Origin of the sequence: Aliivibrio sp. S10_S31, from assembly GCF_014694495.1 — a bacterium.
GTDB lineage: Bacteria > Pseudomonadota > Gammaproteobacteria > Enterobacterales > Vibrionaceae > Aliivibrio > Aliivibrio fischeri.
Genome location: NZ_JAAUWR010000010.1, coordinates 1 through 115,343, shown reverse-complemented (window position 1 = coordinate 115,343; position 115,343 = coordinate 1). Strand labels below are relative to the sequence as shown.

At 38.3% G+C, this 115,343-nt stretch carries 116 protein-coding genes (1 of these 116 running past the window's edge); 32 read left to right on the top strand and 84 right to left on the bottom strand.

The annotated features are described in order from the left end of the window. Positions 1 to 37: the final stretch of an extracellular solute-binding protein gene (locus tag HC728_RS10685; protein WP_005419251.1), read on the top strand. The gene continues 998 nt to the left of window position 1, outside the view; 37 of the gene's 1,035 nt are visible here — the last part of the coding sequence; its start codon lies beyond the left edge, outside the window; it ends in the stop codon at positions 35 to 37. Between the two features lie 201 nt (positions 38 to 238). Next, positions 239 to 1,282: an extracellular solute-binding protein gene (locus HC728_RS10680; protein WP_005419252.1), complete on the top strand. Its 1,044-nt coding sequence runs from the start codon at positions 239 to 241 to the stop codon at positions 1,280 to 1,282. Positions 1,283 to 1,359: 77 nt separating this feature from the next. Here the strand turns inward: HC728_RS10680 and cobB are convergent, their stop codons facing one another. Then, complete coding sequence (cobB, locus tag HC728_RS10675; protein ID WP_190395480.1) at positions 1,360 to 2,121, bottom strand: Sir2 family NAD+-dependent deacetylase; 762 nt, start codon at positions 2,119 to 2,121, stop codon at positions 1,360 to 1,362. Between the two features lie 108 nt (positions 2,122 to 2,229). On the opposite strand from cobB, the gene HC728_RS10670 reads away from it, so the two are divergent. After that, positions 2,230 to 3,141 (top strand): LysR family transcriptional regulator, encoded by a 912-nt coding sequence (locus HC728_RS10670; RefSeq protein ID WP_012534072.1) that lies wholly within the window; start codon positions 2,230 to 2,232, stop codon positions 3,139 to 3,141. Positions 3,142 to 3,380: 239 nt separating this feature from the next. After that, positions 3,381 to 4,601 carry a NupC/NupG family nucleoside CNT transporter gene (locus HC728_RS10665; protein WP_005419257.1) on the top strand — a complete coding sequence of 407 codons (1,221 nt, stop codon included), beginning with the start codon at positions 3,381 to 3,383 and terminating at the stop codon, positions 4,599 to 4,601. A gap of 71 nt (positions 4,602 to 4,672) precedes the next feature. Here HC728_RS10665 and HC728_RS10660 read toward each other — a convergent pair whose 3' ends face one another. The 9 genes from HC728_RS10660 to HC728_RS10620 form a co-directional block, all read right to left on the bottom strand. Next, positions 4,673 to 4,963 carry a putative quinol monooxygenase gene (locus HC728_RS10660; RefSeq protein WP_190395464.1) on the bottom strand — a complete coding sequence of 97 codons (291 nt, stop codon included), beginning with the start codon at positions 4,961 to 4,963 and terminating at the stop codon, positions 4,673 to 4,675. A gap of 52 nt (positions 4,964 to 5,015) precedes the next feature. Next, the gene (locus HC728_RS10655) at positions 5,016 to 5,672 is read right to left on the bottom strand and encodes a Qnr family pentapeptide repeat protein (RefSeq protein ID WP_017019634.1); all 657 of its coding nucleotides are present in this window, start codon (positions 5,670 to 5,672) and stop codon (positions 5,016 to 5,018) included. Positions 5,673 to 5,897: 225 nt separating this feature from the next. Beyond that, positions 5,898 to 6,272 carry a hypothetical protein gene (locus HC728_RS10650; RefSeq protein WP_012533825.1) on the bottom strand — a complete coding sequence of 125 codons (375 nt, stop codon included), beginning with the start codon at positions 6,270 to 6,272 and terminating at the stop codon, positions 5,898 to 5,900. 124 nt (positions 6,273 to 6,396) lie between these two features. Continuing rightward, the gene (locus HC728_RS10645; RefSeq protein WP_017019632.1) at positions 6,397 to 6,996 is read right to left on the bottom strand and encodes a sugar O-acetyltransferase; all 600 of its coding nucleotides are present in this window, start codon (positions 6,994 to 6,996) and stop codon (positions 6,397 to 6,399) included. A 29-nt stretch (positions 6,997 to 7,025) separates the two neighbouring features. Continuing rightward, the gene (locus HC728_RS10640) at positions 7,026 to 7,454 is read right to left on the bottom strand and encodes a PACE efflux transporter (protein ID WP_012533214.1); all 429 of its coding nucleotides are present in this window, start codon (positions 7,452 to 7,454) and stop codon (positions 7,026 to 7,028) included. Positions 7,455 to 7,545: 91 nt separating this feature from the next. Continuing rightward, positions 7,546 to 8,082 carry a GNAT family N-acetyltransferase gene (locus tag HC728_RS10635; protein WP_017019631.1) on the bottom strand — a complete coding sequence of 179 codons (537 nt, stop codon included), beginning with the start codon at positions 8,080 to 8,082 and terminating at the stop codon, positions 7,546 to 7,548. A gap of 24 nt (positions 8,083 to 8,106) precedes the next feature. Continuing rightward, a complete protein-coding gene (locus HC728_RS10630; RefSeq protein WP_190395463.1) occupies positions 8,107 to 10,029 on the bottom strand; it encodes a transglycosylase SLT domain-containing protein in 1,923 nt (640 codons plus the stop codon). A gap of 172 nt (positions 10,030 to 10,201) precedes the next feature. After that, complete coding sequence (locus HC728_RS10625) at positions 10,202 to 10,750, bottom strand: VRR-NUC domain-containing protein (RefSeq protein WP_236734017.1); 549 nt, start codon at positions 10,748 to 10,750, stop codon at positions 10,202 to 10,204. An 89-nt stretch (positions 10,751 to 10,839) separates the two neighbouring features. After that, entirely contained in the window at positions 10,840 to 12,183 is a 1,344-nt protein-coding gene (locus tag HC728_RS10620; RefSeq protein WP_190395462.1) for an MATE family efflux transporter, read from the bottom strand. A 106-nt stretch (positions 12,184 to 12,289) separates the two neighbouring features. Between HC728_RS10620 and HC728_RS10615 the strand changes: the two genes are divergently transcribed. Beyond that, complete coding sequence (locus HC728_RS10615; protein WP_065597437.1) at positions 12,290 to 13,243, top strand: LysR family transcriptional regulator; 954 nt, start codon at positions 12,290 to 12,292, stop codon at positions 13,241 to 13,243. A 14-nt stretch (positions 13,244 to 13,257) separates the two neighbouring features. Here the strand turns inward: HC728_RS10615 and HC728_RS10610 are convergent, their stop codons facing one another. The 4 genes from HC728_RS10610 to HC728_RS10595 all read right to left on the bottom strand — a co-directional run bounded on the left by HC728_RS10610 (position 13,258) and on the right by HC728_RS10595 (position 15,996). Continuing rightward, complete coding sequence (locus HC728_RS10610) at positions 13,258 to 13,890, bottom strand: HD domain-containing protein (protein WP_017019627.1); 633 nt, start codon at positions 13,888 to 13,890, stop codon at positions 13,258 to 13,260. After that, a complete protein-coding gene (locus HC728_RS10605) occupies positions 13,878 to 14,546 on the bottom strand; it encodes a hypothetical protein (RefSeq protein WP_017019626.1) in 669 nt (222 codons plus the stop codon). Before HC728_RS10605 ends, HC728_RS10610 begins: the two co-directional genes overlap by 13 nt. A 163-nt stretch (positions 14,547 to 14,709) precedes the next feature. Further along, entirely contained in the window at positions 14,710 to 15,255 is a 546-nt protein-coding gene (locus tag HC728_RS10600; RefSeq protein ID WP_190395461.1) for a sugar O-acetyltransferase, read from the bottom strand. Positions 15,256 to 15,366: 111 nt separating this feature from the next. Continuing rightward, positions 15,367 to 15,996 (bottom strand): LysE family translocator, encoded by a 630-nt coding sequence (locus tag HC728_RS10595; RefSeq protein WP_017019624.1) that lies wholly within the window; start codon positions 15,994 to 15,996, stop codon positions 15,367 to 15,369. Positions 15,997 to 16,202: 206 nt separating this feature from the next. Here HC728_RS10595 and HC728_RS10590 point away from each other — a divergent pair, with 206 nt between their 5' ends. Next, the gene (locus HC728_RS10590; protein ID WP_190395460.1) at positions 16,203 to 16,661 is read left to right on the top strand and encodes a hypothetical protein; all 459 of its coding nucleotides are present in this window, start codon (positions 16,203 to 16,205) and stop codon (positions 16,659 to 16,661) included. Positions 16,662 to 16,710: 49 nt separating this feature from the next. Here HC728_RS10590 and HC728_RS10585 read toward each other — a convergent pair whose 3' ends face one another. Beyond that, the gene (locus HC728_RS10585; protein ID WP_017019622.1) at positions 16,711 to 16,980 is read right to left on the bottom strand and encodes a hypothetical protein; all 270 of its coding nucleotides are present in this window, start codon (positions 16,978 to 16,980) and stop codon (positions 16,711 to 16,713) included. A gap of 153 nt (positions 16,981 to 17,133) precedes the next feature. On the opposite strand from HC728_RS10585, the gene HC728_RS10580 reads away from it, so the two are divergent. After that, positions 17,134 to 17,895, top strand: a complete 762-nt coding sequence (locus tag HC728_RS10580) for a carbohydrate deacetylase (protein WP_065640269.1) — start codon at positions 17,134 to 17,136, stop codon at positions 17,893 to 17,895. A gap of 7 nt (positions 17,896 to 17,902) precedes the next feature. Here the strand turns inward: HC728_RS10580 and HC728_RS10575 are convergent, their stop codons facing one another. From HC728_RS10575 to HC728_RS10540, 8 genes are all read right to left on the bottom strand, one after another. Next, positions 17,903 to 18,217, bottom strand: a complete 315-nt coding sequence (locus tag HC728_RS10575) for a cupin domain-containing protein (protein WP_017019620.1) — start codon at positions 18,215 to 18,217, stop codon at positions 17,903 to 17,905. A gap of 14 nt (positions 18,218 to 18,231) precedes the next feature. Continuing rightward, a complete protein-coding gene (locus tag HC728_RS10570; RefSeq protein ID WP_017019619.1) occupies positions 18,232 to 18,726 on the bottom strand; it encodes a YgjV family protein in 495 nt (164 codons plus the stop codon). 218 nt (positions 18,727 to 18,944) lie between these two features. Further along, positions 18,945 to 19,316 carry a hypothetical protein gene (locus HC728_RS10565; protein ID WP_238933807.1) on the bottom strand — a complete coding sequence of 124 codons (372 nt, stop codon included), beginning with the start codon at positions 19,314 to 19,316 and terminating at the stop codon, positions 18,945 to 18,947. 150 nt (positions 19,317 to 19,466) lie between these two features. Further along, positions 19,467 to 19,934, bottom strand: a complete 468-nt coding sequence (locus HC728_RS10560) for a GNAT family N-acetyltransferase (RefSeq protein WP_190395459.1) — start codon at positions 19,932 to 19,934, stop codon at positions 19,467 to 19,469. After that, positions 19,931 to 20,470 (bottom strand): GNAT family N-acetyltransferase, encoded by a 540-nt coding sequence (locus HC728_RS10555; protein WP_065641326.1) that lies wholly within the window; start codon positions 20,468 to 20,470, stop codon positions 19,931 to 19,933. Before HC728_RS10555 ends, HC728_RS10560 begins: the two co-directional genes overlap by 4 nt. A 6-nt stretch (positions 20,471 to 20,476) precedes the next feature. Continuing rightward, complete coding sequence (locus HC728_RS10550; protein WP_190395481.1) at positions 20,477 to 20,644, bottom strand: hypothetical protein; 168 nt, start codon at positions 20,642 to 20,644, stop codon at positions 20,477 to 20,479. Positions 20,645 to 20,675: 31 nt separating this feature from the next. Then, positions 20,676 to 21,011: a zinc ribbon domain-containing protein YjdM gene (locus HC728_RS10545; protein ID WP_005419306.1), complete on the bottom strand. Its 336-nt coding sequence runs from the start codon at positions 21,009 to 21,011 to the stop codon at positions 20,676 to 20,678. A 141-nt stretch (positions 21,012 to 21,152) separates the two neighbouring features. After that, positions 21,153 to 22,184 carry a hypothetical protein gene (locus tag HC728_RS10540; protein WP_005419307.1) on the bottom strand — a complete coding sequence of 344 codons (1,032 nt, stop codon included), beginning with the start codon at positions 22,182 to 22,184 and terminating at the stop codon, positions 21,153 to 21,155. 298 nt (positions 22,185 to 22,482) lie between these two features. Between HC728_RS10540 and HC728_RS10535 the strand changes: the two genes are divergently transcribed. Next, positions 22,483 to 24,528: a tetratricopeptide repeat-containing diguanylate cyclase gene (locus HC728_RS10535; protein ID WP_190395458.1), complete on the top strand. Its 2,046-nt coding sequence runs from the start codon at positions 22,483 to 22,485 to the stop codon at positions 24,526 to 24,528. A 45-nt stretch (positions 24,529 to 24,573) separates the two neighbouring features. Here HC728_RS10535 and HC728_RS10530 read toward each other — a convergent pair whose 3' ends face one another. The 19 genes from HC728_RS10530 to HC728_RS10435 all read right to left on the bottom strand — a co-directional run bounded on the left by HC728_RS10530 (position 24,574) and on the right by HC728_RS10435 (position 40,846). Next, positions 24,574 to 24,966 (bottom strand): hypothetical protein, encoded by a 393-nt coding sequence (locus tag HC728_RS10530; RefSeq protein ID WP_012533080.1) that lies wholly within the window; start codon positions 24,964 to 24,966, stop codon positions 24,574 to 24,576. 365 nt (positions 24,967 to 25,331) lie between these two features. Beyond that, a complete protein-coding gene (nadS, locus tag HC728_RS10525) occupies positions 25,332 to 25,616 on the bottom strand; it encodes a NadS family protein (protein ID WP_017019613.1) in 285 nt (94 codons plus the stop codon). Beyond that, on the bottom strand, positions 25,613 to 25,951 hold the full coding sequence (locus HC728_RS10520; RefSeq protein WP_041941411.1) for a type II toxin-antitoxin system RelE/ParE family toxin: 339 nt from the start codon (positions 25,949 to 25,951) through the stop codon (positions 25,613 to 25,615). Before HC728_RS10520 ends, nadS begins: the two co-directional genes overlap by 4 nt. Before the next feature lie 22 nt (positions 25,952 to 25,973). Beyond that, entirely contained in the window at positions 25,974 to 26,441 is a 468-nt protein-coding gene (locus tag HC728_RS10515) for an NUDIX pyrophosphatase (RefSeq protein WP_065603230.1), read from the bottom strand. A gap of 36 nt (positions 26,442 to 26,477) precedes the next feature. Continuing rightward, on the bottom strand, positions 26,478 to 26,612 hold the full coding sequence (locus HC728_RS20290; RefSeq protein ID WP_065603232.1) for a hypothetical protein: 135 nt from the start codon (positions 26,610 to 26,612) through the stop codon (positions 26,478 to 26,480). 246 nt (positions 26,613 to 26,858) lie between these two features. Then, positions 26,859 to 27,446 carry a cold shock and DUF1294 domain-containing protein gene (locus HC728_RS10510; protein ID WP_190395479.1) on the bottom strand — a complete coding sequence of 196 codons (588 nt, stop codon included), beginning with the start codon at positions 27,444 to 27,446 and terminating at the stop codon, positions 26,859 to 26,861. Positions 27,447 to 27,598: 152 nt separating this feature from the next. Next, positions 27,599 to 28,144, bottom strand: coding sequence for a hypothetical protein (locus tag HC728_RS10500; RefSeq protein WP_190395456.1), 546 nt, complete (start codon positions 28,142 to 28,144; stop codon positions 27,599 to 27,601). A gap of 90 nt (positions 28,145 to 28,234) precedes the next feature. Continuing rightward, positions 28,235 to 28,993: a DUF6602 domain-containing protein gene (locus tag HC728_RS10495; protein WP_190395455.1), complete on the bottom strand. Its 759-nt coding sequence runs from the start codon at positions 28,991 to 28,993 to the stop codon at positions 28,235 to 28,237. After that, on the bottom strand, positions 28,990 to 29,742 hold the full coding sequence (locus HC728_RS10490; RefSeq protein ID WP_190395454.1) for a nucleotidyltransferase: 753 nt from the start codon (positions 29,740 to 29,742) through the stop codon (positions 28,990 to 28,992). Before HC728_RS10490 ends, HC728_RS10495 begins: the two co-directional genes overlap by 4 nt. Positions 29,743 to 29,935: 193 nt before the next feature. Continuing rightward, positions 29,936 to 30,829: a hypothetical protein gene (locus HC728_RS10480; protein WP_190395452.1), complete on the bottom strand. Its 894-nt coding sequence runs from the start codon at positions 30,827 to 30,829 to the stop codon at positions 29,936 to 29,938. Between the two features lie 90 nt (positions 30,830 to 30,919). Continuing rightward, the gene (locus tag HC728_RS10475) at positions 30,920 to 32,032 is read right to left on the bottom strand and encodes a DUF4236 domain-containing protein (protein ID WP_190395451.1); all 1,113 of its coding nucleotides are present in this window, start codon (positions 32,030 to 32,032) and stop codon (positions 30,920 to 30,922) included. 558 nt (positions 32,033 to 32,590) lie between these two features. After that, a complete protein-coding gene (locus tag HC728_RS10470) occupies positions 32,591 to 33,613 on the bottom strand; it encodes a formate dehydrogenase subunit gamma (RefSeq protein WP_190395450.1) in 1,023 nt (340 codons plus the stop codon). 16 nt (positions 33,614 to 33,629) lie between these two features. Then, a complete protein-coding gene (gene fdh3B / locus HC728_RS10465; RefSeq protein ID WP_005419330.1) occupies positions 33,630 to 34,238 on the bottom strand; it encodes a formate dehydrogenase FDH3 subunit beta in 609 nt (202 codons plus the stop codon). 13 nt (positions 34,239 to 34,251) lie between these two features. Next, entirely contained in the window at positions 34,252 to 37,107 is a 2,856-nt protein-coding gene (locus tag HC728_RS10460) for a formate dehydrogenase subunit alpha (RefSeq protein WP_005419336.1), read from the bottom strand. Positions 37,108 to 37,119: 12 nt separating this feature from the next. Continuing rightward, entirely contained in the window at positions 37,120 to 37,317 is a 198-nt protein-coding gene (locus HC728_RS10455) for a twin-arginine translocation signal domain-containing protein (protein ID WP_005419337.1), read from the bottom strand. An 84-nt stretch (positions 37,318 to 37,401) separates the two neighbouring features. Further along, on the bottom strand, positions 37,402 to 38,004 hold the full coding sequence (locus HC728_RS10450; protein WP_011261957.1) for a molecular chaperone: 603 nt from the start codon (positions 38,002 to 38,004) through the stop codon (positions 37,402 to 37,404). A 4-nt stretch (positions 38,005 to 38,008) separates the two neighbouring features. Beyond that, positions 38,009 to 39,685 carry a 4Fe-4S dicluster domain-containing protein gene (locus tag HC728_RS10445; protein WP_190395449.1) on the bottom strand — a complete coding sequence of 559 codons (1,677 nt, stop codon included), beginning with the start codon at positions 39,683 to 39,685 and terminating at the stop codon, positions 38,009 to 38,011. Positions 39,686 to 39,888: 203 nt separating this feature from the next. Next, positions 39,889 to 40,407, bottom strand: coding sequence for a DUF3306 domain-containing protein (locus tag HC728_RS10440; protein WP_190395448.1), 519 nt, complete (start codon positions 40,405 to 40,407; stop codon positions 39,889 to 39,891). Next, entirely contained in the window at positions 40,388 to 40,846 is a 459-nt protein-coding gene (locus HC728_RS10435) for a DUF3305 domain-containing protein (protein WP_005419342.1), read from the bottom strand. Before HC728_RS10435 ends, HC728_RS10440 begins: the two co-directional genes overlap by 20 nt. Before the next feature lie 147 nt (positions 40,847 to 40,993). On the opposite strand from HC728_RS10435, the gene HC728_RS10430 reads away from it, so the two are divergent. After that, on the top strand, positions 40,994 to 41,815 hold the full coding sequence (locus HC728_RS10430; RefSeq protein ID WP_190395447.1) for a formate dehydrogenase accessory sulfurtransferase FdhD: 822 nt from the start codon (positions 40,994 to 40,996) through the stop codon (positions 41,813 to 41,815). Between the two features lie 174 nt (positions 41,816 to 41,989). Here the strand turns inward: HC728_RS10430 and HC728_RS10425 are convergent, their stop codons facing one another. The 11 genes from HC728_RS10425 to HC728_RS10375 all read right to left on the bottom strand — a co-directional run bounded on the left by HC728_RS10425 (position 41,990) and on the right by HC728_RS10375 (position 54,819). Next, positions 41,990 to 44,083, bottom strand: a complete 2,094-nt coding sequence (locus HC728_RS10425) for an HD domain-containing phosphohydrolase (protein ID WP_065623544.1) — start codon at positions 44,081 to 44,083, stop codon at positions 41,990 to 41,992. 139 nt (positions 44,084 to 44,222) lie between these two features. Then, positions 44,223 to 45,386, bottom strand: coding sequence for a membrane-bound lytic murein transglycosylase MltC (mltC, locus tag HC728_RS10420; RefSeq protein ID WP_065597456.1), 1,164 nt, complete (start codon positions 45,384 to 45,386; stop codon positions 44,223 to 44,225). A 239-nt stretch (positions 45,387 to 45,625) separates the two neighbouring features. Further along, positions 45,626 to 47,518, bottom strand: a complete 1,893-nt coding sequence (locus tag HC728_RS10415; RefSeq protein ID WP_190395446.1) for a methyl-accepting chemotaxis protein — start codon at positions 47,516 to 47,518, stop codon at positions 45,626 to 45,628. Positions 47,519 to 47,787: 269 nt separating this feature from the next. Then, the gene (pcp, locus tag HC728_RS10410) at positions 47,788 to 48,426 is read right to left on the bottom strand and encodes a pyroglutamyl-peptidase I (RefSeq protein ID WP_190395445.1); all 639 of its coding nucleotides are present in this window, start codon (positions 48,424 to 48,426) and stop codon (positions 47,788 to 47,790) included. Positions 48,427 to 48,437: 11 nt separating this feature from the next. After that, a complete protein-coding gene (locus HC728_RS10405) occupies positions 48,438 to 49,343 on the bottom strand; it encodes a DUF979 domain-containing protein (protein ID WP_005419353.1) in 906 nt (301 codons plus the stop codon). Positions 49,344 to 49,352: 9 nt separating this feature from the next. Then, positions 49,353 to 50,030: a DUF969 domain-containing protein gene (locus tag HC728_RS10400; RefSeq protein WP_005419355.1), complete on the bottom strand. Its 678-nt coding sequence runs from the start codon at positions 50,028 to 50,030 to the stop codon at positions 49,353 to 49,355. A gap of 202 nt (positions 50,031 to 50,232) precedes the next feature. After that, positions 50,233 to 51,477 carry an NRAMP family divalent metal transporter gene (locus tag HC728_RS10395; RefSeq protein ID WP_190395444.1) on the bottom strand — a complete coding sequence of 415 codons (1,245 nt, stop codon included), beginning with the start codon at positions 51,475 to 51,477 and terminating at the stop codon, positions 50,233 to 50,235. Between the two features lie 81 nt (positions 51,478 to 51,558). Further along, complete coding sequence (locus tag HC728_RS10390) at positions 51,559 to 52,515, bottom strand: biotin-dependent carboxyltransferase family protein (protein WP_190395443.1); 957 nt, start codon at positions 52,513 to 52,515, stop codon at positions 51,559 to 51,561. Next, the gene (gene pxpB, locus HC728_RS10385) at positions 52,499 to 53,230 is read right to left on the bottom strand and encodes a 5-oxoprolinase subunit PxpB (protein WP_238933806.1); all 732 of its coding nucleotides are present in this window, start codon (positions 53,228 to 53,230) and stop codon (positions 52,499 to 52,501) included. The genes HC728_RS10390 and pxpB overlap by 17 nt, the downstream gene beginning before the upstream one ends. Next, positions 53,227 to 53,970 carry a 5-oxoprolinase subunit PxpA gene (locus HC728_RS10380; RefSeq protein WP_190395442.1) on the bottom strand — a complete coding sequence of 248 codons (744 nt, stop codon included), beginning with the start codon at positions 53,968 to 53,970 and terminating at the stop codon, positions 53,227 to 53,229. The genes pxpB and HC728_RS10380 overlap by 4 nt, the downstream gene beginning before the upstream one ends. 48 nt (positions 53,971 to 54,018) lie before the next feature. Next, a complete protein-coding gene (locus tag HC728_RS10375; protein WP_190395441.1) occupies positions 54,019 to 54,819 on the bottom strand; it encodes a putative hydro-lyase in 801 nt (266 codons plus the stop codon). Between the two features lie 146 nt (positions 54,820 to 54,965). Here HC728_RS10375 and HC728_RS10370 point away from each other — a divergent pair, with 146 nt between their 5' ends. After that, complete coding sequence (locus HC728_RS10370) at positions 54,966 to 55,859, top strand: LysR family transcriptional regulator (RefSeq protein WP_190395440.1); 894 nt, start codon at positions 54,966 to 54,968, stop codon at positions 55,857 to 55,859. On the opposite strand, the gene HC728_RS10365 is transcribed toward HC728_RS10370, so the two are convergent. The 4 genes from HC728_RS10365 to HC728_RS10350 form a co-directional block, all read right to left on the bottom strand. Beyond that, entirely contained in the window at positions 55,856 to 58,693 is a 2,838-nt protein-coding gene (locus HC728_RS10365) for an alkaline phosphatase family protein (RefSeq protein ID WP_190395477.1), read from the bottom strand. The genes HC728_RS10370 and HC728_RS10365 overlap by 4 nt on opposite strands. Before the next feature lie 292 nt (positions 58,694 to 58,985). Continuing rightward, complete coding sequence (locus HC728_RS10360) at positions 58,986 to 59,336, bottom strand: hypothetical protein (RefSeq protein WP_005419372.1); 351 nt, start codon at positions 59,334 to 59,336, stop codon at positions 58,986 to 58,988. A gap of 62 nt (positions 59,337 to 59,398) precedes the next feature. Beyond that, a complete protein-coding gene (locus tag HC728_RS10355) occupies positions 59,399 to 59,929 on the bottom strand; it encodes a GNAT family N-acetyltransferase (protein ID WP_190395439.1) in 531 nt (176 codons plus the stop codon). Positions 59,930 to 60,073: 144 nt separating this feature from the next. After that, on the bottom strand, positions 60,074 to 62,317 hold the full coding sequence (locus HC728_RS10350; RefSeq protein ID WP_065639404.1) for a peptidase U32 family protein: 2,244 nt from the start codon (positions 62,315 to 62,317) through the stop codon (positions 60,074 to 60,076). A gap of 171 nt (positions 62,318 to 62,488) precedes the next feature. Here HC728_RS10350 and HC728_RS10345 point away from each other — a divergent pair, with 171 nt between their 5' ends. Continuing rightward, entirely contained in the window at positions 62,489 to 63,133 is a 645-nt protein-coding gene (locus HC728_RS10345; protein WP_190395438.1) for a glutathione S-transferase, read from the top strand. Here HC728_RS10345 and HC728_RS10340 read toward each other — a convergent pair. From HC728_RS10340 to HC728_RS10315, 6 genes are all read right to left on the bottom strand, one after another. Then, positions 63,130 to 63,603: an N-acetyltransferase gene (locus HC728_RS10340; protein ID WP_005419379.1), complete on the bottom strand. Its 474-nt coding sequence runs from the start codon at positions 63,601 to 63,603 to the stop codon at positions 63,130 to 63,132. The two genes, HC728_RS10345 and HC728_RS10340, sit on opposite strands and share 4 nt — an antisense overlap. Before the next feature lie 89 nt (positions 63,604 to 63,692). After that, entirely contained in the window at positions 63,693 to 64,127 is a 435-nt protein-coding gene (locus HC728_RS10335) for a GNAT family N-acetyltransferase (protein WP_026029318.1), read from the bottom strand. A gap of 1 nt (position 64,128) precedes the next feature. Continuing rightward, entirely contained in the window at positions 64,129 to 64,347 is a 219-nt protein-coding gene (locus tag HC728_RS10330; RefSeq protein WP_017019222.1) for a DUF6500 family protein, read from the bottom strand. Between the two features lie 34 nt (positions 64,348 to 64,381). Further along, positions 64,382 to 65,227, bottom strand: a complete 846-nt coding sequence (locus HC728_RS10325) for a sulfurtransferase (RefSeq protein WP_190395437.1) — start codon at positions 65,225 to 65,227, stop codon at positions 64,382 to 64,384. Positions 65,228 to 65,250: 23 nt separating this feature from the next. Further along, a complete protein-coding gene (locus HC728_RS10320) occupies positions 65,251 to 66,033 on the bottom strand; it encodes an SDR family oxidoreductase (protein WP_017019224.1) in 783 nt (260 codons plus the stop codon). 18 nt (positions 66,034 to 66,051) lie between these two features. Next, the gene (locus HC728_RS10315; RefSeq protein WP_017019225.1) at positions 66,052 to 66,495 is read right to left on the bottom strand and encodes a GNAT family N-acetyltransferase; all 444 of its coding nucleotides are present in this window, start codon (positions 66,493 to 66,495) and stop codon (positions 66,052 to 66,054) included. Between the two features lie 185 nt (positions 66,496 to 66,680). On the opposite strand from HC728_RS10315, the gene HC728_RS10310 reads away from it, so the two are divergent. Further along, the gene (locus HC728_RS10310) at positions 66,681 to 68,363 is read left to right on the top strand and encodes a chitinase (RefSeq protein WP_190395436.1); all 1,683 of its coding nucleotides are present in this window, start codon (positions 66,681 to 66,683) and stop codon (positions 68,361 to 68,363) included. A 44-nt stretch (positions 68,364 to 68,407) separates the two neighbouring features. On the opposite strand, the gene HC728_RS10305 is transcribed toward HC728_RS10310, so the two are convergent. The 5 genes from HC728_RS10305 to HC728_RS10285 all read right to left on the bottom strand — a co-directional run bounded on the left by HC728_RS10305 (position 68,408) and on the right by HC728_RS10285 (position 72,667). Further along, entirely contained in the window at positions 68,408 to 69,184 is a 777-nt protein-coding gene (locus HC728_RS10305) for a hypothetical protein (RefSeq protein WP_238933805.1), read from the bottom strand. Positions 69,185 to 69,422: 238 nt separating this feature from the next. After that, positions 69,423 to 69,911, bottom strand: a complete 489-nt coding sequence (locus tag HC728_RS10300) for a hypothetical protein (protein WP_190395434.1) — start codon at positions 69,909 to 69,911, stop codon at positions 69,423 to 69,425. Between the two features lie 145 nt (positions 69,912 to 70,056). After that, on the bottom strand, positions 70,057 to 70,452 hold the full coding sequence (locus HC728_RS10295; RefSeq protein WP_017019229.1) for a hypothetical protein: 396 nt from the start codon (positions 70,450 to 70,452) through the stop codon (positions 70,057 to 70,059). Between the two features lie 100 nt (positions 70,453 to 70,552). Next, positions 70,553 to 71,011 carry a hypothetical protein gene (locus HC728_RS10290; protein ID WP_190395433.1) on the bottom strand — a complete coding sequence of 153 codons (459 nt, stop codon included), beginning with the start codon at positions 71,009 to 71,011 and terminating at the stop codon, positions 70,553 to 70,555. 99 nt (positions 71,012 to 71,110) lie between these two features. Further along, complete coding sequence (locus HC728_RS10285; protein WP_065597471.1) at positions 71,111 to 72,667, bottom strand: BCCT family transporter; 1,557 nt, start codon at positions 72,665 to 72,667, stop codon at positions 71,111 to 71,113. A 342-nt stretch (positions 72,668 to 73,009) separates the two neighbouring features. Between HC728_RS10285 and HC728_RS10280 the strand changes: the two genes are divergently transcribed. Genes HC728_RS10280 through HC728_RS10270 form a run of 3 tightly spaced genes read left to right on the top strand, consistent with a single transcriptional unit; the run spans position 73,010 to position 75,466 of the window. After that, positions 73,010 to 73,393 (top strand): PepSY domain-containing protein, encoded by a 384-nt coding sequence (locus tag HC728_RS10280; protein WP_017019232.1) that lies wholly within the window; start codon positions 73,010 to 73,012, stop codon positions 73,391 to 73,393. A gap of 33 nt (positions 73,394 to 73,426) precedes the next feature. Beyond that, positions 73,427 to 74,083 carry a response regulator transcription factor gene (locus HC728_RS10275; protein ID WP_012534090.1) on the top strand — a complete coding sequence of 219 codons (657 nt, stop codon included), beginning with the start codon at positions 73,427 to 73,429 and terminating at the stop codon, positions 74,081 to 74,083. Between the two features lie 18 nt (positions 74,084 to 74,101). Continuing rightward, on the top strand, positions 74,102 to 75,466 hold the full coding sequence (locus HC728_RS10270) for an ATP-binding protein (protein ID WP_190395432.1): 1,365 nt from the start codon (positions 74,102 to 74,104) through the stop codon (positions 75,464 to 75,466). Positions 75,467 to 75,582: 116 nt separating this feature from the next. Here HC728_RS10270 and HC728_RS10265 read toward each other — a convergent pair whose 3' ends face one another. Then, positions 75,583 to 76,446 carry a sensor domain-containing diguanylate cyclase gene (locus tag HC728_RS10265; protein ID WP_190395431.1) on the bottom strand — a complete coding sequence of 288 codons (864 nt, stop codon included), beginning with the start codon at positions 76,444 to 76,446 and terminating at the stop codon, positions 75,583 to 75,585. 446 nt (positions 76,447 to 76,892) lie between these two features. Here HC728_RS10265 and HC728_RS10260 point away from each other — a divergent pair, with 446 nt between their 5' ends. Beyond that, positions 76,893 to 77,075: a hypothetical protein gene (locus HC728_RS10260; protein WP_005419410.1), complete on the top strand. Its 183-nt coding sequence runs from the start codon at positions 76,893 to 76,895 to the stop codon at positions 77,073 to 77,075. Between the two features lie 245 nt (positions 77,076 to 77,320). Here the strand turns inward: HC728_RS10260 and HC728_RS10255 are convergent, their stop codons facing one another. Next, positions 77,321 to 79,363, bottom strand: coding sequence for a HAMP domain-containing sensor histidine kinase (locus HC728_RS10255; RefSeq protein WP_190395430.1), 2,043 nt, complete (start codon positions 79,361 to 79,363; stop codon positions 77,321 to 77,323). Beyond that, on the bottom strand, positions 79,360 to 80,787 hold the full coding sequence (locus HC728_RS10250) for a sigma-54 dependent transcriptional regulator (RefSeq protein WP_017019236.1): 1,428 nt from the start codon (positions 80,785 to 80,787) through the stop codon (positions 79,360 to 79,362). Before HC728_RS10250 ends, HC728_RS10255 begins: the two co-directional genes overlap by 4 nt. 281 nt (positions 80,788 to 81,068) lie before the next feature. On the opposite strand from HC728_RS10250, the gene HC728_RS10245 reads away from it, so the two are divergent. The 6 genes from HC728_RS10245 to HC728_RS10220 all read left to right on the top strand — a co-directional run bounded on the left by HC728_RS10245 (position 81,069) and on the right by HC728_RS10220 (position 86,935). Further along, entirely contained in the window at positions 81,069 to 81,890 is an 822-nt protein-coding gene (locus HC728_RS10245) for a substrate-binding domain-containing protein (RefSeq protein WP_017019238.1), read from the top strand. A gap of 3 nt (positions 81,891 to 81,893) precedes the next feature. After that, positions 81,894 to 82,592, top strand: coding sequence for an ABC transporter permease (locus HC728_RS10240; protein WP_190395429.1), 699 nt, complete (start codon positions 81,894 to 81,896; stop codon positions 82,590 to 82,592). 13 nt (positions 82,593 to 82,605) lie between these two features. Next, positions 82,606 to 83,313: an energy-coupling factor ABC transporter ATP-binding protein gene (locus HC728_RS10235; protein ID WP_005419418.1), complete on the top strand. Its 708-nt coding sequence runs from the start codon at positions 82,606 to 82,608 to the stop codon at positions 83,311 to 83,313. Continuing rightward, positions 83,291 to 83,875, top strand: coding sequence for a molybdenum cofactor guanylyltransferase MobA (gene mobA, locus HC728_RS10230; RefSeq protein WP_017019240.1), 585 nt, complete (start codon positions 83,291 to 83,293; stop codon positions 83,873 to 83,875). The genes HC728_RS10235 and mobA overlap by 23 nt, the downstream gene beginning before the upstream one ends. Further along, complete coding sequence (locus HC728_RS10225) at positions 83,872 to 85,653, top strand: bifunctional molybdopterin-guanine dinucleotide biosynthesis adaptor protein MobB/molybdopterin molybdotransferase MoeA (protein ID WP_190395428.1); 1,782 nt, start codon at positions 83,872 to 83,874, stop codon at positions 85,651 to 85,653. Before mobA ends, HC728_RS10225 begins: the two co-directional genes overlap by 4 nt. 217 nt (positions 85,654 to 85,870) lie before the next feature. Then, entirely contained in the window at positions 85,871 to 86,935 is a 1,065-nt protein-coding gene (locus HC728_RS10220; protein WP_190395427.1) for an SUMF1/EgtB/PvdO family nonheme iron enzyme, read from the top strand. 90 nt (positions 86,936 to 87,025) lie between these two features. Here HC728_RS10220 and HC728_RS10215 read toward each other — a convergent pair whose 3' ends face one another. The 4 genes from HC728_RS10215 to HC728_RS10200 all read right to left on the bottom strand — a co-directional run bounded on the left by HC728_RS10215 (position 87,026) and on the right by HC728_RS10200 (position 92,990). Then, complete coding sequence (locus HC728_RS10215; RefSeq protein WP_190395426.1) at positions 87,026 to 89,485, bottom strand: LysM domain-containing protein; 2,460 nt, start codon at positions 89,483 to 89,485, stop codon at positions 87,026 to 87,028. A 15-nt stretch (positions 89,486 to 89,500) separates the two neighbouring features. Continuing rightward, complete coding sequence (locus tag HC728_RS10210; protein WP_190395425.1) at positions 89,501 to 90,094, bottom strand: DUF4123 domain-containing protein; 594 nt, start codon at positions 90,092 to 90,094, stop codon at positions 89,501 to 89,503. After that, positions 90,076 to 92,340, bottom strand: coding sequence for a type VI secretion system tip protein TssI/VgrG (tssI, locus tag HC728_RS10205; RefSeq protein ID WP_190395424.1), 2,265 nt, complete (start codon positions 92,338 to 92,340; stop codon positions 90,076 to 90,078). The genes HC728_RS10210 and tssI overlap by 19 nt, the downstream gene beginning before the upstream one ends. Before the next feature lie 131 nt (positions 92,341 to 92,471). Beyond that, positions 92,472 to 92,990: an Hcp family type VI secretion system effector gene (locus tag HC728_RS10200; RefSeq protein WP_012533499.1), complete on the bottom strand. Its 519-nt coding sequence runs from the start codon at positions 92,988 to 92,990 to the stop codon at positions 92,472 to 92,474. A gap of 380 nt (positions 92,991 to 93,370) precedes the next feature. On the opposite strand from HC728_RS10200, the gene HC728_RS10195 reads away from it, so the two are divergent. From HC728_RS10195 to HC728_RS10175, 5 genes are read left to right on the top strand one after another with little or no spacing between them, the layout of a single operon-like run. Beyond that, entirely contained in the window at positions 93,371 to 94,888 is a 1,518-nt protein-coding gene (locus tag HC728_RS10195) for a type I restriction-modification system subunit M (RefSeq protein ID WP_190395423.1), read from the top strand. After that, positions 94,878 to 96,098 (top strand): restriction endonuclease subunit S, encoded by a 1,221-nt coding sequence (locus HC728_RS10190; RefSeq protein WP_190395422.1) that lies wholly within the window; start codon positions 94,878 to 94,880, stop codon positions 96,096 to 96,098. Before HC728_RS10195 ends, HC728_RS10190 begins: the two co-directional genes overlap by 11 nt. Beyond that, the gene (locus tag HC728_RS10185) at positions 96,098 to 97,150 is read left to right on the top strand and encodes a YhcG family protein (protein ID WP_190395421.1); all 1,053 of its coding nucleotides are present in this window, start codon (positions 96,098 to 96,100) and stop codon (positions 97,148 to 97,150) included. Before HC728_RS10190 ends, HC728_RS10185 begins: the two co-directional genes overlap by 1 nt. Continuing rightward, complete coding sequence (locus HC728_RS10180; RefSeq protein WP_190395420.1) at positions 97,140 to 100,469, top strand: type I restriction endonuclease subunit R; 3,330 nt, start codon at positions 97,140 to 97,142, stop codon at positions 100,467 to 100,469. The genes HC728_RS10185 and HC728_RS10180 overlap by 11 nt, the downstream gene beginning before the upstream one ends. Positions 100,470 to 100,471: 2 nt before the next feature. Then, entirely contained in the window at positions 100,472 to 101,263 is a 792-nt protein-coding gene (locus HC728_RS10175; protein WP_190395419.1) for a M48 family metallopeptidase, read from the top strand. Positions 101,264 to 101,301: 38 nt separating this feature from the next. Here HC728_RS10175 and HC728_RS10170 read toward each other — a convergent pair whose 3' ends face one another. The 3 genes from HC728_RS10170 to HC728_RS10160 form a co-directional block, all read right to left on the bottom strand. Next, positions 101,302 to 101,589, bottom strand: coding sequence for a hypothetical protein (locus tag HC728_RS10170; protein WP_054775242.1), 288 nt, complete (start codon positions 101,587 to 101,589; stop codon positions 101,302 to 101,304). Positions 101,590 to 101,787: 198 nt separating this feature from the next. After that, complete coding sequence (locus tag HC728_RS10165) at positions 101,788 to 101,988, bottom strand: hypothetical protein (RefSeq protein ID WP_054775241.1); 201 nt, start codon at positions 101,986 to 101,988, stop codon at positions 101,788 to 101,790. A gap of 41 nt (positions 101,989 to 102,029) precedes the next feature. Then, on the bottom strand, positions 102,030 to 102,716 hold the full coding sequence (locus HC728_RS10160) for a hypothetical protein (protein ID WP_190395418.1): 687 nt from the start codon (positions 102,714 to 102,716) through the stop codon (positions 102,030 to 102,032). Positions 102,717 to 102,949: 233 nt separating this feature from the next. On the opposite strand from HC728_RS10160, the gene HC728_RS10155 reads away from it, so the two are divergent. After that, positions 102,950 to 103,282: a PBPRA1643 family SWIM/SEC-C metal-binding motif protein gene (locus HC728_RS10155; protein WP_054775239.1), complete on the top strand. Its 333-nt coding sequence runs from the start codon at positions 102,950 to 102,952 to the stop codon at positions 103,280 to 103,282. A 107-nt stretch (positions 103,283 to 103,389) separates the two neighbouring features. Here the strand turns inward: HC728_RS10155 and nagK are convergent, their stop codons facing one another. Further along, positions 103,390 to 104,301: an N-acetylglucosamine kinase gene (gene nagK / locus HC728_RS10150; protein ID WP_005419422.1), complete on the bottom strand. Its 912-nt coding sequence runs from the start codon at positions 104,299 to 104,301 to the stop codon at positions 103,390 to 103,392. Positions 104,302 to 104,426: 125 nt separating this feature from the next. After that, positions 104,427 to 105,170 carry a tRNA-uridine aminocarboxypropyltransferase gene (locus tag HC728_RS10145; RefSeq protein ID WP_188863350.1) on the bottom strand — a complete coding sequence of 248 codons (744 nt, stop codon included), beginning with the start codon at positions 105,168 to 105,170 and terminating at the stop codon, positions 104,427 to 104,429. A 91-nt stretch (positions 105,171 to 105,261) separates the two neighbouring features. On the opposite strand from HC728_RS10145, the gene HC728_RS10140 reads away from it, so the two are divergent. Then, positions 105,262 to 106,065, top strand: a complete 804-nt coding sequence (locus HC728_RS10140) for a sterol desaturase family protein (RefSeq protein ID WP_065639424.1) — start codon at positions 105,262 to 105,264, stop codon at positions 106,063 to 106,065. A 222-nt stretch (positions 106,066 to 106,287) separates the two neighbouring features. Here the strand turns inward: HC728_RS10140 and HC728_RS20125 are convergent, their stop codons facing one another. The 4 genes from HC728_RS20125 to HC728_RS10120 form a co-directional block, all read right to left on the bottom strand. Beyond that, positions 106,288 to 106,473, bottom strand: coding sequence for a transposase (locus tag HC728_RS20125; RefSeq protein ID WP_238933804.1), 186 nt, complete (start codon positions 106,471 to 106,473; stop codon positions 106,288 to 106,290). A 724-nt stretch (positions 106,474 to 107,197) separates the two neighbouring features. Further along, positions 107,198 to 107,953 carry an ADP-ribosyltransferase gene (locus HC728_RS10130; protein ID WP_190395417.1) on the bottom strand — a complete coding sequence of 252 codons (756 nt, stop codon included), beginning with the start codon at positions 107,951 to 107,953 and terminating at the stop codon, positions 107,198 to 107,200. Positions 107,954 to 107,970: 17 nt separating this feature from the next. Continuing rightward, on the bottom strand, positions 107,971 to 110,562 hold the full coding sequence (locus HC728_RS10125) for a hypothetical protein (protein ID WP_190395416.1): 2,592 nt from the start codon (positions 110,560 to 110,562) through the stop codon (positions 107,971 to 107,973). A gap of 412 nt (positions 110,563 to 110,974) precedes the next feature. Next, on the bottom strand, positions 110,975 to 112,183 hold the full coding sequence (locus HC728_RS10120; protein WP_190395415.1) for an IS4 family transposase: 1,209 nt from the start codon (positions 112,181 to 112,183) through the stop codon (positions 110,975 to 110,977). Between the two features lie 261 nt (positions 112,184 to 112,444). On the opposite strand from HC728_RS10120, the gene tnpB reads away from it, so the two are divergent. From tnpB to HC728_RS10105, 3 genes are all read left to right on the top strand, one after another. Further along, complete coding sequence (tnpB, locus tag HC728_RS10115) at positions 112,445 to 112,789, top strand: IS66 family insertion sequence element accessory protein TnpB (RefSeq protein WP_045101017.1); 345 nt, start codon at positions 112,445 to 112,447, stop codon at positions 112,787 to 112,789. Between the two features lie 86 nt (positions 112,790 to 112,875). After that, complete coding sequence (locus HC728_RS10110) at positions 112,876 to 114,312, top strand: IS66 family transposase (RefSeq protein ID WP_190395414.1); 1,437 nt, start codon at positions 112,876 to 112,878, stop codon at positions 114,310 to 114,312. 424 nt (positions 114,313 to 114,736) lie between these two features. Then, a complete protein-coding gene (locus HC728_RS10105; RefSeq protein WP_190395413.1) occupies positions 114,737 to 115,216 on the top strand; it encodes a C40 family peptidase in 480 nt (159 codons plus the stop codon). Positions 115,217 to 115,343: the final 127 nt, after the last annotated feature.

Below are 115,343 nucleotides of genomic sequence, written 5' to 3'. Positions count from 1 at the left end.
CGAAGAGTACTTCTTAAAACTGAAAGCCGGACAGTAACCTAACCCTTACTGAACCTTACTAATGGCAGCGTATATCGCTGCCATTTTTGATCTCCCTCGCACAAATTTCCTTACAAACTAATTTATATTACCTTGATTTAAGCCAAGTTATTGATTTGCAATGACATGCAGTCTCCTGCAAAAATTGCTATAATGCGCGCTCAATTATGGATACTCCCCTCATATATAGGAGAAGGAAATGAAAAAGTGGACAACTCTCGTCTCTACAGGACTGTGCGCTGCAGCCTTAATCGCTGGTAATGCACAAGCTGCAGATAAAGAGCTCTATTTTTATAACTGGTCAGAATACATTCCAAATGAAGTTCTTGAAGACTTCACTAAAGAAACTGGTATCAAAGTTTATTATTCGACGTATGAGTCGAATGAAAGCATGTACGCTAAATTAAAAACTCAAGGTTCTGGATATGATCTAGTTGTTCCTTCAACTTACTTTGTATCGAAAATGCGCAAAGAAGGTATGCTACAAAAGATTGATAAATCTAAATTACCTCATTTCAAAGACTTAGATCCAAACTACCTAAATAAGCCTTTTGATCCAAATAACAACTACTCTATTCCTTACATTTGGGGCGCTACAGGTATTGGTGTAAATGCTGATATGATGAACCCGAATGAGCTTCATTCTTGGAATGATTTCTGGGATGAAAAATGGCAAGGTCAGTTAATGATGATGGATGACTCACGTGAAGTGTTCCATATCGCATTAACTAAACTTGGTTACTCAGCAAATACAACAAATCCTGAAGAAATCAAAGCCGCTTACGAAGAGCTGAAAAAACTAATGCCTAACATTTTGGTGTTTAACTCAGACTTCCCTGCAAACCCATACTTAGCGGGCGAAACAAGTGTTGGTATGCTTTGGAACGGTTCTGCTTACATGGCTCGTGAAGAAGGTGCAAACATTCAAATCGTATGGCCAGAAAAAGGTGCTATCTTCTGGATGGATAGCTTAGCAATCCCTGCTGGTGCAAAAAACATCGATGCAGCACACCAAATGATGGATTTCTTACTACGTCCTGAAAACGCGGCTAAAATTGCATTAGAAATCGGCTACCCAACGCCAGTTAAATCAGCATACCCTCTTTTACCTAAAGAGTTTGCTAATGATCCAAACATCTTCCCTCCTCAATCTGTAATGGATTCAGGTGAATGGCAAGACGAAGTTGGTGAAGCAAGTACGCTTTATGACGAATACTTCCAAAAGCTAAAAGTTGATATGTAATACTCATCTATTACATCGTAATACAACACATTTAAAAGCCAATGAATCTAATGATTTATTGGCTTTTTTATTAAAGGTTATATTTCTAATAGTTCCGAAACCAACTCAGGTACTAACTCACCCGCTTTACCATAACGCTTCTCTTCAAACTCATCATCTACAGCACTTGGCTCCAAGTTGATCTCAATGGTATGTGCACCATGTAAACGAGCTTCATGCACAAAACCAGCAGCAGGATAAACAGAGCCCGATGTACCAATCGAAATAAATAAATCAGCCTGATTTAACGCTTCATGGATTCTGCCCATTTCTAATGGCATTTCACCAAACCATACGACATGAGGACGTAATTGAGCTGGTATTTGGCAACAATGACACAAATCACCAGTATGAATATCATCTGTACACTCAAACACTTGATTCGATTCTTCACAACGAATCTTGTTTAACTCACCATGCATATGAATCACATTTATGCTTCCACCGCGCTCATGTAGATCATCAATATTCTGAGTCACGATTGTCACCGTACCATCCAACTCTTTTTCAAGCTTAGCGAGTGCCTTATGAGCTGCATTAGGTTGAATATTATCGCTTTTCAATAAAGCTCTACGCTTATTATAAAAATCCTGCACTAAATCTGGATCATTCAAAAAACCTTCTGGTGTTGCAACATCTTCAATTCGGTGGTTTTCCCATAAACCATCACTAGCCCGAAAAGTTTGGATCCCCGACTCTGCCGATATTCCAGCACCAGTTAAAATTACGATATTCTTATACGGAAATAACATAGCATCATCCTTAATCAATTTGATTCTTACTGAAACTCTACCATGAATAACATTACAGTTTCTATGGATACTAAAACAAACACCTAAGCTACTTTATTCAACACAGCCCCTCCATTACAATGGAATCAACCATACTAATAATGAATAGAGATATACATGTTAAAGCAAGCCAAGCAAATGATTGTATTCAACGCCTTAACTCAACAACAAAGCTTTACCAAAGCCGCACAGCTTCTTGATATATCTCGAACTCAAGTAAGCCAACAAATTCAATTATTAGAAGAACGTTTAGGTGTCCAATTGGTTCAACGTACAACACGTTCATTTTCTCTAACTGAAGCAGGACAAACCTTCGCAGTTCATTGTGCTAATATCGCCGATGAAATTAACGAAGCTGAAAATGAATTGTTAACCAATATTGATAACCTGCAAGGAAAATTGCGTGTTGGTATCGCGCAATCATTTGCTACTAACCACATTCTTCCTTATCTATCAGAGCTGCACCATGCTTATCCACAACTAAATATAGAGATCACTTTATTCGATCATAAGATCGATGTGATTGCAGAGCAATTAGACTTATGGATAGGTGTAATGGATTCCCCTCCAGAAGGATTTGTTGCGCGCCACCTCATTGATTGCCACTTTGTATTAGTTGCAAGCCCTCTATACCTGGCAAAACAAGGGATCCCTTACCATCCTTATGACTTAAAAAAGCATAACTGCTTAACTTATATCAGTAGAGAACGTAAAGACGACGTTTGGGGCTTTCATAAAGAGGATGAAAACCTTCAGATAAAAGTGTCTGGTAACTATCGTATTGACTCGGCTGATGCCATTCGTAATGCCACCACTGCAGGTAATGGTATTGGTTATATTGCCACTTATCTTCTTTCTGATGAATTGCAAACAGGTAAACTCGTTCAACTTTTGCCTGATTGGGAATTAAACCAATCAATGCCCCTGTATGCCGTTTATCCAAGACGAAAATTCCTGCCTAAGAAGGTACATGTTTTCATGGAATTTGTTCGTCAGCATATTAATGAAACGCAAATTGGCAAAATTTAATCATTCTGCTGATGGGATTATTAATTAAAAATCCACCACAATTGTTTTATATAATAAAAACTGACTTCTAAATATGTGACAAAAGCCTCAATTAATAGGTTTTTGTCTACTAATTCAACAAATAAGCCTCTTTTTGTTATCATGATGTTTTTAGCTTAACAATTTGATCCTTGTCACATTTTTATTTTTGAATAGAATACCTCCGCAATCATTACACTAGATACTTTTGGAGTTTGACCGTGAACTTTTTGGTCAGTATTTTAGGCATTGTTTGCCTATTCGCGATTGCAATTCTTTTCTCAGAAAACCGTCAAGCCATAAAATGGAGAACAGTATTAGGTGCTTTCCTAATTCAACTGTTATTTGCCGGTTTTATCTTATACGTTCCTATTGGTCGAACTATTCTGAATAGTATTTCTATGGCAGTATCAAGCATTATTGATTACGGTCGTGTGGGTACAGAATTCCTTTTTGGTGATCTTGCGCAGTACAAACTGGGCTTCATTTTTGCCGTCAACGTTTTACCTACGATTGTATTCTTCTCTGCTCTTATCTCAGTACTCTATTACCTAGGTGTTATGGGTTGGGTTATTCGCACTATTGGTGGCGGATTACAACGCTTCTTAGGTACAACTCGTACAGAATCTATGTCTGCAACCGCAAATATTTTTGTTGGTTCTGTTGAAGCACCACTGGTTGTTCGCCCTTTCCTTGCAAAAATGTCACGCTCTGAACTGTTTGCTGTTATGGTTGGTGGTCTTGCCTCTGTAGCTGGCGGTACAATGGTTGGTTACGCAGGATTAGGTGTTGAACTGAGATACTTAATTGCCGCAAGTTTCATGTCAGCACCTGCGGGTCTAATGATGGCAAAACTTCTGGTCCCACAAACAGAAGAAATCAATGAAGCCGATCAATATTCAGAAGATGAAGTTGATGATGCTCCAGTAAACATTATTGATGCCGCTTCACAAGGCGCATTAAATGGCTTACAAATTGTATTTGCTGTTGGTGCAAGCTTATTAGCTATTATTAGCTTAATTGCATTATTAAATGGTGGTTTACATCAATTAGGATTGCTTGTTGGTTTAGACAATTTAAGTTTAGAGCTGATCTTTGGTTACCTATTTGCACCTGTAGCATGGTTAATCGGTGTACCATGGTCTGAAGCAACCGTTGCAGCAAGTTTAATCGGTAAAAAAATCGCGATTAATGAATTTGTAGCTTTTGCTGATTTAATGGCAGTGAAAGATCAATTAAGTGAACATTCTCAAGCTATCGTCACTTTTGCCCTATGTGGCTTTGCAAACTTAACCTCTATTGCAATGCTAATGGGTGGTTTAGGTGGTGTCGTTCCAAGTCGCCGCCCTGATATTGCACGTTTAGGTATGAAAGCAATCTTTGCAGCAACATTAGCAAACTTAATGAGTGCAACCGTTGCAGGCATCTTCCTGTCTTTCTAATAGTAAGTAAGACAATAAAAAGCCACTTGTGAATAATCATAAGTGGCTTTTTTTATAAATGAATAATGGATTTAAAGCTTAGTCATTCGATTCAAAAAAAACGAAGCAATAGAACCATCCACCGCTTTTACATAATTAATAATATGAGGCGTATCTAAATGAGCTTGAAGGCACTCTTCACTTTCCCACTGCTCATGAAACACAAATACATTTGGATTCTCATTATCTTGGTGAAGATCATACTGAATACATCCTACTTCTTTCCGTGTTGGATCAAGTAGTTTAAGCATTTCGGTTTTCACCAATTCTGTTTTACCTTCTTGCGCTTCAATTCTTGCGACAATCGTTAATATTTTAGTCATTGTATAAGTTCATTCTATTTAAAAAGCTTTGATTAACTATTAAAACACGTCTTTATTCAGGAAGTACAATTAATCCTAACGGTTCTAACAATTGCTCTTGTTGCCATCCACAAATTTTCACACCAGTTAAATCAACACGACGAGGATCTAACCCTTCTAATTCACAATGGCATAAATCACTCTCTTGAAACTTAAATTGCTCCCATGCATCTTCTGAGAAAGAGCTTCGACTTAAGTCTGAGCCTTTAAAGGACGCACCTTGTAAATTCGCCCCATTCCATTTATTTTCAAACAAATCACACTTTTCAATGCATAAGCGTTCAAGATTCGCATACGATAAATTACAACCCGTAATGTAAGCAGAACAAAAGTACATTTGATGATTAATTTGATTTGAAAAGCTCGCTTGAGAAAAATTAGCGCCTTTTAAATCACACTCTCTGAACTCAATACCAAATGCATTTGCACCTTTAAAATTAGCCATTGCTATTTTACAACTCTTAAAGGACGAATCTCTTAAGTCTGCATATTCAAAGTGACAGCCTTCAATTGCTCCTTGCTCAATGAAACTGCAATCAACAAACTGAGCATCTCTTAAATTTGTTCGAGAAAAGTTACATAGGTAAAACTTACACCCTTCATAATATGCGTTACTCAGATCTTGATGTGAGAAATCAACACCATCAAATGTTTCATTATAAATAGCCATAAATACTCCTTAAGCTTATTAAGGAGAAGACTACCAGTAACCATGATAAACTCAACAAAAACAAACCCTTTAATATCAACAAGTTAAAACCGTCATATTTACCCCCTAGAGCGAGCTATAAAAGGGGTTAACACCGTTTTAAACTGACAACCGAGCCAGACCAAAAAAATAATTTTACAAGCCAGCGATGCATATAGCGCGTTGATACATAACTTTCTGCTCATACTAAGAACATACAAACATTTTACTCTTTGCTCTTACGAACGCTGATACTTGAATACTACGTGGTAAATTAAGCTTCATTACATTCTCACAGCATGTCATTAGAACTTCTGTCGCTTTCTCTTCCCATTCATGTTCCGTCTCTAGCGAGTGAAGAGAAACGCAAGGCTCTGTCTTTGAGTTTTGCTGAAAAGTAGTAAAAGATTTATTAAAAATAACATCTTCACACGCTCTTGCCTGAGATTCAGAAATGAGTTTTTTTCTTAAAATTGTCTGCGCAGAATTACTTAATGTAATCGTACAAATAAAGTCACGCTCATTAAAATAAAGATCAATCGCTCTATTTAACTGATGTAATGCAATAGTCACACTGTCCATAGTTACCTCCTTGTGGTTATAGATATATTCTAGGAAATTTTTTTAAAACAATGTGCCGTTGTGATCACTAATAAATGATATTGTTCACAAATTATTCAATTGTGTGTTTTATTGATAATAATAATTATGTTAGACCTGCCCACATTTCATCAAGTTCATCATCAGATGGCATGTCTGAATGAGTAATTGTCTTAATCACTCGACAAGGATTACCGACAGCGACACAGTCTGGTGGAATATCTTTTGTCACTACACTTCCTGCACCAATCACACTTCGATCACCTATTGTCACACCATCCAATATAACAGCATTAGCACCAATCCAAACATTATCTCCAATCTTAATTGGGTTAGCTGAAGCAATCGGTAATACTCGTTCCGCTAGATCAAAAGGATGCCCTGCTGTACTTATCACAACATTTGGTCCAACTTGAACATATGCTCCAATAAAAACAGGAGCAAGATCTAAGATCTTAACTCCTGCATTTAAAAATCCACCACACTCAAAATGTATGTTCTTTCCCATATCACAATAAAATGGAGGAACGATAGTCACTCCCTTGTATTGACCAAGGATAGATTGCAATACATCGGCTCTTAATTGATGTTCTGATGGCCGAGAGTGATTAAAGTCATACAGTTGCTCTTTTACTTCATCCTGAAATGTACACAGTTCTTTATTAATAGGAATTTGAACTGAAAAATCTGACAACTTATGACTCATAACCACTCCTTAGTTAAGCTTGCTCCTACTTATTGAGTAACTTGGTTTACCTCATTAATAGGGAATGCTTTATCATAAGCTAAATTATAAACATACGCATAAAACAGATAGAAAACCACGAGACCGATATCAAGAATAAACGCTTCCAAGATACTAATATTTAAGAACCACGCCATAGCAGGAATAGTCAGAATCAATAACCCGCCTTCAAACCCTAAGCTATGAACAACACGGTTTAATGTCGATTTTACCGTGCTGCCTGTTTTTCTCAGCATGTACTTATCAAATAAGATGTTATAGACATAATTCCACCCAGTAGCGACAAGTGAAAATACGACACCCATAATGCCAACATGGCCCATTTCAAAGCCAAATTGACTTAAAACACCGACAATAAGAATAAGACCAATCAACTCAAACATAATAGCGTGACGAATTCGGTCAAAACGACTTCTCATAATAAAAACTCCAAAGGTTAATGTTGGCGTCATTATATAAAGAAAAATAGAGAGTAAAAGTTAGAACCTATCCGCTATCCGTATACTAATTTTAAGCATGATTAAAAATATACTCATAAAATACAACCATAGGATGCTTTTCTTCTTTGGTTGTAAATCCAACTTTTTCTAGTAGCTTAGCAGAGGCAATATTATCTTTATCAACACCACCAACAAGTCTCTCTATAAATGGATGTTGATGCAGGTAATCTAAAAGGCCACTGAGTAATTCTGAACCATAGCCTTTATGCCAATACTCGTCACCCAATAAGTAACCTAAATGAACTTCCTCATTATCTGAACCTGATAAAAATAAAAAGCCGATAATATCGTTAGTATTCTTAGCCGATACCGTAAATAGCTGACTTTCATTCGACATCTTTTTCAGCCATATCTCAGCCTCTTTTAGCGTGTCTATATCATGAAAATAAGGAGGCAATCCTTGGGTAACTTGAGGTGTTAATAGCACAACAATCTTATTCAATACGACTTGGCTTGCTTGCTCGGTTACTATCACAGAATCTATATGTTCAATGATAAGGCGTGACGTTTTATAATTCAGTTCAGCCAATTGATCTTGATGATGCATACCTATAATTATTCCTATTGTTGGTTAAATCGAATTGGTCAATTCGGAAGGTCTTAAGAAGTCACCTTCTAGTTTTAAGATTTCTCGATAATACATTTCAAACATAAAAATATTCTTTACGTATACTCGAGTTTCTTTAAAGGAAATAGACTCTATATAACCAAATATATCGATCTCTTTACTTGCTGCTCTTCGCCATACCGTCACCATAGTTGGTCCTGCATTGTAAGCAGAAAATGCGTAAGCTCTATTGTTCTTATAGCGAGCAAGCAAATGACTTAAGTAACGGCTACCTACGGCAACATTTTTATCTAAATCAAACAAGTCACTCGAATGTCGATAATTTAAATTATACTTCTGTGCCATAAATGCAGCAGTACTTGGTAGCACTTGCATCAATCCGCGAGCACCAACAGGTGATTTGGTAGTTAGCTCTAAACCACTTTCTTGTCTTGAAAGGGCTAATAATGTCACAGGCTCCACATTATATTTAGCGCCATATCGTGAAAATTCTTTCCAATAGCGAACAGGAAAACGCAAATAAATATAATCCCATAACTCCCCACGAATAGTGGCTTCATGTGTAAACAAATGCCAATGCTTCTTTTTAGCATAACAAGCTAAAACTGCACTCTTGGCTTGATTCTCTTTTGCGACTACATGACGCCAATGTTTTCTTGCAGGATACGTTTTACCTAATGCTAGTAATTCCTCTACACGATCAATATCATCTTGATATGGCTCTATTTGCTCTTTGTTACACTCTACACGGGCAATAGGAAATCGAGGTTCTCTTTTTAGTGCAATAGATGCCGCAATACTATAAAAGTGTCTATTACCAGCAATGCGCTTTAAGCGTGTTTCACCAGACTCAGTATCCCCTAACTTCATTTCACTACGAGCTAACCAGTACTGCCATCGATATGACGCTTGTTCTTCACTAGTAAGCTTATTAATCCAAAATATAATTTCGTTCCATTCCGTTTTTCTAATTGCTAAACGGATACGCTGCTCTAGAACGAGATTATCACTTGAACGTTCTAAAATCTCATCTCTCCATTGGATTATTTCAGGATCTTTTGTATCTAGTAACCTAACGGCAAGAAACTCAAGTGTTGATTGAAGTTCATTATCTTCAAACGAAAAATGACTCTGTACAAAACTCACCTTATCATAAGCAGAATTTATATTGTGTTTTGCCAAATGCTTTAACGCTGTTTGAACATAATTACGATTAAATTGCGTATCTTCTTTAGTTTCAAAAAACACAGTAAACTTTTCAGGCTGACGATACAATCGCAGCATTTCCGTTAGTGTATCTTTACTATCAACCGTAGAGGCTAATTTTCGCAAATAGGTAATCAATCTAGGGTTCTTTTCATCAACAGCGTATAACGCACGCTCAAGTATCATATCATCGGTACGCTCACCAGCCTTATCCCAATATGAAAAAAGCGAATTACAAGCGCTAGAAACACTCTCACCATCTAACCAGAGTAGCTTTGCCCCATTAAAGGCGGTGTCCAATTCATTCTCATGATAAAAAGCAGTGTAATACCAACATTGGTAATCTTGATCACGAGGTAACTCTGTTTGATAAGCGATTAAATATGGCCAATTTTTGGTGGCAATCAATGCATTAAGGTAATCAGCACGAATGGAAACGGAGAATGGATAATCAGCAAACTCTTTTGAAAAATGATTTACTTCTTCTGGTGTTTTATTTTTTAAATCAAAAAGAAAGGCACGATAATCAGCATACCCAGATAATGGATAGTTATCTAAATCTCCGCGCTTCTTATGGTAAACAGAAATGTCTTTTTTATTAAACCCTTGCTGAATCGCATCATAAGCGTAACGATCAAGCCATAACTCTGAAATCGCAAAAGCACTGTTTGAAACACACCCGAGCATTAACCCGACAAATCCTTTTTTCATTAGTCGCATCAATCATCCTTTTTCTGCATTTAATGAGTGTGGTATAGAGTTTCTAAATCTTCCATTAGTTATGATAAATAAATTTTAAAAAAGAGAGTGTCCCAATTTTGTAAAATCCGTTTTTTAGACATAAAAAAGACTGGTTCCCCAGCCCTCTTATAAAACAAGAATGATTAAGTAATTACACCCCTAGCGGATTAGGAAATTGCACTACTTTAATGTCATAAGTTTTTGGCTTATACGCTTTACTGCCTTCCATTACATAAACTATTTCTACTTCACATTCCAAAACAGACTTAATGTTGGATAAACAAATAAGCTCAGCTTCAGATAAGTGTTTTCCGGCCTTTTGTACTTTCACAAATAGCAATGAACCATCAGGCTTAAATAAAAACAATTCAGGCTCACCAGCAGTTAACCCAGTTCTTATCCCTTTTAGTAAAGAAAGCTTCACAGGACAAATATACTGAGAAAGCAAAACTCGGCCTGCGTCATACAGAGAGTTAGATGTCGGCGTACTCCCTAATGCATAAAACGCAGTCCCATACCATCCATTATCCAAATAATGCGTTAGTGCATAACACTCATGAAAATATTTATTAAAGTAACTTTTGCAATCAACAAGCTCAGTTAAATCAATGGGTAACCACTCTTTATTTCCTTTCTGCCACTCTTTTAATACCGGCTCTGGATAGGTAATCACTTTTTCTTGTATCGTATAAATCATCATAAATCCCTTTTATGAAATACATAATATACGTACAAAAATATCATGATTTTTTAGCCCAATTTGTGAAGTATTTTAAAAATACAACAACTTCAGTTCTCTATTTCTTCATAATGAGTTTTCACTCGTGCAATCGATACCAACAACTGCACCAACAACAAAATGCCTGTGACTCCTAACCCAATGCCAATCCCAGCCCATATGCCACTTAATCCGAATATAGGCATTAAGTACCAAGCCGCGGGCAAACCACATACCCAATAACCAATAGCGGTCATTACAGTAGGTAAAGAGACAATTTTCATTCCTCGTAATAAACTAATCGCCAGCAATTGCCACGCGTCAACAACAAAACATAAAGCGACAACCCAGATTACCGACGTAAGCAAGGCTGACATATTATTTTCGCCATTATCTAATTGGAATAGAACCGCAATACTCTCAGGCCAAATGATAAAGACAGCAGCAATAAACACACTCATTACCGTAACCAGTACAAAGCTATGCTGTGACGTTTTCTTAATTCCATCCACATTGTTTGCACCAAAATCTCTTCCAACTAAGATGGCAGCAGCTTGCGAAAAACCAAAGTTGAAGTTCCAAGTAAAGCTCAAACATTGCAATAGGATTTGGTGCAAAGCTAATGAGGCAATACTAATGGTACCCGCCATTAACGTACCACCATAAATCAACCCATGCTCCAATAAAGCAGCAAGAGCAATGGGTAGCCCCATCACTAATAAAGGAGTAATCAACTTTATTGAGTACTCTTCTAGATTTAACCAAGGGGCAAACGGATTGTATTCTTGTTGTTTAAAGACCCAAAGCCCATAACCTAGCATCACCATCAATGCAGCAATAGCGGTGCCTAGCCCTAGCCCATACAATCCCATGCCAAACTGAAAAGTAAGTACATAACTAATTGGAACATTAAGAATAACCGTGATCACGGACATCACCATAATAGAACGAACGTTGCCCAATGCGCTTGTTAGTCCACGTAAAACCAACAGTATTAGTGACGGAAACATTGCCCACTTTAAAGCATCAACGTATTCCATCGCCAATGAAATCATTTCTTCTGGTTGTCCCGCTAAACGCAGAACATTTGGAGCATAAGAAAAGGCAAATAGTAAAATAACACTCAATATTACAGATAATAAAACCGCCCCCTTTATAGCAAGCCTAATTTGTTGGTTCCCAAACTCAGGTCTCGCCAATCGTTGCCCATAAGCAATAGCAATCAAATTAGCGACGCAACCTACCGTACTGCTTGCTACGATAAAAATAAAAAAGTAAACCGATGCCCCCAATCCACCACCAGCTAATGCCGAAACACTTAATCGTGACATCATCCAAACATCAGTAAGAACTAACGCCATAGAGATCAACTGAGAAATAATAAGAGGAAAAGCGAGCGTAAGAATTTTTTTCATAAAAAAGATAGATTAAATAATTTCACATCACGTTATCGTTTAAAAAAGTAGTATTCAATTAATTAATCCGTCAGACTGACATTCCAAAAACTCATGCGAGAATCCAATGACACCCTATCCAACATTACCTTACTCACATAATGGCTTTAAAGCGTTTGAATCTGTTGCAAGGTTGATGAGTTTTACCTCCGCGGCAAATGAGCTTAATGTGACACAAAGTGCAGTCAGTCGCCAAGTAAAACAACTTGAGGATGATCTCAATGCATCTCTAATCATACGAAAACACCGTTCGATTGAACTGACGACTCAAGGTTTAGAACTGCACAAAACGTTACAGGATAACTTTACTTCCCTCGAAACAGTACTCTCTTCCTGGCAAGACCCAAAGCCTAAACGTATTGTTATCAAAGCAGCATTAAGCTTTGCTACCCGTGCTCTCTTACCTAAAATTAAAGAAATGAATGAGAGATATTCAGATTATGAAATCGTCATCATTCCTTCTTTAGAAGAAGACGAAGCCCTCGATACCGATGATTATGATTTATTGATTTTCCATACAAGATTAAAGAATCATTACGATAATAGATCTAATTTTTCTCTGTTACGTGAAGAATTTATGGCGCCGGTTTGTGCAACCAGCATTACAACACAAGAGACGGTGTTAGATGACGTTCTTCAATTACCAAGGTTGCATCCTACGGTTGATCATCTCGATTGGATTACTTGGCTAAATAATGAAAAATATGTTCCCCATCAAAAAGTGAGAAACACCAGTTTTCACTCATTAGATCTCGCATTAAGTGCGTGTTTGTCAGGTCAAGGTGCAACCGTTACTGATCTCTTATTGATCTTACCGGAATTAGAAAGAAACTTTTATTACTGCCCACAGCACACCACACTTCAGCACAGCGCATGGGTATATTATATCCATCAACACACACATTCTTCAGCGATTAACGAACTTGTCGAATGGTTACAGCAGGAGGCAAAACGTGAGATTGAATCATTAAAATATTTAGCTAAGGAACATCATTGGGGAGGAATTATTAACCAGATCTAAGCTCAACTGTTTTATTACAACTCACTCTCTAGTTGAGTTAAGTAATCGCGCATATATTGAGTGCGTTTTTCGGCTTCAGCTACCGCAGATGTCGTTTTCATTGTATTCGCTAGTGTTAGTAACTTGGCATAAAAATGATCTATGGTATAAGCCTTATCATTCGGCTCTCTGTGATAACAAAATGGATCATCAATGGAGTAAAGCGGTAAATTTAATTTTGTACTGACTTGTAGACAACGAGCGATGCCTATTGCCCCTAAAGCATCCAACCTATCTGCATCTTGAACAATCTTTGCTTCTAACGTTCTCGTTTCTACTTTAGCACTAAAGCTATGAGCAACAATCGCATGGTGTATCTCATCATAATACCCTGATGGATAACCAATCTCCTTTAAAAACACCAACGCTTTATCCGCAGCAAATGCCGAGCTTTGAGAACGATTAGGATGATCTTTAGCAAAAGAAAAGCAATCATGTAAATAAGCTGCTGGAATAACCACCGCCTCTTTTCCCTTCTCTTCAACACATAAACGCTTTGCCATACTAACAACCCGCAATACATGGTTAATATCATGCGCTAAGTCTTGAACCATCTCTTTTTGGATAAAACTCAAAAACTGAGGCTCAAAGTGTTCTATAGATTGCATTGTTGTTTCTCCAACTTAAGTTCAGCCGATACTTTGGTCACTCGAACTGAAATCGCAATACAAATTAAATAAGGGCTTAAATACCAGAATATCTCTTCAAGTGGGTGTTTCTTCGTTTCTTGTAGCGTAGTTTCATAAACCTGTTTTTGAGTTTTATAATTATCAAACATACCACGCAGCCAAATCACATCGGATTCAATAATGCTTTGACTAAACGTAATTGGCGGTAGACTTTCAAATCCAATATTGGGTAAATCATTAAATCGAACAGATTCTAAATATTTTGCTGAATCAAGAAACCAAGAACACGATTGTTTTGATACAAGATCATCCTCTACACCCGTCGCTCCAGAGCACAAATAGCTTTTTAATTGATTAACGGTATAACTATTAATGGATTCTAGGCTGGTTACTGCTCGTGTGTGTTCAGTTTCAGCCCAATCGGTAGCCACTCTTGAACGAACCTCTGAAACCGTCCCCATCAACCCAATAGCGGCAACCAAAGGCCAAAGGTAATCCACTTTCTTCCATTGGATCTTAGTTAAATTTTTACCACACCATAATGGAATATGAAGAAACCCAGTCAGCAGCAATGTCATAAAGAAAAAGAAAGTCGAATGCGCAAGAATAATCTCACTACTAAAAAAACTATCCATAACTACCTAAATATGTTCATTTTTCTAAATATGTTCATTTTTCTAAATATACAATCCAAAAAATAAGTAATGGTGCCAGAATAGGACACCATTACTTAAATAAAACTCAGTGATTTAGCCGAAAGTATGTAATTCAAAAAAGTTCTTTCGCAAATAGCCCACACTAAACGGATTTGATGACTCTACAAGGATTACCCACCGCAACGCTATTATCAGGAATATCGCGGTTAACAACGCTTCCAGCGCCTATCACACAATTATTTCCAATACGCACACCAGGAAGAACGGATACGTTTCCTCCTAGCCATACGTCATTACCAATAGAAATACTCGCGCCGAACTCCGTTTTTTGGCGCTCGATAGGATCAATCGGATGTGTACCAGTAGAAATCATCACATGTGGCCCAAACAGCACATTGTTTCCAATAGTAACCTTACATACATCCACAATCGTCAAATTATGGTTAGAATAAAAATTACTTCCAATTTCAATGTTATAACCATAATCACAAAAGAAATTTGGCTCTATATGTGCTTTATCCTTTATACACAGTAACTCATTTAAAATGGCCATTCTTTCATCAAGCTTAGTTGGGTCAGCTAAATTAAATTGGTGGCAAATCGCTTTGGCATTCATTCGGTCATTTAATAGCGTGTCTTCCCAAGCATCATAAGGAAGCCCTGCGAGCATTTTTTCTTTTTCAGTCATTGAAACCTCAATACATAAAACAACTGAGGCTCTTATACCTATCTTCCACCACACATTCTGCTAGAAAGATCACTAATTTACGCTCTTTACTAAAAGCTTACACAAACCTCATCAATTTCGGCTAGCGGTAGACAATAAAGCCCCTGCGCCGACAAAAACGGTTCCGCTTAATTTGTTAAACCATTTGGCACGCCCTTTAACCATTAACCAGCGAGACGATGTGGAACCTAGATACGCATAAAACAGTAACCAAGAAAGCTCTAATACAATAAATGTACTCGCAAATATCAGGTATTGAGGAACGAGAGCCGCAGATGGATCAATAAATTGAGGAAACAGAGCAGTAAAAAACAAAATCGCTTTCGGGTTACTGGCACCAACAATAAAGCCACTTACAAAATGTGCTTTAAATCCTGTTTTAATCTCTGTATTTTCAGCCGATGATGTATAACTTTCTTGTTTTGATAAAAAAGCTTTTATTCCCATATAAACAAGGTACGTCGCACCAATCCATTTAATGATTGTAAATACCAATTCAGATGAAGCGATGACAACCCCAAGCCCAGTAAAAGAAAGTGACAGGATAATAGTGATGGCACTTAAGCTACCTAACGCCGTAAAAAAACCGTGTTTCCATCCATGTGTCACCCCTTTTGTCATGCATAATAATGAACTGGGGCCCGGTGAAGCAGTAAGAACCAAGACCGCTAACACATAATAAATCCATATTTCTAACGCCATAATAGAATCTCCTTATTCCATTTTTTATCCATAAAGGATCTATTAAAGCGTATATATGGAATTTTACAAATTACACATCCCGTTCATCTTGCTTTAACTATTTCAAGTTACCCAATAGTTATCTAAAAGTGATTGCAAATTACGTATAAAAATCTACCATCTATCCATATTTTAAGTGATAAATTTCAAGTGATAAGGCTCTTTCTATGATTGATCGTATTTATAATGCTTATCAAGGTGAAGTGTATGGCATTGCTTTTTTTACTTACTTCTCCGAACACTACTCTATGCTCAGCAAAAATGAGTTATGGGATACGTTAATTAACGTTGAGGTGCTTACGGCACAGCTACTAGAACCGACACTCACAAAACATAACGTTCAGTTTGATATCAAAGATCAAGCGATGTTAGTAAAAGGCACTTCTGATGCAAAAAAATGGATTCATTTAGAATGGAATGAATTAGTAAACACATTGGCTCACTGGGTAGAGACTTATGAAGTGAAATATCGAGAATGGGCAGCAGAAGCCAGAGAAGAAATGGAAGCGTTTCAACTCATTGCTGATCATGAAACCGCTATTTATGAGTGTTGGAAAGCCGAGCTTAATCAACAATCAGGATTACCTATTCTGCTCTCTTTTATTGAAAAGTATCGTCAGCGATAAGTTAGCTAAGCGTATTTAGGCTTTATCACTCGATAAAGCCTTCTTTAACTTACTGATTATTATCCCCTAAAAGGATGTCTGAAAGTTTACTTCCAATACTAAAGCACGCAATAAGTACAACAAAAACAATTAATAGCGATACGACATATCCCATAAGGACGGATAATCCAAATCCCCATACGACAGAGAACACTAATCCTTGAAGTGCCTCATACGGCCATTGGTAAACCGGAAAATGAGAGCCTCCCGCTAGTAACAAGATAACTCCCAACAAACCCAACAATGACGCCAACAACCCAAATACAGTTGCTCTTTTCATTTTTCTTTCTCAGCACAAAATCGAAGATACTAATTTACCGCATAACTTCAAATTATCAGAGCTTTTTAAACGATTTAAATTGATGGAAAAGACACCACAACCTACAGTAGAAACAATATATTGATATGTTCAATCGTTGTTTTGGAGAACATCATGAAACTGATCTTAAATGCTGATGATTTTGGTTTATCAGAAAGTGTAAATAACGGCATTGTTGAGTGTTTTCGAGCAGGCACAGTGAAATCAACGACCGTTATGATGAATCAGCACGGCATCGATCATGCCATTCAACGCTATAAACAAGGTTTAGTGCCCGACATTGGTTTGCATTTTACGGTGACCGCAGGCAAACCCTTATCCAATCCAGAAGATGTGTCTAGCTTAATTGATGAGAATGGATATTTTCTCAATAGACAAACACTCATGACCAAACAGGTTTGCGAAGAGGAAGTCTTTTTAGAGCTGAACACACAATATCAAGCGGCACTTAATGCGGGTTTCAAGATCAACCATATTGATAGCCACCACTTTGCAGGTGTTTACCCGCCATTAAAAAATGCGTTTATTCGCTTTGCTAATGAAATTAACTTACCGGTGCGTAGAGTTGATAACATCGTTGCAGGTCAAGATACGCTGGCAGTGCCGACCCCAGATGCATTTGATATGCGCTTTTTTGATAGTGGCGCAACGTTTGAAAATCTAAAAGCCATTCTTTTAGAATACAAACTCACACACCCTAATGGCATCGTTGAGTTAATGTGTCATCCAAGTAGCGAAAAGCACCACGATCTGATTGAGCTAAGTAGCTACAATGAAATGCGCAGTATTGAAAAAAACATTCTAACCTCACCTGAGTTATCTCATTGGTTAGAAGAACAAGGCATTGAGTGTGTCGGGTTTAATTATCTAAATTAAACACAACCTAGCGATAGAAAACAGCAAGCCACACTGTCGTCTCATTTGGTGCTGTGGCTTGCACCTTATGCTTTTCGTGCGCTTTAATATTAAGGTAATCCCCTTTATTTAGGGTAATAACACGCCCATCATCAAACTCAATAACACCAAACCCAGATAAAACTAACACCCATTCGTTTTCATCTTGATCATACCAACCTTGTTCAGGGGAACTATGCCCATGAGATAAAATCCGCTCAATACGAATGTTGGGGGTAGATAAAATATCTTCAAAGATCTCACTAGGTAATTCGTTTGGGATTTCTTTAAATAAATTTGGCATCGTCTAATCCGTAATTATGCGTTCTTATAGTAATAACGATAATAGCCAACTAAATTACTACTAATAAACAAGGCTTCCATTAATACCGCAGTTGGTGAACCAATAATATAGTTATGAACAAGCCAAAAGCTAGTGCCAATAACCATCAACTCTCTTAATCGTTTGTCATCTTTATTAAATGCCGCAACCGTTTGAAAAACAGATCCAATACAACTTAATACACTTGCAATGCCTGCATATGTGACGACTGATGTAACAATAGATAAGCTACAGAAAAGATATTTAAGCTTACTAGAAGTAGAAAAAATACTGGTTAAGTAACGAATGGTAGCAATAATCATTAAACCCGCAGCAGTCCATTGCTCTAACAAAAGAAAGTGGCTTGAAATTAAAATCCCAGCGCAAAAAAGACAGCCAACAATTTTTTTTCTTTCTTTGAATTGAAAAGACATCAAATCAAATCCAATCGCTATTGCAACTAATACCTGAGATAAAAAGAATAATGACACAACAGCTTTCTCCGAAAATTAAAAGATTTGCTTACATAACAAACAACAATTCAAAGAAATTAACGGATAGATATCAAACATTCAATAAAGAAATCAAATAAACCTACAGTATCCAACAATTATCCGTAATTAAGCTCTCCATATCTTCACTAAAGATAATTACTGAATATATTCAAGGCAAAAAACATAGAATAACGCTATCTAAATCCATCTACATTTTATTTTAATAATGCATTTTCAAGGTTAGACGACACTAGCTCAAATTTATCTAGGATCTGTTTATAGCCATATTCTGAAGGCAATTCCCAATCGTGACAGCCTGAAAGACTTGGTACCCCAGATAAAAGCTTAAGTTGTAGCCGAGCCTTGTTATCTCTCGCCATAAACCGAAAATCATACGCTGAGTAACAATATAAAGGCGTTGTTGGTGATATTTTCCACTTAACAATCCCTTTCCCAATAAATGACGCATTAGCGCGATCCATTACCCTAATTTCAGTTTGATGCTGTTCATAATGATTCATCAAATACTGATGGGTTATCTCCCACAATTCATTCTGATTTTTATTCAGATCAGAGTAAGTATACATTTAAGCTTTTACATTAGCTGGATCAATCTGCATAGTTAGGGGATCTGATGAGCTGCACCCATTTAAAAACAATACAAAAACAGACATTATAAGGTGTCTTTTTAGAATGATTACGCTCTTATTTTTCACAATAATTACTACTCAAATTAATTATAGAATTTGTCTTTCCATTACATAGTTGATTAACTGCTCGCCTCTCACATCAATACATTGAGGTTTAACAACCGTAAAACCAAAACGCTCATAGAAAGGTTTTGCTGTAATACTGACATGAGAATACACACGAGGCAGTTTTCGCTCTTTAGCAAGCTCAAGAATATGTGTCATTAAAGTACTACCAACCCCTTTTCCTTGATGTTGGTAATGACAAAAGAAATGATCTATCAAACCATCGTCTTGCAAATCTGAATAACCGACAATCTCACCGTCTATCTCTGCAATAAAAGGATTCAACGATTGCATTTTGTTCTTCCAAACATCGGTATCAAAAGATTCAGGAGCCCAAGCACTCACTTGCTCATTAGAATAATCTTTACGATTTATCTTTCGTACCGTATTAAAAAACAGATCCCACAAAGCTGATGCATTCTCTTCCTGATATGTTTTGATTATTATCATTGGTGACTATCTTTTATTAAACCATAAATAGCATGGTCAATAATGCGGCCATTCAAGTTCTCACTACTTGTGATAATCTCTTCTAATGTCATTCCGAGTCGTTTACAGACCGCCCGGCTTGGTTGGTTATCAACCGCAGCTGAAATTTGAACCTTATTAAGACCAAGCTCATTAAACGCAAGGTCAATAAGTTTAGATACACAACGAGTGATGATCCCTTTCCCTTGAAAATCCTCATTTAACCAATAACCAATTTCTGCCGTTTTTAGGTTTTGATTAATCGAATTAAAACTGATGTTCCCGACTAATTCGCCCTGATAAATCATGCCGCAAACCATGCTTTTTCCTTCAGCATAATCTAATAAAGATTTAGTTATAAAAGAATGGAAAAAGGCTTCTGAATCAGCATGTGGTGGCCAAACTAGCCATTGAGATAGATACGCTCGTTGTCTTGATACAATATCAAAGTACTTAGGCGCAAAAGAAGGCTCAATAAGAGCTAAATTTAATTCGTTATCGACTTTTAACGTAAACATAATGAGTTACCTTCCATTGGCCTTACTCTCTTTAAGAGATTTCAACATAAAAAAATCACACGCAACACGGTTTGCCATTGTTGGTTGATCCCAAGCACCGCATAAATCCTTTAAATTATTTGGTGTACGAGTAAACTGACGACACTGTCCGCATTTATATATTTTCCCATCCATTGGGTTATCCTCATCCCTTATTAATTAGGCTTTAGGCTTTCTTTACAAACTGAGCCGTCACCATCATTTCACCAACACCATCAACCTTACAATCTAATTGATGATCTTTTCCATCAACAATACGTTTAATAACCGCTTTTGTTCCCACTTTAATCACTAAAGAGCTGCCTTTAACTTTTAAATCTTTAGCTACCGTTACCTTATCGCCTTCTTCCAACAACGTACCGTTAGCGTCTTTAACGATCACCTTCTCTTCCATAAGCGCTTCTTCAGGGTTCCATTCATGAGCACACTCAGGACAGATAAGATGGTTTTGATCTGGATAAACAAATTCAGAGTTACATACAGGGCAAGGAGGAAGAGACATATTGGATTACTTCTTAGTTAATGAGCGTAATCTATATAGTAATAGGTCTATATAAAGAATGAAATGCCTTCATGAAGATCATTAAACCGCAAATACAAAAACGCCCCATTCAAGATGAGGCGTTAATATTTAAAACGGCTTTTACGCTAATTGTTTTAGCTTATGCTCAACTAACGGATCATCAGGCACTAATAATTGTGCCATTTCTAAAAGCTGAATGGCATCTTTAGGATGCTCATCTTGGTGCTTAAGTGCAATATCAATTAGAGGTTGAACATCTATCTGCGCTTGGTGCTCTTGTACGTGCGCTTCTTTCTCACCAATAACAATATTATGTGCTTTACTCAATAACCCCAGTCGGTGCTCAGAGCTTGAGTTCGCTTTATTAAGGCGTTTGTAATAATCTTCTTTAAAACGTAACGTTTTAGTCTGCTGACGAAATTGGGCAATATCAACCTTTTGATGGCGCATAAAATCAACCGCCACCTGCTTATAAAAGCCGAATTTATTAAGATAAGTAGCGTGAGTACCATGTCCCATACCAAACACACGTAAATGCGTCAGTTCAGGATAACGTTTAGCGTGCAAACGATCAATGCGGTTTGTTGGGTCATAAATGATATAGCCCTTCGCTTTTCCTAAATCAAGATCGTGATAATCGCCTTCCCAATCAAACTTCTGTGCAATTTCAGTGCTTGATCTGTCATCCCATGGTGCAATGTTTTGATTTTTAGTACTAACAGGATGAAACAGCAAAACTTGGTCAAGTTGCAACAAATTAGCAAATGCACCAATAGCGAACCCACCACGACTCAATCCATAACCTAAACGATACGTAAATGGTTCAAGCAAGGTAGATAATTGCTCTAAAAAGAAGATTAAGTTTCGGCTACGGAACCAGTTACTTTGGCCCAAGTGCTGAAATGAAATCACATTAACGTCTTGTTTGCGTGCTAAATGATAGCCCCAAGGCGCATAATCTTCATGAAGATCTTGCTCTTTTAGGTTGGTTCCCGCAGGAGAAAACGTAAACAGTAGTGGCTTGTCCAAATCAACAAACTCATACTTAACAAACACATCGTCAAGTAAATCGCTGCCCGTCATCGGAAGTCGCGCTTGTTGTTGTGAACGTGAGTTGGTTAACCACTCATCTAACCAATACAGTAATTTCATTTAGCTCTCCTTTAAAACAGGCGCGAGATTGTATCAAAGATAACCGCTGAACGAAAATTTAGTTTGAACACTAATATTTATAACTGGAATGATTTTAATAAACAGTTGATACAAAAGAATAAAAAATGAGCACTCGTTTTTTAAACAATTCAATGAAATGGGTTATTCGCAGAACTACTTTAATCTGCCAGCCGTCACATAACAGTAAAAATACCCTCTCAATAATAAGATCTGAATGTATATTTATATCAATTCTATTGATAAAATAAATAATACTGATTTTTTTTGATATTCCTGCATGAACTTAAAGCTTTTAACAGCTTCGCTGATTTCTCTTATTTTAATTGTTATTCTTTCTATTACCTTTTTATCAGAAGATGCATCTGTACATTCAACTAAAGAATCACCTTCAATTAAAAAAGCCATTGAATTAATCCTTAACATTCAATCAGCCCGACGTGGTGAAAATCTGGATTATTTAGAGTCTGTTGTCTCTCAACACGCAAGGTTAAAAGCAAACAAATCAGATACCTTCTATATAGAATTTCTTAAAGGTTATATCGCCTCTGCCAACAATCAATTTGATTTGGCTGAAAAGCATTTTAATCATGCTCAACAATACATCTACCCGGCACTTCCTTCGCATGTATTGTCTCGTTTTTACTATGAAAGAAGTTATATTGAAATAGAACAAGATCAATATGAAAGATCGAAACTTAGCTACCAAAATGCAGAAAATTTATTTAATTCAAATCAAGACTATAGTCGTGCTTTCATTTCGATCTCATTAGGTCGAACGTATGATCTTGCACACGTAGAACAAGGCAGTTTACTCAGTATTCAGCAAGCCAAAAAAACACTCGAATTTGCACAAAAAATCAAATACCCAGAAATGGAGAACGTTTATTTCATCCTTGGCCTTTCCTACTGGAACAATAACCAAACCATTCTCGGCATTGATTTTAAATTAAAAGCGTTAAATATTTACATAGAGAAAAAACAGTATAGCGATATCGTTTACACCTTAACGGATATTGGTATCGATTATCTATTTTTAAAAAACTATGACGAAGCGATTCGCCAATTAACGCAAGCACTTGAATATCAGAACAAAAATAACCACACAGAGCCTGATGAAGCCTATTACATCGTATACAAACTATATAGTGCTTATCTTCAAATCAACGACATGGAAAATGCAAAGTATTATTTAGATGAAGCTGCGAGACTCCTAAGAATACAAAAAGACTCCATTGTTAAAGAGAATTTTCAAACAAACCAATTATTGCTAGAAGCTGAATACCTATCGATTACAGGAAAAGCGAAAGAAGCACTCATGCTGCTAACCCAAGCCAATGAGCGCCATAAAAATGGGCTTTCAAACAGCTTTTATCATTTTGATGTCACCTTATATAACACTTATGGCAAGGTATACAATCACTTAGGTTTGTATGATGACTCTATTTATCACCACACTTTAGCCAAAGATGCGATTCAACAACGTAAACTGTTTTACCTAGAAGATGAAACGTATTTCTACTTATATGATGCTTATCAAAAACAAAAAGACTATCAAAAAGCGGCTTTGTATTTAGCAAAAAGCCACGCAGTAAAAACCAAACAGTTGAATGATAATAACCAAGCACAAACGCAGTTTTTACTTCACTCTTTCGATAATAAAAAGAAAGAAAATAGGATTTTACAACTTGAAAGAAACGCCAGTAAGATCATGTTCTTCTCTGGTTTCCTTCTTTGTATTTTGATCGTTATTGCCGCTTTCGCCCGAATTTTGATGAATAAAAACAAAGAGATCAACGCACTTAATCTTAAATTGCATGATCTGAGCTTAACGGATGGTTTAACTGCAGTACCCAACCGCAGAGCATTAGAACTTCATCTATTAGAGAATAAGCAAGATTTAACAATTCGCTCTGTCATGATGATAGACATTGATTACTTTAAAAAATACAACGACACCTATGGTCATAAAAAAGGTGATGAAGCATTAATCGCTGTCGCTAAGGCATTAAAAGAAAGCTGTAAAGAAAATGACTTTCTTACAAGATTTGGCGGTGAAGAATTTATTATTGTGATGAAAAATACCAATAAAGCAGAATCAATACAGATGGCCAAAGAAATTCAAGCCTGTATTACTTCTCTATCTATTCCTCACGAGAGTTCTGATGTCTCTTCCTTTATCACTTTGAGTATTGGTATTACCACCTACTCTATTAATAAAGAAGATGATTCAAACAATGAAAAGGCGATCATCGAAGCCGATAAGGCGCTGTATTACTCTAAAAATAATGGCAGAAACCAGAGCAATCACTTTTATGATATTTAATCATAATGTTTAAAGCCTGTAATTACACAGGCTTTAAATCATGCATTATTTAGCAGGAGCAAAGTCTTCTGCAGCTTGACGGTGCGCCGTGTAAATTGCCTCACCATCACTCTCTGCATCAAAAATTACCGTTACATCAGGTGAGAAAAGAAGCACATCACCTACTTCTGCAACGTATTTATTACCAGCAACGTCACGAACAACGATCTTGCCTTTAGTAATTACTTTGTATTCAACTGAATCATAAAAGTATTCAAACTCAACACCCGGAGACATGGTAAAGTGTCCCATCGTTAATGCGTTGGTGTTATTTGTTACTGCTACTTCTGCCATATCACTTTTTAAGCCAGGCTCATTTAATAATTGGCTAAGATCATTCAGTTTAAAGCTACCAGATTTAATCAGCGTGATGCCTGATTTTTCAGTCAATGTTGTCATATTAATATTCTCTTTGTAATTATATCCAAACTTTACATACCAGTAGGCCACTGATATTTAAAAGGTAATACCTCTAAAGCATGGAAAAGAGTTTAACTATATTTAAAACACGAACAATATGACCAAAACGTAAAACATTCTTACGTAACCTGTTGTAATAACAAACATAAGCTCATAATACGAAAATGATGGTTAAACGAGCGATGTTTTGAGATTAAAAGCACTCACAATACCGTGAATACACAAAACACTTTTACAGTATTGATAGTAATATTTTGGCTTCATTTAAATATAAAAAGCCGAACAAGTTACCCTGCTCGGCTTTTAGGTGTATTTTGATAATACAATCGTTTGTTATGTATTGATTACGCAAGCGCCCTAATTACAGCTTTAGGATCTTTAGCGAGTACATTTAATAGCACCAAAGCTGGACCTCTAGGCGTTCTATCTCCACGTTCCCAATGACGTAACGTTCCTAAGCTAATACCAAAAGTAGATGCAAATTCAGCTTGAGTCATTGCTATGTTATTGCGAACGGCTTTAACGTCAACAGGAGAAAATTTGTGGACTGTCGCACTTTTAGTTTCACCTTCAGCAAACTCAATTGCTTCCATTAAGCCTTGTTGGATACTCTCAAATGCACTACTCATGATTGTCTCCTGTAATTATCTGCAAGTATTTTGGTTAATTTATTAAGAACATTACATTCAGCTTTGGATAGATTTGCTTTCTCATTTTTTCCAAAGAGTGAAAGCATAAACAGTGGTATATCTTCATTATGATAATAATAAATAACTCTTACACCACCACTTTTTCCACCGCCTTCTTTCGCCCATCTCAGCTTACGAACTCCACCAGTACCTTGCATTAATACACCTGCTTTAGGATGCTCTGCAAGATAACTGATGATTTGTTTGTTCTCATCTTCAGAAAGGAGTTTCTCAACTCGTTTCTTGTATTCGGGTAATTCAACGATAGTATGCATAAGCTCAGTGTAAGCCAATGGATTACTTCTGGCAAGTTCTGCTTACATCTACCCGATAAAGGGCATTAACGGGCTTTTCTACAAAATACGACCACACATGCTTAAACACCGCATGCTGATTTGGAAATGGAGCTAACTCAAGTGCTTCTTCTAAACTACACCACTTATATTCGGTATGTTCTTCATTTAGCACCACCTCTTGCTGTGGTGGACACATCACAACAAAAACAGGGATGAGTTGAATAACATTAACACTGGCTTCGTAAAATTGTTCTAGATACTGAGCATTATATAAATTTAAAACGTCAATTTGAGTCTCTTCCTTAAACTCACGAACGATTGCATCAATACCCGTTTCACCCTGTTCAATTGAGCCAGCAACATGACACCAAAAGCCACCCTTTACTCTTTTCATGAGTAGCATTTTTACTTCGCCATCAATTTTTGATAACGCCACACCAGACACAACAGACGAACTTAGTGGGATCATATTTACCTCGAGTTTGAAATGGTGAACAACACAAACCTATTTATTTTTTTCTTTGTTTTGTAAATATTCGGCATATTTCTTAGAAATAAACTTGTGTATATGAAGCCCTGTTTTACGAACTAAATACCAATCTATCGCAATTAATATGAGTAAGCCTATTACCGTTCCCATTTGAAACCCTCCTTGAACATAGAATCATAACTCTACCAAACCATTGGTAAAATTTATAAACCTGAAAGTGATTTATGCTAAGTAGCCATGATTTTAGAGAAGTTAAAGTCTATTGAGGGATAAAAACTACTTGTTTGAAGTAGAGAGAAAAGATGCGGCATTAAAAACTAAACGCAACGCATAGTAAAAATGCTACACGTTGCGAATTACTTAAACAGATTGTTAGTCAATATCTCACAACAACCACTAAAGTACGTTGCCAATAATATTTTGCACAAACATCGTTCCTGATGAGGTAAATGTCCAAGCAAAAGCGCCGATATTCATAAAAATGGTGATCCACAGGATCGTTTTAAAAGGCTGTTTTTTTGATTTGTGGCGAAATTGATTTTGTGCAAACAATGCTCCAGGCCAACCTCCTAACAAAGACAACACATGAAGAGTGTTTTCTGGTGTTCTCCAGTTACCTTTTTCCGCTGCATTCTTGTCAACTGCATACATTGCATATGTTAGTAAAGACATCCCTAAATATAATACTAGAAGCATCTTTTCACCATTAAACATGGCAAGTGCAACGCTCGCTAAAACAAGATAAATAAAGCAAAACATTATCGTTGACGGGATAGTATTTACACCCGCAATTGATACATTATTTGCATTGAAGCGTCCCTTTATTTCTTCATTTATATCGAAGCTAACTTCATCACCAATCTTAGGGCGACGATTCTTGTTTTTTAGTTTTGAAATATGAAGGAAAACCTTCAGCTCACCATTTAAAGCAGAAATGAATCCATAACCTTTTGAGTCATTCCACTCTACAACTCTACCTTTCATCATTTTCCACTACTCTATAAATATTCGCTTGTGAGCTAACGCTCGGTTAAGGTGTGAGCAAAGCAATGTCGAAGCCTCTGCATACCACCTTAAACACTAAGCGCAACGCATAAAAAAATGCCACGCGTTGCGAATCCCTCTTGAACAATTTGTTAAGCGATTTGTACAACGCCAAAAACCAGAAAAGAAATGACCCCAAGAACAAACATTACCAATTGCGTAGCTGTCGAATAGTGCGACCACTTATCATAGTTTTTCAAAGAGTTGATTGTTTGCGATGTTAAATCAAGTACAGCTTCATCAAGAGCTCCAGTTAGTTTTTTCTTATTTTCTTGGGGACCTATAGCCCTAAGCCTTTCCCCGATAATCCCTTTACTATTGAAGAAAAGAACCTTGTAGGAGTTAAGGTGGTAAGAACACCAGAGACTTAATACAGCCGCAATAATCGATAATACGAAAAAGCCCCAAGAGGAAATTAACGCTTGATAGCAAACCATTTCTTCTTTACCCGGACCTATTAACGAACCAGAGAATGAAATAGTACCAACTAGTACTGCACTAGTAATCGTGAGTAATGCTTTACAAACATCTATCCTTGTATCCCAAAATGAGCTATGAATTGACTCCATTTTTTCAGCAGTGTCTGTCACTGTCTTACTTACGACTGGCTTTACTCTTTCAACATCGATTTCTATCATATTTCACCCTTGTCGCTTAACGCACTGTTGAGGTGTGAACAACGCATAATTAAAAATACCAAGCGTTACGAATCACTCTTAAACAGTTTGTTAGGTTATTAATTGCTCAGCATATGCATTCCAATCGATAGCTGATACGGTTCCCAAAGATTGAAGCTTTTGTAACAGTCTGAATAGGAAATAGATCAGTGAATTATCTGTTGGCCCATAATTAAGCCCACCTTCAGTTGAAAAAGCATCAAAACAACCTCCTGATACTGCTAGACCACAATCTAACTTATTTAAATCAGTCAACTCTGCATAATTACGTTCAAAAGTTCCACCGAACCCATCAGACCACTCGATATCAGTAGCAACAATTCCTGCTACAATATCAAATAAAGGCTTAGGTGGATAAACTCCACCTGCATGAGGTATACCTACGCTAGTCCGTTGTAGTTCTCTAACAGACTTTGCTTTTTCTCCAGCATATTCAAGATAACCTTTGTTGATTTTTGGCTTTACCTCGAGAACAGCATAAACTGATTCTGCCGGAATGAACCGATGACCTTGCTGGTCAAGCAAAGTTGGTGTGTATTGATTATCGTAGATAATCACATCAATTTGATCACTTGTTTTACCTAGAGCATCAATAACAATACCAGTGTCTACGGCATATCTATCAGGCAGATATCTTCTTATGATATCAATAAAATGCTGTTCATTAACATCTCCCATTACACCGTTATGAGTAATAGTAGCTGCAGATAAATCTAACTGTGACTTAAGCACTGTTTGTTGCATCGAAAATGACTGTTTGAGGAATTCCTTTCCGTCTGATTCTGATAACGCTTTAGCTACACTACTCACGATACAATGTTCTCCCAATATTGTTTAGAAGCACTGGACTTGGCTTGTTGGGCAATCTCTGATTTAACTTGGTACGAAATTTGGTCCGAGATGCAATTGTTAGTATTGGAAGGATCCATATATACAGCGGTAGTAATGTTTTGCGAGATATAATTTAGAACGTTCATGAAGTTAGTAGCCACATTACCCTTAGTGCTATATTTAAGTGCATCTATGACCATTAGCTCTAAGTAAAACGAAGGGAAATCTAGATTGTGTAGATTTCTCCAAATTTTCGTTAATTTTATTTCTTCTAGACGTCCAGAATTAGCAACTTGGGATATGTGCGTTTCAATATTAGTCTTCGTCCATGTACTTTTTTTACTCACATAAAGACTATGGTCGTTACCATATTGACTTTGACGCTTACTTGGAACGAGATCGATTTGGTCGGAGTTAAAATCCACACCAATAGAAACATTTTGTTTACGTACGTTGAAACCCTTACCTTTCATGTAATCGAACAACGAGTTATAAATTTCACTAAGTGTATTGTTAGTAGTTGAGGTCAACGAAATAAATAAATCCACATCCGTACCATTAGCGACCGCCGTCCCCTTGCGAACAGAACCTGAGATTTTCAATTCACAAAGACACCCATTTGCCCAATCACGGATATATGGCTCAAACTTTGTTTTATATTCTTCCGCTAGAGATGAATCGACGGCGTACTTAACAAGTACATTTCTTAAATATTGATCAGCTGTCATTTTAGTTCCCATTAATATGCCCCCCTAACCATACAGGGTGACACATAACACATTTAAAGTATGGTTATTTGATAAACTAACGTCCTGTTAAGGTGTGAACAACACAATACGAAACTTCCACATACCACCTTAACCACTAAAACCAATGCATAGTGAAAATACCACGCGATGCGAATCACTCTTAAACAGTTTGTTAGATATTTATCTTAAACAACTTTTTAGTCAAATCAGCAACAATGAATTCACTTGTAAGTTTTGAAGGTTTCACTTTTTTGGGTAATAACATTGCCGCTACCCGCTTGTTAGAAATTGACACTCTTTTAGGAATCGTCATCTGAGCCTTTAACTTTGAGTAATAGAATGTTGCCTGTTGCGCATAATTATTTGCCGTAAAATGCTCCTCTGAATCAACACTTCTTTTGAATATTAGCTCCAAAAGCTCTCCATGTTTTTTACCATCGTTTAGTATTTGTTTTTTTACCAATCCAAAATCATTTAAAATTACAGTCAAAAGTTGCTTATCATTTATGATGATCGTTATAACATTATAAGGATAACCTATACTACTTAATGCAAATGACGGCTCTATATAATCTGGTAGTTCAGTAATAATAACTGACCCAAATGGAGCTGGATAAAGGCTAAAACCTAGATTTCCAAAGTTCGCTAAAATTGATTTTGCAAATTCTATTCCCCTAAAAACCTCCTCATAAGTCAACACCATGCTTTTTGACTTGTCTTTCCTATCTTCAGGGAATTGTGAGTCCTTTAAATTCAAGCCAACATAAATTTTTAACGCCCATACAAATAATTCTTGTTCTGTTGCATCACCATTTTTGATTTTATCTTCTATTTGAGAAAATCTTATTCCATTACACGCCTTACAAGCCGGTAACACCTCATTGATGTATTTAACTTCAGAGTCATTTCTGATCTTTAGCTTTGAATGTTTAATACCATATTTACGATGCATCCACTGAGGTATTACATGCTCTTTTGTATCTGGGTCCTTACCACAAAACATACAACCGTTCATTAATGTATCAACTCCTCTAAATGCTTCACACTTTGTTAAGGTGTTAGGCACGCAATACTGAAGCCTCCTCATAGCACCTTAACCACTAAAACAACGCATAGTAAAAACACCACGTATTGCGAATCACTATTAAACAAGTTATTAAGCCGCAATTTTATCGCTGTCAATTTCTCTTGGAAGAACTACAGCTAAACAATTTAGAGAGGCTTTAAACTTTTCCGCTGGTCCTCGAGTTGATAATTGAATTAACTCATTAAGACCTGATTGACTTGTGAATGACATTTCCTGGTACAGGCAAATTGGTAGCTCATGGTTATCTTTAAACCTGCGGTCTGGTCCACCGGACTTATTTACGTATTTCCACGTTTTATCAACGATCAATGCATCAGCAGGAACTGATTCGTCTTCGATAAATTTTTTATCTCCGACCATCACATCCAAGTCTTGGTAACTCACAGCTCCAATACCTGTAGTGTCATAGACCAACACTCGGTCAGGAAAGAAATGTAGTGTTTGACGACCTACTGCAATAGAAACTGTCCTCACATTTGTTTTTAATCGAGGAGGTTCAGAGATCATAATCGATGTCGGCTTTCGATTTATAAGATTGCTTGCACCCGCATGATATTTTTTATCAAGGACTTTGCCTGAAGCTGATATATGCCAACATTTGTTAGCTTTTGCCATTTGTTCCGCTGCCGAAAACAGCTTGTCATAAGCAAGTTCTATTTCGGAGTCAAAGTCATAGAAAAGTACTGTTGTCTTAGCTAACATGTCTCTCGTATAACAAATCCAAGTAGAAACAATCCCAAACATAATAGTCAAAGCGACAACCCATTTAGGAAGTTCGGCATTATTAATTCCAAAAGCAACAGCGAAGAATAGAATAAAAATAAAAGGCCATAAACTAGATTTTTTTTGTTTATCATTGAGCTCCTTTAGCAGCTCTGCTGAAGAAGAATCTACTATCTGAGAAACATGCGCTGACTCGATTTCTTTCAGTGGTTCATGAGTCGGAGCTTCGAAAGACTCTTGATAGTTGGGGTGAATAGTGTTGTCGACAATTCTTTCCTGAGAACCAATAGGAATAGTCGAGCGATAATAAATACCATTTGCTCCAATGCGGACATAGTTACCTCTTGGGCCAGTTCCAACTCTCAAGCCTTTAACACCTGCTGAAACACCAAATCCAGATTTTGACAAATTGAAACGAAATGGACCAACGCTGATACTCTTTCTTATGTAGAGTCCCATATATTCTCCGAACTTAAAGACACTTTTGTGGCATAACGCCGCGCTAAGTGGTGAGCAATGCTGCCACCTAACCTAAAACATCAAACTGAGAACAAACATTCTCAGTTGTCCACTCAATATATTCTTAAATGCCTCCCGGCTTATTCATAGCTTCTTCATTTGAATCTTAACTGTAAACCTAACGCTCCTTCTATGACAAAAGTCTTATACTTCCCTATCACATTTGTCGCGAGTTATTCTATTGAGACAGCTAGACTTTTTCTAAACTTTAATAAATCAACACTACAAATTATTCATATTGATAGCAGAGCTGTAAGCTATCGTTTTATGCGGTTAGCTCAAACTCTTCTTTCACACATCATACCCTTTAATGGGTAGGTTTCATTTCCTTTTTTCTTGTTTTGCTTGTAAAACCTCATTTTTATCAAAACCTAAACTACTGATAATATTAACAATAAATTGTACGCGTTCTCTTTCACTAACCATCAGACACAAAAAAGCCGAGCAAGTTACCCTGCTCGGCTTTTGAATTTATGACAATAAAAGTGATTAACTTATTTAGTCTACTTTCTTATCTTGTGGTTGGTTTTCAGGAAGGTCTTTCACTTCGTGATACCATAAGTCATGGTGCTCTTTTGCCCATGTCTCATCAACATCACCGGTTACCATGCCATCTAGACCCGCTTCCATACCGAACAGGCCGATATAGATGTGGAAGATGAAACCACAGATCAGGATAAGTGCTGATAGCATATGCACAAGGTTAGATAGCTCCATGTCACGACGTAATTGGCCGAACATTGGGAAATCTAAAACAAAACCACTGAAAGCAACAACAGTACCGAATACAATTAGTAACCAGTAAATTGCTTTTTCACCGCCATTAGAGAAACCTGCTGATGGGTGTGAACCTTTGTGTTTACCCACCATGCCGCCCATTTTCATGAACCATTGAATGTCTGTCTTGTTGAAGATAGATTTTCTCCACCATTTCAGAAGTACACACATTAGTAGGATAAAGAAGATCGGTCCCATGTAGTTGTGGTATTGCTTCGCGGCATAAATGATCATGCCCCAGATTTCACTTGGTAAAATCGGTTTTAAAAAGTGTTTACCATAAACTAAACATAAACCACTGAACGCTAGAGTTAAAAAGCTAAATGCCATGCTCCAGTGTAAGGCGCGATCCATACGAGACCAACGTTTGATCTTACGGCCTGTTTTTGGCTTGCTTAGTTTTAATGGACCAACGACAAAGTACGCCAGTGTTACCATTACTAAACTACCAAAAATAGCAAGTGCACCTAATGGTGACATCCACTTCTCTTTTAGTACAAACCACGTTTCGCCTGCCGTACTAATAAGTACGCCATGTTCAGGCCATTGCGAAGTTGTGTAGCCTTCTTGACCTGCTCTTACTTCACGCCAGATATCTGCGCCAGCAAGTTGGGTCATTTCTTTCTCTGCGCTCTTCGCGGCTGCACTCTCATTTGCCATGCTTGGCATAGCAAATGAAAGCGTTAATGCTGCCATTAGCGGCAGCAATAACGAAAGAGAAAGACGTTTTAATTGTTTCAACATCACTCTCTCCACCGGATTAGCTCTTAGTCGCATCAAACGCAAGATCTTCACCGTCAGTCCAACCTGCGTCTTTCGCGCCACGCTCAACTACACGTTGACGGAAGATGTCAGATACTTTCTCTGCATCACCAGCCAATAGTGCTTTTGTTGAACATAGAGAAGCACACATTGGTAATTTACCTTCAGCGATACGGTTTGCACCGTATTTCTCACGTTCTTCTTTAGAACCTGGTTCTACACCTGGGCCACCAGCACAGAATGTACATTTGTCCATTTTACCACGCTCAGCAAATGCACCCTGTTTAGGGAACTGAGGTGCACCAAATGGACAAGCAAACAGACAGTAACCACAACCGATACAAAGATCTTTGTTGTGACGTACGATGCCGTCTTCTGTGTGTTCAAAACAGTCTGCAGGACATACTGCTTTACATGGCGCATCAGTACAGTGCATACATGCTACTGAGATTGATGTTTCACCTGGTTCACCGTCGTTTAGTGTTACTACGCGACGACGTTGAATGCCCCATTCTAGAGCATCGTCATTTTCGTTTTTACATGCAGTGACACAGCCGTTACATTCGATACAACGCTTGGTGTCACATAAGAATTTCATTCTAGCCATTTTATATCACCCCTTACGCTTTTGTGATTTTACATAGTGTCACTTTGGTTTCCTGCATTTGCGTTACAGGGTCATAACCATAAGTGGTTGCTGTGTTTGCTGCTTCACCAATAACGTATGGATCAGTGCCTTCTGGGTATTTATTACGTAAGTCTTCACCTTGGAATTTACCGCCAAAGTGGAATGGTACGAATGCTAAGCCAGGCTTAACGCGACGAGTTACCATTGCCTTAACGTGAATGCGACCTTTCTCTGCACCTTCAACCCAAACCATGTCACCGTCTTTAAAGCCGATGTCGTTTGCGTCTTTCGGGTTAACTTCAACGAACATTTCTTGTTGAAGTTCAGCTAGCCATGGGTTTGAACGTGTTTCTTCACCACCACCTTCGTACTCAACAAGACGACCAGAAGTCAGAATAATTGGGTATTCTTTTGACTTATCTTGGTCTTGAATTGTTTTGTACAGCGTTGGAATACGGAAGTTCGCAGCGCGGTCATCCCATGTTGGGTAATCAGCAACAAGATCACGACGTGGTGTGTATAACGGCTCACGGTGTTGTGGAACACGGTCAGGGAACGTCCATACAATTGCACGCGCTTTTGCATTACCAAATGGCATACAACCGTGTTTAATAGCAACACGTTGAATACCGCCAGATAAGTCAGTTTTCCAGTTTTTACCTTCTGCTGCTACTTTCTCTTCTGGTGTTAAATCGTCCCACCAGCCTAGTTGTTTAAGCAGTTTGTCAGTGAATTCTGGGTGACCATCTTCGATTTCACAACCTACTGGGTAGCTGTCTTCAGCTAGTAGGCTTTGACCTTCATATTCCACACCAAAACGTGTACGGAAGTTACCGCCACCTTGAGCTACAGGTTTAGACGTATCATAAAGGATATGCGTACCTGGGTGCTTCATTTCTGGTGTACCCCAACAAGGCCAAGGAAGACCGTAGGTTTCACCATTTACTGGGCCGCCTTCTGCTTCTAGCGTTGTTTTGTGGAACGTGTGCCAGTTTTGTGTGTGCGCTTTAATACGCTCAGGGCTTTGACCTGTGTAACCGATTGTCCACATACCTTTGTTGAATTCACGTGTGATGTCTTCAATTACAGGTTGGTTGTTTTCATCAATTTGAATGTTTTTGAACAGTTGATCTGCATAACCAAGTTTTTTACTTAGTAGGTACATGATCTCGTGGTCAGGTTTTGATTCAAACAGTGGCTCAACGATTTTTTCACGCCATTGGAATGAACGGTTTGATGCCGTTACAGAACCGTGCGTTTCAAATTGCGTTGTTGCTGGTAGTAGGTATACACCATCAGTACGGTCGTTCATTACCGCTGCAACCGTTGGGTATGGGTCTACAATAACCATCATATCCAGCTTGCTCATTGCTTTTCTGATTTCAGTACCACGTGTTTGTGAGTTTACTGCGTGACCCCAGTAGAACATTGCACGGATATTGTCGTTTTGTTCGATGTTTGCTTTGTCTTCTAAAACACCATCAACCCAACGAGATACAGGAATACCAAAGTTATTCATTGGCGTTTTGCCGTTGTATTTACCTTGGTCGAAGCGGCCTTTCACCCACTCGAAATCCAATTCCCATACTTTAGACCAGTGTTTCCATGCGCCTTCACCAACACCGTAGTAACCAGGAAGCGTATCAGAAAGAACACCTAAGTCCGTTGCACCTTGTACGTTATCGTGACCACGGAAGATGTTTGCACCACCACCTGATTTACCCATGTTACCAAGAGCAAGTTCTAGGATACAGTATGCACGTGTGTTGTTGTTACCTGTTGTATGTTGAGTACCACCCATACACCAAACAACACAACCTGGACGGTTTTCAGAAAGCAGTTTTGCTGTTTCGTAAACTTCAGCTTCAGTGATGCCTGTTACACGCTCAACTTCTGCTGGGTTCCATTTTGCAACTTCTGTGCGGATCTCATCCATACCAAATACACGTTGGTTAATGAATTCTTGATCTTCCCATTTGTTTGCAAATACATGCCATAGTACACCCCAGATGAAAGCAACATCTGAGCCCGGACGCAATGCAACATAGTGATCAGCTTTTGCTGCTGTACGTGTACGACGTGGATCAGCAACAACGATCTTACAACTGTTCTTCTCTTTTGCGATCAGAATATGTTGCATTGCTACTGGGTGCGCTTCTGCTGGGTTTGAACCAATGAACAGAATTGACTTACAGTTGTGCATGTCATTGAATGAGTTTGTCATCGCACCGTAACCCCAAGTGTTTGCTACACCGGCTACAGTTGTTGAGTGACAAATACGCGCTTGGTGGTCAATGTTGTTTGTGCCCCACATTGCTGCGTTTTTACGATACAAGTATGCTTGTTCGTTGTTGTGTTTTGCAGAACCTAACCAGTAAACTGAATCAGGACCTGACTCTTTACGGATCTCAAGTGCTTTGTTACCCACTTCTTCGATCGCTTGTTCCCACGACAGTTTTTTCCACTTACCGTTTTCAAGCTTCATTGGGTATTTTAGACGACGCTCACCGTGACCATGTTCACGAAGTGCAGCACCTTTTGCACAGTGACCACCTGCGTTGAATGGGTGGTCAAATGCTGGTTCTTGACCAGTCCATACGCCATTTTGTACTTCAGCGTAGATACCACAACCTACTGAACAGTGTGAACAGATAGTACGTTTCACTTCTGTAGGTGCATCAACTGGCACTTCTTTCGCTTGTGCTTTTTTCATCATGCTTGGAACAAACATGCTTGCACTTGCTACTGCACCCGCAGCAATTGTTGAAGTACGCATGAACATACGACGTGTAATGCCCAGTTGGTTCTCTTGCTTCTGTACCGAATCGGAACGTTTAGTCAGTTTCATTATTATGCTCCGTTATAGGCTGTCGTAATAATCACGAATGTGTTGAGTTTCACGATATCCATCGCCTTTTTTCTCAACGTTTTTAGTTTCCGCTACTGTGTTTGCATTTGCAGTACCAGATACCGCTGCGGCTACTGAACCTGCGGCAGCAGCAGTTGCAAGGCCTTTCAGTAGGTTACGGCGGTTTAGGTCCGTTTTTTTATCGCTCATTCAATGCTCCTATGATTCCAATGTATTTGGAATGGGCTTTTGTTTTTATGGTTCTAATTCTCGTTAAATGAATTGATTTACGTACTATTGCACTTCTGTAATTTCAATTTCATTTGGGTTCTTAGCAAATCGTGTTTGCTCTACGCTGAAAAACGCCAGAGTCAAACTCACTACCGATTTGTAGAAATTTGCATGTTCAGCCTGTGTAATTTGATCACAAAGTGAAACAAACCAAGGTTGAATATGTCGATTAAAGAATCGCTGTTGCAGAACTTCTGCATCACCTGACTCGATAAGCATAGCCATTACTTCACATAGTGCTGAAATATGATCTTCTGGCTCTTTTACTTCTTCTGCACGCTCGAAACCAAGCTGCATTAGATCTTGTCGTAATGCGACTAATGGTTTTTCCATTAATGCACCAGCCATGTGCCATGAGCCAAACGGCATCACTTCACCACGGCCTACACCAATAAATAAGTTTTGATACTCATCTTCTAGTGCTTCTTGTTCTGAATTTTTTGCTGCATCTGAAATCACAGACCATGCTTTGCTCATTTCGTGGCTGTCATCGCCTTCGACTTCAATACCACTTAACCAATCAATCACATTTTGATCTGGTGCTACTCGGTATAAATGCGCTAATAAACCGTAGATTTCTTGTCGAATTTGTTGTTGTTCATTCATGCCATTACACCTTTAACTGTTTTTCAGGGTTTGCAGACAAATCGGTAAAGATGTCTCGAACTCGACAATCTTCACACATATATAGACGTTTAATTGATGCTTCATCGTTGAAGTGAGGGTTACCCTGTAACTTAGAGCGTAGTATTTCAATCATTGATGCTGGAGCAAAAGGCGCACCACAGGTAATACAGCATGCCGCGTCTTCTTTATGTACAATTTGTGTTTCTTGACGTGTCTCTTGGTTCCAGTTCATTTGCACTTTCATGCTTAACACTTTTTCTGGACAAGCACTTACGCAAAGACCACATTGAACACAATCTTGCTCAACGAATTTCAGTGTTGGTGAATCTGGATCACTATGAAGAGCACGTGTTGGACACACAGCGACACAACCCATGCACAAGGTACAATCTTTAGTTTCGCAACTGATTGTTCCGTATGGTGCGTGTGATGGTAGAGATTGGATCTCTGTGATTTCAATTTGGTTTGCTTTTGAATCGGCAGCAAGGTGATCCAATGCACCCATTAGACGCTCACGCTTGTTACCTTTTAAAGGTGCATCCATTACAGATAGCGGCGTATCAATCAGTGTCATCTCATTTAACGCTTCCATGTAAACCACTTGGATTCGTTGAGGATCTAAACCTAGTTGAGATAAGAAAGCCTGAGCAATTTCCACTTCTTGTGTTAATACACGTTGAATGGTTTCTGGCATTCTGCGACTTGCGATAAACAGAACTTGCGCTGCGCCATTCACTAGTGCAGAGAACCATGTATCAATACCAACAGACAATAATTCATCAAGAACCACTGGAATAACATGGTCTGGCATGGTTTTCAGTGCCATTACATTGAAGTTCTCGTGGCGATCACTACAAAATGCGATGATAGGTGTCTCTCCACCCTCTTTTTTGTAGTTTGCTAATAAGCGAGTTGCAAAGTTTTGCGTTTTCTCTGCTTCTGGTAATGCGTAGCTGATCGCTTCTGTTGGACACGCGGTTGCACATGTACCAACACCTTGGCAAAGGTATGGGTTAATTTGGATATGGTGACCCGTTTGATCTGAACCTTCACTGGTTAATGCGCCAGCAGGACAAGCATCAACACAACGCTCACACCCTTTTACGCCACGTGAACTGTGCGCACATAACTCTGGATTTAAGCGAAAGTATTTTGGTTTATCAAACGTACCAACAAGACCCGGTAACTCATCAAGCACTTGTGCAAGTGTTGGATAACCACGGCCTACTGGGTAGTAACCCGGTACTGGCACTTGTTCTTTCATCACGCTATCTAGTTTCATATCTAAAACTAAATCAAAAGCGGTTTTTCCGATGGTTGTTTTAGCAAGGTTTACTCGCTCACCATTAACCACGCACTCAACATCAAACGCACCTAAGAAGCCTTTAATGGTGACCTCTTTTGCGTGATAAACGGTTTTGTCCGTTTTTTTATCTTGAGTATCTGATTCTGTCGATACCAATGTGATGCTGTTTAATTCAGAGAACTGCTCTGCTACATCAACAATGATGCTCGTAGGCCCGATAATGACCAAGTTACCACGGCTTTCGTAGCTCACCGTTGGCGGGATCAAGTTGTTTAACTCAACGGTTTGCTCAATAGCGAACTTACGCGCTTTGGCATTCGTTGTTTCTGATTGTGCTAAAAATTGGGTTAACATTGCTTCACCTATTCTTGACCCCACTCGGGCCTATTCAGTTCTATGACTGGTTTATAGGTTCTATATCGCAATATCCGTACCAACTTAATGGCTAATTATGAGAAATATTAATAGGTTGAATTGATGATTATTTAGACTATTTGGCGGGAGTTATTTTTATCCGGGACATTTTGTCGCAACTTGGTTCAAAATGTCCCGATTCTTTATATGGTCTTTTTTGTCTCACTTGGGTCAATATCGTCGTCATTAACGTATTGATATTCATTATCATTTTCATTTGTAGCATCAGTATCAAGAGCGATTTCTTCGTCTGAAATCTCCTCTTTTTCTTCTTCAGGCTCGACTAACCATTCACGTAACTTGCTTGCTGTTTCACTGTCCAGTTTTGGTGGTGTTGAGTAGTTTGGCTCATCTTCCATCGCAAATTCAGGATTCAAAAACATCTTACGAAGTGCTGCTTTTTTCAAGTTTTTGTCTACGCCTTCAGCCATAAATTGACTGACGTTACTTGTACCTGTGATAGTGACTAAATCTGCTTCGGTAGGCAGTTCAGACTCTATCTCAGTTTCGCTTTCTCTTTCAACAGCAACACTAGGCTCAACAAGGGCTTGTGAATCTTCTACCGTGTCTGATTCAGTAGTTAATACTGGCTCATCACTGACTTCTTCACCCTGCTTAACCTTTTGTTTTCTTAAAGACCATCTACTTAGGAAGTTGCTCACTTGCGCGCCCCGCACCTTTACGTTTTTTCTTACGAACTTCTAATAACTCACCGTGTTTACCAATATAAGCTTCTAACCATGCTTGCATCGGTAACGGCATTGCTGTTGAAAGGACTAAATAATCACCATCCATATATTGTCCGATCATACTTTGTGATGCAGTGATCATAACTGGTGTTAGTTGGTCATTATCGTTTTCAAAAGCAAAGAACAATTTAGGATCTTGTGAGCTTAGATTGAAACGATAATCCGTTCTTTCATCGCGGAAAATTTCTAAATCACGCTCAAACAGTGAAACATTATCTTGTGTCTCATTTACCTTCTCATAAAGATGAATATCACCAAGTCGCCATGATGGTGCACTCCAACGACCAACCTGTTTGATTTCTTCAATCACTTCAAATTGTAATGGCCATTTGTTTTCTGTTTTCTGTTCCACAAGTTATCCTTCTTTTGATGAAGTTTTGTATTGCTATTTATACTCTAAAGCAAAGCTTGTACCAACCACGCTTTCTTTTTTTACTCTATGGTATAAAATTTGCCTAACCTAGATAAATAATCAAATCTCATTCATTTGGAGCTTACTTTGAGCCAATCACCTAAAATAATTACTACTGGCACTGTACCAAAACAAACCATTTCTGTTGATGTTTATGATGAATATGGTGAAAAGCTAACAAAAGAGATCGCATGTGAACAACCTTTAACCGTAATGCTGAATTGGCAAGAAGTCGTAACGTTAATGACCCTTGGCGCTCGCCCTGCTGAGTTGGTTTTAGGGTACTTAAAGAACCAACATTTTGTTACTGATGCTTCTCTTTTAGAATCGGTGATTATTGATTGGGAAACCAAAACGGCTGCTGTAAATACGAAAGAAACCACTGAACACGTTAAAGAAAACTTGAAGAAAAAGACGGTTACGTCAGGTTGTGGTCAAGGCACCATGTATGGCAACGTAATGAAGCGACTTGAAAACTATCAAGTACCACAAGTAACTATCAATCAATCTGATCTTTATGAATCATTAGAAGCGCTGACATATCACAACGATACTTACAAAGCTGCGGGTGCGGTTCATGGCTGTGCAGTGTGCAAAGACAATAAAGTGCTTTCATTTGTGGAAGATGTAGGTCGCCATAACGCAGTTGATACCTTAGCTGGTGAGCTATGGTTAAAACAAGAAGCTGGTGATGACAAACTCTTCTACACCACTGGTCGTTTAACGTCAGAAATGGTTATTAAAGTCGCTCAGATGGGTATTCCTGTTCTGCTTTCACGCTCTGGTGTAACTCAAATGGGGTTAGACTTAGCTCAAAAATTTGGCATTACCATTATTGCTCGTGCAAAAGGTAAGCGTTTCCAAGTATTTGCTGGACATGAAAAAATCAAATTTGATGTGAAAGGTTAAGTAGAGCTTAGGGACTAAAAGCTAGGGACTAGGGGCTAGAAAAACAGGGACAAGTAAGAGCCGAAAGCAGATACTAGGGGCTAGAAAAGAACAGGGACGAGTGAGAGCTAAAAGCAGTTACTCGTCCCTGCTCTCACTCGCCACTAGCCCCTCAAGACTAGCCCCTGCTCTTATCTATTGATTTTTCTCAAAAATAGCTCTGAACTCTTCATGGTGCTCTAAGAATATATCGACTATCTTAGGGTCGAAAGAAACGCCCTTTTCTTCTTCGATGATCTTAATCGCTACTTCATGGGTAAAGCCTTCTTTGTAAATACGCTTTTGTCGTAATGCGTCATACACATCCACAATACTTACAATTCGAGCTTCAATCGGTATCTCTTCACCCACTAAACTCAAGTACCCTTTACCATTCCATTTTTCATGATGGTAAAGCACGATGTTTTTAGTTATCAAACTCAAGTCAGTATTCTTGATAATCTCATAACCAATGTTTACGTGTTTTTTCATTACATCGAATTCATCTGAATCCAGTTTTCCCGGTTTCTTCAATATGTAATGAGGTATACCAATCTTTCCAATGTCATGCAGCGAAGCAATCATACGAATGTCTTCTACAAACGAGTTTGGCATTTTCAATAACTTAGAAAGATGCTCAGAATATACGTTGATTCGCTTGTTATGCTCACTGGTTTCTTCATCACTGTATAACGAGGCCATCTCCAATGAACCAATCAATGATTCGTTCATTCTTAAAAGACGAGCTTGTGCTTTTTTCTCTATATAAACACGAGCTATCAACACGCCAATGATAAATAAGCTGACAAGTAGAATTGCAATTAATAGCCAAAAATCATCTTTCTGATACTTTTCATTCTCATTGATATAGATGTTTTTAATCAAACGTTCATTATCTGATGATGTTGATATCAAATTAATGGCATTAAATAGCGCTTCATGCTCTTTCTTTACTGCGATATACACAGAGAATATTTTGGTCAAGGTTCCTGCGGTTTTTAAATCATACATGTCATGGTTGATGGTATGATTCATTAATAAACGTTGGTCACCAAAAGCATAATCAACTCGTCCGTCATCGATTGCTTCAATGATCTCTTCAAAAGTATCAAAAAAGACCATTTTCACATTTAACGTATTGTTTTTTATATAGTCGTAATAATAAGCATTTTTCAACATCCCTACCGTCGAGTAGTTTATATCTGCAATACGAGATATAAAGTTTCCTTCTAACTTATTAAATACTGACAATTCAAAACTGTAATACGGTTTTGTTAGAAAATATTTATCTGTGATGCACTCATTTTCAAATGTTGATAATAAAACATCATAATCTTTACACTCGCCAACACTTGGCTCAGTAAAGGTGACCGAATCTTTAAATATTCGCTTAATACTGTCGAACAACGTAGGTGCAATGCCGTGATACTCTTCATTAACTAAGTAGCTTGCAGGAAACTCATTAACGCCATAACCAACACTGATGCTTGCTCCTTTAAGTTCATTATTCCCTTTAAAAAGATACAAAAAATAATCTTCACGGGATTGTTTAACAAACTCTTTTACTTCTTCAGATTTCAACTCTGTAAAGTATTTCACTAATATACTGTACAACTCAGATTGCGATTTTGGTATTGCAAATGACGTATATAAGTTATTCAACCTTGGTAAGTTTAATGTCGGAAATGCTTTGTCTGTTATTTCTTGTGTATCAGCAACAAAAGCGTCAATCTCCCCGGAATTAAGAGCGTTTATCAGTGAATTAACATCCGCAAATTTTACTGGCGTATATTGTATAGAGTCAGAGTATTGCTCAATAAAATTCGTAGTAGAAAACCAATCTTCAACTAGGCCAATTTTCTTATTATTTAAACTTACAAGATCAATAATTTGATCCGTGTTTTTATAAAAAACTTTGGTGCTCACACGGTACAATGTTGGTACAAAAAAATAGTTTTCTTTTCTACTTTCTGTATCAGCAAAGTCTAAATAAGAGCCTTTTTCTAAACGATCAAACATTGCATGTAAATCATCAATGTCTTTTACTTTTAGCTGGAAGCTTGTATTGAGTTTTTTGTTAATATCTTTAATTAGGTTGCTGTAAAGTCCTTTTGGTGCCCCATCCTCAATAAAAAATAATCTTGAATTATAATCATCATTATAAAAAACGAAATCTTTATTATTTTGTATCCATACCAGCTCTTCCTTTGTTAAATCCATTGAATAAACAAATGAAGAAAAAACACACATGATAAAAACGAAAATTCGTTTCAATTTGCATACACCATAACAATCAATAAACACAAATAAGTGCAAAAAACGCACACTAACAAAGCACTCTGCAAATGTATAATGGAATTTATTGCACCTATCAATCAATAAATTTTATCTAACTTTTCTCGTTAAATTCTTTTTGAAATTTAAGGACTTTTTCTAAATATCTACGAGCTTCTGCTTTAGGATGTTTGTTTGTTAGTGCCCAATAAAGCTGATTTGGTTGCAAACTATTTATCTCATCAATGGCTTTAGTTCTGCTTGGGTCAAATGTTGAGAAAACGCCACCTGATCCACCGTTATAAGCCGAGATCATACTGTAATGCTTATTGGTTGGCTGTTTGATGTCTCTTAAATAACGATTCTTCAAAATATAGAAATACGCTGTACCGGTATCGATATTATGCGCAGGATTAAACAGGTATTCTTTTGTTGGGATCCCCGGTTTATTCTTAACTAATTTAAAGACATCCGCTCCTGCGGTTTTTGGGATCACTTGCATTAAACCATAAGCGCCTGCATGGCTTACAGCATAAGGGTTAAAGCTACTCTCTGTCTGAATAATTGCATAGATTAAGTCGATTGAAATATCGTACTCTTTTGATGCTTTTTTAATTAAATCAGCATATTGGAATTCACGTTGCTCTAAATGGTCATCAACCATAGATATCTCAACGTAATACGCTTTACCATTTTTAATGGTTTTAGTTTGTAACTTATTTTCGATTAAGTAATCAGCATAACGGCCTGCTCGCCATGGCCATTCAATGTCTTTGTTCTCTTGGTCTTTAATTTGGCCAAGTAAGAATGGACGTCCACGCAACGGAATCGATTTATCGCTAAATAAATCCACATGTGATGGATCTGCTGGCATTAATACGGTGCCAATAATCGCTTTTTTCAACGTCTCTTTCGGCTGGTATTGAGAGATCGTCGAAACGTAAATTTTGCCTTTATCAAAATCGATATGCGCGCGAGTTCTATATCCATCCAAATACTTAACGTAACGGTGCTTACCCGCTTCTAAAAACTCTTTATCTCCCCATGTTTTATGAACATGATTAGCAAGATTTTCTAACTGCTCTTCAATGCTTTGATTTGGTTTTGATGTGCTAGGTTTCCAAGAATCTGGCTTTGAGGTTGTGCTATTGTTCGAGTTGGTAGTGTCACTCTCACAATTGCATGAATTCGAGTTAGGTCTTTGGAAATTGCCATCAAAAATAGGCGTACAGGAGACTGTCGCTAAAGAAATAATAAAAGGAATTAATACGTTTTTCATCGATGTCCTAAATAGCGAATTGAATGAATTTTTCAATGCACTGGGATAGATTACACATTAGGTGTTGCTAATAGGAGGCGTATTTTACACATTGTTTATTTTTTTGGAATAGCATACGAAACAAACTTCATAAGTTTTTTTACAAGGTGTTGCCTTACACAACATTGGAAACAAAATCACACTTTTTTGACGTAAAAAAACCGTCACTATTGGACGGTTTTTTACTGTTTATTAATAAGTTACAGTTTATATCGTTTAATTTCTTCTTCTAATGAATCAGCTAACGATTTTAATGACTCAGCCTGTAATGCCGCGGTCTCTGCTTCATGTGCCATTTGGTTAGCTACCTCTTGTACCCCTTCTGTATTTCGACTAATTTCAGCCGTAACACTTGACTGCTCTTCTGCAGCAGAAGCAATTTGAGTCGCCATATCACTGATCACATTAATTTGCGCAGCAATATTCCCAATACTGACTCCCGCTTCATCGACATCTTTTACGCTTGTTTCTGCCAAGTGATGACTGTCCGACATGACTGAAACCGCTTCTTGTGTTGTTGATTGAAGCGTTTCTATCATGGCTTGAATCTCTTCTGTTGAAGTATGAGTACGTTGAGATAGAACTCGAACTTCATCAGCCACAACCGCAAATCCTCGACCTTGCTCGCCAGCACGTGCCGCTTCGATTGCTGCGTTTAATGCGAGTAAGTTTGTTTGCTCGGCTATCGAACGAATGGTGGCCAAAATTGAGCTGATTTTGAGTGCGTGTCCGTTAAGATCTTCAATAATGCCTACCGCGCTATTTACCTCACGAGCAAGGTTTCCGATAGATGCTTGGCTTTGATTTGCTTGATCGTGGCCTGTTTGTGTTAACCCCACCGCTTGCTCTGCCGATTTAGCTGTGTTTTCAGCATTTCCAGCAATCTCTTGTGTCGCACTCGCCATCTCAGTTACTGCAGTAGCAACCATGGTTATTTCATCTTGTTGATGACGAATATTTTGACTGCGTTGAACGGCTGAATCTGCACTTTCTGCTGCTGAACGATTTAGCTCAAAGGTTATTTCACGTAAATTTGATGCCATCGCATGCAAGCGTGATACGAACTGGTTGAAGTTATCAGCTAACTTACCTACTTCATCATCAGATTTAACATTAATACGAACCGTAAGGTCGCCTTCACCATTTGCGATATCCGCTAACGCATCCGAAACCGTACCAAGCTCTCGTAATTGACGAGTTACAAGCCATCCTGTGAACATAGATACAAACAGTAAGATTAACGCTCCAATAGACAGCAATTCAAAAAGCATCGAATTTAATGGCGCTTCTAATATGTCTTTGTCCATCACCAAGGTAATTGCCCAATTGGTATTTGGAACCGCCGTTATCATGACCGCTTTCTCTTTCCCATTCTCTTTGGTAAAGAAAAAACCATCAGATGCAATTTCATTACTTAAATTGTTAGCATCGAATCCATTGCCAAGTTCTGAAATTGGTTTTAACGCCATTTTCTCATTTGGGTGAGCAACAACGATTTTATTGCTCACATCCAGTAGCATGGCATAACCATTGCCTGGAACGGGAATATCAAGAACATCATCAATTAATGCCCCTAATGCCAAGTTAGATGCAGTGACACCGACAATACGCCCATTTTCACGAACCGGTTCTGTTAAGGTAACAACAAGAGCTTGCATAGTATGACTAACATAAGGTTTTGTTGTTATCCCCTTATTAGCTGCCAATGTTTCTTTGTACCAGCCACGAGTTCGCGGATCATACCCTGCTTTATTTAACGATGGATCTTGGCGTTGCATCACGCCATTTTCGTCACCGTAATAACTTAAACCAAAACCGCCTGATGTGAATGTCTGTTTTAAATGAGCAACCATATCCAAGTTAGGATCTCGCTCTATTGCTTCTTTCATGGCAACAATCGCATCTTGACGACCTTTAAACCAATCGCCAATACCTAAGCTATAAGCCTTCGCTGTATTTCCACTTTCACTTTGAATGGCATCCCATGCTTGAGTTTTCATTGTCTGATACGAGAAAGTACCAAGAGATACAATGGTTAATACAATAAGCGAAAGACTCGTCAACACGAGTTTAGTTTTTAATGTTAGATGCATAATACGTCTACTTCTAATAATTTTAATTGGTGATACATGCGGAAACAGTAAAACGAACCTAGCCAACCTCGGTTTACTGACATATATCTCATAATTGAAACAAATAGTTACACAACGCATCATATAACATTCGACGCACATCAAAATGTGTTCATTTTCACAAACTTAACTGTCTATCTCGTTAAATCTCTTATAATTTCTTCAGGCATAAAAAAACCTAAGAACAATAAACATTATTCTTAGGCTTTAAAGAAGTGAGGTTACTTATCTTAACAGATCGTTCCTGCACCTTGTTGAATATCAGAATCGTTATCAATGATGGCTTGTGCCGCTATTGCTAAACCTTCTGCAATTTGCTCAAGTTTCATCGTTGGTTGTGAACCATCAACCGATTGCCCTGGTAATAATGGAATATGTACAAAACCATGACGAACATTCGTGTCTTTTAAGTAATGTTGTATTCCATAAAACAGATGGTTACACACAAATGTCCCTGCGGTATTTGAAACCGTGGCAGGTATGCCTTGCGCCTGAATTTCACTAACCATCGCTTTGATAGGAAGTGTCGTAAAGTAAGCGTCTGGCCCACCAGCGACGACTGGCTCATCAATAACTTGAATACCCTCGTTATCAGGGATTCTAAAATCGTCTACATTGATTGCAATACGCTCAGGTGTAATGGCTGCACGTCCTGATGCTTGACCAACAGTAATAACCGCATAGGGTTGTTGCTCTTCAATTGCTTGTTTAACGGTTTCAATCGATTTGTATCGAACCACAGGAACCTGACAAATAACGATCTCACCACCATTAAGCTTGCGCCCTGCAATTAACTTAACCGCTTCCAATGCAGGATTGATTTTATCGTTACCAAATGGTTCAAAACCCGTAATTAAAATCTTTTTCATTGCCTAATTCCCTAAAACGCAAACAGATACATAAATGTAGTATTAATAAGTAACATGATAAAACCAGGAATAAACTGAGTAATAATCACTTGGTTTTTATTCTCTAACTCTAATAGTGCGGCAGGTACAACATTAAAGTTGGCCGCCATCGGTGTCATTAAGGTTCCACAATAGCCAGAAACCATACCAAGCACACCAACGATCACTGGATTACCACCCATTTCAACTATGAGTAGCGGAATACCAATACCTGCAGTGATAACAGCAAACGCAGCAAACGCATTACCCATAACAATGGTGAAGATAGCCATGCCGAATGTATAAGCAATAACATAAGCTAAAACGCTACCATGAGGCACAATTTCTTTTACGATTTGTGAAACGGTATCACCAACACCCGCTTGACCAAACAGATAACCAAGTGCCGCTAAGAATTGCGACAAAATAGCCGCCCACCCAATGGTATCAATTAAACGACGACCTTCATGTATGCTTTGAACAGGTCGACATTTGGTCATTCCATTTGCAACTAATAAAGCCGCAACAGAGCTTATTCCTAAACCAATAAGCGCACTTTCACCGGTTACTTGACTCCATAAAATGGTACCGACAGGAACGATGATCGCAGGAAGAAATAGCATGTTTTGTAATGATTTCGCACTGGCTTTTCTAAATTCATTATCACTTGAATGATAAGAACCAATTCCCATTAGCCCAGCAGAAGCAATCAGTGTCATAAGTAACACCAAAACGCCGACAAACCAATCAGGTAAAATGCTTCCTAAACAGAAAGAAACACCATATGCCAACCAAAATAAACCTGTACCAATTGCTTTTGGATTTTCCTTATCCATAAAGCTTTGAACCGAAAAGGCAATTAATAATAAACCCGTTGCTTGATAAATATATTCTAACATGATGAATCCCTACTCTTGCTTACCAGCTTTTGCCAAACGCGAATCTTCTATCCATGCTCGAACATAAAAGACAACACATGATGCCAATGCAGTTGGAATTGCCCACATAAACATATCGTTTAACGCTACACTGTAACCGTGTTCTTCCAACACACCTTTGATAAGCAACAAACCACCAGCACCAATAAAGATCAGCTGACTAAAGAAGTTAGCAAAGTTTTCACTCATTGCAGCTAAAGCGCGCAAATGTTGTTTCTCTTTATTTGTTAATGGTTTTCTACCTTTTTCTGCTGCAGCTTCTGCCATTGGAGCAACCAACGGACGGATCATTGATGGGTGACCACCCAGATTCAAACCAAGTGCGTTTGTCACTTTACGTAATAATAGATACGTAAGCATTACACGACCTGCGGATGCTTGTTTAATTGAACCAATCAAGGTTTCTGCTCTTTCTCTTAATCCAAAACGCTCTAGAACCCCTATCATAGGTAGAACAAGAATGAATAAAGACATATAGCGGTTTTGCGTAAAAGAAGCCCCGAGGATTGATAAAATCTCGATAAAATCAATCTTAGCAACCAAACCGGTAACAATACCGGCAGTTAAAATAACTAATAAAGTGTTCAAGCGTAATGCAAGACCGACTGTGATGATTAAGACACCAATTAATGGCCAAAAATCAATCATATTACATCCTTATAAATAGTATCTTTACTCCCATAGCAAGATACAGTTAGTTTTTAAAATGGGTAAAACCAAACAACCCCAAAACGTTATAGGACGTTTCGGGGCATTTAACGAGTATATTCAAAATTAAGTAGATGAGAAGTTTTTAAATATTTTTTATTATTAATTTGTGCAAAATATTTAAGAAAGTGTGCCTCACAGGTTAAATAATCAACATATATAAGGTATATACACTCATTGCTGCCATCATTGCAGTAATTAACCACCCAAACACCGACATCCATAGCGGGTGCTTATAGTCTCCTACAATTTGCGCTTTCTTTGCCGCTATTAACATAATGCCTAAGGTAACAGGTAGAATAAATCCGTTTAGAGCACCAGCAACAATAAGAAGAACAACAGGCTTACCGATAAAGCAGAAGATAAAAGTAGAGATAACAATAAAACCAATAATAAATTTACGAGAGTGCAAATCAATCATCGGGTGTAATGTTTTTAAGAACGACACTGACGTATATGCAGCACCGATAACGGAAGTAATGGCCGCAGCCCAAAGAACTAAACCGAAAATTTTGTAACCTATATTACCGGCAGCGTGTTGGAACATTGATGCTGGCGGATTTGAAGGATCCAGAGTGACCCCTGTACTAATTACACCTAACGCTGCTAAAAACAAAATAACACGCACGATTGAAGCCACACTAATCGCAGAAACTGAACCTCGATTCACTTGTGGCAGCGCTTCTTTTCCTGTTACTCCAGCATCAATTAATCGGTGTGCCCCAGCAAAAGTAATATAACCACCAACCGTGCCACCAACTAACGTGATGATTGCAAGAACGTTTAATTTTTCAGGCCAAACTGAACGATACAATGCCTCTCCAATCGGTGGAGACGTTGAGAAAAGAACATACAGAGTCATTACTATTAATGCCGCACCCATTAAAATAGTAAAACGGTCCATCACTTTAGCGGCATCTTTTAACATAAAAATGGTTACAGCAATAACGGCACTGATTGAGGCCCCTATTATCGGAGAAATACTCGGGAATAACACGTTCATCCCCATCCCTGCACCACCAATGTTACCGATATTAAATGCTAACCCTCCTAGAGCTACGGTTCCTGCAATTGCATAACCTAAACCAGGAAGTAAATCATTTGCTATATCCTGAGCGCGTTTTTTGGAAACAACGATTACACGCCAAATATTTAATTGAGCACCAATATCTAAAATAATAGAAACCAGAATAACAAACGCAAAACTAGCCCCTAATGTTTGTGTGAATACTGTTGTTTGAGTTAAAAAACCGGGACCAACTGCTGAGGTTGCCATCAAAAAGGCAGCGCCCATTATCAATGACCAACTAACACCTGAACTTTTCGGTAGCTGTCCTTCCTTTGTGGACGCATTTGACGACTCACTCATGACTTTTTCTGATGACATATCATTTCCTTTTGTTATCACGTCACTGCATCCTTATTGTTGCAGTAGTTTCTCGTCTATCGACGATATTTATTAGAATTATTAAGAGTTATAAGAAGTAAAAAACTGACGTTGAATATGTAACTCTGCTTCTGCGTTATGCAGTTCTTTTTCGTAGAACTGAACCGTTGAACCCGGAACACATTGAGATAAACGACTAATATCAGCGTGTATTACACAGCCAATTTTCGGATAGCCCCCAATCGTTTGACGATCACGCATTAGTACAATAGGTTGACCATCATTCGGAATTTGTATTGCCCCAAGAGCAACCCCTTCTGAAATCAGGTTATTACGTTGACATTGAATGGCTTCACCAGATAGTCGGTATCCCATTCGATCAATGTTATTTGACACGGTATAAACCGTAGAAAAAAATCGTTCACGCTCTTCCGGTAAAAAATCATCATATTGATAACTCGGGATCACTCCTACCTTTATATGTTTACCATATGTGGGAATAAAACGATTTGGAACTTGTTTACGTAATCTTGGTTCTGAAAATACCGTTGATAACTGAGATACATCTACAGAGTAACGAATAAGTACGTTTGCTTTGAGTGGTTTACCATTTCCTTCGAGGCCGCCTAACCCATCACGAACCACTGTTGCTGTACTGCCTAAAATATTATCAATTTTAAATCCACCACTCACTGATAAATAAGCTCGCAGCCCCGCACTCGCAACCCCCATTTCAAGCCTATCACCTGAATTAATCGCATAACTCTGCCAAGGGACTATTGGGTTACCATTTAATTTGGCCTGCATATCCGCACCAGTTAATGCCATCGTGGTTGCAGCATAAAAAGTACAGCTAAATTGCCCTAGTGTGATTTCAATTTGAGTTGCATTAAGATCATTACCAAGTAACTTATTTGCCCAATCAAACGCATGTTCGTCCATTGGACCACCCGGAGTCACACCAACGGACTGGTGACCAAATCGTCCTTTATCTTGAAGTAATGCTAATGGGCCAGTGCTATTAATTCGTAACGTCATTTATATCCCTCACAGACTCTGGTTCACATGGTAATTCACCACCCATTTCAATATAGGTTTCACGAGAAATTGAAACAAAGGTTACTTTCGCTCCCATCTCAAATAAGGTTAAGTTTTTACGATTAAAATCAATAAGGTTGACAGGCGTTCTTCCTATTATTTGCCAGCCACCAGGAGATGATTTTGGATATATAGCCGTTTGTTGTTCTGCAATAGCTAAACTTCCAGCAGGCACCATTAAACGTGGTGTGCTTTTTCTAGGGACATGAATTCTAGAATCCGTATTCCCCAAATAAGCAAATCCGGGAGCAAAACCTATGGCATAAACTCGATACGTTTGAGATGAATGTATTGATATCACCTCTTCAAAACTTAACCCTGTATGTTCACAAATCTCATCAGCATCAAGCGACACTTCTTTTCCATAATAGACTGGCAGTTCTATTTCTACTGTAGACTTACTTGATTGCATCTTCTGTAAATCAGAAGGTATACACTGACGTAACTGCATCATAAAGCGGCGTAAATCTACACTAGAGGTATCATATGTGATTAATATAGAGGTGTATGAAGGAACAATATCGACAATAAGTGAACCGAGCTCTTGAGTAAAAAGAGTGACTGATTCAGCAATCATGTCAGCGACTTCAGGACTGACTTTATCAGCAAAGGTAAGTAACAAAGTCGATTCATTGACAGCGGATATTTTCATCATGACTCCGACTTTGATTTTAATTTTTTTCGTAGATATTCAGCCGTAGAGACAGCAAATGGTCCGTCCCCATGAATACACAATGTATCTGCGTGTATTTTTATAATGTCGCCATTTAAGGTCGTTACACAGCCTTCATCTATTAATTGATTTGCTTGTTTTTGTATGGCTTCATCTGAGTGATGGCTTGAACCGGGAATACTTCTTGGAACTAAACGCCCTTGCTCGTCATATGCTCTGTCTACAAAGGCTTCAAACCAAAGTGTAATGCCATACTCATTCGCCATATCTACATAACGTTGATGATCAGGAACGGCCATAATAACCAAAGGTAACGTCACATCATATCGCTTCAAGGCTTCTAATAACGTTTGAAGAATGACGTCATTTTTCATCATTGCGTTATATAATGCGCCATGTGGTTTTACATAACTCAACGAGGTCTGCTGACTTTGGCAAATCCCTTCTAATGCACCTAGCTGATAGATAAACAGCGCGGCTAAGTCGTCTGAATCCATTGAGATATCACGTCGACCAAAACCTTGAATATCGTTATAACCAGGATGAGCACCAATCGCCACGCCATGCGCCTTTGCCAGTGCCACCGTTTTCATCATGACACTTGGATCTGAAGCATGCATACCACATGCAATATTCGCCATATCTAAAGCCGGCATCACTGCACTGTCATTACCTAACTGCCATAAACCGAAACTTTCGCCCATATCACAATTAATTCTCATTCCCTGCTCCTTAATTATTAAATTTGGTAGTAACAATAAATGTATGCTTTAAAGCACGGCAAACTGAGAACTTAGGCGATCAGTGATCAACATTTTTCCCGGTGCATGAGTAATACAAAATGGCGGTCGACTCTGACGAATGACATTTTGTGGTGTAACGCCACACCCCCAAAAAACAGGCACTTCATTTGGCTTTATTTCAACGGCGTCGCCATAGTTTGGATTTGATATATCGTTAATGCCAATAAGGCTTGGATCGCCAAAGTGAACTGGTGCTCCATGTGCTTTAGGAAAACGAGTTGTGATTTGAATGGCGCGAATGGCATCAATGGAAGTAAATGGGCGCATTGACACCACATAGTTTCCACTGAATTTTCCTGATGATTGGCAAGGAATACTGGTGTCATACATTGAGACGTTCTTCCCTTCATCGATATTTCGGATGGATAAACCAGATTGTATTAACACCTCTTCAAACGAGAAAGAGCACCCTAAAACAAAAGTAACTAAATCTTCTCTCCATAATGTGGAAAGATCAGAGACTGCGGTTTCAAATTCCCCATCATAAAAAACATGATATTCAGGAACGTCAGTTGATAAATCAATATCCCTTCCGATTGATTGCAGGTACTTTTCTCCTGGTTGAGTAACATCAATTAAAGGACACGCCACCGGATTTTTTTGACAAAACAGCAAAAAATCGGTTGCCCACTCAGCTGGCAATATAACAAGGTTGGCTTGTAAATATCCTGCAGCACACCCCGTTGTTGAACCCGTAAATTGATTATTTCTAATAAGATTACGTAATTCTTTAAGAGGCAGTGTATTGAGCGACAGTCCTTGATCCATATAACAATCCTTTCGTTATTTGTAATTTTATCGTTAACCAAGAGTTACATTACTGCTTATTTATATAATGTCTATTCGTATTTTTCTGCTATTCTTGATAAAAAAAATTTATCCCCCCTCAACAAATTAATAAAAGAGAGGCTTAAATGCTCAATTTAAAACAGCTGGAAACGTTTGTCTGGATAGCGCATTTGGGGAGTTTTCGCCAAGCAGCAAAGCATTTATGTACAACACAGCCTGCCATCTCTACGCGTATTGCAAATCTCGAAGAAACACTTAATACGGCATTGTTTTATCGTGATACTGGTTCAATTTCATTAACAGCCAAAGGACGTGAATTATTACCTTTAGCCGAAAAGTTATTGAACAATGCCGATCAATTCCAAATTTTAGCAAACAGTGCTGAAGCAATATCTGGGATTTTACGGATTGGAGTTTCGGAAACGGTCGTACATACATGGTTACCGCACTACTTAGCGCTTATTCATCAGAATTTACCTCACTTAGAGGTAGAGCTTATCGTTGATGCCACCATAAATTTACGAAAAGAATTGCTAGCACGTAATATTGATATCGCGATTTTATTAGGAGTAGTTGATGAACCGAATGTGGTTAGTCAAGCCATCTGTAATTACGATTTACACTGGGTGGCAAGTCCGGCATTACAACAAACACAAAAAAATAAAGTGCTTAATTTTGCTCAATGGCCGTTGATTACCTACGCCCGAAACACGTCACCATACTATGAAATAGAACGTTATTTTCATACGCACAATAATCAAGCAACACGCTTTTACTCTGCGAGTTCTCTATCCGCTAGCATCAGACTCGCTGAGAGTGGCATTGGTATCGCTATCCTACCTAAAGAAGTCATACATACTTCTCTACAAAACAATACGTTAGAAATAATTGAAGCAGACTGGTCACCAAGTCCGCTTCAATTTTCTGTTGCTTATATTGATACACCAGTAAATCTGATGACAATGGAGTCAGTTAAACTAACTTTTGAGGCCGTAAAACAATATAAAAACGCTAACTAGTTTAACAAAGAAGGATATCCCCAACCGTTTTCATTTTTTATCACTTTTTCTTCAGTTAAATATTGATACAGTGTTGGAGCTAAAGAACCGTTCTCTTCAATGATGAGTGGTGCCATCTTATTCTTTATAGGCTTACCCCAAAACCCTAAGAACGCATCTTTCTCTAAATAATGCTCTCCAGCATGGCGGCCTGGCACCTTGGTGTTAAAGCCAACACCAAACTTAGGAAATAAATTGATCGTTCCTGCTCTGTCTTCTTCATACAAATAAGCTAATTGGTTTACCACATCAGGACGAGCGGTAAATGATGTTAATGTTCGCCATTCTTGCTCAGTACACCATGAATTCTCTTCATTAGCATCAGCTGAGATCATGCAACGTTGGTATAATTCATCATATTGCTTTTGTTCAGTCTCGTTTAACTGTGGTTTATAGATATTAAGTACATCGACCTCAAGTAATTGAGATGAACCAGCAACAGGTTGATAAAACAATCGGTTGCCCTTCTTAGAGATCAATTCATCAACTCTTATATCGCCTTTAAAGCCAATAACTCGTATCTGACATTCATCCAACGAACAAGGTGTTTCTCTCACAACCAGATAATCTAACGATTCTTTTAAACGTGAAGCAATTTCATTCACAATATTAATCGGTTGATCTTCAGGTGCATTAACGGGTATCCATGTTGTGAGTTCGCTATACGTAGGTTGTACTTTCCATCCTTGTTGAGAATTAAAAAAGTCCATCATAAAATTACCACCAGCAGTAGAAGCCACGACAACATCGACCTCTTTATTACTTTCATAATTTAGGGCGTTCGTAATTTTTGGACCTTCTCCTTCATCCGATGATATTTTCTTAATGACTAATGGGTAATCTAGCTCAGCCTGAAGCGTTTCAAATACTTGTTTCTCAGGGTTTAATGAATAATAAACTGGAGCCAAACCATGATCGCCCGCCATTCCCCACAACGTGCGATCATAAACATTAGCGGATTTATACACATCTGAAATTTGCGTTAACCAATAGTCCAAACGGTTAAGCTCCCCCGTAGGCATCAATATTTCATCACTAAAAGGACCTGTAAAATGAGCAAAGTGATCTGGCCATGGGTTATAAATAAGGGCGTAATCCGGCATTCCTTTTTGCTCTAATTTAGAGAGCATTTCTAGTTGTTGCTGAATCTTCCATTTCTGTGTGAGCTTACTGTAAATATCCAACACAAAAATATTTTGATAAATGCCAATCTCTTCAATTAGCTCTGCTCTCATTTCCGTTATGGTTTTTTCTGTTTTTGCTCTTTGGGTTAATTCACGTAAACAACGTTTTTCGCCAAAATCACGCAGGCTTTCTCCTGCCCCTAAATTAACTAAACCATCGTAAGTTGTATGTGCATTCCAATCATACTGAGCATTGCAGTTGAGCGTAACTAAGTAATCTAATCGATCAAACATAGTTTGAACTTTATTTGCATCCATTAATCGATCTAACTGCAACGCATCATTACCAAAAAAGTAATAGGCTCGGTCATCTTGTCTGTCAACAAAATGGAAATTAGGGATCCCAGTTCCTCCCTTGCCAGATACCTTTGCTCCTGTTTTGATTATTGGTAAATTACGAACGCTTATCGTAGGTGTTGATGAAATGCCAACATTAACAATGCTCTTTTCATACTCTTGATACAATTGACTAAAGAAAGGCAGATAGTTTGGGTCTTGATAACCCTTTTCTACAATGGTTTTTAAGAAAGTAAGTTGTTGTTCATGCTCTGGTTGAGAGGTTGGCTCCCCCTGAGGCTTATATTCATCGCGATTTAAGTAATCTTGATATATCTGATTTAAAAACGTTTTTTCTGTTGGTGTAACTAAGCCTTCAATAAGTCCTTGTTGCAGACCATCTACCGTAACTTGTACGGCCAATCGACGCTGTTGACGTGATGCTAAATAAGCAAGCAAGGTGTCAGGATTGTCTTTAAATGTTTCTTGTAACCATGAATTTAATGCAATTTGTCGTTGCTCTTGATACACAAATTGACGATAAGATTTCAGCACGTTAAGACGAACAAAATCAATCAACGTTATGGTCAGGGCTTCTGCTTTATTATTTACTTTGTTTTTATTCTCCGGTTTACCATCTGCAATAATAAGCTCTAATGCACTTCGCATCTCTCCCTTATCCATACCAAGCACAGATTTCTCTAAACCAGATAATATAATTGGCTTAATCTTATCGATAATGGCTTTGTCTTCCGGGTTATCTGAAAGATACGTATAGCGATCCGGTAAGGTATTAAGATCTTTCCACTCACCAATTTGAACCAATTCATCATAAACCACGACCATATTGGCGATAAATTTACGATCAACCTTCAAACCTTGATGATGTCCTTCTGATGGTTTCGATGCATCTTCTGCTTTTTGAAGCTCATTAAGTGTGAACAAAGAATGGCTAAAACGATGTAATTCTTCTTCACTGTATTTAGTTTTTAAATAAGCTTTAAACGCATCTTCATTATCCATGTTTCCGTATTTATCAACGAAAGTATAAAGAAAATGCCCAAGAGGAATGGCGTAATAAGGATTAGATAATTGTGCAATAACACGTTTTTTGACGCTACTATCAAGCGGTAGAGATAAAATGTAAGCATCTAGCGTAAGGCCTGCAATAGTAAAAATAGCAGCGTCACGAACGGTGGTTGTCGTATAAGTAATAGAATCATTGATTTGATGTTTTAAGATCTCGCTTGAATTAACAATACCGCCAACAACAGGCACTGCACTGATATTTGCGGAACATGGCAAGCTCAACATAGAAAATGATAACGCACTCATTCCTAATAACGACGACACCGTTCTTTTTTTCACTTTAATTTCCTTTATTCATCTCATTAATCTGTTTTATTAAGTTATAGTTCAAGTGGGATATCAATATTATTGAAAATAATAAAGATAATGAGATGAAGCTTAACGTATAACGATTCATGGAAGTCCTCTACAAAACTCATAACATTGAATTTTATAGAATACTCCCACCACATCTTAATGTTGTAACTTGAGTCGGAATTACGATTTACAATTCACTTTTATGCAATTGATTTACTTACCAATTACATTGGCTTTCATATTATAAACCGAACCCTATCTTAGGCTGACGACGAACAGATCGCACGCCCCATGGGGTTAAATCAGGTTTTGGCTGCCCTTCAAAATCACCAAGACAAATGTATCCCTTAGAAAGGTAACGATATAAGAAGTCACCTCCATCTAATGAACCTGTTTTATCATCACCAAATGGCAAATAAATTCGCTCAACACGAAGATCTGGTGCTTTTTTAAATGCAGGATATGCTGTTGAATTAACTTGGCGTGAATCTAAGCTATTGAGAAGTGCTTTATCTGACATTTTAGCTTTCATACGGCTAAAAATCATGATCATTCGTTTCTGTCTTTCTGAAGAGACGATTATCATTTCCATTATTGGATTTCCTTTTAAACGAGAAAGTATATAGTAAACCCCTTCTCACAACCATGTTTACTCTACATAACCGGTGTCAATTGCTGAATCAGGCAACGATATTCATAACAATCAATAATTTCACCATCGACGAAAGCAAACTCAGGCTTAAATCCAACTTGTTTAAATCCATTTTTTGCTAAGACTTTCTGAGATGCGGCATTATCTGTCGATGCTACTGCATTTATCGATGATAGTTCATATCTGTTTTTCCCTATCTCTAACAGCTCTTTTGTGGCTAATGTTGCTAAACCTTGCGAAGTAAACTCTTCACCAATTCGATATCCGATTGAACCGCTGTTTTTCACTCTATCGATATTGTATAAATTTGCTCTACCGAGTATTTGGCCATTTTCATCTTTAATCAACGTTGGGTAAAGTAGCCCTTTTTTATATTCAGCCAGACAAAAATTAACGTGTTCTTTTATGCCACTATCATCAAAAAAATCATCGTCTCTGGCTTCAATGAAAGATTCAAACCACTCTTTATTATTTAATTCAAACTCAAGTAATGCCGACGCATCACTTTGTTTTAGTAATTCTAATTTGACCATTATTAATCCCTCTTATGTTATTTCCTTTAGCAATGGCGTTAACTGAATTTGCGTTAATATTATGTTGCTATAAATTGATTATAGACAAAAAAAAGCCACGATATGTGATCGTGGCTGACTATTTAAATCAAAGCGAGAATTCGATTAAAGACCTTTCACATACTGATTATGTGTATTAATAGGCACCATTGAATATAACGTTTCTTGAACCGCAGTTTCACCTTTAACCAGAGCCTCAAAGTGCGTTGCTAACTCAACAATATCCGCTTGTTCTTTAGAACCGCCACCAATATTGGTTAGATCAATAAAGAATTCATCAAACAAATCAGATAAGTCATTAACGACATCCATGTTTAAGAATTGCTCATGGTTATAAATACTTGGATAGCCACCTTTTTGCTTGTCTACAGCAAAAGAAACCCCTTTCATGTTCGTAATGGTTGTCGCTTTTTCACACTTAATCATACAACCCGCTTCAATCGCACGCTTATTACAACCAACCGTTTGTTGGAAGAAACATTGACGACTTGTCATCAACAAAATTGGATGATAAATGCTGTAAAGTAACTTAAAGTTTTCAGGGCGACGAATGTGTTTCATTTGCCCTTGATTTATTTCATTAGAAATGAAAGCACCAGCACAATTAAACTCTTCTTTTAGTGTAATTAATGCATGTGAGTTGGTGGTATTCATGAATGGACCCGCGACCCACTCAATTCCCATTTCATACGCTTTATAAGCAATACCTGTATTATTAGTAACAATACGTGCAGGTTTTACTTCTTCAAGGAATTTCACCGCTTCATTATAATCTTTACCAATCAATACCGCAGGGAACCATGGGATCAATCTTGGGTTTTCTGAGAAGATGTTGATGTACGTTTTATCATTGCGTCTAAAGCTTTCTGGTAACTTAAAGTAAATATCTGCATCAGTGACATCACATACTTTTAAGTCGGCAATATCTGCGATAAGCATAGATAACTTAGGTTGTTGTTCAACTTTTGGTTTTTGAGCTAATTTTGGTAATTCAACATGTTTAATAACGGCTTTATTTCCATTTAAACGATACGCAATCTGATCTTTTAGATCTGAAAGCTCTTTAAATGGCAGGATTAAACCTTCATCAACTTGAGAAAAATCATAGCCAGAGAACTCATAATCGCTATTAGAAACCCCTTTAAAGCGTTTCTCTAGCTCTTTTGGTGTAATTGACTTCTCACCAGCAGCCATAAGTAACGATGTCGATTCTAATTCAAAGATCTCTTTTGAAGTTGCTACCACCACTTTTAATGGATTATCAAGCTGTGCTTTAAATGCAATGGATAATGGCAGTTTTGAAATATCCAAATCTTGAATTTTCTCACGTAACTCTTCACCAAGATTGTCTTTTGCTGCGTTCAATTCAGCTTTAACATCATGAATTTGAACCACATCAATGGCATTACTTTTCTCTACCGCATGAGTAACACTGTGATCTCTAGGATTATCGATGAACATGTCTTTGGTTAAGTTACCAGTCAAAAATGAATTGGTAAAATCACGGTTAAACACTTTGTGAAGGTTTGAATCATCTTCTAATAAATCACCAGACTCGATGAATTTATTGATGTTTTTGCGCCAATTATCAATAACTGTATAAACGTAATGAGAACCTTTAATACGCCCTTCTACTTTTAAAGAATCAACTTTAGCATCGACCAAATCAGGCAAATCAAAATACGCTGAGTTGTCTTTTAAGTTTAGAGGGTATTTGTTACCAACCGCGGTTTCTTCGTATTCATCACGGCATGCTTGGCTACAACGGCCACGGTTACCTGAGTTACCCGCACTTACTGATGTTGAATAACATTGACCAGAAAATGCAATACATAATGAACCATGAACAAACACTTCGGTTAGAACATCGTGCTCATGAGCAACAGCAGTCAGTGATTTCACTTCTTCAATATTTAGTTCACGAGATAAGTTAACACGAGAAGCTCCTAACTTAGCTAAGAACTTAATTTGTCCTTCATTATGCGTAGTTAATTGTGTTGAAGCGTGAACATCGAGTGTTGGGAAGTATTTTTTCACTAAATCAAACATCGCTAAATCTTGCACAATAATGCCATCAACTGATGTATTCACTAGTTGATTAAGTAATTTAGCAATGCTTTTAATTTCATGTTCAAGAAGAACGATATTCAAAGTAAGGAATACTTCACAGCCATGCTCATGAGCAAGGCGTAAAATACCTGTCAATTCATCAAATGAGAGATTGGATGCACGGTTACGGGCGTTAAATACATCTAAGCCACAATAAACGGCATTTGCCCCTGCTACGATGGCTGCCTTTATCGCTTCTACATCACCGCCGGGTGCCAATAATTCAAGTTTTCTGCTCATTCTGAAATTGCTCACTTCGTTTTGCTGTAATAATTTTTGAGGGAGTATTCTACTCGCCTCACACTTTTATTACCAGAAGTAAGGTTTTTTATTGATCCAGATCATGAGGTATAACTATGATTTTTATTAGCAATGACACATATTCAACTTCATTCAAAGTTTAAGGTAACGATGACTATTCCTATTCTCTACTCATTACGACAATGCCCATACGCAATGCGTGCACGCTTAGCCATTCTGTATGCAGGGCAAACTGTTGTGCTACGAGATGTAGACATGATGAATAAACCCAAAGAAATGCTATCCATTTCCCCTAAAGGCACGGTACCTGTACTTCATTTTGAAGATACAGTTATTGAAGAAAGTGTTGATGTGATGCTTTGGGCACTGACCCAATCCGACCCAAGGAACTTACTATACCATCATGATTTGCTTCAGCTTCCATTGATGTTGGAGCTTATTCAAAAAAGTGACTCTGAATTTGTGCAAATTTTACAAAAATACAGGGCCGCTTCTCGCTATCATGACGATAACGAAGTTGAGTATAGGAATAAGTGTGTCGAATGGTTATCAGACATTGAAGAGCGATTATCTAGACATACGTTTATCATGGGGGAAAGTGCCAGTATCGTTGATTATGCGCTTTTACCTTTTATTCGCCAATTATCACGAGTAGATAAGAAATGGTACAACAGTGCTCCTTTACCGCATTTGAGATCATGGCTCATTCATCATTATGATGACCCTATTTTCTCAAAAGCCATGACGATCTACCCTAAATGGAACCGTAATGCTGAACCTGTCATTTTCGGTTAAGATTCACCCATATAACCACTGAAACAAAGAGAGCGTTCCATCTCAACAAAATGTTCATCTTCTCTGACAACTTGATAGCCTAACGAAAGATAAAAGTTGATAACCGATTTATTGACTTTGAATGCTGACAAGCAAGATTTCGTGACAACGTCACTATAGTGCTTTTGATAACACTTCATCACTGCGGTGCCTACACCTTTATTTTGGTATTTTTCAAAAACAATCAATAAGTGAATATGAATCGTACTTCTAATGGCATCGGGCTTAGTGCAAATGATCCCTAAGCGCTCACCATTATACATTATCCAATCAAACCACTCTTTTTGGTATGACTGATTAAAGCGCTGTTGTTGATACAATTCATCCCACCCTAGCGCTTCCTCTATCGTTGGTTTCAAGTACTTTTTGTAAATAGAGAATAAGGACGGATATTCACAATCAGTTACGCGTTGAAATATGATTTTATCCATAACATTATCCTTATCTCATAAATCCATGACTCATACTTACAATAGACTCTTTGAGTTTAGACCATCGTGACGGTTTCACTTAACTACCGCTATAATTTCTTTAAAAATTTGATCTTACTAGTATCGCTTGAGCCTTCATCTTCATAGCCTGAAATGTGATATCCACTAGAGATAAGCAATTGCAACATTGCAGGATAACGATTCATTGATTTAACACTGATCGCTTCATAACTTTGCTTTTTAGCCCACTCTTCTTGGGTCACTCTTAACTGAGTTGCAATGCCTTGCTTTCTTGCACTCGGAACGACACCACCTAGCCAACTATAGAACTCAGAGTCAGAAAGTTGGTAGCCCATCTTATACGCTACTGGAATACCTTCAGAGACAGCAACTAAGATAAGGTGCTTTTTATCACTTAGACGTTGTGTCAGTTTCTCATGTGTATTTCGGTTATCAAATTCGGGGATTTGTTGATCAACAATAAGAACGTCAGCCACAGTGCCTTGATGTATTTCTATTTTCATTTTACTTTCCATCTAAAACCATTGCCTTGATTTTATGTGCTTTTTCAAAGTGATCTAATTTATGTGTTGATATCCACCATGTCGCCGCTTCCATTAACAGCTCAGGGTCATCATTTTTATTAGCAAAAAAAGCATAAAAAGAGACACCAACGTTAACTCCCTTTTGTTCTATTTTTTTATCACAAACCGCAATTATTTTATCTCTTAAACTTTGTCGCATTATCTAATCCTTGACTCTTCAAAGAAGGAACTCATTATTCAATCGGTAACTTGTGATTACTTCCCCAATCAGCCCATGAACCATCGTATAAAACGACATTTCTATAGCCAATTGAAACCGCTGCCAAAATTAAAATACAAGCCGTTATGCCTGAACCACAACTGAAAAATACCTTTGTTATATTTGATGGTACTTTTTCTTGAAAAATAGAGTTCAAAATCTCTTTATTTTTAAAGGTCGTATTATCTAACAATATAGCAAATGGGAGATTTTTAGAACTTGGAATATGACCGCTACGAACCCCTTCACGAGGCTCAGCTGCTTTACCTAAAAATCGCATCTCACCGCGTGCATCTAAAATGACGGCATCTGTATCGATAACGTGAAGGATCTCATCTGAATCACAAGCTAAATGCCTATTCGGCTTAGCGACCGCATTACCTAAAGAAGGTATTTGTTGGTAAGAAGTAACGACTTCCCTCTTTTCTTCTTGCCATTTTGGTAAGCCGCCATCTAATACATAAACGTGCTCAAACCCCATTACTTTAAATGTCCACCAAGCACGTGGAGATGAGTAGATCCCTTGGTTATCGTATATCACAACGATGGAATCTGAATTAATACCAAGCTCTTGAACGGCTTTTGTAAACTGCGATTCTGTTGGTAATGCATGAATTTGAGAAGACGCGTGATCGCAAAAATCCAACTCAACATCAAGCTTACGCGACTTCGGTAAACAACAAAACTCGTCATAAACAATCGGTTCTTTACCAACAATATTCGCCATATAAGCATCAACAATGACAAGGTTGGTATCATTAATATGTTCTGCTAGCCACTCGGTAGTAACTAATGGATTATCAGCTAATAATTGATTCATGATGACTCCCTATTCAATCTTTGTTAGCTATCATACGTAATATGCATTACATCAGGGTGAATAAATTCATAGCCTAACGCTTCTTTTATTTTATGATTACTGATGATTTTAAATGTTTGTTCATTAGATTCGATAAACGTAGGTGTTTCAATACCAATACGTTGCGTTGCTTGTGTATAAAACTCACGCTTACTTGGATGAGTATCAGCACACGCATTAAAGATCTCATTCCATTTTTCTTGCTTAATAATTTGAGTGATCAACCCAATACAGTCATCCTGATGGATCATATTTACAGGTGCATCAGGATTGCTCACAGAGCGCCCACTTTTGGCAAAAAAGCGTCCTGGATTCCGTGAATACCCTACAAGTCCGCTAAATCGAATTACGCTTGTTGTGTACTTAGTCGACTGCATAAATAAACGTTCAATCTGTGATAATGCAGAAGAAGGTATGGTTGCATCTTCTTCAGTAACCACTCGATTCGCATCTTCATAAACTGATGTTGAGCTTACAAATAGCACATGTTTTATCGACGAGACTTCAATGATAGGAATTAAAGAGGTAAACCCTTCGATATTTTTTGATGGTATCGCAATGATTAAAACATCGGAGGTTAAAAATTGACTCCATGATTGTTCAACGGCATCGATATCCAATAAATACGGCTTAATGTGATTTTTTTCTAGGTCACTTATTTTGCTGGAACTTCTTATAGAGCCTTTTACCATAAAACCAGAATCAATTAAGTGTTTTGCTAAAGGCAACCCTAACCAGCCACATCCGAGTACGCTTATTGATGTCATAATAGTCCTTATTCTTTATTAACTTATATCTAAAGCAAGTATCAAACGATCTTCACCAAGACCAAAATAATCCTGCTCTTCCTTCAATAAATAGAATCCATAGGATTGGTATAATGCGTATGCTTTTTTATTTTTTGGGCATACGGTCAACAATAGTCTGTCATACTCTTCTGCGGTTGCAATTGCCGTTTCAAGCAATTTTTTCCCAAGGCCACAACCTTGTGCTGCTTTTGATACCGCGACCGCTAATATCCAAGCATCACCTTTAACTACACTTGATGGTACTTGCAATACATAACCAAGCGTTTCATTCTCTTTTCTAGCGACTAATAAGCCATTAGCCCAGCAATCAAATGCTTGTCGAATAAAGAAAGATGGATAACCATGCTCACCGAAGGCTTCAGTTTCAATATCAAAAATTCGAGCCAAATCGGTTTTTTCTGCTGTGCGAATACTTACCATCAATACATTTCCCTTTCTACTTCATGAATCACATTGCGTATGTGCTTTTGTTTATATTTCATACTATTTGAAACAACTCGCATTGTTAAAACAGATATAACAGATGAGATAACTAAATCTACTAAAAACTCCTATAGTTATTCCAACTTAATTTCGTTTTTAAATTATCACAAGGAACGTTAATCATGTTTAAACTCGCTCTTTTACCTTCATTGCTAGCATGCAGTTTTGCAGCGAATAGTTTTACAATGAACCCTCAACCTGACCCTGATAATCCAACAGGTTATGTTGTCTCTAAAGCTGAAATTAAAGCAGCTGAAGATGCGAAAACATTAGACCCTATGTACGATGTTTGGGCTAAAGCATTAGAAACTCGTCCTAATAGCGTTGTTGAAGCCATTGATGCGGGCGTTCCTACTAACCCAGATAACGTGAAACGTGTTGAACGAGTTTTTCCGCAATCTGAATGGTTCTTCCTAACCCAAATGGCGGCTCCAGAATATACTTATACTCGCTTCTTACGTGCTATTGGTAAATTCCCCGCGTTCTGTGGTGACTATACCGATGGACGTGATGCTGACGCTATCTGTAAAAAATCCATTGTAACGGCATTTGCGCATTTCTCACAAGAAACCGGTGGCCACATTGCTGTAGATAACGTATCAGACAATCCACTAGGACTTGAAGAATGGCAGCAAGCGCTTGTTCACGTTCGTGAAATGGGATGGTCAGAAGGTCAAGAAGGTTATACAACAGGTTGTGGTCAAAATGATTGGCAAAACAAGCGTTGGCCATGTGCAGCAGGCCAAGGTTACTTTGGCCGCGGTGCTAAACAGCTTTCTTACCACTTTAACTACGGTGCTTTCTCTGAAGTCATGTATGACGGCGATGCGACTGTATTATTAAACAATCCAGGTTTAGTTGCTGATTCTTGGCTAAACTTAGCGTCTGCTATTTGGTTCTTCTTAACACCGCAAGCACCAAAACCAGCAATGCTTCACGTTATTGATCGCACATGGACACCATCACAACGTGAAACAGATGCAGGAATTGGTTACGGATTTGGTACGACTATTAACGTAATTAATGGTGGTATCGAGTGTGGTGAGCAGAATAAGGATAAAGGACAACCCGTTAACCGTATTCGTTACTGGGAAGGACTGTCTTCACATTACGAAATCCCAGTAGAAGCTGATGAGAAGAATACTTGTTGGCAACAAACGCCTTACGGTAGCTTGAACCTAAATGGTGCAACGGATGTACTTTACACTAACTGGGATGGTAACTGGAAATATTACCCAGATCGTCCAGAAGGTGCGTCTTTTGAGTGTGAATTAGTTGGCTTCCAAACCGCCTATTCTGCGCTTGTTCCTGGTGATTACGAAAAATGTGTCACTAACTTCTATGGTTCTCATGCAAATTGGCCTGAAACTCGAGTTGTAGAAACACTACCAACAGACCCATCTGAACCAACGGATCCGACAGACCCGACAAATACATGGGATGCAAACAAAGTTTATAATACAGGTGATCAAGTTGTCGTTAACGGCGTGACTTATCAAGCTAAATGGTGGAATCAAGGTGATAACCCAGCAACAAGTACAACTGGTGTTTGGGAAGTAATCAGCGGTACACCAACAGAACCAACACCTCCTGTAGCCGTTGAGCCAACTCCTGTTGAACCAACGCCACCAGCACCAATTGAACCTACTCCGCCAACAGAGCCATCATCAACATGGGATGCAGCAGCAACATACAACACTGGTGACCAAGTTACGGTTAATGGTGTTACGTATCAAGCTCAGTGGTGGACTCAAGGCAATAATCCAGAAACATCTGGTGAATGGGGAGTTTGGAAAAGAGTTTAATCATATCAAATAAAAAATGGGCCGTTTCATCGGCCCATTCTTATTTAAAATAACTCTATATATAAAGTTTCATTCGACTTAAAGTTTAACGTTATATTTCCAATATGTTGGTCCGGTACTGAAAGAAGATTACGACCATTTATATCCGCTAATATTGAGCACTGATCATAGTTTTCTTTTAACCCTTCAATAGTTTCATTGTAATGGTTCAGCAAATCAAAACTTGCGAATGCAAAACCTTCAGAAACAATATAATTTGGTTGTTTAGATTCTTTACTAAGGGCTACATCTCCATTGCTATAACAACGTAAAGAATGTATATCTATATCATAACGATGATCGGATGCAGCACTCCATTGGATACGAACACTATTAGTTAATTCATAAGAGTTTATTGAAATATCACTAATTGGTTCAGGAAGACGATCAAGAGTTGTATATCCAACAAGTTCATCATTTCTATACCAATTGAATTCATACATTGATCCCATTGCATCGATTGTTGGAAACTCAATACCTGACAAATTCTCTCTACTATGTACAACTCCATCTTGAACTATTTCAACACGATCAATATCTGAAACATACATTTCATATGGAAATATAGGAGGTTTATAATCACTATAAAAATCACCTCTAAAATACATGCTGTTATCATTTCTTAGGTGCATTGTATATCTCAATTCAAGCTGAGAAACAGGATATGTGCATGTCATTTCTTGTGCATTACTGCAATATCCATAAGGAGGATCTGTCTCATCACTTCCACCACAGGCAGCAAGTAGCCCAAAACATGGGATCATTAATAAACTCTTTTTCATAATAATCTGTCCTTGATAAATACCCAGAACAATTTTACAAACAAGAATCATACAGTTCATTTACATAAATTATACCGAATGATAGGCGTCGCAATTTTGTATTTTAATGAAAACAATCTGCGAGCTACTTCATTATTATTAATTGAACAGCAAAATACATAATTGACTTCATTCAAAACATCATACCTAAAAACAAAATAAAGCCCTTTAACTCTATAGAATTAAAGGGCTTCATTTTTTATGCTGTAACTAATTTTAGTTGCTTATCTTGGTTTTCTACATACCAGAAAGCCAATAATGATACCGCCCAAAACTGGAATAAGTATTGAACATCAGAAGCTCCTGCTAATGTTTGTGTAACAGCCATTGATGCCGTTACAAACAAAGAAGATAACAAGCCTGCTTTCAATAACGTTTTAGGCTTATTCGGTAAGATTTCTAATTTCAAAAACGAGGTAATTAATAACACAACAGGTAAAATTTGAAGCACTATTAATACAGGAAATAAATAGTCATACATAGGTACAAATATCGCGTCTGTTAATGGTTTTTTCGACCACGTACCTGCTATATATTCTTTCCATCCATCCCAACTATCACCTTGTCGAGTTCCAAATAAAATCCCATAAAACTTATCGACAACTCCGTTTGAGAACCAAAACGGTGCAAACAACATATAAAATGGAAGATATTTAATAATTTCAATCGCTTTTTCTAATTTTTTCATTGTCATTTCCTAAGTATAAAATAAAAATATTTAATTAAATTTATACTAATTCCATTCACGCACCCGTTACCCTAAACACAACGATTAAGTGGTGTAATTCGCAACAGTTAACGAGCAATCCCTGAAATTAGTATTACTTAGGTTTTTATTCTAGAAAAACACAGAATCTAAGATGCCGACGCCGAACCTTCTGAACTTGTCGTTCTATGGGTTCAATAAAGATTGGAGGTGAATGGAGTAAAGGGATAACAACAAGAGCAATCGCTATGAATAACCAAGCACCTAAAAGTAAATCGTGCATGCTATTTTCAAAGGATAATAAGTGCTCAACCAATTCGCATTTAGGCGCTATCTGCTGCGAATCACTTCCTGTCACCGCCTCTAATTGGTGTACTTTTGTTTGCGCCTCAATCAAGTGTTCTTTACAGCTCGAAGTTACACCAATCAATTGACTAAAACAGATAAACACACTTAAAAGAACTAAGCATAATAATAGCTTAGCTCTAAATTGTTTATTTCTATTTGAAATAAGTGTGCTCATAAATATCTTAGTAATAAGTTGAATATCAATTACACCAACCCTAACAAAGAATCTCTTTGATATAAATCAGTTTTTTACTTATCAATAACCCATTCCTTGATTAATATTGATCAGGTACTTTATCTAATATTCGTGTTTGAGCTAACTTAAGATAAGAGTGCAATTCATTATTCTTGTACTCTATTGCGGAATGAATATTTATAGATGAATTTGCCACAACCACGAAGTCATATTGATTTTCGTTCTTAAAAATTGATATATAGAGCAAACCATCAATGAGTTCCCAATGCCCTACCGTTTTTAATCGATCAAACAAAGTAAACTCAATTAAACTCCCATTTTGACTAAATATAAGCTCCGTAATATAGCCAGCCGTACACGTTTTTATCCAATGAGATTCAAAGATTTCGTCAAATGAAAAATCTCTTTTTTGCTGACCCCATGTAACGAATTCTTTTTCTTGAATATCACAATGAGAAAGTTCATTACGTTCAACAATTGGAACTCCTTTTACTTCACGTAAAAATAACTGCTGCAATACGGCTTCTTTATTTGACATACATTCACTCCTGAAATAGTCGTTTATCCATAATAAAAAAGGCTTACCACAGTTTCTGCGATAAGCCTCTCATTCAATCAAAACGTTTTATTGGATCAACTACACCGTAACGCTTTTTGTGCAATCTACCGATGATTTACTTTCAAGCTCTGCACTCTTCATACGTAAAACCGCAATCGGCCCAGTAATAAAAGTAACACCAACCAAGAAAGAAACAGGTACAGCTGTAATTACGATAAAGGATTGAAGTGCATTTAATCCACCATCACCCGCAATCAATAAAACGCCGGCAACCACACCCATCATAACCGCCCAGAATAGACGCTGATATCTTGATGGTGTATCAGTACCCTCTACTGCCATTGCAATAGAATAAGCCATTGAATCACCTGTTGTTGCTACAAACGTCGTTGTAAGTACAAGGAATGCAGGTATCAATAAGAAACTAAAAGGTAATTGAGCTAATGAAGCTAATAACACCGCTGGTAAGCCCGCTTCTTGCAATGGTTGAGAAATGCTACCCGGAGTTTGTAGCTCAAGGAAAATCCCTGTTCCACCCAATGATGAAAACCAAAAGTTTGTCGCAATTGGAGCAATAATTGCTACCGTAATAATCAACTCACGAATGCTTCGGCCTTGAGAAATGCGCGCAATGAAGATAGCCATCATTGGGGCAAAACCAATAAACCATCCCCAGAAGAACCACGTCCACCATGAATTCCAAGAAGGATCTGCAGTACTCAAGCTCATTTCCGGTAAGTGCTGAATATAAGTACCAAAAGCCATACCAAACTCTTTAAAGATAAAACCGGTAGGACCAAGAACTAAGATCGCAACTAATAATGCAACAGCACCAATAACATTCATACGACTCAACCACTGTAAGCCCTTGTCCATGCCTGAGAAGGCCGAAACAGAATAAATGCTAACAATCACGGTCAAAATGATGATTTGACTCATCAGCGAGCTTTCAAGGCCTGTCAGAACAGTCAGACTGTAACTTAGCTGTGTTGCTAAAAATCCAATTGGTCCAATGGTTCCTGCTGCTACAGCAATAATAGAACAAGCATCAATGACCGAACCAATCCAATGATTCTCTAATTTGTCACCTAAAATAGGATATAACAATGCACGAGGACGAAGTTTTACACCGCAGTTATAGTGGGCATACATAAGAACAATCGTACTTAATGTGCCAAGCACAGCCCATGCTAAAAATCCCCAATGCAAGAAGCTTTGGCTTAAAGCTGGAGCAACAGCTGCCAACGTGCCACCTTTAACATCAGTAAAGCTTGGTGATGGTGTAATGAAATGGAAAATAGGTTCAGCTGCTGACCAAAACACGCCGCCGCCTGCAAGCAGAGTACACATGATCATAGCTACCCAACGGAAAGTACCGATAGTGGGTTTTGATTCACTGCCCATCTTAATTTTGCCATAACGGCTCATCGCAATGATAAGAGCCAAAACAAAAGTGATGATCATTAACCACTGCCACCAATAGCCGAACATGGTCGAAACCGACATGAACAAAGATTGAATAGTTGCAGTGAATGCTGAGAGATCAACAAAGGCAGCTAAAAGAAATAGAAGGATAAATCCTATTGTGAGGGTTGGAACAAGTTTGTCGCTAGTTTGCTTACTATTTGTAGACATAAATATCTCACTTGATGCGTGAGGGACGGAACTCTAGCAGCTTAAAAAACGTAAAACCAGTGAAATATTTTTCAACTTTTCGATTTTCTAGTGAAAAAAACATGAATACCATCACAAAAAACGAATATTACGCCTAAAAATCAGATAGTTATAAAATCAACCATAAAATAATACAAACAACCAAAAAAATTTACACTTTTATCAAAATAATCCATTTGAGGTAGATTGTTTTTTAATCATTTGCGCTGTTATTTGTCATTCTTCTCTCTCCTACAAAATTCATTTTATATTCATATTCGCTGTTTTATACTTAATCACATAGCTAACCTATTGAGATAAATCATGCTTAAAAAATCAGTCATATACCTCGTAGCACTGTTCTCTATATTCTCTCAGAATGTATTGGCCAATAGTCATCAAAATGGGCATGAATTAGTCCAAGATATTCAAACGGCAGACACGCGTATAGAAATAGATGAAGATCAAGATGAGGTATATGAAGCAGTGAAATCTGGGTTAATTAAGCCATTTTCTGAACTGTATACCACTGTCGCTCAAGATTTTAATGGCCGTATCATTAAAGTAGAACTTGAAGAAGACGATGATGAGTGGACTTATGAGCTAAAAATCGTACACGATAATAATGTATTAAAAGTTGAATACAATGCAGCTAATCTTGCCATCACAGAAATTAAAGGCCGTGATATTCGAGCTGCACTTAAGTAAACCAATCCACAATATATAGAGATAACAATAATAATGAAGATTTTAGTTGTAGAAGATGACTTACGTTTAGGTGAACAAATTGTTGAGACGTTAGAGTCTGCCGATTGGGTTCCTGAATTATCTCAAGATGGTGTTGATGCATTATATAGAGCAACAACTGAAGAATGGGATGCTATCGTACTCGACCTAGGCTTACCAAAATTAAACGGCTTAACCGTACTTAAAAGCATTCGTGATGAGAACATTAACACGCCCGTTATTATTTTAAGTGCTCGAGATACTTTATCTCAGCGTGTTGAAGGCTTAAATGCAGGCGCAGATGACTATTTAACTAAACCGTTTGAAATGGTGGAATTGATTGCTCGCATTCGTGCTCAATTACGTCGAGCTTCTGGTAATGCCTCCCCTATTTTGAAAATTGGTGATTTAAGCTTAGATACCCGAAGTTCCAAAGTATTATGGCAAGATCAAGCAGTAAGTCTAACCGCATTAGAATATAAAGTGGTTGCTTATTTCATGCACAATCCAGATAAAGTGATCTCTAGAACGACGCTTGTTGAACATATTTACAAACAAGATTTTGACCGTGATTCAAATACTGTAGAAGTATTTATTGGTCGAATTCGTAAAAAGATAGCACCAAATATCATCAAAACCGTTCGTGGACTTGGTTATCAGCTAAATTCATAGCACTAATAAAGGGTTACTATGAAAAGAACACCACGTCGCCTCCAGCATGCATTTAAAAAATTAAGTCTAAAAAGCCGCTTGCTTCTTGCCGCGGCTTTTTGGCTATCTTCAATGATTTTAGCGGCCGGTATTGGCATACCAAAATTAGTTAATGACTATCTGGTTAAAGACGTAAAAGAACAATTGGCTTTGTCTATGGATGAGATCACGGCGAATTTAGAAACCAATAAACAAGGGAAATTGGTTTTATTTTCGCGACTTTCAGATCCTCGTTTTAATCAGCCTTATAGCGGCCTATATTGGACTGCGAGTACAAAAAAAGATGAATTACGATCTCGCTCTTTATGGGATAAAAAACTCAATTTTAAAGACAATACTTTAGATATTGATCCTACCGTTAAAGGAGCAAAAGACGAAAAACTTATCTATATTCAAAAACAAATCTACCTTCCAGAAATTAAAACACCAATAACAATAACGATTGGTGTGGATGAAGATCCTTTAGAAAAAACATTGCATCAGTTAACTGGGCAAGTTTGGATTATCTTAGGATTATTATTTAGCGGAATTTTATTCCTTATTGGTATTCAAGTCAGTTGGTCTTTACGCCCACTTGCTAAAATGCAATCTGAATTAATTCAGCTGCGTAAAGGTGAGCAGCAAAATTTGAGTCAACACTACCCTCAAGAAATTGCTCCCTTGGTTTCGGATCTCAATGCGCTTTTATTTCACTATCAAGAATTGCTTGAACGTGCCCGTAATCACGCTGGTAACTTATCTCATTCTTTAAAAACACCACTATCCGTCCTTAAAAATGAATTAGAACATTTAGATAAAGAGGATAAAAAGCGATTATCTCTGCCTATTAATAAACTTCAAGAGCACATCGACTACCATTTAGGGCGTGCTCGCATGGCTGGTTCAATGAATATCTTATCTGTTGCAACCTCTCCATCTGATCGCGTCGATGCCATATCAATGGCTTTTGATAAAGTCTATGCTGCTCGTGAAGTCATGTTAATTAACGAACTTAACAGTGATGACAATATTGCCGTAGAAGCAACAGATCTTGATGAAATGCTGGGTAATTTACTCGAAAATGGCTATAAGTGGGCAAGCTCTATGATTCGTGTTCATTCTAAATACGCTGCTGACAATCTCATTGAAATCATAATCGAAGATGATGGAAATGGCATCCCAGAAGATAAACTAGAGCACGTAATTCGACGAGGTGTTCGTCTGGATGAATCAACTCCTGGAACAGGACTTGGTTTAAATATTGTAGACGAAATGGCACACAGCTATCGCGGTTCATTGCTTTTAGGTAGAAGTAAAATAGGCGGCTTAAAAGCAACCCTCACCTTTCCACTGGTGACTAATTAACAATAAATAACCTCGTACGTTATCCATTATTACCAATAGGTAACGTACGAGTACTAATAACCAATATCTATAACTATAACTATAACTATAACTATAACTATAACTATATAAATGCTTCATACAGTATTTGAAAATTGAATATCAAATTTACCTTTTTCTTTATTTTTTACACAATAAAGAGCTTTATCCGCAGCCTCATACATTGAATTAAAATCATAGGTACCGCTTTTATCAAAATAAACACCTACAGAAGCAGACACAACTACTCCTCTAAACTCAAAAACTAATGAATCCACAATAGTTTGCGCGATACCTGACAAGGTTTCAATGGAGTCAATATTAGTTAAAAATACAGCAAATTCATCCCCTCCAAGGCGTCCAATAATATAATTACTCTCAAATAAAACACTTAATTTTTCTCCCATAGTAGCAAGAACATGATCACCAATTAGATGGCCAAATGAATCATTAATAGCTTTAAAGTTATCTAAATCAATTAAACACATTGCAAATGAAGACGGACCCTTCAATGACTCAATTTCTTGTGTAATTTTCTCTTCTAAATGTGAACGATTTAATAAACCAGTCAAATTATCAATATTTGCTACTTTAGAAACACTTTCTAGAGCTATTTGTCTATACGTTATATCCATAATCACTACATAAAATTGATCTGAAACCGGATCATACGTAGCAATGTCATGAATCCATAAAGTTTCACCTTTCTGATTACAAATACGATATTCATAATCCAAAGAATCCCCTTTATTAATAGCATTAGATACCTTATCTAAGATATCAATTAACTCATCACACACTATATTAGAAAATCTATTTTTGTGTATTTGCTCCATACTTTCACGAGAGTAACCAACCATTTTATAAAAAGCATCATTTGCTTCGACAATCGTAGAATATGGATCGTTTTTGCAAATTAACAGTGCACAAGCATTATTTTTAAAAAAAGACTTATATTGCATATATACTCAAAAACTTGAATCAGCCACAAAATGTAAACATTTATAAATTCAAGATATTAACTAGCCTAGAATTTAGAGAAGAGCAACCGTAGTGATATGTTAAATTTAAATTAAACTCTCCTCTTTATTTATTTGTTTGTTACCTGTTAAAAAATTATTAAGCCAAATTTGAACAAATAAGAAAACCCACTAAATAATGGATTTTGTAGTCTTATTTAATATGAAACAAAATGCAATTAATGTTTATCTAATTATCTATCGTCAGTAAATTAAATAAGCATTAATAATCAATAACCTTTAACTTAATATATATTTAGCCATTCAAACATACTTAGCACGAATAAATAGCTATTTATTTTTTATTCAATCTAACATTTCATTTTTAGCTGTAGCACATCACTCCCACCTCATTTATTGTTAAATTTGTGTTTAAGAAGGAGAAAGAAATGAAAGTGATAATTCAGTACACTCAAACAGGTATGTATAAAGACCATGCATGGGAAGCATCTACAATTAGGATTCAGGGACAGTATCACGCAGTTACACCATCCTATGCAGCTCAACTTATCGAGCAAAATAAAGCACAGTTACATACAGATAATAGCAATAATATTGTGTTAGTTGATTGATTTTAAAGATTGAAAATTTGATTGGAATTTGATGATTTATCAATAAGATAAAAAGATAAAGGAAAGCCACACGTCTCAAAATGTGGCTTAATTTGGAACTGTTCGGGGTCATAACCGGACGTGTTAACTATCTAATATCACTGACTTAATTTCAACAATTTTTGTGAACATAACGGTCAGAAAAAGTACAAATTTTGAAGTTGTTCCGTATTTTGTGAGTCGTGTAACACTAATTAGCTTGCTACTCAACCTACCAAATTATGATATTGCTGTTCTTCTGTCTTTGTTGGCAAATAGATCGTAAAGACGGTTCCTTTTCCAAGTTGTGATCTCACTTTAATTTCACCACCAGTTTGACTTAATAAACTTTGAGAAACGGATAAACCAAGCCCTGTTCCATCACGCTTTGTTGTATAGAACGGGTCAAAAATTCGATTCAGCTGTTCGCCAGCGATACCACATCCAAAATCTTCTACTTCTATAATCGCACCAAACTCGACCCCTTCATGACACCAAGTTCGACTACGAATGATAAGTTTACCTTTACTGTTCATTGCATGAATGCCATTCATTTGCAGATTGACTAATACTTGCAATAAATGATGGCGATTCACTTCCACTCTTGGTGGCTGCTCAAAATCAAACTCAACCTCAATATCTCGTTTATGAGCTCCTGTGCGAACTAAGGTAACGCTTTCTTCAATGATCGGATTAATGTATTGCCATGTCACCTCATCTTGAATCCCACCTTGTCGACTGTACTGCAATAAACTACGCGTGATATTACGAATTCGGTCTATTTGCTCCATAATGGTTTCTAGCTCTTCAGCTATTACATGAGCCTCTTCGCCTAATTCATATTTAATTAATTCCGCATTACCTAGAATAACGGCTGTAGGGTTATTAATTTCATGAGCAATACCCGCAGTCAATTCACCAAGTGATGCCAATTTTTCACTCATCACCAATTTATCTTGAGCTTGTTTTAATAGCTTTATGTATTGCTCTAATTCCACTGTCTTTTCATGCAAACTTGCCGTTCTTGACTCAACTTTTGACTCTAACTCTTTAGATGCCCTTTGGATCTCTAAATTTCGTAACTGAAGTTGATCAAGCATATTGTCAAACTGTTGCGCTAAACTGGCCAATTCATGACTATTATCTAATCCTAAGTCCCCAATTCGAACATCTTGACCTAATTGGACAGACTTTACTACAAAGTGAATTTTTTCAATCGGTTGAAATAGATCTCGAGCACCTCGGTGCACAAAAAAAGTCGACAACAATAACGTAATAAGAATGGTAATTCCTGCTTCAAGCAAGTTTTGTAAATACTGTTTTAATAGCGGCCACTCTAAATAGCCGGTATAAAGCATTCCAATCACATCTCCGTTCATATCCTTAATTGGTTGATATGCGGATATGTACCAATCGTTATAAACATAAGCTCGATTCACCCAACGCTCACCAGTTTCGATGACTTGTGCTTTCACTTCTGGAGATACTTTTGTTCCAATAGCACGACCTTGATTTAACTCTTTATTTGCAAAATCAGTATGCAGTGGAACGTTGGTACTAATACGAAGTCCATCTAAAAATAACGTTACTGTCCCTAGATTATTAGACGGTAAATCACCTGATGGATAGATCAAATCACGGATTCTATCTACAAGTAATGTGCTGTTATTTAATATTATTCCACTATCAACAATCCAAGTTAACTTCCCTTTATTGTCAAAAATTGGTATCAATGTTCGGCTAATCAAACCACGCTTTTCTATACTTCCATCTTCTTTGTTAGTCACCCAAACCTGTTGTTTCAGTTTAGGATTAATATCCGCTAATTCTTTTTCAGACATGACTTGAAAGAAGGTTCGTGACATACCAATCTTCATATCATTAACTAAAGAAGAAGGTAGCTCATTTATATAAGAGACTGGATGTAACGCAATAAAATCAGAGTTGTATTTACCCGCTTGTTGCGAAACCCATAGCTTAAAATCAGGCGCTTTATTTTCAAACTTTTTTTGAAAATAATACGATTCAACAAAGCCTCTTAATTCTGCGCTTTGCTCTCGCTGTAAAAAATCAATACTGTTATTTGCAACAGATAATTTGCTACCAACATCATTCAGTGCATTTTGCCAAGTATAATGTGTAGACCAAAATGCGGTAATGATCACTAGAGCCAATAAGGTTAAAAATAATGGAACCGAGTTCAACCAAAGTAAGCGGTAACGCACCATGGTTTTTATGCGTTTTTTCCAAACCGTCGGAGATAGCGTCATGCGTTTTCTTCGCTCCACTCTTTAAACTTACGCTCTAAAGTTTTACGAGCAACCCCCAACTGCCTTGCAGCTGCAGATTTATTACCATCATGAAGATCCACGACAGTGATGATGTGTGATTTTTCCACTTCTTTTAATGTCCATTTTTCTGGGTAGGTATCTAAGATAGGCATACAAGTACACTCGCCTTCTTTATTCCTTGATGCGTCATCATTTTTACTCTGTTCATCGTCTTGATGAATTGGCTCATCACCTTGTAATTCAGCCCAATGTTCAACAGGTGGTTTACCTAATAAAATACAACGTTCAATCATATTTTTAAGTTCACGGATATTGCCCGGCCAATCGTAATTTGCCATTGCTACAATGTCTTCATGAGCCCAATGTACAGGTTTTACCCCCATTTCACTCGCGATCATTTGCGAAAAATGTTCGGTTAAACATGCAAGATCCGCTTTACGCTCTCGTAATGCTGGTAGAGAAACCGTTAAGACATTTAAACGATAAAACAAATCTTTTCTGAAATTTCCTTTTTCCACTTCTTCTAATAAATTACGGTTAGTAGCTGCAACAATACGAACATCAACAGGAATTTCTTTTTCAGAGCCTACAGGACGAATAGCTTTTTGCTCTAACGCTCGAAGCAGCGATGATTGCATTCCAATTGGCATTTCACCGATTTCATCTAAAAACAGGGTGCCTCCATTCGCAACTCTGAATAAACCTTCACGCCCTTTCTTGGCACCAGTAAACGCGCCAGAAGTATGACCAAACAATTCACTTTCAAGTAAGTCGGGAGCAATAGCCCCACAGTTTAATGGTACAAATGGCCCTTTGCGTTCACTTAATTGGTGCAAACCACGAGCAACTAACTCTTTACCAGTTCCTGATTCACCTTCAATTAATACAGCAGCATTAGAGGGAGCAAGCTGAGCAACCATTTTCTTTAACTGTAAAGTTTTCTCTGCATTACCAATGATCTCAATAGGATTCTTCTTCTCGACTTCTCTTTTTAAAGCGAAGTTGGTTCGCTCAACTAAACGACGGTCCATGCATCGTTTTACTGCTTGTAGCATATTTTCAAGATTAAACGGTTTTAAAATAAAATCAGATGCGCCAAGTCGAAGTGCTTGAATAGCCGTATCTAACTCCGCATAACCTGTCATGAAAATCACATCATAATTACGAGCATCACATGCAATGCTTTCTTGCCACTCTAAACCAGTTTGACCGGGTAAGTTAATATCAAGAATTATTAAATCAAGATGGTGAGATTGTCGAATTTCTTCTGCTTCTTCAATCGTACCTGCGGTATGCACTTGTCCAAATTGTTTACTTAATGCTTTTTTTAGTATGGTTTGCATACCAATTTCATCATCAACAACAAGAACTGAAAACGCATTCCAATCTGATTTTACAACCATATTTATTCCTAATAAGATCTAAAGAGTTATGTGGGTCAAAATGTCCTAATTATTCTAACCTGTTATTTGCAAAATGTATCCTTTCTATTGCGACATTTTGTCCTAATCACATTTTTTGTAAGGTTTTTATGTAAGAATCCTATTCAACCACTTAAATATCATTACGTTAAGTGTGTGTTTAAAGGCATTATACTTGGCATAGTGATTGCTTTAGTGGGTACGAGTCTATTCACTTCAGAGCATTATGCTTTGCAAGTTAAACTTCATTACATGGATATAACATGAACAATAAAATTAAGACATTTTCTGCAGTTGCTGCACTGGCTTTAGGTTCTTTCTCTGCGACTGACGTTTACGCTAATGACGCGAACGTTGTACGTTTAGCAACAACAACAAGTACTTACCACTCAGGCCTATTAGACTATCTTCTTCCTGAATTCCAAAAAGATTCTGGCTACGAAGTTCAAGTTCTTGCTGCTGGTACTGGTAAAGCATTGAAAATGGGCGAAAATGGCGATGTTGATTTAGTAATGACTCACGCACCAAAAGCTGAAGCAAACTTTGTTGAAAAAGGCTATGGTGTTGAGCCAAAATCACTGATGTACAATGACTTTGTACTAGTAGGTCCAAAGGCTGATCCTGCTCATATTCACGGCATGAAAGACGTAACCGCAGCTTTCAAAAAAATGGCTGAATCTGACGTAACTTTCGTATCACGTGGTGATGATTCTGGTACAAATAAAAAAGAATTGAATCTTTGGGCTCAAACTAAAATTGAACCAAACTTCGGTGGTTATAAAGCCGTTGGTCAAGGCATGGGTCCAACACTAAACATGACTTCTGAACTACAAGCTTACACGTTAACAGACCGTGGTACTTGGTTAGCTTACCAAAACAAACTAGACCTTGAGATCATGGTTGAAGGTGATAAGCGTCTATTTAACCCTTACCAAGTGATTCTAATTAACCCAGAGCGTTACAAAAACCTAAACACGAAAGGTGCGCAAGCATTCAGTGATTGGTTAGTAAGCGACAAAGGCCAAGCAATGATCGATAGCTTTACTCTTAATGGTAAAAAACTGTTCACTGCGGACGCTAAATAATCCATGTCTATCTTAGCCACCTCTCAAGAGGCAATTCAATTACTGTTTAGTGGTGATACTGCATTATGGAGCATCGTAGGTGTTTCTTTCTCTGTATCCCTATTTGCAATGGCAGTTGTATTATTACCTGCTCTTTTGTTGGCATTTGCGCTTGCTTATGGATCTTTTCCTGGGCGGTGGCTATTACTTTCTATAATGAATACCTTACAGTCAGTTCCTACCGTTGTTATCGGTTTATTGCTGTATATGATGCTTTCACGCGCTGGTCCATTAGGGGATTGGCAACTATTATTTACTCAAGAAGCGATGATCATAGGACAAATATTTATCTGTTTTCCGATCATGGTCGCGATGATGCATGGCGCATTCCAACACAGTGACCGCCGTGTTTGGGAAACCTCATTTACGCTCGGAGCTTCACTTCCACGCGCATTTGGCAGTTTAATTTGGGAGACTCGCTTCCCTATCCTAGCCGCCGTTATTGCTGGGTTTTCTCGTATAATTACTGAAGTAGGTTGTTCAATGATGGTTGGTGGTAACATCTTCAACTCTACTCGAAATATTCCAACTGCGATTGCAATGGAAAGCCAAAAAGGCGCATTTGCACAGGGTGTTGCTCTTGGTATGGTGTTATTAGTTTTAGCACTCGTTTTAAACTTTTTACTCTCTATCACTCGTGGTAAAGGGTATTTACGTACTTAGTAGGCATATAACGATGACAATTAGAATAACTGCCGATAATCTATCTATGCGATTTAACGATCGTGTGCTTTTTCATATCCCACATTTATCTCTTGGGCCAAAAGAATCTGTTTATTTACGTGGTGCCAATGGCGTAGGTAAAACCACTCTACTCAAAATCTTATCGGGTCTGCAAACCGCAACAACGGGTAAGATCAACCTTGACCAACCTCATTGGTCTGTTCGTCTACTCGGCCGTTCAGGTAACAATCAAATCGTTTATTTGCATCAGAATCCATTTCTGTTTGATGGTACGGTTTATGACAATGTCATTTACGGTGTGAAATACACAGCAATGAGCAAGCAAAACAAACGTAATATGGTGATCAACGCCTTACGTATGGTTGGCCTTGAAACCTTAGCTGACGAACATATTTCTGTTTTATCTGGTGGTGAAAAACAACGTGTCGCGATGGCTCGAGCTTGGGTATTAAAACCGTCTATTTTGCTAATGGACGAACCAAGTGCCAGTGTTGACCAAGAGTCCATCGATTTATTGGTAATTATGGCTAAAGATCTACTTGATCGAGGCTCTAGCATTGTCGTTACCAGCCACCAAACCAATGCCTTAACTGAAATTTGTCATCGTCAATGGACCATTTCAGATGCAAAGCTGATAGAATCAACCCCATTAAAAGTGATTGTTAGCAAGGATAAGTATGCTCCAGCCAAAGCAAACTAGTTGGGTAATATTAGCGGGTGGGCAAGCTCGTCGTATGGGTGGTAAAGATAAAGGGTTTGTTTTATTTCAAGATAAACCACTCATCGAGCACGCTCTAGAAACATTAACATCTCAAACTGACCAAATTGCCATTAATGCTAATCGCAGTATTGATGAATATTCACATTACGCCGTCACTTTCCCAGACCAATTTAGTGAATACCCAGGGCCTTTAGCGGGTATGCATTCTGGCCTTGTAAATATGAATTCTGACTGGGTTGGGTTTATTCCATGTGATTCCCCTAACCTGCCAAACAATTTAGTTTCTTTGCTTTGTAATGCCGTCAAAGAAGATACTGATATTGTAGTGGCTCACGATGGTGAGTACATGCAACCTGTTGTCACTTTAATGCACAAACGTATTATTCCAAAAATTGATGCCTTTTTAACGCGTGGAGACAGAAAAATCATCCTATTATACAAAGAGTGTAATACTGTTTTTGCTGATTTCTCTGACTACCCTAACGCGTTTATCAATTTGAATAGTCCTCAAGAACTTGAACAATTTGGAACTTTATTATGAGCTTAACGTCTGCGTCTATCCCTTTATTGGGTTTTGCTGCTTATAGCGGCACAGGTAAAACAACATTACTTGAAAAACTGCTGCCTAAACTGACTGATATGGGACTAAAAGTCGCAGTCATTAAACACGCTCATCATAATTTTGATATCGACCAAGAAGGCAAAGACAGTTACCGCTTACGTAAAGCGGGCGCTAGCCAAATGTTGATCAGTTCACGCTTTCGTAATGCGTTGATCACTGAAACACCCGATGAAGAAACGACATGTCAGCAGTTAATCAATAAACTCGACCAAACTGAATTAGACTTAATTCTTATTGAAGGGTTTAAACAACTGCCATACACCAAGATTGAATTACATCGTGATGAAATCGGCAAGCCTTGGATTTTCCCAGAAGATGAGAACATCATTGCGATTGCCTCGGATTCAAAAGCCGACTCTGAACTGCCTCAAATGGATATCAATGATACCGACTCAATCACGCAATTCATTGTTGACTACGTAAAACAACATCAACATAAACAACAAAGTGACCTATCTGCTAACTGCGATGAGTTATCTCCTGCGTTTTTATCTGTTAGCCAAGGCAGAGCTAAGATTTTAGAGGCAATCACTCCACTAAGTTCACAAAGTAATGTTTCTTTAGTTGAGTCGATTAACGCATTAGCCGCTCAAGATATTTTATCGCCGATTAATGTTCCTCAACATAACAATTCAGCAATGGATGGCTATGTGATTTGTGGTGATGATTTAGAGCGTGAAAGCTATACGGTCGTTGCCGAAATCATGGCGGGTCACAGCTATGATCGCCCCCTTCAACATGGTGAAGCCGCAAAAATCATGACGGGTGCGCCTGTACCTGAAAATGGTCATGCTGTGATCATGCGAGAACAAGCGACTCAAGAAGGTGATCAAGTATACTTCGATGCGGGTAAATCAGGCATTCGTAAAGGCCAAAACGTTCGTCTAGCCGGTGAAGACCTGGCTATGGATCAGATCTGTGTGGCTAAAGGTTCACGTATTACAGCACCTGAAGTGGGTATGCTTGCATCTTTAGGCATTGCTTCTGTTCCTGTTATCGCTAAAACAAAAGTGGCTATCTTCTCGACTGGCGATGAAGTTCAAGCGCCGGGTGAAGCACAAAAAGCCAACTCTATTTACGACTCAAACCGTTTTACTTTAACGGCATTACTGCAAAAATTAGGCTGTGAAGTGATTGATTTCGGTATCATTGAAGACAGTGAAGCCGCTTTAGAGTCAACGCTTTCTCAAGCATCACAACAAGCAGATATGATTTTATCTTCTGGTGGTGTGTCAGTTGGTGATGCGGACTACATCAAAACGATTTTAGACAAACTGGGTAATATTAATTTCTGGCGTATCAATATGCGTCCGGGACGCCCTCTTGCCTTTGGTCATATTGGTGATACTCCATTCTTCGGTTTACCGGGTAACCCTGTAGCCGTAATGGTGGCGTTCTTACAGTTTGTTGAACCTGCACTTCGCAAACTTCAAGGCGAAGATAATTGGCAGCCTGAAACCTTTACGGCGATTGCAAAAGAGTTTATTCGTTCTCGCACTGGCCGAACTGAATACAGCCGTGGCATTTACTCGATTAACCAAAATGGTCAAATGGAAGTGGTAACTACGGGTAAACAAGGCTCTGGGATTTTACGTTCAATGAGTGAAGCCAACTGCTTAATTGAAGTGCAACCAGAAGTTGAGTCGGTAGATATTGGTCAGAAAGTGACGATCATTCCGTTGAGTTCGAGAGTTTAAAGCGCCTAAATAATTTTAAATAACTCTAAATTTAGCCTCACTTTTGTGAGGCTTTTTCTTATAAAGCTACATAAATAAACAATACTTACATGACATAAACATAACTCTTATCACTCCCCATAAACACTGAACAAATATCACATTTTACTCTCTGTTACACCTTCAATGAGAACGCGAAATAGCTTAAAATAGAGACATAGAATTATAAGGAAGAATCATGAAAAACAAATGGTTAGGATTTGCTTGCTTACTACCATTATTAAGCGGCTGCAACGATGCCAACTCCTCTATTAGCGCATCAAGTGACACTGTATCAAAACAACAAATTGATACCATTATTACCAACATCAATAAGTTGTACCCTGATGCATCCAATGATTTAAAACAAAATGCATTAAACACTGCGGTTCGTGCTATTGAGAATCTCGTATTTATAAAAGGCGGCAGTTTTGAAATGGGAGATTTTCGAGCTCCTTGCGAAATTCCAAGCAGAACTACAAATAGAATAGACTGGTCACCTGATGCTCAATGCCTAAGTTCCCCACTAAGTACACGTAAAGGAGCTGATTATCTTCACAAAGTCACTCTTGATTCTTATTCTATGTCTGCTTATGAAACTAGCTTTATGGATATGGAATGGATGCGACAAATTAATGGATTACCTGTCGCTGCTGATAATATGGCAGATGGGAGTATCATAAAGAGAAATTCAGATAGATATCAAAAAGTTATTCAATATAGAAAAAACCAAGCTGCTAGAATAATAAATTGGCAAGAGGCTAAAGATTATTGTCAATGGTTAGGTAACCTTACTGTACTACCTTTTGACTTACCAACCGAAGCACAATGGGAATATGCCGCCCGTAACCGAGGCGAAAAACGTTATTACGCGACTAATAATGGTTATTTGCAATACCGCAATGGGCAATATTTCAACCCAAATACTGGTTACTACATCGATTATACTGATGATGAGGTCAACGCTGGAACAAGTACAGAAGACCAAATAGGGCAATGGTCCGCAAACCCATTAGGGATATACGGTATGAGTAATAATATTAGTGAGTGGACCAATGATTGGTATTCACCTGACTATTATCAAGAATCGCCAAAGTTAAACCCACAAGGGCCAAAAACTGGTGCAGAAAAAATAATGCGTGATGGGACAGGAGCGATGACTTTTGATAGAGTCAATAAACCTCTAATGCGCGACCATTACTACCCTAACAATAGCTTTCGCTGCTCTCTTCAGCAAAAAACACCTGCTATTATCTTAAATTAACCTTTGAGTATTTGTCGCCCCTAATCTTTAGGGGCGTATCTTTATTAAGTAGAAGCTTTCTTTTCACAGCCTAACCTAACAATCATATCATCAACCAATTTCTGTCTTTGGCGTAAATGGCATCGACGGTATTTCTGATTGTTTTTTCGCTTTTGCTAAACGATAAACCCATCCATTAAACTCTCTTTGCTGCTCGCCATCTAATACCGTATTAATGCGTTTTAAGTTGGCAAACAATTTTTCGTAGCCTACTTCTTTCGAGCCAAAATCGTTCATACGAGATAAAATCTCTTCAAACTTACGCCAACTGTAAGTGGTTTTCTTTAATAAATAACAAATAGCAGTCTCTTGTGCTTCTTCACGACGTAAGAAAAAGTCTTCCACTAAGGTATTGAGCATCATACCGACCACTTCAGGCAGCAATTGATCGGCAGGTATACCACTAAATACCTCTTCACTCATGATACGCTGAGAAAGAATCTCTGCTTCTTTTTGATGATCCATCATTTCTTTTCTATCATTCCAAAAACCTATAATTACCTCCTCCCCTGATTTAACTGCATTCTGAAGAGCTTTCATTGGATCTTTACACAACGATTCAGAAGTAAAGGCTAAATAACTGGCTTTAATTAAATATTCATACGCTCGTCCATCAATATTTTCAAGCAGTCGATACCCTACCCATTGCAGTCCTTGCAAAATAACTTTAGCTAACTCCCACAATTGATCTAATTTAATTAATGAAGCAAAACTACCACTCCCCCCAGCACCAAATACAAAGCGGCCTGAGCATGCAAAATAAAATCCATCAGGAGTTAATCTCAATTGAAAATCAACCCCAGCACCAAGGCCACCTGCGATGTTTCCTTCTGCTGATACTTCGGCTAACTGTTGAAAGTCGACTTTAACCTTCTCTTTTTCTTTCACTTTGGATGTTGGTGGTGCTTGCCACTCTGCACTGCCTGTAACTTTTCCGCCAATTTGCCCACCCGCAAAACCATCGACTTTAAGACCAACTTCACCGCCAGTATTGGACGTTGCTAATCCTACATTTGGGCTATATAGCGCACCAACACTGCCTTCTCCTGTTTCAGGTAATAATATTTTTGCTGACGCATCTCCACTCACCATTGCGCCCACAAATGCACTAATTTGTATTTCCCCTTTGAGTCTAAAGCAGCCAAAAGCATAGGTAGCGGTATTTTTATTTGCATCGGTGTAGGTTAACTTAGCGGCATAACCTCCTTTATACGGCAGAAACCCTTCTATTTTCGCTGATGCCTCTGCAAGCGCAATTGCAGCAGAGCCACCAATCGTCATGCCTGTTTTATCTAGCCTTGCTACAGCATTCGCTCCCCAACGAACTAGCTGAGCTTCATGACTTACGGCTATTTTGGTGTTATCGCCTTCTCCCCAAAGGTCATATTCCTTTTTGGATTCCAACCAGTAGTCACCGTCAGCCTTCCATTCCGCTATCTGTTTTTTTAATGGTCCACTTTTGATATCACTTTTTATGTCTGCAGCAATGTCTTTTGCTACTGCTGTCATTAAGCCTTTTTTATCATTATCAAGTAGCGCTTGCCTAGTATTCGTTCTATCTGGTACTTGACGCCAATGCGCATACTCTCGCTCAAAAAAATCAGCGCGAATATACATATACCTATTATCTAATACCGAGAACACCTCAATAACATGACGCTTGGCAGCGCTTTTTCCCTTTATATTATTTAACTTAACTGATTGATTATTTGGTTTTATAGGAGATGGGTTACTCTGCGCTTTCTCTTCACTTTGTTGTACCATAGCCAATTGTTGTTGACGTAATCGCCCTAAATCAGCATCGATACGCTCAAGCGCTTCTCTTTTTAATGTGCCAACAGATAAGTTATCAGTATATAAAGGATTTTCGTTATAATCCTTCACAAACAGTTTTGTATTCTCAAGCTCTTTTATTTGTCCTTGTAGAGCCTCCCAATTCTCGTTGTCTTGTTTTTTTATTTGTGCAGCTTCATTTCTTTTTCTTTGTTTATCAAGACTTGATTCTGATAGAAAAATCGCTCCTGCATAATTTGCCGCCTCTAGCCATGCCTGTCTCTTTCTGGCATGAGCTGCAATCTGCTCTTTTGTGGCACTTTCTACATTAAGTGCTGCACTAACAAGATCAACATACCCTTGGATCAGTTTATTTAATTCACTTACTTCCTCTTTTATAAATTTGAGCGCTTTTTCATCCACACAATAAAAATCTGTTTTATGTACCCCTGTCACAAACAAAATGTCATGCACTTCTTTAGCTTCGCATTCTGGCGAAGACATTAATGTGCAGGTATCTGATACTGGGCGAGGTTTTACTGGCTCAATAAAATAATCTTGCTTTATCTCCTCATCCTCTACCTCTTCTGGCAGACGAATGCTATCACCCACATGAATTAAATCAGGGTTAGGTTGATATTTCGGGTTCAGCTCAAGTAACGTGGTAAAAGGGACATCATTATCAATGGCAATTTTAAGCAGCGTGTCACCGCTTTGAACAATATAAGATTGGCTCATGGTGTTAACACTCCTTTACCACTGAGTTGAGATGGATTGCATGGACGCAAAATGCTGTTCGGTCATTGTCCATTGATAATCAGAAAACGGAGGGGTTATAGCTACAGGTACTGAAACAGTAAGCCACGCTTTATTAAACCACGAGATTTTAGTCACTGGTGCAAAATAATCTCGACGCTCTGTATCTGACATTGAGGCAACTAATGGCAATAATCCTCTCGGATCGTAATAGCGTAAAAACACTTCTCCATTGCCTTTCTTAACGACTAAAGCATTACGTAATGAATACATTAATTCACTACAGCTGGTTGTATTTTCGGTATAAAACAACGCTCCACAATGCGCAGTGTTCATTTTATTTACACTCGCTTCGAATAATGCTTGTGACGTTGCGACATTAACCACCACAGGACCATTTTTTATCGCATTAAACTGCGTTGCTTTAAATAGTTCAAAGATCTCTAATTCATCAACATGTGAACTAAGTTCTGCATGCCAATCTGTCCATAGCTCTGCTTCAATTAACGCATAAATGTTTTCTGATGCATCAAATAATGGTTGTTCAACAATATTCAATCGCCATTCACTATTTAGCTGTGAAGTTGACATACGCCCCCCTTACCACATTGGCATAACTCTTTCATTAATGCGCCATCTTCCACCATTGCACTGTATGCTGCTGAGGTCATCACAGGCTTAGTTGATGCCAAAGGTGACATAGAAAAGACTCTAGGAGGATTAACACTCACACTACTGGTTTGACTCGAAGCTGCACCAGGGTTAATTGCAACATTCCCTCCAACTAAAGCGACGGAACTTGCACCATCAACCATAATGTTTGAACCATATAAGGTTATTGTTCCATTATTTTTTAAGATAAAGCCTGAGCTACCCACTTTTGCACTGATTTCATCTGCACTGATAATCGTATGCTCACCATCGGATTTTATAGAGGCATTACTTCCCACTTCTACCGTAAAATTCTTACCAACAGTTAATGTATCATCAGCACTAATATCAGTGCTTCTTGCTCCCATCGTTATCGCGCTTTGTTCACCTTTAATAGTTAAATCATCATTTTTACCCACGGTGCTATTGCGGTTATCATGGATAGTTAACGTCTGATCAACCGCTACGCTCTTTTCTATGTTAGCGTTGTAACTTACGTCGACATCTTGATGAACTGTTTCTGTGAAGGTTTGGTTTGTAATTGATGTTTTATGGCCTTCGATGGTCTCTTTTCGATCTTTTCTTATTTCATTTTCTTGGTTACGTCCAACGGCTAACTCTTCATCGTTACCTATGGTTCTGAAACGGTTATTAAGTACCTTAGTTTTCATATCTTTTTGAGCATGAAAATAAACTTGCTCTTGGTTCGCTTCATCTTCAAACGACATTTCGTTATAACCATCCCCTTTATGAGTTTGGGTACGAAACACCGTTTTAGTTTTATTCTCTGGTAACACATAAGGTGGCGTGTTCAAACCATTGTATACAGCACCTGTCACTAGAGGTCTATCTGGATCCCCCTCTAAGAAGGTGACAACCACTTCATGCCCTATTCTTGGTAAATAAACTGCTCCCCACGTTGGCGCAGCCATAGACTGACTTACTCGTAACCAACAACCAGAGTGCTCATTATTGTTACCATAACGATCCCAATGAAACTGCACTTTAATACGCCCCATTGGATCGGTATAAATCTCTTCACCCACAGGACCAACAACAACCGCCGTTTGAGGACCATCGATCACAGGCGCAGGTAACTTTTGAGCTTTATATTCAACATCACGTGGAATACAAATAAACTGATTTTGGTAAGAAGCCGGAGATTCACTTGCTTCCTCTTCATACGCTTGTGGGTTATAACCGCTATGTGTCACTGAAAGTAAAGTATAGTCACGGTTAATAGCACTTCTTGGATGCTTTGATAAGTCGAAGCTATAACCAGCGATTAAACGCATAATATTACTTGAAGCTTCAATCTGATGATTTTCAACCTGATTATCAGCTAATAGATAATTGGTATGCTGTTGACCTTGATGTGTATTTTCGTAACGTCCCGGATAGTCAAAAACAGCCAAGTCCGTATCTAGCATACCTTGCTGCTGCACTTGCTGAGGGATGCGTGGTTGCTCGTAGTTATAATCTGTTTGAGTAATATGCCCTGTACGAACACAGTTATAAGCACTTAATTCAAAAATATGCTCTCTATCTGCATTACCACCACCGTCAGATTGATAAACCAATGGACCAATATAAGAAGCATTTAACGGCGAACTGATTAACTCTGGAATAGCATCATTTTTATCTACAATCACCATCGTATGATTGCTTGCAGTATGTTCAAAGTAATACCACAGACCATGCTCTGCTAACAGGCGCTGAACAAAATGACTATCTGTTTCACGATATTGAAGTAAATATTCTTGATTTGGATAAGTATTAAATAACTCAAAACGATAATCAGTTACTGATGCACCATCAAGCACTTCAGTTAAAATGTCGACAATAGATTTATCTTGGAAAATACGACAATCTTGACGTTGAGTTAAAAACCATAATTGAGGGACAAGCGTGATTTGATAACGTGAAAAACGGCGACCTACGCCTAAATAGCGCACTTCATTAACAACCCCATGAAATAACCGTCCGGCATTGATGCCCTGTCCTACAATAGTTAACACTGCTGGTTTTCTGCTGAGTGCATCAAACTCAATATCAGGATCGAGTGATAATAAAGACAAAGTCATTTTAAAGGGCAGAGAAACCTCTTCAACGACATTAAAACTCTCGACACGAAATTCATGATGTGTGCCGAGGACTTCAAATTTAAACTCTAACTCGCGACTCATTATATTCACCTGATAGAAGCTCGATTGCATTGCTTATGGAATATTCATAAACCATAAGCAATGCAATAGAAATAAAACGACAAACAGGGCCAACATGTGGCCCTTACTTTAATGATTGTTATCTATAATCATTACGCTTCGCGCGGTGTGCGCCAGTCGTCATTACCTGCTGTACCGCATGTTTCGTGAGTCACTTCAATTGCACGGTAAGTAAACTTAAGCACTTCTTCTGTTACACGATCAGCCATTGCTGCATCTTGACAGTGAGCCATGCGAGTTTGCATATCAACTAGTAGTGCATCAATCAGTTTAATTGTGTAGTAATGCTCTTGCTTACCTGAAGTCGAAGTGCGGTAGAAGTTGATGCTACACTCAGGCAGTTTTTCACCAGATACAAGAGCATTGAATAGTAGTGGAGAACAACGGTCTTGTTGCTTAGTTACGACTACTGGACGGTGAACGCGTTGACCTGTTGGTTGGCCGCTTTGTGGATCACGTGGAACCGTTAATACGTGATCAAGTTCTTGAACAAGAAATTCATCAACGTGCGCTTCTTGCCATACGTTACCTACTGAATCTGCTGAGTAAGCATCTTTAGTGATATCGCCTTGAGTTTCACCTTTAATTGACATATAAGCTGGAGTTGGCATGGCTTTATTCCTTAATATTAAATTCTATTGATAATCGTGCTCTTCACGAGTTAACTTCAATAGAGCAATTAAGATGCCAAAAGTTAAACACTTAAAATACAATAAGTTACAATACTTCAGTATAAATCGTCCAAAAAATTGAAACAACTTATTGGATAATTATCCAATAAGTTGTTTCAAGCATGTTATATTATTCGTTTAGGCTCCCCTCCTACCCCATCTTGTTGATTAAAATGACTATAAAAAAACACCATAACCACGTATTATATCCCCATATTTCATTCGCTTAATCAGCACTAATACCATTCTGGATAAGTAGTTGTTCAGATAATCACGTAGATTGATACAAATAAGCGCTATACATAACAGCTAGGTAACTCATGCCACATACCCAAATCAACCAAGACGACATCAACAAAGCCGTATGGTCAGCTTGCGATACGTTCCGCGGCACCGTAGATCCATCTATATACAAAGACTTCATCTTGACCATGCTGTTCTTAAAATACATCTCAGATGTACGTCAAGACAAAGTCGAAGAATTGACTAAACAGTTCGGTGACAACAAAGAAATGGTTGAAGCCATGCTTGCCAGCCAATCATTCAAGATCCCAACAGGTTCAACCTTCTGGGATTTGTACGATGCACGAAATACCGCAGGTAACGGTACTCGTATTGACCAAGCATTACACGCGATTGAAGAAGCCAACGGCACCAAGCTTAAAGGCGTGTTCCAAGACATCAGCTTTAACACCGATAAATTGGGTGATGAAAAGCAAAAGAACGACATTCTACGCCACCTTTTGGAAGACTTTGGTAAGCCAACTCTAAACCTACGCCCAAGCCGTGTTGGTTCATTGGATGTGATTGGTAACGCTTACGAATACCTGATCAAACACTTTGCCGCAGGCAGCGGAAAATCGGCAGGTGAATTCTATACCCCGCCAGAGGTATCGGATCTGCTTTCTATCATCCTAGAACCACAACAAGGCGACAGCATTTGTGACCCAGCATGTGGTTCAGGATCACTCTTGATGAAGTGTGGTAAGCAAATTCAAAAGAACTTTGGCGGCTCGAAGCAATACGCTTTATTTGGTCAAGAAGCGATTGGCTCTACATGGTCATTGGCGAAAATGAACATGTTCCTGCATGGCGAAGACAACCACCGCATTGAATGGGGTGACACCATTCGTAACCCTAAGCTGCAAGATGCCAACGGTGGCTTACTGCACTTTGATGTGGTAACCGCAAACCCGCCATTCTCATTAGATAAATGGGGACATGAAGACGCAGAAAGCGATCACTTTGGTCGTTTCCGCCGTGGTGTGCCACCAAAAACCAAAGGCGACTACGCATTCATCTCGCACATGATTGAAACACTAAAACCAGAGACAGGCAGAATGGGCGTGGTTGTGCCTCATGGCGTGCTATTCCGCGCATCGAGTGAGGGCAAAATCCGTAAACAATTGATCGAAGAAAACTTGCTAGATGCCGTTATCGGCTTACCTGAAAAACTCTTCTTTGGTACAGGTATTCCAGCGGCAATTTTGATCTTCAAGAAGAAAAAAGACACTAACGATGTGATGTTCATTGATGCTTCGCGTGAGTTTAAGTCTGGTAAAAACCAGAACGTACTGACAGCAGAAAACATCGACAAGATCGTCAAGACCTACCGCAGCGGCGACAACGTGGACAAATACGCGTATGTGGCAACGCTCGATGAGATCCGTGAGAACGACTACAACCTGAATATTCCTCGTTACGTCGATACCTTTGAAGAAGAAGCGGAAATCGATTTGATGGCTGTGCGCAGTGAGCGTTTGGCACTGCAAACTGAACTAGCCGATCTAGAAGCGGAAATGGCGGGCTACCTAGAGGAGCTGGGTTATGGTGCCTAATGGTTGGAAAAAAAGTACCGTTGGTAGCATTGCAAAAGTAACTTCAGGTGGCACTCCAAGTAGAAAAAACGATTCTTATTGGAATGGTGATATTCCTTGGGTAACCACTTCTGAAGTAAAGTTTGGTGTGATTGCTGATACCGAACAAAAAATCACAAAGCAGGGTTTAGATAATTCATCTGCTAAGTTATTCCCGAAAGATACGATTTTAATGGCTATGTACGGTCAAGGGAAAACTCGTGGGCAAGTAGCAAAACTTGGTATAGAAGCATCAACTAACCAAGCTTGTGCAGCTCTATTACTGAATAAAGAACATGATGTTGAATATTATTACCAATATTTAATGAGCCAATACGATAATATTCGTGAATTGGCTAATAGTGGCGGTCAACAAAACCTTAGTGCAGGAATTATTAAAGATATCTCAGTACCAGTTCCCCCACTTTCAGAACAACGCAAAATCGCCCAAATCCTTTCGACATGGAATCGCGGTATTGCAACCACTGAAAAGCTGATTGATGCCAGTAAGCAGCAGAAAAAAGCCTTAATGCAGCAGTTGTTGACGGGTAAAAAGCGGTTGGTTGATCCTGAAACGGGTAAAGCATTTGAGGGGGAATGGGAACGCCATTCGTTATCTGATTTGGTATATGTTGATAGAAAATCATTAGGAAAAAAAACACCCGATAATTTTAAATTCAGATATATATCACTATCAAATGTTGATTTTGGGGTAATTTCAAAAGAGCTTGAAGTGCATGAATTTTCAGCCGCACCCTCACGTGCTCGCCGAGTTTTGCAAGATGGTGATACCTTGATGTCTACTGTGCGACCAAATTTAAAAGGGTTCGCCAAAGTCACATCTTGCTACGCTGATTGCATTGCCTCAACTGGGTTTGCTGTACTTACACCGAAAAAGAAAGTTAGTGGTGATTACATCTATCAGTACATATTTAGTGCTCACGTTACAGGTCAGATAGACAGCCTTGTAGTTGGCTCAAACTATCCTGCGATTAACTCTTCTGATGTTTCAGGTCTAAAAATTTATTGCCCTGCGTTTGAAGAACAACAAAAAATCGCTTCAGTCCTTACTGCTGCCGATAAGGAAATCGAGTTATTAGAAGCCAAGCTGGCGCACTTGAAGCAAGAAAAAAAGGCATTGATGCAGCAGTTGTTAACGGGTAAGAGAAGAGTACAAGTAGAGGCCGCCTAATGAACAATCATCTTTCACAATTAAACACCGACTTGTTAAACAATATTCGTACTTTACTGGTTGAGGGACGAAAACAGGTCGCACAAACCGTCAACACCACCATGGTGCAAACCTATTGGCAAATAGGCCGTTTAATTGTGGAAGGTGAACAGCAAGGTGAAACACGCGCAGAGTATGGCAAGCAAGTGCTGAAAAGCCTTTCTGTGTCGTTAACAGAGGAGTTCGGTAAGGGCTTTTCAGTACGCAACCTAAGAAATATGCGCAGTTTTTATCAGGCATTTCCAAATCGGCAGACACTGTCTGCCGATTTGAGTTGGTCTCACTACAATAAACTGATTAGCATCGAAAACGAACATGCTCGCCTTTGGTATTTAAAAGAGGCTGCAGAACAGAACTGGAGTGTTCGTGCTCTTGAAAGGCAAATGGGAACGCTTTATTACGAACGATTACTTGCAACCCAAGCGGGTAAGCATGATCTACAGTCAGTGCTGGATGAAGCAGAGCAAAACACCAAACCACTAGCAGTAGATGTAAAAGATTATCTTCGCGATCCCTATATTCTCGATTTTCTTAACCTGCCCTCTAGTCAGGTACATGAAAGCGAACTAGAACAAGCCTTAATTGATAACTTGCAAAAGTTCTTACTGGAACTCGGTAAAGGCTTTGCGTTTGTCGAGCGTCAACAACGTATTAGTACCGATGATGGAGACTATTACATTGATTTAGTGTTCTACAACTTCCATCTAAAGTGCTTTCTGCTCATCGATTTAAAGATGCATAAGCTCACCCATCAAGACGTTGGGCAAATGGACATGTATGTTCGTATGTATGAAGAGAAAAAACGCCGCAGTGATGATAACCCGACCATCGGCTTAATTCTGTGTACTGAAAACAACCATACGGTGGCAAAATATTCGGTACTCAATGACAGTGAACACTTGTTTGCATCAAAATACATGATGGAACTACCAAGTGAAGAAGAGCTTCGTATACAGCTTGAAAAAGAACGACAACTGCTGCTTTCACGGGATAAAAACAACGATGACAACTAACGCGGTCCCTAACTTCAAAGAAGAACAAAGCGCAAAAATTCCTGCGCTTACGCTATTAACCAACCTTGGCTATCAGTTCATTCCACCAAGTGACTGCACGGTTATGCGAGGTAACTTATCAAGCGTCATCTTACCTAATGTATTGCGTGACGTGCTGCAACACAAAACCTATTCGTTTATGGGTAAAGAGCATCATTTATCAAAAAATGCGATTGATAAAATCATTCAAGAATTAGCCAACCCAGCCATGAATGAAGGCTTAAAAACCGCTAATGAAAAGCTGTATAACTCACTGACGTATGGCATTAGCGTCACTGAGTTTGTCGAGGGTAAAAAAACCAACCCAACCATTCAAATTATTGATTGGGACACGCCTGAAAACAACCAATTCCATTTCACAGAAGAGATGGAAGTCGATAATGCCCGTGGTACAGGTAAACGCATTCCTGATGTGGTCTGTTTCGTTAATGGCTTGCCTTGGGTAGTGATAGAGGCCAAACGTCCTGATAGCAGCATCAATGGCAAACCCACCATTCTTGAGGGTATTTCGCAAAACATTCGCAACCAAAAAGTGGATGAAATTCCTCATCTGTTTGCTTACAGCCAACTGTTGTTATCCATCAATGGACATGATGGCTTATACGGTACGTGCGGCACACCTGAAAAGTTCTGGGCGAAATGGAAAGAAGAAGAAATTACTGAAAACACCTTTGAATGCCTTAAGAACACCTCACTGAATGACGCGCAATTGAATGCGATTTTCAGCCATCGCACGCCAGCGATCGAAGATGAATATCTATCACTGATTGCAGGCGGTGATTTGGTAGTGACAGACCAAGATCGCTTATTGGTATCCTTGCTGCGCCATGACCGCTTACTAGAGCTTACCCGTTTATTTACTCTGTTTGATAAAAAAGCAGGCAAGATTGTGGCGCGTTATCAGCAAGTGTTTGGTATCAAAGCGTTAGTGGGACGTATTACTTCTTTTGACGACAAAGGCGCACGCAATGGCGGTGTGATCTGGCATACCACAGGTTCGGGCAAATCATTCACGATGGTGTTTTTGTCAAAAGCACTGATTTGGCTAAAAGAGTTAGCGAAATGCCGCATTGTGGTTGTGACCGACCGTGTGGATTTAGAAGACCAACTTGCTCGCACCTTTGCTTCTGGCGGCGCACTGTCAGATAAAGACAAAAAAGAGGCAATGGCAACCACAGGTAAACGCCTTGCCGAGCAAATTGGCAAAGGTAACGAACGTATTATCTTCTCGATCATCAATAAGTTTGGTACAGCGATTAACCTACCTGAATGCTACAACGATAGCCCAGACATTATCGTATTAGTGGATGAGGGACACCGTAGCCAAAACGGTGAGAACAACATCCGAATGCAGCAAGCCTTGCCAAAAGCCGCTTACATCGGTTTCACAGGTACACCTCTGCTGCAAGACGATAAAACCGAGAACAAGTTCGGTAAGATCATTCACTCTTACACCATGCAGCAAGCTGTCGAAGATGGTACGGTTACGCCGCTGTTGTACGAAGAGCGTAAACCTGATCTCAGTACCAACGACAAAGCCATTGATGCGTGGTTTGACCGTATCACCGATACCCTATCGGAAAAGCAACGCGCAGACTTAAAACGCAAGTTCGCGCAAAAAGGTCAGATCTACCAAACCGAAGGACGTTTAGAGTTAATTGCGCACGACATTTCGGATCACTTCCAAAACTTCAAGCAGCAAGGTTTGAAAGGTCAACTGGCGTGTGATTCTAAAGCCTCTGCAATTCGCTATAAGAAGCTTCTCGATCAAATCGGTAAAGTCACTTCAGTGGTTGCGATGTCGCCACCTGATACCCGTGAGGGACACGATAACGTCGATAATGAAAGTACCGATCTGGTGCAAAATTGGTGGAAAGAAAACGTCGCACAGAAAGGCTGGAGCGATGAAAAAGCCTACACCAAGCACATCATCCAAGAATTTGAAAAGGATGAAGGTCCCGACATTATGATCGTGGTCGATAAGCTGTTAACGGGCTTTGATGAGCCTAAAAACACGGTGCTTTATATCGACAAGCCGTTAAAACAGCACAACCTTATTCAAGCCATTGCGCGTGTTAACCGACTGCACAGCAAAAAGCAGTTCGGTTATTTGATTGATTATCGTGGCATCCTCAAAGAGCTGGACATCACCATTGAGAAGTACCAAGACTTGGCTGAACGCACCCAAGGCGGCTTTGATATCGACGATCTCAAAGGCTTGTATAACCGCATGGATACCGAGTACAAGAAGTTGCCAGGTTTGTATGATGACCTTTGGGCAATTTTTTCTGGTGTGAAGAACAAGCAAGATGGACAAGCACTTCGTCAGGCTTTGGCACCTAAAATTGATACCATTGATGGTCAATTAACGGATACCAACTTAAAGCTGCGTAATGATTTTTATGATGCGCTGACCGCATTTGCTAACTGCTTAAAAGTCGCATTGCAATCAGCGACCTACTTTGAAGATAAAAGCTTCGACGCTATTTTCCCCAACACGGCTGTGGGCACTCGAGATCATTACAAGAGCACGCTGAAATCCATGAGTCAACTACGCCAACAAGTACGTGCTGATGCAGAGGAAACCGTGGACTACGACGAATATTCGGAAAATATTCGCGCCATGTTAGACAAGCACATAGCTGGTGTGTCGATTGAAGAGCCAGAAGGCGCTTATCTGGTTGGCAACATGGGTAAAGATGCCAAACCAGAGCAAATGACCGATGATGAAGCCAAAAACAAAAAGGATGTCATCACTGGTCGTGTAACCAAGATGATTGAGCAAGATTTGGCGGATGATCCGTATGCCCAAGAGTATTTCTCAAACTTGTTAAAACAAGCCATCGAGAAAACCAAGGAGATGTTTGATAGCCCTGTTAAACAGTACCTTCTATTTGCGGATTTTGAGCAGCAGGTTAAAGACCGTGATGTGGCAGGTTTACCGACTGATCGCTTTGCAGAGCTTGATCCTAAAATCAAACGTCATGTTCAAGCGTATTATGGTTTGTTCTTAAAAGCGCTAGGTGAGCCGTTACCTCTAACGGAAGACCCCATTCTTGAAGATAAATACTTTCAGTATGCGTTAGACATTGATGGCATTGTACGTAAAGCGGTTGCTGAGTTTTCAATTAACCCATCGGAGATTGAAAACCAGATCCGTTTGGGGCTGCTGCCACTGCTGTTCGCTGATGTGGGTATCGACAAAGCGCAAGCCATTATCACTGATGTCATTCAAATCACCCGATTTGGCCTATCTGGTAACAATAAGTCAGGCCACTAAGCATGACTTCGGTTAACCATAAAGAAGGCAATACCGAGGAATACAGCTTCATCTATGGTGATGAAGCTGTTACCTATGAGGTGATCCGCAAAACTTTTTCTCTAGAGAAAAACGGCGAAGGCAAAAAAAAGAAAATCACCATTCGAGTTCACCCAGATTGCCGAGTGGCTGTTACTGCGCCTCAAGATGCTGAAAAATCAGCAATCAATGAGGCGGTCATGCAACGCGCTCAATGGATTTGGAATGCACTGGTCGAGTTTCGAACTCACTTAGAATATGTGCAAACCAAACACTACGTGAGCGGCGAGATGCAATTCTATCTAGGCCGCCGCTATGTGTTAAAAGTGGTTGAAGACCAAGATGCCATTTCCAACGTGAAGATGGAACGAGGCAAGCTGTTAGTCACGCTCAACCGCTTTAACGAAGATAAGCCAAAGCTCGTTAAAGCACTGGTATCTGGTTGGTATGGCGTTAGTGCAGAGCGCGTGTTCCATGAACGTTTAGCTGAGCTTTTACCACAAGCAACGTGGGTAGAGGGCATCCCTTCATTCCGCATTATGCCGATGCAAAAACAGTGGGGAAGCTGCTCAGCCAAAGGCACGTTGATGCTCAACCCTCATCTGATCAAAGCGCCTAAAGAGTGCATTGATTACGTGATCTTACATGAGCTTTGCCACATTGCAGAATACAACCACAGCGAGCGTTTCTGGCGCTTATTAACCAGCGTGATGCCTAATTGGAAAGAAGTAAAAAGCAAGCTCGATGGTATGGCGGAGTTGTATTTGAATGAATGAAAAAAGAGCTACTTCATTGGTAGCTCTTTTCTATTTAATTATACACCAAATAAATAATTACAACTTTCCATATGATACTTATTTTCGTTTGCCAGTAATTCAGCAAGGTAGCTTTTCCGTTTATTCATATGAATTTTGGAAATAATTGCTTGCTTTTTATCTTCTCCAACTAAGCGGACAGCTTTTCTCACTGCAGCTCTATCTCTATAATTTAAATAGTAAATTTCAAAATTAATGAGTTGAATACTTTCATTAATACTCATCCCTCTTTTCTGCAATTGAGTAAGTATCTCTTTATCTAAAAATGTAAAATCAATAGAATTCATGCTTTACCTCTATTAAAAACACTTCCTTGTGCGTGTCTATAGAGAGAAGAATAATGATTTAATGATAGGGGGCACATAGCATTCACAAATTAAATTACATTGTTTCGCCTATTTGAATAGAAAATAACTCGGTACATATAATAAACTAAAAATATACACTATAGTTAAAACCTCATTTATCACACCATACTAAAAAATTCATTCTATCGACTTCCATTTCCCTAACTCTTTTATAGCTAACCATTTATCACTAACATCATAAATTTCAATACGCTCCGTACTCATTGGAGCCATTGATGATGAAGAGCGCTTCGCTGCTCCGAGGTTTTTCATAAAGATACTTTCACAATGTAGTAGCTCTTTTTTTGAATTAAAATATTTAACTTTGAACGCTGACATTATTATTCCTCAATTAAATTTAGTTCTGAACTAAAAATATATTAATACTCATTTAATGATTTTCGAATCTGATTAAGCTCAACTCTTCTTTTGAATTCTGTAAACGGTATCAAATTAGTAATTTCATTCTTACGTTGCTCTAAACTTGCCTTTTGAACTAGGTATCTGGTTCTTTCTTCCGAACCAATATCTTTTGGCATAGGCCCAAGAGCCTTTAACGATCTGCGAACCTGGTTAAGTTCAACTTCTCTTTTGTATTCGCTAAACGGTATCAGATCGGTAAGTTCACTCTTACGTTGCTCTAAACTAGCCCTTTGAACTAAATTATTCGTAGGTTTAGCTCTGATTACAGAATGTATCTGCAGTGTATTCTCAAGTGACTTCTTATATTGTGTCGCAGTCATGCGAAGCTCAACTACACGTTTAGTTGTCGATAATGCTCGATACTGCTCTAAAGGAGCTGATTTACTACCACCTGTTGGTTGGACGTAATCCCCCATAAAATAGTTGGGTGGTAATGGACGCCCTAAACTCAGTAAAAGCAACCCTACTCCAGCTCCTCTTGGTTCATTTCCAATAGAGTTTTCTCGTTGCACACCTGAAATATAAGAATCTGACGTTCTGCGTGATACATCCGTTGTGTTATACCTTAAAGACTCAGAATCTTTTGTTGACGTGTTGCAACGTAAAAAAGAAAAAGCCTGAGTAGAGCTTTTTGTATAGTCCATAAAATCTTACTCTTAACTAATAAACGCGTAATTTTAAGTTAGCACGAATAAAAATAAACCTATAGAATCAACAACCGCAACAAAAATAAACCACTCGTTCAAAAAATGAAAAATATTATAAACAGGCCTATTTTACAACTAGGCCTGTTTTCTTTTCTAATTACTTTATCCAATCCCATGTTGATGGTATAAAGTGCCTAAAATACTGTGTTCTAAATTTATAAGGCTCCAAGATGTCTAAAATGTTCTTCAAAGGTCGTATCGAGACTCGTCAAAACCACGTTCTTTCTGGTTACAACACTAAGCGTGACGTTAAGTTAGGTACTGAAGAAGCGCCATTAACTCTAGTTGTTCAAACTGAAGAGCGTAAAATCGAAGTTGAAGCCCAAGTTGCTGAGCATAAATTGTTTGCTAGTATTGAAGTGAATGCAGAGAAAGAAGAAAATATTCTTGAGCTTGAAGGTGTATTAAATAAACCTAAAACGACTCGCTTTGAGAAAACACCTAACCGCAACGATCCTTGTTCTTGCGGTAGCGGTAAGAAATACAAAAAATGCTGTGCTTAATAATTAATTAACTTTAAGTTACTTAATTAAATCTAAGCGCATTGCAAAAAAGAGCCTCTGTTTATCTGTTAGTAATAACAAACAACATGAGGCTCTTTTTGTAGAACTTAGTCTTTAATATTCAAGAATGCTGCACCACGTACACCACCAGAGTCACCGTGCTTCGCTTTAATAATACGAGGTACACGCGCTACAGATAAAAGGTGTTTTGGTAAACGCTTTGGTAGCTCTTCGTAAATTAATTCAAAGTTTGATAATCCACCACCAAGAGCGACAACGTGTGGGTCAAAACAAGTAAATAGATTCGCGAAACAGATTGCTAAAAGCTCCATAAAGCGATCAACATGTTCGACCGCATTCGCATCACCTTCGGCATGAGCTTTAATGATATCAATCGCTTTCTTTTGCTCGCCATAGTAATGCGCATAAAGTAGCTCAAAGCCACGTCCAGAAAGATAACTATCTAAACAACCTTTATTTCCACAACCACAACCCAGTAATGGTGCGTTCTCTCCTAGATGAAACCATGCATCAATAGGTAAACGTGAATGACCTAGTTCACCAGCTACATGGCTGTAACCCGAGAAAGCTTGACCATCAAAAATTAAACCACCACCGAAGCCAGTTCCTAGAATTAGCCCCATGACTGATGGTGAATCTTTTAACTCTTCATCCCACGCTTCTGATAGTGCAAAACAATTAGCATCATTATCAATTTTTACTGAACGACCAATTTTTGCTTCTAAATCTTTACGTAAAAATTGCCCTTTTGCTGCAGGGACATTGCTTGTTAATAAAGCCCCTGTTTCAGCATCTTCCATTCCTGGAATACCTAAACCGACTTTACCTTCAACGCCAAACTCTGCATCATACTTTGCAATCAATGATGCAATATCATCAACCAATAGTGAGTAATTTTCAGTTTGTGTTGGAATTCGCTCAGTTGCAACACGCTCAAGTTTTTCATTAAACGCGCCGAACTCAATCTTAGTTCCACCCACATCAAAACCGTAGTACATAAGGTATCCTTGTCCTAAACCATTCTAAATTTTTATGGTGTTATCTTACCTAATTTTTAGCTATACAGACTGTGACCTATCCGATATTCGTCGGTTTTTAGTGTGAATTGAACCTCAAACTGGTATTAGATTTCGTTATTTACTTTCAGATTTGTACGAAATTCAATCAAACGTTTTAAGCCCATGCCTCGTTCTGCACCTTTTACTGGGCGCTTACTATAAAGATAATGCTCTCGGAACAATTCAAACCAGTGTTCTAAATGTCTTGCGTTCTGTTGTTCACCAAACAGATCAAGCACCATGCTGGCAACTTCTGCAGTAGCAAGCTGATGATCTTTTGAAGCTTTACGCATAATGTAATTTGAAAGTTGTTCACTCTTAAAAGAAAGAACAGGTAACTGATGTAAATATGGGCTTTTACGATACATTCTTCCTGCTTCACGCCAGCTACCGTCTAATAAGATAAATAGTGGTGTTTTCCCTTCTTCCATAATCACTTCGTTACGCACTAATGACTTATCTTCAATTTGCTCTTCTGGGAAAACCACAAAAGGCTGATAAGCTTCATTATTTAACAATGCTAACATTTCTTCACTTGGCTCAGAACGTGACCAAAGATAGGCGTGCGTTTCTGGGATCACATCAGCAATTAATTTACCTGTATTACTTGGTTTTAATACCTCTGTATCAAACATAATAAGTAAGAAAGCAGCGTCTGATGTAGTTTCTGGTTGATATTCACAGATACAGTGGTCTTTATGTACTTGGCAAAATTCACAGCGATTCACATTCGCCCCTCTTGCATTAAAAGGTTTAGAAGAACGAGCTAATCTTTCTTTATGTAACTGGTGAACTTTATGAATGCGCATGAACAACAACCAAGCAATTTTATTTATATGGAAAAAAAAGCGCATTTTACTTACAGTATGAGTAATAACAAGTTCTAAAGAGAAATTCCTAATGGAAAATAATTGGATTGAATACAGTGACACGTTACGTTTTGGATTTTTTGTTACTGCTTTCATCATTTTTGCTTTAGCAGAATACAAATGGCCTCGCAAAGCGCTCACTCAAAATAAACGGTTCCGCTGGTTAAACAATATAGGCTTAATTTTTTTCAACAGTATCGTCCTTCGTTTAACCTTACCGCTATTAGCCGTTGATGCTGCTTTTATCGCAAATCAGGAGCAATTTGGTTTATTTTATTACCTCAATACACCAACTTTCTTAACGATTCTCTTATCCATTTTATTATTGGATTGGTTAATTTATTGGCAGCATCGAGCGTTTCATCGCATTCCTTTACTGTGGCGATTACATCGAATGCATCACTCAGATCAAGATATTGATGTTACAACAGGTACACGCTTTCATCCCATCGAAATTATTCTCTCTATGTTGATTAAAATCGCAGCGATAGGGTTACTTGGTATTCCAGTTGAAGCCGTCATTATTTTTGAAATTGTTTTGAATGTCAGTGCGATGTTTAATCACAGTAATTTATTTATTCCACGCACACTTGATCGGTACATTCGAGGGTTATTCGTTACTCCAGATTTTCACCGAGTTCATCATTCAGTTCATATCTCTGAAATGCATAATAATTATGGCTTCTTTTTATCTATTTGGGACCGAATTGGAAATACTTATTTAGTAAAGCCTATTGATGGACATCAAGATATGAAGATTGGATTGGGATTTTTCAGAAAAGAAAGAGAACAACGCTTAGATAAAATGCTGACTCAACCCTTTAGGAAGAAATAAACTATGTGAATACAGTAATCTGTAATAAAGATAACATGCTTCCCTCACACTACTGTCAATTCCAGAATTGAAAGGGGGCAGCTTAAAGTGCTCATTTATTCAAGGTAAAAGCATCCAAACAATTGTACGTGCAATGAATATTTCCGAAATACAGTGCGCAACCATATCAATAACCCAAGCTTGTTAACTACGAGACGAAAACGTTTCAATTCTTTGACTATTTCAAAAGTTATATCCAACATCCATTGCTATCACTTCGATATTCTTACCATGTTCGCCTAATTGCTCGAAGAAAGGACGTATGTCCTTACGGCTACGACCTAACCCAATCCAAATAACTTGATAAGTCTTAGCATCAGCAATAACAGTGGCGTAACGATCTCCTTTAACAATAGCAAACTCGTCCATGACGAATTGCCTTAACTCCACCCATTTAACTTTCGGTACCACCCGATGAAGTCGCCGTTTATCAATCTCTTTGATTGAACCCGTTATTTGAGATATGTGCTTTATTGGAAGAAGTGGCAGTAGTTACTCAATATAGTTTTTAAACGATTTGTCATGCGAGCATGCGGCTCTAACCAAAAGAAAAACTCCGTTTTAATACCACAGTTAGTGCACTTAACTCGTCGGGTTTAAATACAAAGCTCAACAGGAACGTCCAGTAGCATAGCCTCTTTTACATGACGCCATTGATACTCATGCACAGCCTGAGTATCAAGCCCACATGAACATTTAGCTATACCGGAAGGTTTGAGGGTAAGAGAAATAAGTGACGCTGTCTGAGTGGACTTTACTATATTAAAGCATTCCCAGAATGAAGTTAAGAAAGTATGATTCATCATGAAAACGGTAGTTTGTGTATGTTTTTTGTTTGGCGACTAAACCATATCACTTTCTACCGTTTTATTTTAATTTCCCGCTAATTCGCGATGAACCAATTTTTTTACTGCCTTAACATGGTGAACCTCCACCCAACCCATTAGATTTTCTGCAATTTTCTCTTCTTCAAAGAAAGTAAATTCCCTTACTTTAAACTCTGAGAAATCTTCTGATTGCACTAAGAGTGACGCAAATATAAAAGGATAACTACCACACTTTTAAACATTCGTATGTTTCCTAAATTAATGAATTAACGACAAAACATCTGCTGCCAACGAAAATGAGGAATCTGCTCACCTGAATATAAATTGAACAATCGATAGTTTCCCATACTAACCGTTCTTGGCGACACCGTTTCTAGTGAGATATAATTATTAAGAGCGCCCCGTTCAATACCTGTCACCTTAAAATAACTATTCGGAGAAATAACCACTTCGGCCTCTGAGCTATAATCTGAAATAGAAGCAATTGAAAAACTGCGTCGATTCGTCTCTATATGAAAAAGAGCCTTTACTGTTCGGTTACCAGTATTAGGAGGCACTACGGCAAAACGTCGAGCGACTTCAGGAATAACAGAGGTAGATAAAAAGCCTGATTCATACAAAATATCTCCAACCTCTAACTGTTCGATCATCGCTTTATTTGACCATGTACCTCGGTAGGTTGTGCCATGATACTCTGGCATTTTGTTTAACCCCGATTTTAATGTACGAACAAAACCTTTAATTTCCTTACCAGACGAACCCCACGACTTAGTTTCTGCTGCGTGTAGATATTGATTGGCTGTCCGGTACCCGGATATAGAAAAATCCTCCAAAGCTTCCACTTCTGCATTGCTTAATAGCTTAGATTTCCAACTGGTATTACTTTTAGACCAATCTTTAAACCCCTCGGAAAGTGCCGTTATTGCCTCTTGCGAACGGAAAGGTTGTTTGAAAACCTCAAAAGAAGAGGCAAAGGTAAGCGCAGTCCACCCCCATAAAATCAGAATAATATATTTATGCATTCTCTATTCTCCCAAAATTATTGATAAGAAAGGCTATTAGGACTAATATCACATTCAATCTCAAACTCAATTTGTTTTCTCGCCCCCCATCCAATCACTGCCTGACTCATTAACTGTTGACGAGTCAAATTATCTAACCAATTCGATATTGGTGATAACCAATACAATGATTCATTACTAGAAACAGCAAGTAATGCTTCTTTTAGCGGCATAAAGTCAATGTCACAAGTTTGATTTGAAGGATCATTAAATGTTTGATTAACATTTACAAGTTGTGTGATGTTTTGGCCTAATTCTGACGAAGGGTTATACAAAGAATTAATAGAGTTAATTAAACGAGCATCGTAACTGTCTGGAATTAAATCAGACACTAAATAACGCAAGATGTAAGCAGGTAGCATTTCTGAAAATAAAACCGGGGTTGTTTCCATTTCAGGAGAGTGCCGCCCAAGACTTGTATGTTGTGAATGAACAATTGCAGTATAACGTTGAAAATCACCAACCTGGGAAAGTAACCAATCTGCCCCATTTTGTTCCCCTAATTCAACTGCCTCAATCAAGTGTGACTTTACAATTCCCTTAGCTAATGAGAGTGTATTGCCTGATAAATTCGTTACATCAAGAGTTGAGCCTTCCAATGCAGAAGCAATCAATGGCGCATATTTTTCCATATCAAAGCTGCTTGGATAAGCATAACTATAAAATTGACTGCCTTGTGTTGCTTTCCACTCACTTTCTAGAGCAGGTTTAATTAATTCATCCAATTTTTCCAACCTCTTACGATGTACATAATATCCTCGTCCAGAATAATTTGCTAACCAACGAGCAATATCAGCAAGAGAAGAGGTACGAGATAGGTTTGCTTTCATTAAATATGACGAACTCCATCCTGCACACACTTGTCTACCAATACAATCATTCCCTAATTGAGCTCGTGAATCAAACAACCAACGATAAATTTCAGCCTTATTTTCTCTATTTTGTACAATATTTTTTTTGTGCTCTGAATAATCAAGTATTTGCTGCTCTAACCATTGTTCTTCGGTTTCGGCATTCCAACCATCTTGGATTAATGTGTTAAGTGCTATATTAAATATATCATAATAAGTTTCACGTAATGGAACTGTTATTTGATTAATAATCTCATCTTTTGATGGGTCAAATCGACGAGTTTCTGCTGGAACTCTTGTGTATTTAAGACAGCCACGAAAATTAGGGTCTCCAGCTAAGATCCCAAAACTAGAGCAGTAACGGTAACTTGGTTCTAAAATTATAACCTTAGAGGAAAGTTCTCTTGAAGTTGCAGGTCTATACAATAAACTTCTTGCCATCTCATCAACCGCATAACGACTTGCTTGATCTTTAAAAAACGCATTCGCTTTTTCTACCGTCCCCGAATCAAAAAGCCGATTAATTAACGCTAAACCATCACTTCTCATTGAGCTTTGTAATTTCATACTTGTAATACGAACATGATTATCGGCCGTTTCAGCAATCTTCTTCTTTGCGTTCAATGTACGTGTATAAAGTTGAGTTAATGCAGGATGGTTCAAACTGTTCAACTGCCCATTACGTATTTCATTTAACTTAGTTATCGCTTGATCAAGAATGTATTGTTGGCAATGTAGCAACGCGGCTAAAGTACGGTTTGCGACACTAGTTGAAGGAACCGAAGATGGGCGATTATTATTTTCTTGTAGGTTAGGGTAAAGGGCAAATAAGGCGTCTGTTTCTGTTCGACACGCACTTTCTATATCAGACGAAAATAATTGTACTTCCTCTTTATTTATCCCTAATTGAAAATGAAGTGTTTTTTCCAGTTCCTGATCTACAGCACTCATCAATTCGTTGGCAAGTAACGCTTGTGCCTTGACCGTTTCTTGATAATGCAGTTGGTATTTTAATGCGATATCAGAAGCATAGTTTTTTACTATTGATTCAAGGGTTTTGTGTTGATTACTTGCCAATTCCGCCCAGTGTTTCTTATCTCTTAAGTCTTGTTGTGTCACAATATCATCATGAATACTAAAACTGTAATGGTTGCCAGAAGCCATGCTGTCCCAACGATTACTAATAATGTAACGATCTACAGCATGCTCTGGAAGTTTGAGAACGCCAAACCAATCCACTAGCTCCACAACGGTTGCAAAGCGATCGTATGAAGTTCGAGATTCATCTTCAAATGTATCCGCAACATCACGCGCCCAAAGTCCTACCGCAGCCGCTTCTCCTATTGGCCCTAACGCCTCAAGTGCGACGCTGCCTGCTTCAGATGCAGATCGCCCAATAGTGGACAATAAACGCGAAGCTTCTTCTGTCTCTATGGCAAAAGAGCTCGCTGGGCCGGTTTCGAGTAAAGAAGAAGTGTCGTTATAAACGTAAGTGGCTTCGTGTAGATTTGGTTTTAAACTTGATAAATGCTCAGGAACAGCAGGAAAAAGATCCTCAGGCATAATTTCATCACTAAAGGAGCGATAATTTTTCTCACTTAAATTATTAAACGACTCTTTATCGAGAACGTTAATTTCCTCTCCTATTCGGCACAATTCTAAAGCAGAAGTTCCCGTTGAGAGCAAGGAACAAACAAGCATCAAATTATTTAATTTCATATTATTAATTCTTCTTATCTTTTTAAAAATCTAAGTATTAAAAAATACATACTCTTTAAATTAATTCATCTGGTAACGATTTTATTAATAAATAAAAGGGCTTTAATAAGAAATGTAATTACGCTACTAACAAATACCACATTAAGCGCATCACAAATCGAAATAAGAATCTATATCAATTGATTGATTTTATCAAAGATGAAGTCGTAAAATATTGATTAACCTATAGTTAAACAGAAGAAAAAAACCCAAAAAAACCAACAAGTTAAAACCAAGTGGAAATAATTATTAATAAAGATTTTGGTTTCACATAATAAGTGCGAACTCGTAGAAATTCGTAAAATAAGAAATCAACGACTGAAAATGGTATGCTCTTCTCACCAAAAAATAAGCTGTACTCTGAGGGATCCCCTCATAACTCCCCCAAAGCGCAACCATATTTGAATAGATTTTGGGCAAGTATGGTTGCAGCAGTGAACAAGTCCTCCCTCGTTATAGCGTAACCAGAATGCCGTAGAACTTCCATGCCTAAACGCACTGTTGAGAGTACATTTCGATTTCTGACGGTGTTAGCCTGAAAGTGCTTATCCCAACCTTGTTTTTGTGCATGAACGCCAGCAAGCCAAAATGTCAGTTGAAGCATTAGGGCAATTAGTAGCATGATATCAAAGCGATCTGGGCTGCTAGTTCGGCTATGGCGGAGGCCTAATCCGTACGAAGGACTTTTCAAGTCTCGGAATGTCTCTTCAATCGGCATACGCTTCGAGTAGATCCTAACAAGTTGCTTGGGCGTTCGAGTTCCAGTTGGTAAGTTAGTCGCCAGAACCCATGGTTCCTTTGCTGAAGCGGAGTAAATTTTAGGTGACGGATGATGACAATTAGTCCGTGTCGAACGTTGATTCTTTCGACCTTTTGGGCAAGATTTATACAGTACAATTTGGCATGAGATCGGATTGCTTTTAGTCAGTCTCTTATAACCTAAAGTCTTTGAATGACTTGATGTTATGTTGTGTAAGTTGCTGACAGGCAAGCAGTTTTCTGCGCCAATGTCTGCGTATTGTACTTTTCCTCTTACTCGGCTTAACCAGTACCAGCCCCGCTTTTCAACGGATTTATACCATGGCACTTTGAATCCAGCATCACTCACAATGAGCGGTGTAGTGGCATTAGGTAGAATACTCGCAAGATCGGCTAGAAATTGTTCATGAGCCGCCTTTGAACATTGTTCTGAAAGCGGAAATGCTTTCTCGTAAAGAGTAACAGAGCGTCCCTGTAGTGCCACTGACGCTCGCAATACCATAAGGCGTTTTTGTTCACGAATATCAGACCAGTCAACAAGAACAATGGGCATCGAATTGCCCGAACAGATAAAGCTCGCATGCCAACGGTATACAGCAAGTCGCTCTTTGTGCAAGTGACGATTACCTAACAATCGGTCGATTCGCTTGATGTTATGTTTTGTTCTGGCTTTCGTTGGTAGGTTACGCCCAAGCTCGGTAAGAGTGAGCGTTTTGCACTCTAGTAATGCATGGCAAGCCAGCGTTAAGCTGTTAAGTCGTTTCAGGTGTAATTCAGGGCAGAATTGGTAAAGAGAATCGCGTAAAATATCGAGTTCGCACATCTTGTTGCCTGGTTATTGATTATTTGATCATATAATAAGGTGTGCATCTACCTTAACTTAATGATTTTTATCAAAATCATTAGGGGATTCCTCAGAGCTCAGCGAGTCAGAAGTCACAACAAAAATTCCCCCCATTATCGTGACAGAGCCAACACAAGAGCAGTCGAATATTGTGGTGCTGACATTAAATAATGGCCTTCGTGCCGAGTTACCAGCAAATCTTAATTCCAAACAAATTAAACATTGGATTGATGCATTGCAATGATACAGTCAGGAAAGGTTTACCTCGTCGTTGGCGTCACCGACATGAGAAAATCCATTGATGGCTTATCACTCATTGTCGCCGAAACGCTGGAAATGGACCCATTCAGTGAAGCCTGGTTTATTTTTTGTAATCGCAATCGAGATAAACTCAAGATCTTGTTTTGGGATACCAATGGCTTTTGGCTTTATTATCGTCGCTTAGAAAAAGGAACCTTCAAATGGCCAACACCCAATATTGATGGTGCACTCCACATTAGCAGGCAACAACTCAACTGGCTTTTATCAGGGCTGACTTTAGATCATGCTAAAGCTCATAAGCCGTTATTTAACTTAGAAGTGTGATCGCTGATAATGATCATCAAATTGGACTTGAACGATCCTTTTTCGGTGTCACACTTAGGGTTATCAAACTAACCTTGAGTTAAAGCATGACCGATTTTCCTGATGATATTGAGCAACTAAAAGCAATGCTACTTGAGCTTCATTACCAGAATGAGGCTAAAGATAAGTTACTTATTGCCAAACAAGAAGAAGTCGCTGAATTAAAAACGCAAGTTGAACTCTTGGTTGAGCAACTAAACCTGAATAAATCTAAGCGCTTCTCATCACAAAGTGAAAAAGTACCAAAAGAGCTTGAGCGTGAGATACACAAGCATGAACTGAATGCTCCTTACTGTGAATGTTGTGATAAACCATTGCACGAATGCGGTGTAGAAACCTCAGAAGAGCTTAAAATCATTCCTCAAAAGGTCAGTGTTATTCGCCACGAGCGCACTAAGTACGCTTGTCGCCAATGCGAAAAAACGCAAACCAAATCCAAAATTATCACCGCACCAAAGCCCGCTAGCATGATCCCAAAAAGCATGGGAAGCGCTGACGCCTTTGCGGCAGTCGTGACCGCTAAATACGTGGATGCCTTGCCATTGTATCGTCAGGTCGACATATTAAACCGTTCAGGCATTGATATAAGTCGTGCGACGTTAGCAAATTGGTGCGTTCAGTTGGGTAACAAAGTGCAACCAGTCATTGATGAAATGAAATCAAGACTGCTTAATGAAAAGCTTATCTGCGCAGATGAAACCACAGTACAAGTGCTACGCGAAGAAGATAGAAAAGCGCAAAGCAAATCTTATATGCGGGTTTACCGTAGTGGTGAATTCATTAAAAACCCTGTAGTTATCTATGATTATCACCCAAGCCGTGCAGCAACGTGTGCAAAAGACTTTTTAGGTGATTACTCAGGATACTTACTCTCTGATGGCTACAGCGTATACGACACATTAGATGCCATAACACAAGCCGCGTGCATGGCACACGTTCGTAGAAAATTCACCGATGCACAAAAAGCGTCACCCTCTAAAAAAGCGGGAAAACCTGAAAAAGCCCTCAACTTCATCGCCAAACTTTACGGCGTAGAAAAAAAGGCAAAGGGATTATCTGCAAATGAGCGACAAAAGATAAGAAAACAGGAAGCTGAGCCAATATTGAGTGAATTTAAAGCGTGGCTTGATGTTCAAAATGTCTTACCAAAAGGGGCATTAGGTAAAGCTATCGCCTACACTCAAAAACAATGGCCTAAATTACTCACCTATCTTGAGGATGGTGATATTAGTATCGATAATAATGTCACAGAAAGAGACATTAGGCCGTTTACCACAGGTAGAAAAAACTGGATGTTCTCGACTTCTGTCGAGGGTGCGAAGGCGAGTGCTAACTTGTATAGCTTGGTAATGACATGCCGCGCTAATGACATTAACCCGTATTATTACTTCCAGTATTTATTTACGGAGTTACCTAAACGTGATCCAGCTGATGATATGTCGGATCTTATGCCGTGGCTCGTTGAAATGAGTGATGCAGAGTAAAGCATCACTAGTTCATTAAGCGCTTACATATCACCAATATATACATTAACTATTTTTAATTGAAAACCTTATCTGAATATCTTTTACTTAATCAACTAACAACTAATCTACAGAGCAGGACTAAATGTAATTTATAATAAATACAAATAAAATCATTGCATCAAATTACATTATGTTATGTGCATAGAATGAAATCTTGCTAATATTAATGATATGCTTCTGAAGTATATAATTTATGAGAATAATAAAAGCTATTCTAGATAATCTGTTTGTATAACTCCACTTATTAACTTTTATTTCACATAAAATCCGAGATAAAAATTGAGAAAGTACTATAATTAGTTTTCAATATTCTCTATTTTGATGTTAATTCCCGTGAAATTCATTCAAAATAGTGATCTGCATTTTTTTATATAGGCTTGTTATGTTTCGTCACCTTTTCGCTATATTTACTGTTGTTGGCTTATTTGGGTGCTCATCAACTCCTCCAGTAGCAGAGTTATCTAAGCAAGAGATCACAACTCAACATCCACAACTTTCATCATCAGATGCTTATCAAGATTATTTTTATCAATGGCAAGGCGTTCCGTATAAATACGGGGGGACTTCTAAGAATGGTGTTGATTGTTCCGCATTTACTCAAAACGCATTTGATGTTTTACATCGTTTATCGCTGCCCAGAACAACAGAATATCAAGCGACTACTGGCACTCAAATCACATTAGCTAACGCTAAAAAAGGCGATTTAATCTTTTTTAAAACCAGTGTAAAAGTAAGGCATGTTGGTGTTTATATTGGAAATAGAGAATTTATGCATGCATCAACATCCAAAGGCGTGATTATCTCTAGTTTAGATAACCCTTATTGGAAAAAAGCATTCTGGCAAGTTCGAAGAGTGTTATAAACAAAAATGTATGGTCCGCCTCTTAATTGCAACTACAATTAATTAATGACGGAGTTAGTTTGCGCTAATGTATTCGGAGTCACGTTTGGTGAGCCCATGGCTTACCAGCTCCACGATGATATCCGCG

Bases quoted from the DNA above. Each gene is read 5' to 3' on its own strand.
- HC728_RS10680 (WP_005419252.1), top strand. From the start codon at position 239: ATGAAAAAGTGGACAACTCTCGTCTCTACAGGACTGTGCGCTGCAGCC.
- HC728_RS10670 (WP_012534072.1), top strand. From the start codon at position 2,230: ATGTTAAAGCAAGCCAAGCAAATGATTGTATTCAACGCCTTAACTCAA.
- HC728_RS10660 (WP_190395464.1), bottom strand. From the start codon at position 4,963: ATGACTAAAATATTAACGATTGTCGCAAGAATTGAAGCGCAAGAAGGT.
- HC728_RS10655 (WP_017019634.1), bottom strand. From the start codon at position 5,672: ATGGCTATTTATAATGAAACATTTGATGGTGTTGATTTCTCACATCAA.
- HC728_RS10650 (WP_012533825.1), bottom strand. From the start codon at position 6,272: ATGGACAGTGTGACTATTGCATTACATCAGTTAAATAGAGCGATTGAT.
- HC728_RS10645 (WP_017019632.1), bottom strand. From the start codon at position 6,996: ATGAGTCATAAGTTGTCAGATTTTTCAGTTCAAATTCCTATTAATAAA.
- HC728_RS10640 (WP_012533214.1), bottom strand. From the start codon at position 7,454: ATGAGAAGTCGTTTTGACCGAATTCGTCACGCTATTATGTTTGAGTTG.
- HC728_RS10635 (WP_017019631.1), bottom strand. From the start codon at position 8,082: ATGCATCATCAAGATCAATTGGCTGAACTGAATTATAAAACGTCACGC.
- HC728_RS10630 (WP_190395463.1), bottom strand. From the start codon at position 10,029: ATGCGACTAATGAAAAAAGGATTTGTCGGGTTAATGCTCGGGTGTGTT.
- HC728_RS10625 (WP_236734017.1), bottom strand. From the start codon at position 10,750: ATGATGATTTATACGATACAAGAAAAAGTGATTACCTATCCAGAGCCG.
- HC728_RS10620 (WP_190395462.1), bottom strand. From the start codon at position 12,183: ATGAAAAAAATTCTTACGCTCGCTTTTCCTCTTATTATTTCTCAGTTG.
- HC728_RS10615 (WP_065597437.1), top strand. From the start codon at position 12,290: ATGACACCCTATCCAACATTACCTTACTCACATAATGGCTTTAAAGCG.
- HC728_RS10610 (WP_017019627.1), bottom strand. From the start codon at position 13,890: ATGCAATCTATAGAACACTTTGAGCCTCAGTTTTTGAGTTTTATCCAA.
- HC728_RS10605 (WP_017019626.1), bottom strand. From the start codon at position 14,546: ATGGATAGTTTTTTTAGTAGTGAGATTATTCTTGCGCATTCGACTTTC.
- HC728_RS10600 (WP_190395461.1), bottom strand. From the start codon at position 15,255: ATGACTGAAAAAGAAAAAATGCTCGCAGGGCTTCCTTATGATGCTTGG.
- HC728_RS10595 (WP_017019624.1), bottom strand. From the start codon at position 15,996: ATGGCGTTAGAAATATGGATTTATTATGTGTTAGCGGTCTTGGTTCTT.
- HC728_RS10590 (WP_190395460.1), top strand. From the start codon at position 16,203: ATGATTGATCGTATTTATAATGCTTATCAAGGTGAAGTGTATGGCATT.
- HC728_RS10585 (WP_017019622.1), bottom strand. From the start codon at position 16,980: ATGAAAAGAGCAACTGTATTTGGGTTGTTGGCGTCATTGTTGGGTTTG.
- HC728_RS10580 (WP_065640269.1), top strand. From the start codon at position 17,134: ATGAAACTGATCTTAAATGCTGATGATTTTGGTTTATCAGAAAGTGTA.
- HC728_RS10575 (WP_017019620.1), bottom strand. From the start codon at position 18,217: ATGCCAAATTTATTTAAAGAAATCCCAAACGAATTACCTAGTGAGATC.
- HC728_RS10565 (WP_238933807.1), bottom strand. From the start codon at position 19,316: ATGTATACTTACTCTGATCTGAATAAAAATCAGAATGAATTGTGGGAG.
- HC728_RS10560 (WP_190395459.1), bottom strand. From the start codon at position 19,934: ATGATAATAATCAAAACATATCAGGAAGAGAATGCATCAGCTTTGTGG.
- HC728_RS10555 (WP_065641326.1), bottom strand. From the start codon at position 20,470: ATGTTTACGTTAAAAGTCGATAACGAATTAAATTTAGCTCTTATTGAG.
- HC728_RS10550 (WP_190395481.1), bottom strand. From the start codon at position 20,644: ATGGATGGGAAAATATATAAATGCGGACAGTGTCGTCAGTTTACTCGT.
- HC728_RS10545 (WP_005419306.1), bottom strand. From the start codon at position 21,011: ATGTCTCTTCCTCCTTGCCCTGTATGTAACTCTGAATTTGTTTATCCA.
- HC728_RS10540 (WP_005419307.1), bottom strand. From the start codon at position 22,184: ATGAAATTACTGTATTGGTTAGATGAGTGGTTAACCAACTCACGTTCA.
- HC728_RS10535 (WP_190395458.1), top strand. From the start codon at position 22,483: ATGAACTTAAAGCTTTTAACAGCTTCGCTGATTTCTCTTATTTTAATT.
- HC728_RS10530 (WP_012533080.1), bottom strand. From the start codon at position 24,966: ATGACAACATTGACTGAAAAATCAGGCATCACGCTGATTAAATCTGGT.
- nadS (WP_017019613.1), bottom strand. From the start codon at position 25,616: ATGAGTAGTGCATTTGAGAGTATCCAACAAGGCTTAATGGAAGCAATT.
- HC728_RS10520 (WP_041941411.1), bottom strand. From the start codon at position 25,951: ATGCATACTATCGTTGAATTACCCGAATACAAGAAACGAGTTGAGAAA.
- HC728_RS10515 (WP_065603230.1), bottom strand. From the start codon at position 26,441: ATGATCCCACTAAGTTCGTCTGTTGTGTCTGGTGTGGCGTTATCAAAA.
- HC728_RS20290 (WP_065603232.1), bottom strand. From the start codon at position 26,612: ATGGGAACGGTAATAGGCTTACTCATATTAATTGCGATAGATTGGTAT.
- HC728_RS10510 (WP_190395479.1), bottom strand. From the start codon at position 27,446: ATGAAAGGTAGAGTTGTAGAGTGGAATGACTCAAAAGGTTATGGATTC.
- HC728_RS10500 (WP_190395456.1), bottom strand. From the start codon at position 28,144: ATGATAGAAATCGATGTTGAAAGAGTAAAGCCAGTCGTAAGTAAGACA.
- HC728_RS10490 (WP_190395454.1), bottom strand. From the start codon at position 29,742: ATGACAGCTGATCAATATTTAAGAAATGTACTTGTTAAGTACGCCGTC.
- HC728_RS10475 (WP_190395451.1), bottom strand. From the start codon at position 32,032: ATGGGACTCTACATAAGAAAGAGTATCAGCGTTGGTCCATTTCGTTTC.
- HC728_RS10470 (WP_190395450.1), bottom strand. From the start codon at position 33,613: ATGTTGAAACAATTAAAACGTCTTTCTCTTTCGTTATTGCTGCCGCTA.
- fdh3B (WP_005419330.1), bottom strand. From the start codon at position 34,238: ATGGCTAGAATGAAATTCTTATGTGACACCAAGCGTTGTATCGAATGT.
- HC728_RS10460 (WP_005419336.1), bottom strand. From the start codon at position 37,107: ATGAAACTGACTAAACGTTCCGATTCGGTACAGAAGCAAGAGAACCAA.
- HC728_RS10455 (WP_005419337.1), bottom strand. From the start codon at position 37,317: ATGAGCGATAAAAAAACGGACCTAAACCGCCGTAACCTACTGAAAGGC.
- HC728_RS10450 (WP_011261957.1), bottom strand. From the start codon at position 38,004: ATGAATGAACAACAACAAATTCGACAAGAAATCTACGGTTTATTAGCG.
- HC728_RS10445 (WP_190395449.1), bottom strand. From the start codon at position 39,685: ATGTTAACCCAATTTTTAGCACAATCAGAAACAACGAATGCCAAAGCG.
- HC728_RS10425 (WP_065623544.1), bottom strand. From the start codon at position 44,083: ATGTGTGTTTTTTCTTCATTTGTTTATTCAATGGATTTAACAAAGGAA.
- mltC (WP_065597456.1), bottom strand. From the start codon at position 45,386: ATGAAAAACGTATTAATTCCTTTTATTATTTCTTTAGCGACAGTCTCC.
- HC728_RS10415 (WP_190395446.1), bottom strand. From the start codon at position 47,518: ATGCATCTAACATTAAAAACTAAACTCGTGTTGACGAGTCTTTCGCTT.
- pcp (WP_190395445.1), bottom strand. From the start codon at position 48,426: ATGAAAAAGATTTTAATTACGGGTTTTGAACCATTTGGTAACGATAAA.
- HC728_RS10405 (WP_005419353.1), bottom strand. From the start codon at position 49,343: ATGTTAGAATATATTTATCAAGCAACGGGTTTATTATTAATTGCCTTT.
- HC728_RS10400 (WP_005419355.1), bottom strand. From the start codon at position 50,030: ATGATTGATTTTTGGCCATTAATTGGTGTCTTAATCATCACAGTCGGT.
- HC728_RS10395 (WP_190395444.1), bottom strand. From the start codon at position 51,477: ATGTCATCAGAAAAAGTCATGAGTGAGTCGTCAAATGCGTCCACAAAG.
- HC728_RS10390 (WP_190395443.1), bottom strand. From the start codon at position 52,515: ATGACGTTACGAATTAATAGCACTGGCCCATTAGCATTACTTCAAGAT.
- pxpB (WP_238933806.1), bottom strand. From the start codon at position 53,230: ATGATGAAAATATCCGCTGTCAATGAATCGACTTTGTTACTTACCTTT.
- HC728_RS10380 (WP_190395442.1), bottom strand. From the start codon at position 53,970: ATGAGAATTAATTGTGATATGGGCGAAAGTTTCGGTTTATGGCAGTTA.
- HC728_RS10375 (WP_190395441.1), bottom strand. From the start codon at position 54,819: ATGGATCAAGGACTGTCGCTCAATACACTGCCTCTTAAAGAATTACGT.
- HC728_RS10370 (WP_190395440.1), top strand. From the start codon at position 54,966: ATGCTCAATTTAAAACAGCTGGAAACGTTTGTCTGGATAGCGCATTTG.
- HC728_RS10365 (WP_190395477.1), bottom strand. From the start codon at position 58,693: ATGAGTGCGTTATCATTTTCTATGTTGAGCTTGCCATGTTCCGCAAAT.
- HC728_RS10360 (WP_005419372.1), bottom strand. From the start codon at position 59,336: ATGGAAATGATAATCGTCTCTTCAGAAAGACAGAAACGAATGATCATG.
- HC728_RS10355 (WP_190395439.1), bottom strand. From the start codon at position 59,929: ATGGTCAAATTAGAATTACTAAAACAAAGTGATGCGTCGGCATTACTT.
- HC728_RS10350 (WP_065639404.1), bottom strand. From the start codon at position 62,317: ATGAGCAGAAAACTTGAATTATTGGCACCCGGCGGTGATGTAGAAGCG.
- HC728_RS10345 (WP_190395438.1), top strand. From the start codon at position 62,489: ATGACTATTCCTATTCTCTACTCATTACGACAATGCCCATACGCAATG.
- HC728_RS10340 (WP_005419379.1), bottom strand. From the start codon at position 63,603: ATGGATAAAATCATATTTCAACGCGTAACTGATTGTGAATATCCGTCC.
- HC728_RS10335 (WP_026029318.1), bottom strand. From the start codon at position 64,127: ATGAAAATAGAAATACATCAAGGCACTGTGGCTGACGTTCTTATTGTT.
- HC728_RS10330 (WP_017019222.1), bottom strand. From the start codon at position 64,347: ATGCGACAAAGTTTAAGAGATAAAATAATTGCGGTTTGTGATAAAAAA.
- HC728_RS10325 (WP_190395437.1), bottom strand. From the start codon at position 65,227: ATGAATCAATTATTAGCTGATAATCCATTAGTTACTACCGAGTGGCTA.
- HC728_RS10320 (WP_017019224.1), bottom strand. From the start codon at position 66,033: ATGACATCAATAAGCGTACTCGGATGTGGCTGGTTAGGGTTGCCTTTA.
- HC728_RS10315 (WP_017019225.1), bottom strand. From the start codon at position 66,495: ATGGTAAGTATTCGCACAGCAGAAAAAACCGATTTGGCTCGAATTTTT.
- HC728_RS10310 (WP_190395436.1), top strand. From the start codon at position 66,681: ATGTTTAAACTCGCTCTTTTACCTTCATTGCTAGCATGCAGTTTTGCA.
- HC728_RS10305 (WP_238933805.1), bottom strand. From the start codon at position 69,184: ATGAAAAAGAGTTTATTAATGATCCCATGTTTTGGGCTACTTGCTGCC.
- HC728_RS10300 (WP_190395434.1), bottom strand. From the start codon at position 69,911: ATGAAAAAATTAGAAAAAGCGATTGAAATTATTAAATATCTTCCATTT.
- HC728_RS10295 (WP_017019229.1), bottom strand. From the start codon at position 70,452: ATGAGCACACTTATTTCAAATAGAAATAAACAATTTAGAGCTAAGCTA.
- HC728_RS10290 (WP_190395433.1), bottom strand. From the start codon at position 71,011: ATGTCAAATAAAGAAGCCGTATTGCAGCAGTTATTTTTACGTGAAGTA.
- HC728_RS10285 (WP_065597471.1), bottom strand. From the start codon at position 72,667: ATGTCTACAAATAGTAAGCAAACTAGCGACAAACTTGTTCCAACCCTC.
- HC728_RS10280 (WP_017019232.1), top strand. From the start codon at position 73,010: ATGCTTAAAAAATCAGTCATATACCTCGTAGCACTGTTCTCTATATTC.
- HC728_RS10275 (WP_012534090.1), top strand. From the start codon at position 73,427: ATGAAGATTTTAGTTGTAGAAGATGACTTACGTTTAGGTGAACAAATT.
- HC728_RS10270 (WP_190395432.1), top strand. From the start codon at position 74,102: ATGAAAAGAACACCACGTCGCCTCCAGCATGCATTTAAAAAATTAAGT.
- HC728_RS10265 (WP_190395431.1), bottom strand. From the start codon at position 76,446: ATGCAATATAAGTCTTTTTTTAAAAATAATGCTTGTGCACTGTTAATT.
- HC728_RS10260 (WP_005419410.1), top strand. From the start codon at position 76,893: ATGAAAGTGATAATTCAGTACACTCAAACAGGTATGTATAAAGACCAT.
- HC728_RS10255 (WP_190395430.1), bottom strand. From the start codon at position 79,363: ATGACGCTATCTCCGACGGTTTGGAAAAAACGCATAAAAACCATGGTG.
- HC728_RS10250 (WP_017019236.1), bottom strand. From the start codon at position 80,787: ATGGTTGTAAAATCAGATTGGAATGCGTTTTCAGTTCTTGTTGTTGAT.
- HC728_RS10245 (WP_017019238.1), top strand. From the start codon at position 81,069: ATGAACAATAAAATTAAGACATTTTCTGCAGTTGCTGCACTGGCTTTA.
- HC728_RS10240 (WP_190395429.1), top strand. From the start codon at position 81,894: ATGTCTATCTTAGCCACCTCTCAAGAGGCAATTCAATTACTGTTTAGT.
- HC728_RS10235 (WP_005419418.1), top strand. From the start codon at position 82,606: ATGACAATTAGAATAACTGCCGATAATCTATCTATGCGATTTAACGAT.
- mobA (WP_017019240.1), top strand. From the start codon at position 83,291: ATGCTCCAGCCAAAGCAAACTAGTTGGGTAATATTAGCGGGTGGGCAA.
- HC728_RS10225 (WP_190395428.1), top strand. From the start codon at position 83,872: ATGAGCTTAACGTCTGCGTCTATCCCTTTATTGGGTTTTGCTGCTTAT.
- HC728_RS10220 (WP_190395427.1), top strand. From the start codon at position 85,871: ATGAAAAACAAATGGTTAGGATTTGCTTGCTTACTACCATTATTAAGC.
- HC728_RS10215 (WP_190395426.1), bottom strand. From the start codon at position 89,485: ATGAGCCAATCTTATATTGTTCAAAGCGGTGACACGCTGCTTAAAATT.
- HC728_RS10210 (WP_190395425.1), bottom strand. From the start codon at position 90,094: ATGTCAACTTCACAGCTAAATAGTGAATGGCGATTGAATATTGTTGAA.
- tssI (WP_190395424.1), bottom strand. From the start codon at position 92,340: ATGAGTCGCGAGTTAGAGTTTAAATTTGAAGTCCTCGGCACACATCAT.
- HC728_RS10200 (WP_012533499.1), bottom strand. From the start codon at position 92,990: ATGCCAACTCCAGCTTATATGTCAATTAAAGGTGAAACTCAAGGCGAT.
- HC728_RS10195 (WP_190395423.1), top strand. From the start codon at position 93,371: ATGCCACATACCCAAATCAACCAAGACGACATCAACAAAGCCGTATGG.
- HC728_RS10190 (WP_190395422.1), top strand. From the start codon at position 94,878: ATGGTGCCTAATGGTTGGAAAAAAAGTACCGTTGGTAGCATTGCAAAA.
- HC728_RS10185 (WP_190395421.1), top strand. From the start codon at position 96,098: ATGAACAATCATCTTTCACAATTAAACACCGACTTGTTAAACAATATT.
- HC728_RS10180 (WP_190395420.1), top strand. From the start codon at position 97,140: ATGACAACTAACGCGGTCCCTAACTTCAAAGAAGAACAAAGCGCAAAA.
- HC728_RS10175 (WP_190395419.1), top strand. From the start codon at position 100,472: ATGACTTCGGTTAACCATAAAGAAGGCAATACCGAGGAATACAGCTTC.
- HC728_RS10170 (WP_054775242.1), bottom strand. From the start codon at position 101,589: ATGAATTCTATTGATTTTACATTTTTAGATAAAGAGATACTTACTCAA.
- HC728_RS10165 (WP_054775241.1), bottom strand. From the start codon at position 101,988: ATGTCAGCGTTCAAAGTTAAATATTTTAATTCAAAAAAAGAGCTACTA.
- HC728_RS10160 (WP_190395418.1), bottom strand. From the start codon at position 102,716: ATGGACTATACAAAAAGCTCTACTCAGGCTTTTTCTTTTTTACGTTGC.
- HC728_RS10155 (WP_054775239.1), top strand. From the start codon at position 102,950: ATGTCTAAAATGTTCTTCAAAGGTCGTATCGAGACTCGTCAAAACCAC.
- nagK (WP_005419422.1), bottom strand. From the start codon at position 104,301: ATGTACTACGGTTTTGATGTGGGTGGAACTAAGATTGAGTTCGGCGCG.
- HC728_RS10145 (WP_188863350.1), bottom strand. From the start codon at position 105,170: ATGCGCATTCATAAAGTTCACCAGTTACATAAAGAAAGATTAGCTCGT.
- HC728_RS10140 (WP_065639424.1), top strand. From the start codon at position 105,262: ATGGAAAATAATTGGATTGAATACAGTGACACGTTACGTTTTGGATTT.
- HC728_RS20125 (WP_238933804.1), bottom strand. From the start codon at position 106,473: ATGGACGAGTTTGCTATTGTTAAAGGAGATCGTTACGCCACTGTTATT.
- HC728_RS10130 (WP_190395417.1), bottom strand. From the start codon at position 107,953: ATGCATAAATATATTATTCTGATTTTATGGGGGTGGACTGCGCTTACC.
- HC728_RS10125 (WP_190395416.1), bottom strand. From the start codon at position 110,562: ATGAAATTAAATAATTTGATGCTTGTTTGTTCCTTGCTCTCAACGGGA.
- HC728_RS10120 (WP_190395415.1), bottom strand. From the start codon at position 112,183: ATGTGCGAACTCGATATTTTACGCGATTCTCTTTACCAATTCTGCCCT.
- tnpB (WP_045101017.1), top strand. From the start codon at position 112,445: ATGATACAGTCAGGAAAGGTTTACCTCGTCGTTGGCGTCACCGACATG.
- HC728_RS10110 (WP_190395414.1), top strand. From the start codon at position 112,876: ATGACCGATTTTCCTGATGATATTGAGCAACTAAAAGCAATGCTACTT.
- HC728_RS10105 (WP_190395413.1), top strand. From the start codon at position 114,737: ATGTTTCGTCACCTTTTCGCTATATTTACTGTTGTTGGCTTATTTGGG.